The organism is Streptomyces prunicolor (assembly GCF_045162825.1).
GTDB lineage: Bacteria > Actinomycetota > Actinomycetes > Streptomycetales > Streptomycetaceae > Streptomyces > Streptomyces prunicolor.
In genome coordinates, this window is record NZ_CP108676.1 from 3,759,759 (window position 1) to 3,875,101 (window position 115,343).

Sequence of the window (115,343 nt, forward strand, 5' to 3'; positions counted from 1 at the left end):
GCGAGGTCGGCGGTGCGGATCTCGGCGCCGCAGATGTGGCAGGGGCGGTTCGCCCTGCGGTAGACGTACACCTCGCCGCCGTGGTCGTCGACGCGTGGCGGGCGGCCCATCGCCTCGGGGGTGTGTTCGGGGCGGACGGTGTCGATGCGGTTGTTGCGGACGCCCTCGCGCATCAGGTCGACGAGGTCGGTCCAGATCGCGTCCCACTCGGCGGGGGTGAGGTCCTTGCCCGCACGGTACGGGTCGATGCCGTGCCGGAAGAGGACCTCGGCGCGGTAGACGTTGCCGACGCCCGCGATGACCTTCTGGTCCATGAGCAGGGCCGCGATCGTCGTACGGCTGCGGGAGATGCGCTTGTACGCCGCGCTCGGGTCGGTGTCCTCGACCGGGCGCAGGGGGTCGGGGCCGAGGCGGTCGTGTATCGCCTGCTTCTCGGTGTCCGTGATCAGGGCGCAGGTGGTGGGGCCGCGGAGATCGACGTACGACGTGTCGTTGGCGAGGCGTAGGCGGACGGTGTCCGTGGGCGGGGGTGCGGGGGTTCCGCCGAAGTTCACCTTGCCGAACAGCCCGAGGTGGATGTGGATCCACTCCTCGTCACGGAAACCGAGGAAGAGATGCTTGCCGTGGGCTTCGGTGCGGGTGAGTTCCGTGCCGTTCAGCAGCGCGGCGGCGTCGCTGAACTTGCCCTGGGGACTCGTGACTTGAGTGGCTCGGCCTTTGAAGTGACCGCCGTAGTCCAGTGCGAGTCGGTGAATCGTGTGCCCCTCTGGCACCTGGCGAACTCCCTTTCCCACCCGCCCACCCGTCTCGGTCAGTTGACAGGTGGGCGCTCGAAAGACCTCGGGGCTCCGCCCCGGACCCCGCTACTGCTGCGGATGGTGCGCCGGGATCTCCGGCAGCTCCCCCGTCGTCTCGTACTCCGTCAGCATGTCGATCCGACGAATGTGCCGCGGGTCCTCGGAGAACGGCGTACCCACGAAGGTCTCGGCGAACTTCGTCGCCTCCTCCTGCGTGTGCATCCGCGCGCCGACAGCCATCACGTTCGCGTTGTTGTGCTGCCGCCCGAGCGACGCGGTCTCCTCGCTCCAGGCGAGGGCCGCCCGCACGCCCTTGACCTTGTTCGCCGCGATCTGCTCGCCGTTGCCCGAGCCGCCGATGACGATGCCGAGGGCCTCGGGGTCGGCGGCCGCGCGCTCGGCGGCGCGGAGGCAGAAGGGCGGGTAGTCGTCCTGGGCGTCGTAGATGTGCGGCCCGCAGTCGACGGGCTCGTGGCCCGCCTCCTTGAGCCACTCGACGAGGTGGTTCTTGAGTTCGAAGCCCGCATGGTCGGAGCCGAGATACACGCGCATGCGTCGAGTGTGACACGGCTGTTTCCGGGAAGCAGCTCCGGGGCCCGACCACGTTAAATACAGGCAACACCTCGCAACCTCAAGGAAACCTCAAGTAACGATCTGGATTCAAAGGTTCAGGAATTCCTTTACCTCCGATTCACTGGACCGACCCGTACGCCGCTCGTACGGGCACCCCCCACCGGCATCCCAACCGGCGTAAAGGAACTCCCCCCATGACTGCCCCCACGACTGATGGCTCCGGCCTCCAGGCAGGACTCAAGAACCGACATCTCTCGATGATCGCGATCGGCGGTGTCATCGGCGCCGGCCTGTTCGTCGGCTCCAGCTCGGGCATCGCGACCGCGGGCCCCGGCATCCTGCTCTCCTACGCGCTCGTCGGCACGCTCGTGGTGCTGGTGATGCGGATGCTCGGCGAGATGTCGGCCGCGAACCCCACCTCCGGCTCGTTCTCGGCGCACGCCGACCGCGCGCTCGGCCGCTGGGCCGGTTTCTCGATCGGCTGGCTGTACTGGTTCTTCTGGGTCGTCGTGCTCGCCGTCGAGGCGACCGCCGGCGCGAAGATCCTCGAAGGGTGGATACCGGCCGTACCGCAGTGGGGCTGGGCGCTCCTCGTGATGGTGGTGCTGACCGCCACGAACCTCGTATCGGTCGGTTCCTACGGCGAGTTCGAGTTCTGGTTCGCCGGGATCAAGGTCGTGGCGATCGGCGCGTTCATCGTCGTCGGCGCGCTGGCGATCTTCGGTGTGCTGCCCGGCGCCCACACCGACAAGGCGGGCTTCGGCAATCTCACCGACCACGGCGGCTTCCTGCCGAACGGTCCCGGCGCGATCCTGACCGGTGTCCTGCTGGTCGTCTTCTCCTTCATGGGCAGCGAGATCGCGACGCTGGCCGCCGGTGAGTCCGAGGACCCGCAGCGCGCGGTCACCAAGTCGACCAACAGCATCATCTGGCGCATCGGCGTCTTCTACCTCGGCTCGATCTTCATCGTCGTCTGCCTGCTCCCGTGGAACGACCCGTCGATCAAGGCGCAGGGCTCCTACGTCGCCGCCCTCGACTCCCTCGGCATCGCGCACGCCGGCGAGATCATGAACTTCATCGTGCTGACCTCGGTGCTGTCCTGCCTCAACTCCGGTCTCTACACGGCCTCCCGCATGGCCTTCTCGCTCGGCGGCCGCGGTGACGCGCCGAAGGCGTTCGCCAAGACCACGTCCCGTGGCGTACCGATGGCGGCGATCCTCGCCTCCGTCGTCTTCGGCTTCGTCGCCGTCTTCTTCAACTACGCCTTCCCGGACACGGTCTTCCTCTTCCTCGTCAACTCCTCTGGTGCCGTTGCCCTGTTCGTGTGGCTGGTCATCTGCGCGTCCCAGCTGCGCCTGCGCCGGATCATCGAGCGCGAGTCGCCCGAGAAGCTCGTCGTGCGGATGTGGCTGTACCCGTATCTGACCTGGGCGACGATCGCCCTGATCGTCTTCGTCCTCGGCTACATGCTCACCGACACCGAGGGCGAGAGCAGCGGCCGTACGACCGTTCTGCTGTCGCTGCTGGTCGCGTTGGCCGTGGTCGCGGTCTCGGTGATCAAGGAGCGGGTGCGGGACGGAAAGGCGGCCACGACCGCGGTCTCCGACACGGATACGGACACCGACAAGGTGTCTGTGGGCTGAGGGAGTTCGCTGAAGGCGTTCACAGCACGACCGTTCACAGCACGACGAAGCTGTTCTTGACCTTGTCGTAGGTCTTCAGGGCCTGGGTCTCCACGTCCGGCTGGTACCAGGTGTTGATCTGGTACGACTTCCCGTCCTCGTCGAAACCGAGCAGCCGGGCGTGCCAGGAGACGCCCTTGAGCGTGAACGTGTACTCCCAACTCACCGCCGGATAACCGCGGAACGTCGTCCTGTCGAGGCGGATCTTCCGGTAGTCCCGCCCCTTGCGCGCGCTCACCTCCGAGGCCTCCCACGTCTCCATCAGGTCGCCTCGGGCGAGCGCCGACTTGCCGACCAGTTCCTGACTCCCGTCCGGGGACGTGTAGTGGACCTCGGCCCCCGTCTTCAGATCCCGCCGCCACCCGGCGGGCGTCGCCCACGCGAAGCCGCCCGCCTCTCGGTGCGTGCCCGGGGGCAGGGTCGGGGGACGCGAGGTGCCCTCGACCGTGGGGGACGGGGAGTTGGACGGGGACGTGGCTGTGGGGGACGGGGAGGCGGACGGTTCGGTCGACGTCGCTGAAGGAGACGAAGTACTGGACGAGCCGCCGGAGTTCGCGAGGATCGTCCCGACGACCGCACCCGCGACCACCACAGCCGCAATGGCGACCAGTCCGATACGGCGACGGGTGCGGTGCGCCCCGTCAGGGGTGAACGGCTGGGCGGGGCCCGGGAGTTCACCGCCGGTCGACGGGCCGACGGCGGGGCGAGGCACGCGGGCCGGGTGCGGGCCGAGGGCGAGGCGCGGTGGTACCGGCCGGGGCGAGCGGGAGCCGGCAACGGGTCCGGGACCCAGGCCGGGGTGCGGTGGTGCCGGGCGCGGGGCCGGCGGGTGGGCCGGGAGAGGCACGGGCTTTCGCGCGGTCAATGCCTCGGACCCTTCGGCGAGTTGAGCCTCTTCGCCGCGCTCGGCTTGTGCGGCGAGCTCACCCTGATCGGCGCGGACAAGGGAGACGCCCGTCCTGCGTGGCACAGGGCTTCGGGAGTTGTCGGCCGAAGCCTCGGAACTCAACTCGGAGGCCGCTTCGGACGCGCCATCGGCCGCGGAAACCAGTTCTTCTACGGCGGGACGCTGCGTCGGTATCGCGTCCTCGACGGGGTGAGGGGCGCGGTCGCGGTCGGGGTCGGGGTCGCGGTCCGGGTCGGGGTCGTAGACCCGGGGATCGCGGGCCGCGCGGACCAGCGGCGGTGCCAGGAAGGCGGGGGTCGGTGACTCCCGGTAGACCTCGGGCGGCTGCTCCTCCCCCAACTCCGTTTCCGGCACGGCGATTTCCTCAGCCTCCGGCCTCTCCTGTTCCTCCGGCCCTTCCGGCTCCTCCCGCTCCTCCCGCTCCTCCCGCGGAAACGCCACCGGCGCCAACGCCCGCTCCAACTCGTCCAACCCCGGCCGCGCCACAGGGGCCTTCTCCAGCAGCGCGGCGAGGATTGCGCGCAACGGACCGGCCGCCGACGGGAGTTCGGGCTCCTCGTACAGAACCGCGTGCAGAGTCGCCAGCGTTGTGTCGCGGGCGAAGGGTGAGCGGCCGCCGAGGGCCGCGCAGAGGGTCGCGCCGAGGGACCAGATGTCCGAGGGCGGGCCCTGGGGGCGGCCGGAGATCCGCTCGGGGGCCATGTAGTCGGGTGAGCCGACGAGCATGCCGACCATGGTGAGCGCCGTGGCGTCCTGGATCGCGGCGATGCCGAAGTCGGTGAGCACGACCCGTCGGCCGCCGCCCTCGACGAGGACGTTGCCGGGTTTGATGTCGCGGTGCAGGACGCCTCCCGCGTGCACCTGGCGCAGGGCGGCCACCAGGCCGAGTCCGATGCGGGCCACCTCGCGCGGGCCGAGCGCGCCGTCGTCGGCCAGCATGCGTTCCAAGGAGCGCCCGGCGACCAACTCCATGACGATCCACAGGCGTTCGCCCTCGTCCACGACGTCGTAGACCCGTACGACGTTGGGGTGGTCGATGCGGGCCGTCGCCCTGGCCTCGCGCAGGGTGCGCTCACGGCGGGTGCTGGTGTCCTCCGCGTCGAGGCCGTCTATGCGCATTTCCTTGACCGCGATCTGCCGGTCGAGCATTTCGTCGGCGGCTCGCCACACCCGCCCCATTCCCCCCTGGCCGATACTTTCGACCAGCCGATAGCGTCCGGTCACCAAGAGTCCCGGAGCACCGCCGCCCCTCATGTTCCCCGAATTTCCCGCATTCCCCGGCAATCCGCTGCACCCCCACAATGGTCACACTTCATGCCGTACCAGCATAGTGCGGAGAAATCTTGTGGTACCTCTTCAAGTACTGCGAATTCAGGCACAGTCGCAGGGGGACACAGGGGAACGCAAGGGGGACGAACATGAGTTCTCGTCGCGCGACGACCATCTCGACGGTCATCGCCACGACCATCACAGGATCGCTGCTCACGGCATCTTTCTCGGCGGTGATGATTCTTTCCTTCACCGCCTCGGCGGATGACCAGGGACCGGGGAGCAACAAAGGGGGAAAGGCGATGGACGCCGCTCCGGCCGGGGTGAAACTGACCACGCTCCTGCCGGAGAAGATCTCGGTCGACAACAGCTCGAAAAAGACGGCGATCACCGCCACGGTGAAGAACGAGGGGACCAAGGCGAGCGGCGAAATCGATCTCCTGGTCGTCGGTTTCGACGGCCTCAAGGTCAATGGCGTGCAGGGGTGTTCGGCGATCGGCGAAAAGGATCTTCCGCCCGGTTCGAACAGCGGATTCAAGTGCTCCGTCGGCGCTCTCGCCGCGGGCAAGTCGAAGTCGTACGCCGTCGACGCGACGTACGACCTGAGCAAGGCCGGGAAGATCTGTCTGCCGGTGATGTCCGCCGACGGCAAGGAGACGTTCTGGCAGCAGGGGCCGGTCCCGTTCGGTACGACGAACCCGTCGCCGAACGCCCCGGCCACCCCGTTGCTGCTCGGCACCGACAACAAGCCGGTGGCACCGAGCGGTGACACGCTGCCCAGGACGGGGGTCGGCGATGACGTACTGCCGCTGGGCGCGGCCGGTGCGGCGCTGATCGCGGCGGGGGCGGCGGGCCTGTACTGGTCGCAGCGACGGCCGCGGCAGCCGCTGCGAGGCTGAGGCCCGTACGAGAAGAGGGCCGGGGTGCGGGAGCACCCGGCCCTCTTCCCCTCAACTACGGCCCTACCGCTGCTTGTTGACGAACTTCCAGGCGGTCGGCGTCGCGCCCATCGCCAGCGCCGCCTTGAGGGCGTCGCCGATGAGGAACGGGGTGAGACCGGCGGCGAGCGCGGCGCTCGTCGAGAGGTCGAGGGACAGCGCGAGGTACGGGACACCGATCGCGTAGATGATCGCCTCGCCGAGCAGCATCGTGCCGGCCATGCGCAGGACCGAGCGGTCGGCGCCGCGGCGGGCCAGGGCGCCGACGGCGGCGGAGGCGAGCAGCATGCCGACGATGTAGCCGAAGGAGGCGCCGCCCCCGGAGGTGCCCTCGGCGAACCACGGCACACCGGCGAGGCCGAGCAGCGCGTACAGCGCGAGCGCGAGGAAGCCGCGGCCGGCGCCGAGGGACGTGCCGACGAGCAGCGCGGCGAAGGTCTGGCCGGTGACCGGGACCGGGGAGCCCGGCACGGGCACGGCGAGCTGGGCGGCGAGGCCGGTGAGCGCGGCGCCGCCGAGCACGAGGGCGATGTCCCGGACGCGGGAGGCGGGCAGCAGGTCGGCGAGGACCTGGCCCGGGCGGGCGGTGGCGACGGCGGTACTCAAGGGGGACTCCGCAGGTTGACGGGGGCACAGGGGGACTTTGTGACGCTATCCCGGGGCCCTTGCTCCGATCACCGTCAGCGTTCGACAAAGGGTTCGGCGGGGACTTGGTGGGCTCCGGACAAAGGATGCCCGCTACACGCGCTCCGGCGTGATGCCGGTCACCCGGACCTCGTGCGGTCTGGCACACCGGCACCGTCGCCGTCTCGCACACCGACATCCGTGCCGTCTCGCACACCGACATCCGTGCCGTCTCGCACACCGGTCACCGTCTGGGCAGCCGTGGGCCGCTTTGCTAGCTTCGACCGCATGGTTGCCCAGGCCCGGAACTTCGCGTCGCGTCGCTATGTCGACCTGCGACGCCAGGCCGCGGCGACCTGTTACCGCCCCTGAGGCGGGCGGAGCGGATCCGGTGCGCCTCCTATCCGAAACGGCGCACTGTCGGACCCGTTCCCGAGGAAGATCCCCATGCCCCGTACCGCGGCACCCCTTCTCGCCTCCCACTCCCCCAGTTCCCCCAACTCCCCCGTGCCCCGCGCCGCCGACAGCGACCGGCGGCGCACCAACGCGAGCGTCATCCTGCGCTCGGTGCTGGAGCACGGCCCGGTGGCCCGTTCCACCATCGCCCGGCTGACCGGGCTGTCCCCGGCGTCGGTCACCGACTACTGCGCCCGCTTCACCGAACTCGGGCTCATACGGGAGTCCGCCACACCCCAACGCTCGAAGGGTGTGGGCCGGCCCCATGTGCCCGTCGACCTGGACGCATCACAGTTCCTTGTGGGCGGGGTCCATGTGGCCGTGCCCTATACGACGGTCGCGCTGCTCGATCTGCGCGGGCGGGTGGTGGCCGAGCGGCGGCTGCGGCACGACACCGCGGGTGACCGTACCGAGCCCGCCCGGGTACTGGCCCGGGCCGCCGACGGTCTGGGCGCGCTGTTCGCCGAGGCCGCCGGAAGCACCCCGCTCGGGGTCGGCGTGGCCGCCGGCGGCTGGGTGGACCGGGATTCCGGGAGCATCGTCGACCATCCGCTGCTCGGCTGGCGGGAGGTGCCGGTGCGCGAGATCCTCGGCTCCCGCACCGGGCTCCCGGTCCATGTCGACGGCCACGCACGGGCGTTGGTGAACGCGGAGCGCCTCTTCGGGCGGGCGGCGCGCGGCAGCCGTAGCGTGCTGCATCTCTTCGTCGGCAATGTGGTCGACGCGGCGTTCGCCACCAACGACGAGGTGCACCACGGGCCGCGCTCACAGGCCGGGGCGATCGCCCATCTGCCGCTGCGCGGCGGCACGGAACCGTGCGGCTGCGGACGCGTCGGCTGCCTCCAAGTCGAGCTGAGCGAACGGACGTTGTGCCGACGGGCGCGGGAGGCGGGGATCGTCGAGGGGGTGAACCCGACCCATGTCGTGACGGCGGCCGAGCGCGGAGACCCGGTCGCCGTACGGCTGTTGACGCAGCGGGCGCGGATGGTGGGGCGGGCGGCCGGGCTGCTGCTCGACATCCTGAACCCGGAGACGGTGGTCGTCACCGAGCTGGGTGTCATGCGGCGGGAGGACTGCCTGCGCGCACTGCGCGAGGAGGTCGGTGACGCGCGGGCGTCGGCCGTCGTGCCGACGAGTTTCCCGGATTCCGTGTTGGCGGTGGCGGGCGGTTCAGTGATGCTCGACGTGCTGTACCGGGATCCGTTGAGCGCTCCACCCGGGCTGTCACCGGGGACTATTTAATTCAGAAACTCGGAATGTTGACAGGGGGCACTCATGGCCGGGAACATCCTGGTCATGAGCCTGCCGATGAGTTGTCGCACTTCTTGTTGCTGACCCGCTGAAGCGCCCCGAGCGCCGGCCTCATCCTGCCTGAATTTCTTTTTCCGGACTGTTCCAGATTGCTCCGGCTTTCTCCGTCCGTGAATTTCATGTGCCTTCCCGCGTTCCCGCGACTTTTGATCAGGGAGTCCTCCCATGCCTCATTCCCGTGCGCCCGGCCTCGACCGGCGGCTCTTCCTCAACTCCGTGCTCGGTGCCGCAGCGGGCATCGCCGGTCTCAGCGGCTGTGCCACGAGCAGCGCCGCGGCCGCCAAGTCGGGGGCCGGTCTGTCCGCCCCGCTCGCCGAGAAGGTTCCGTCCGGTACGAGCCTGAAGATCTCCTCGTACCTGAACACCCAGCAGCTCCAGTTCAAGCTGGCGAAACTGCCCAAGTTGCCGTTCACCGTGTCGAGTTGGGTGAACATCGGCGCCGGTCCCGATGTGATCAACGCGTTCCGCGCCAAGTCCCTGGACCTAGCCAACAACGCGGGCATCCCACCCATCCAGGCGCACTACCAGGGCTACGACGCCAAGATCGTCGCGATCGACGTCACCCGCAAGCCGAACTATCTCTTCGCCACCAAGCCCGGCAGCGACATCCACACGGTCGCCGACTTCAAGGGCAAGAAGCTGGCGTTCTCCCAGGGCCAGGCCCAAGGCGTCGTCCTGCTGCGGGCGTTGAAGGAAGCCGGGCTGAAGTACGACGAGGTGAAACTGGTCCCGCTGACCAGCAACCAGTTCTTCACCGCCCTGCAGTCGGGCCAGGTGGACATAGCCCCGCTCGCCAACAGCCAGGCACCGGCGTACCTCAAGCAGTACGAGGCGAAGGGCGCCCGCGCGATCACGACCGATGTCGTAGACCTGCTCAATCTGTTGTGGGCGCCGGCCGCCGTGCTGGCCGACTCCGCGAAGGCCGCCGCGATCGCCGCGTACATCCCGCAGTGGGCGCAGGGGCAGGTCTGGCAGTACGAGCACCCGGACGCCTGGAACGAGGAGTTCTACGTCAAGACGCAGAACCTGACGCTCGCGCAGGCCGAGTCGGTGACCGCGCTCGCCAACAAGCCGTTGTTCCCGCCGAGTTGGGACGAGGCCGTGAAGTGGGAGCAGGAGACCGCCGATCTGCTCGCGGAGGGCGGCTTCGTGAAGGAGTTCACGGTGGACTCGCTCTTCGACCGGCGTTTCGAGGGGATCGCGGCGAGGGCCGTGGCGGCGGAGTACCGGAAGTGACGGCCATGACGACTTCCACGTCGCAGACGACCGGGGCTACCACTACAACCTCCTTGCCGGTGACCGCCGTTGAGACCCCACCCCGCGTGCCGCGTCGGCGGCGGCGCGGGCTCGCCCCCGGCAAGCGGCTGCCCGCCTCCCGGGTCGTCGGGCCCGCGCTCTTCCTCGCCCTGTGGGCCGTCGCCTCCGCCGCCGGGCAGTTGGACCCGGCCGCGATCCCGGCGCCCTGGACGGTGTTGCGGACCGCCGGGCGACTGTGGACGTCCGGCACGCTCCCCACGGACATGCTGACCTCGCTGGAACGCGCCGCCTACGGCTTCGCGCTCGGCCTCACCGCCGGTGTCGTCCTCGCGCTGGCCGCCGGGCTGAGCCGGATCGGCGAGGCGCTGATCGACGGGACGGTGCAGCTCAACCGGGCGATCCCCACCCTCGGCCTCATCCCGCTGTTCATCCTCTGGCTGGGCATCGGCGAGACCTTCAAGATCGCCATCATCGCGATCGTCGTCTACATCCCGATCTACCTCAACCTGCACGCCGCGCTGTCCGGCATCGACCACCGCTATGTCGAACTGGCCGAGGTCCAGGGCCTGTCGAGGCTCCAGTTCGTCCGCCAGATCGTCATGCCCGGCGCGCTGCCCGGCTTCTTCGTGGGCCTGCGGCTCGGGGTGACCGGTTCCTGGGTGAGCCTGGTGGTCCTGGAGCAGATCAACGCCACCAGCGGCCTCGGTTACATGATGTTCCAGGCCCAGAACTACGGCCAGTCGGACGTCATCCTCGTCGGCCTGCTGATCTACGGCATGTTCGGCCTGGTCTCCGACAGCGCGGTCCGTCTCGTCGAACGGAGGGTGCTGTCATGGCGCCGCACACTCAGCAGCTGACCACCGCGCCCGCCGCCCCTGCGGTCCCTGCGGTTCCCGCGGTCCAACTCCGGGGGCTTACCCGGTCGTTCGACGGGCGCACGGTCCTCGATCACGTCGATCTGGATCTGCCTGCGGGGCAGTTCACCGCCCTGCTGGGGCACAGCGGGTCCGGCAAGAGCACGTTGCTGCGGGCCATCGCCGGGCTCGATCACGAGGTCGCCGGGAGTGGTCAACTCACCGCGCCTGAGCGGGTGTCGGTGGTGTTCCAGGACTCCCGGTTGCTGCCGTGGCGGCGGGTTCTCGACAACGTACTGCTCGGGACGGAGGGCAAGGAAGCCGCCGTGAAGGGCCGCGAGGCCCTTGCCGAAGTGGGGCTCGCCGGGCGTGAGCGGGCCTGGCCCAACGAGTTGTCCGGGGGTGAGGCGCAGCGGGCTGCTCTTGCCCGGTCGCTCGTCCGTGAGCCTGAACTCCTGCTGGCGGATGAGCCGTTCGGGGCGCTGGACGCGCTGACCCGGATCCGGATGCACGTGTTGCTCCGCGAGTTGTGGGAGCGGCATCGGCCCTCGGTGTTGCTGGTCACGCATGACGTGGATGAGGCGATCGTGCTTGCGGATCGGGTGCTTGTGCTGGAGGAGGGGCGGATCGGGCTGGACCTGGTGATCGACCCCGAGGTGCCGCGGGCGGAGTACCGGGAGCGGTTGTTGGCGGCGCTCGGTGTGACGTCGGATTCCCGGTGAGCGTCCGCTGGTCGGTGAACGTCGGCTGCTCGTGCCGTCTTCCGGGGGCTGCGCCCCCAGACCCCCATCAGCCCTGAAGGGGCCGCGTCCTCAAACTCCCCCCAGAGGGGGGACCCCCAACGGGCTGAGTAATGCGGGCCTGCGCCGAGAAGTCCCCCGGCGAGCCGACTAATGCAGCCCGCGTTGAAAGGTCGCCCAACGGGCAGATGTGCGGCCCGCGTCGAGAGTCGCCCGACGAGCTGATTCACGCACCCGGAACTCCCACTCAAAGGACCTCCCATGCCCCGCCAACTCCACCTCAACGCCTTCCTCATGAACACCGGTCACCACGAGGCCTCTTGGCGTCTCCCGGAGAGCAACCCCTACGCCCACGTCGAACTGGACCACTACATACGGCTCGCCCGCACAGCCGAACGCGGCACCTTCGACTCCCTCTTCCTGGCCGACGGACCGCAGTTGTGGAGCAACCTCGCCCAACGCCCCGCCGGCGCCCTGGAACCGCTCACTCTCCTCACCGCACTGGCGACGGCCACCGAACACATAGGCCTCATCGCCACGGCGTCCACGTCCTACAACTCCCCCTACAACCTGGCCCGTAAGTTCGCCTCGCTCGACATCATCAGCGGCGGCAGGGCGGGTTGGAACATCGTCACCACCGCCGGTGCCGAGGCCGCCCGGAACTTCGGGCTGGAGCACGAGCCCGCGCACGCCGAACGGTACGCGCGGGCCGCCGAGTTCCTCGATGTGGCGCTGAAGCTCTGGGACAGCTGGGAGGACGACGCGATCGTCGCCGACAAGGCGGCCGGAGTGTGGGGCGACGACGCGAAGATCCACCCGCCGCATCACCAGGGGACGTACTTCAGTGTCGCGGGTGCTCTCAACGTCCCCCGCTCGCCCCAGGGTTACCCCCTGCTCGTGCAGGCGGGTTCGAGCGAGGACGGCAAGGCGTTCGCGGCGCGGTACGCGGAGGCGGTGTTCACCGCGCAGCAGACCCTCGCCGACGCCCAGGCCTTCTACGCGGACCTCAAGTCCCGTACGGCAGCGGCCGGTCGGGACCCGGAGCACATCAAGGTGCTGCCCGGCATCGTCCCGGTACTCGGCTCGACGGAGACCGAGGCGCGGGCCAACGAACGGCTCCTGGAGAACCACATCGTGTACACGCACGGTGTGGACCACCTGGAGCGACTGCTCCAACTACCCTCCGGATCGCTGGAGTTGGATGCTCCGCTCCCCGCCGATCTGCCTCCCGAGGACGCCATCGAGGGCGCGAAGAGCCGCTACACCCTCGTCGTCGAACTCGCCCGCCGAGACCGGCTGACCGTACGGCAGTTGATCGGCCGGCTCGGTGGCGGGCGCGGGCATCTCACCTTCGCCGGTACGCCGGAGCAGGTCGCCGACGCGATCGAGTCGTGGTTCACGCAGGGCGCCGCCGACGGCTTCAACATCATGCCCGCGGTCCTGCCGTCCGGCCTCGACGCCTTCGTGGACCACGTCGTCCCGATCCTCCGCACCCGCGGCCTGCTCCGCACGGAGTACGGCCCGCGCACCACCCTCCGGGAGCGCTACGGCCTCCCCCGCCCCGCCAACCAGTACGCCCGACCCACCACCCAGTCCACCCAACCCGCCCTCGTCTGAAAGGACTTCACCATGTCCATCGAGATCCAGAAAGTCACCGCGAACATCGGCGCCCGCGTGTCGGGCGTGGACATCAACAAGCCACTGGACGAAGACCGGACAACGGCTCTCCGTGAAGCCCTCAACGTCCACAAGGCGCTGGTCTTCGACGACGTCCACCTCGACGACGAGGGCCAGGAGGCCTTCGCCCGCCACTTCGGCGACCTCACCACCGCCCACCCCACCGTGTCCGCCGTCGACGGCGCCCCGAACGTGCTGCCCGTCGACAGCGAGCGCGGCCGGGCCAACCACTGGCACACCGACGTCACCTTCGTCCTCAACCCGCCCCAGGCCAGCACCCTGCGCAGCATCACGATCCCGCCGTACGGCGGCGAGACCCTGATCGCCAGTTCGGCGGCGGCCTACCGCGACCTCCCCGAACCGCTGCGCGCCCTCGCCGACACCCTGTGGGCGGAGCACACCAACGACTACGACTACGCCGTACCGGAGGAGGAGATCGACGACGAAAGGGCGGCCCAGCGCGCCCAGTTCACGTCGATCAAGTTCCGTACGGTCCACCCGGTCGTCCGCGTCCACCCGCTGACCGGTGAACGCGGCCTGTTCATCGGGGGGTTCGCGCAGCGGATCGTCGGCCTGTCGACCGGCGAGTCCCGCAAGATCCTGGACATCCTCCAGGCGTACGTCACCCGCCCCGAGAACGTCCTGCGCTGGCGCTGGTCCCCGAACCAGCTCGTGCTCTTCGACAACCGCATCACCCAGCACTACGCCATCGACAACTACGACGACCAGCCCCGCCGCCTCAACCGCGTCACCGTCGCCGGTGACATCCCGGTCGGCATCGAGGGCAAGGAGAGCTACTCGATCGAGGGCGACGCGTCGCACTACACCTCGGTGGCGGAGTAGCCACGCCGAGCCCCTTCGTAGCCACACCGAGCCTTTTCGCTGCTAGGTTGTAGTTGCAAGTTATGTGCAATAAGAGGTTCGAAGGGGATCGATCCGCCATGCCCGTCTACACGCTGCCCGACCTGCCCTACGACTACTCCGCGCTCGCCCCCGTGATCAGCCCCGAGATCATCGAGCTGCACCACGACAAGCACCACGCGGCCTACGTCAAGGGAGCCAACGACTCACTGGAGCAGTTGGCCGAGGCGCGGGACAAGGAGCAGTGGGGGTCGGTCAACGGCCTGGAGAAGAACCTGGCGTTCCACCTCTCCGGCCACATCCTGCACAGCATCTACTGGCACAACATGACGGGCGACGGCGGCGGCGAACCCCTCGCGGCCGATGGCGTCGGCGGCCTCGCCGACGCCATCACCGAGTCCTTCGGCTCCTTCGCCGGTTTCAAGGCCCAGCTCACCAAGGCCGCCGCGACGACACAGGGTTCGGGCTGGGGCGTCCTCGCCTACGAACCGTTGAGCGACCACCTGATCGTCGAGCAGATCTACGACCACCAGGGCAACGTCGGCCAGGGCTCGACCCCGCTCCTCGTCTTCGACGCCTGGGAGCACGCCTTCTATCTCCAGTACAGGAACCAGAAGGTCGACTTCATCGACGCCATGTGGGCCGTCGTCAACTGGCAGGACGTGGCCCGCCGTTACGAGGCGGCGAGGTCCCGCCAGACGATCATCCCCGCATAAGAAGCGTCCTGCCTCGTGATCGTCTTCTCACCTTTCACGCAGGCAGGCGGTTGAAGAGGAGGGCCCCCGCAAGGACGTGACGCGCGGGGGCCCTCCTCTTCAACTCTCCTCCCCACACGGCACGTTGAGCGACATCAGGGCAGCAACCGCCCCTTCCTGCAACCGGAGTTCACTCACCGCCGCGTTCCGCAGTCGCGGAAACACCCGCCGGTACTCGCCGAGCGGAATCGACAGCAACCGGCACAGCACCAGCCGCAGCAGGGAGTTGTGGGCGACGACCAGAACGCGTTGGTCGGGGTGCGCGGCGGCGATGCGGTGCAGGGCGGCCGTGCCACGCGTCGCGGCTGCCGTCGGGTCCTCGGCGCCGGGGAAGGCATGGGCCACCGGGTCGGCGCGGAAGGCCTCCGCCGCACCGGGGTTCTCGGCCGCGAACTCCGCGAGCGTACGGCCCTCCGCCACCCCGAAGTCGCATTCGCGCAGGGCGGGTTCGGGGTGGGGGGTGAGGTTCAGGGCGTGGGCGGCGGGGGCTGCCGTGCGGACGGCCCGGGACAGGGGTGAGGTCCAGATCGCGTCGACCGGGTGCTCGGCGGCCCAGCGGCCCAGGGCTTCCGCCTGCGCGACCCCCGTGTCCGTCAGGGCGACGTCGCTGATGCCGGCGTAGCGGTTCTCGGCGTGCCAGACGGTCTGGCCGTGGCGGGCGAGGAGGAGTGTGGTGCTCATGAGTCGATCGTGTCCTGGTTCAGGCGGTTGCGGGTGTGCGTCGCGAGCGGGGTGGGCAGCCAGCCCCGGGTCTCCAGTTCGTCCACCAGGCGAGCGTACGGCTCGGTGAAGCGGGCCGTGTGGGACGCGCGGGGTTCGAGGACCGTGCGGATGCGGACCATACGGTCGGCCACCTCCGACAGCGCCCTGCCGCCCGTCCCCGTTCCGTACGCCGCCAACACCGCCATTCCCAGGGCCGGTTCGATCTGTTCCGGTACCCGGGCCGGGCGGCCGAGGATGTCGGCGCGGAGCTGGTTCCAGTACGCGCTGCGGGCCGCGCCGCCCGTGAAGGTGAGCGGGCCGTCTATCGGGGCGCCCAGGTGGTGCAGGTAGTCGAGGCACAGGCGCTCGGTGAACGCCACGCCCTGGAGTACCGCCGCCCATCCGTCCGCCTCGGAGGCCGGAGTGCCGAGCGTGAACGCCGTGGCCTCCGGGGCGAAGAAGGGGAAGCGTTCGCCGCCGGACGAGGCGAGGGGGTAGGTGAGGACGCCGGACGGTTCGTACGCCGCCGCCTCCTTGTCCAGCTCCGCCGGGTCCGCCCCCGCCGGCAGTGCTCCCGCCCCCACGCTCGACGCCCCGCCCGGCAGCCAACTCCCGTCCGGCGCACGGTGGTTGTAGACCACCCCGGCGTCGTCCCGAACGGGCCTCGCGGACGCTCCCTTGAGGACGAGCGTGGTGCCGAGCACCGAGTTCCAGGCGCCGTGACGCAGGGCGCCGGACGCGATCTGCGCCGCGCAGCCGTCCGTCATCCCCGCGACGACCGGGGTACCGGCGGGGATACCGGTCGCTTCGGCGGCGGCCCGGCAGACCTCGCCCAGCCGGGTGCCGGGGCGGACCACCTCCGGCAACACCGCACCCAGGTGGGCCAGTTGGGGCGGCCAGGCCTCGTGCTCCGCGTCGTAGCCCGTCTTGAGGGCGTGACTGGAGTCGGTCGGGACCGTCCCGCCCGTCAACTTCGCGGTGATCACATCGGGTTGGTGAGTCACTCGTCCGGGGCCATGTGCGTCCAACAGCCACAACGCCTTCGGCAGTGCCCAGCTCGTCTGCATCCCGACCCGCGCCGCCTCCGCCATCGCGCGCCCGTCGTCGTACATCAACCCCCGTGTGAGCGGGCGCCCTTGGGCGTCCGTCAGCAGGACGGTCCCGGAGGTGCCGCACACCGCGAGGCCCGCGATCGACCCTCGCCCCCTCGGCAAGGACATCGCCGAGCGGGACGCCGTGCACACCGCCTCCCACCACTCCCCCGGGTCCTGTTCGTGCCGTACGCCGTCCCGGTGGTTGGTCAGCGGGGCGGTGCCCGCGCCGAGGACCGTGCCGTCGGCCGTGACCAGCAGCGCGCGGACGCTCTGCGTGCCCAGGTCGATCCCCAGCCACGCCTCGGGTTCACCCTCGAACATCATCCGGACCTCCCACGGGGTTACGCATTCGGCATTCCCCGTTCATCGTGGCGGAGAGGGAGGGAGCCCCACGATGACCGAGACCCTGCGTGTCGTCGCCGCCGGTGACCATTTCGTCCTGCCGTCGCTGATCACGTCCGCGATCGCCGAGGAACTGCGCGAACACCCCTTCAGCAGCACCGAGTTGAAGCTCGGCTGGCCATTGGAACCCTTCGGGTCCGTCGCCGAGGTGGAGGAGGCGAGTGATGCCGAGGACGAGTTGATCGAGGCCCTGCGGAGCAACGGTGGCGGTCAGGTGCTGGTCACCCAGATGGGCCCGGTGACGGAGCGCGTGCTGGATGCCTGCCCGGATCTCCGGCTGGTCGTCGTGTGCCGGGGCGGCCCCGTCAACGTCAACCTGGACGCGGCGAAGACCCACGACGTACGGGTGTGCTTCGCGCCCGGCCGCAACGCCGCCGCGACCGCCGAGTTCACCGTAGGGATGATGCTGGCCGCGCTCCGCCGTATCCCGCAGGCGCATGAACTCCTTGCCGGGCAGGGCAGTTGGGAGTCCGGTGCCGCCTACTACACGTACGAGCACAGCGGATTGGAACTGGAGGACTTGCCGGTCGGGCTGGTCGGGTACGGGGCGGTCGGCAGCCGGGTGGCGCGGGCGCTCTGCGCGTTCGGGGCGCGCGTGATGGTGTACGACCCGTATGTGCACGGTGAGATCCACGGGCTGCGGGTCGGGGCGCTGGACGAACTCCTCCGGCGTTCCCAAGTCATCACGCTGCACGCCCGGTTGACCCCCGAGACACGTGGGCTGATCGGCGCCCGCGAGCTGGCGCTGCTGCGGCCCGGTGCGGTGGTGGTGAATGTGGCGCGGGGTCCGTTGCTGGACGAGGAGGCGTTGTGCGACGCGTTGGAGAGCGGGCAGGTGTCCGCTGCCGCGCTGGATACCTACGCGCGCGAGCCGTTGCCCGCCGGGGCACGGCTGTTGGGCTTCGCCGACCGGGTCACCCTCACTCCCCATCTCGGGGGTGCATCCCGGGCCGTGGCCGAGAAGGCGGCACGGATAGCGGCGGCGGAGGTGGGCCGTTGGGCCCGAGGAGAGCGTCTGTCCCACCAACTCGGTTGAGAGCCCACCAAGTTGGACTGTCCCCACGTGGACGGCCGAGAGGGAGCCGTAGGGGCGCGCCGGTGTCGAGAGTGCGAGCGCGCGGAGGCGCGAAGCGTCGAGCACGGTCGTGCTCTCGACACCGGCTTCCAGCGCCCCGTAGGCGACCGAACCAAAAGATGGTGTGGCGCGTGGGCGCCTGATCAACACGGGCCCACCCACGCGGCACCGTCCCCACACCGGCCCACCTGCGCGGCACCATCTCCACACCGGCCCACCTCCACCCCGCATCACCCACCCCCACCCCGACCCCCAGGAGGCCCCCCATGTACGTCGGAATCGATGTCGGCACATCCACGGTGAAGGCCGCCGCCTTCGACGCCTCCGGGCATGAACTCGCCGTAGCCGCAAGGCCCGTGGAGCTGTCGATGCACGGCGGATTCGTCGAGCAGGACATGGACGAGGTCTACGCCGCGGTCGTCGCCGTGCTGGAGGAACTGACCGCGGAAGTGGACGGACCGTTCGAGCTCGCCGGGCTGACCGGGCAGGGTGACGGGGTGTGGCTGGTGGACGCGGAGGGGCGGCCGGTGCGGGCGGCGGCGTCCTGGATGGACGGGCGGGCGCATGAACTGCTCGACCGGTGGCTGGCGGACGGGACCTTCGAGACGGTGTTCCGGCGGACGGGGAGCGCGATGTTCCCGGGGTGTCCGGGGCCGTTGCTGGCCTGGCTCGCGGCGCACGAGCCCAAGTCACTGGACGCGGCGGCGACCGCCCTGTACTGCAAGGACATGGTGTTCCAGCGGCTGACGGGGGCGCGGGCGACCACCGATGTCTCGGACGCGTCGATGCCGTTCCTGGACCCCCGGACACGGTCGTACGACAACGGTGTCGTCGAGCTGCTCGGGCTGACCCGGCGGCGGGGGCTGCTGGCGCCGGTCGCCGACCCGGTCGCGACGGCCGAGACGCGCGGCGAGGGGCTGCCGGCGGGGACCCGGATCGCGAACGGGCCGTACGACCTGCCCGCCTGCGCGCTCGGCGCGGGGGTGACCGAACCGGGGGACGGGCTGCTGATCGTCGGGACCTGTCTCGCGAGTCTCGTCGCGACCACGGAGCTGGACCTGAGCGGTGAGCCGGCCGGGCTGTACATCTCTCTCGACCGGCCGGGGCACTGGTTGCGGGCCATGCCGGCGATGGTCGGTACGGCGGCGCTGGACTGGGTGCTGTCGACGACGGGCGTCCGGCACGAGGAGGTGGACGGGCTGCTCGCGGCGACCCCGCCGGGCGCGAACGGGGTGCGGGTGCTGCCGTACTTCGCGCCGTCCGGTGAGCGCGCGCCCTTCGTCGAGCCCCGGCTCCGCGCCGAGCTCACCGGTGTCTCCCTGGAGTCGACGCCGGCCGATCTGATCCGGGCGACCTGCGAGGGGATCGGTTACGCGGCCCGGCACTGTCTGGAGGCGGCGGGGCTGACGGGTTCGCTGGCCGTGTGCGGCGGGGGTACGCGCAGCCCGGCCTGGATGCGGTTGCTCGCGGATGTGCTGGGGCGGCCGTTGCGGGTGGTCGAGGGGGAGGTGGGTGCGCGGGGTGCGGTGCTCGCGGCGGCGGAGCGGTACGGGGTTGCGTTGGACGCGGGGGCCTGGACGCGGCCGACCCAGATCGTCGAGCCGGATGCGGGACGGGCCGCGTTCTACGCCAAGGGGTTCGAGGACCATCTGGCGCGGCTGGCGGCCGCGCGCCACCGGAGCCGGTGATTTCGGGGGCGGGCGCCCGCGATTCGCGGTGTACTACCGGCCTGGCCGTGCGTGGCGAGGAGGAGTTCATGACGGTGCTTCGACGGTGGTGCCCGAACTGTCTCGGGTGGCAGGACTTCCAGATGATGGCCGCCGCCGAGAAGGCCGCCGTCCGTGAGGAGAAGGGGCCCCGGCACTACGTGGGCGATCTGTGGCGCTGCGCCGTCAAGGGCTGTGTGCGGTACCAGCCGGCGTACAACGCGCGGGGCGGCGGCGATCTCCCCGAGAAGTTCCGTGAGGAGAAGGCCGCCGCCCCGGAGTGAGCGCCGCCGTGCTTACACCAGGTTGCTGAAGTCCGGGCCCTTCGTGCGCGAGCGCTTGATCTCGTAGAAACCGGGGACCGAGGCGACCGCGACCGTGCCGTCCCAGAGGCGGGCGGCCTCCTCGCCCTTGGGGGCGGGGGTGACGACCGGGCCGAAGAAGGCGATCTGCTCGCCGTCGGGGCCGGGGACCGCGATGACGGGGGTGCCGACGTCCTGGCCGACCTTGTCGATGCCCTCCTTGTGGGAGGCGCGCAGCTCGGCGTCGAACTCGAAGTCCTCCTGGTCGGCGTAGTCGATCAGGTCGGCGGGCAGGCCGACGTCGGCGAGCGCGCCGGCGACGGCCTCGATCGTCGGGCCCTCGCCGTTGTTGTGGATACGGGTGCCGAGCGCGGTGTAGAGCGGGCCCAGGATGTCCGAGCCGTGCTTCTGCCAGGCGGCGGTGACCACGCGGATCGGCTTCCACGCCTTGGTGGCGAGCAGCTCGCGGTACTCCTCGGGCAGCTCGTCCAGCCGGGGCTCGTTGAGCACCGCGAGGCTCATGATGTGCCAGCGGACCTCGATGTCCCGGACCTTCTCCACTTCCAGCACCCACCGGGAGGTCATCCAGGCCCAGGGGCACAGGGGGTCGAACCAGAAGTCCACGGGGGTCTTGGCGGTCTCAGACATGACGCTCCTCGGAATACGGCCGTTTCCCCACGGCAACACCGCCCCGCCTCACCTCATTCCCGGGTGCCCGGCGTCAGGGGCACATGGCAGGATCGGCCCTGACCGCATAGCGAACACCGCATAGCGAACACAGCTGATCAAACACAGTTGATCGAACACCATCCGACTTCATCCGAGGGAGCTGCTCCGTGCCCGGTGAGAATCTGACCCGCGACGAGGCCCGCGAGCGGGCCGCCCTGCTGTCCGTCGACGGGTACGACGTGTCCCTCGACCTGCGTTCGGCGGTCGGCGACGACGCCGGGGAGGGGCCGCGGACGTTCCGGTCGGTGACCACGATCCGGTTCCGGTGTGCGGAGCCGGGCGCGGCGAGCTTCGCGGACCTGATCGCACCGGCCGTGACCGCCCTGTCGCTCAACGGCAAGGACCTCGACCCGGGCGCGGTCTTCGACGGCACGCGCATCCAGCTGGAGGATCTGGCCGCCGAGAACGAGCTGATCGTCGACGCGCGGTGCGCGTACTCCCGTACCGGCGAGGGCATGCACCGCTTCGTCGACCCCGAGGACGGCGAGATCTACCTCTACACCCAGTACGAGCCGGCCGACGCGCGCCGGGTCTTCGCCAACTTCGAGCAGCCGGACCTCAAGGCGCCGTTCCGCGCCGAGGTGCGGGCGCCCGAGGGCTGGACAGTGTGGAGCAACGGCGCCGGTGAACTGACCGACGGCGTATGGAAGTTCGCGGAGACGAAGCCGATCTCGACGTACATCACGGCGTTCGCGGCGGGCCCGTACCACTACGTCACGGACTCCTACTCCCGCACCTTCGAGGACGGTACGACGCTGGAGATCCCGCTCGGCGCGATGTGCCGCAAGGGGCTGGCGCCGTACTTCGACTCCGACGACGTGTTCCTGGTGACGAAGCAGGGGCTGGACTTCTTCCACGACCACTTCGACTACCCGTACCCGTTCGGGAAGTACGACCAGGCGTTCGTGCCGGAGTACAACCTCGGCGCGATGGAGAACCCGGGGCTTGTCACCTTCCGCGAGGAGTACATCTTCCGGGGGAAGGTGACGCAGGCCTCGTACGCGGGGCGGGCGAACACGATCCTGCACGAGATGGCGCACATGTGGTTCGGCGACCTCGTCACCATGGAGTGGTGGGACGACCTGTGGCTGAAGGAGTCGTTCGCCGACTTCATGGGGGTGTTCGCGAGCGTCGGCGCGACCCGCTTCTCCGACGCCTGGATCAGCTTCGCCAACCGCCGCAAGGCGTGGGCGTACCGCGCGGACCAGCTCCCCTCCACGCACCCGATCACCGCCGACATCCGCGACCTCCAGGACGCGAAGCTCAACTTCGACGGCATCACGTACGCCAAGGGGGCTTCCGTACTGAAGCAGTTGGTGGCGTACGTCGGCCAGGACGCGTTCCTGGAGGGCGCGCGGCGCTACTTCAAGCGGAACGCGTACGGCAACACGCGCCTCGGTGACCTGCTCTCGGTGCTGGAGGAGACGAGCGGGCGGGACATGGCGTCCTGGTCGCGGTCGTGGCTGCAGACGGCCGGGGTCAACTCCCTCACCCCGCAAGTGGTGTTGGACGTGGAGGGCGGCCGTATCGCGGAGCTGACGGTGCTTCAGGAGGCGGCCGAGTCGCATCCCGAGCTGCGCCCGCACCGGGTGGTCGTCGGCCTCTACCGGACGGAGGGCGGCCGTCTCGTGCGGTACGAGCGGGCCGAGGTGGACGTCGACGGTCCGCGCACGGTCGTGATCGAACTGGCCGGTGCGGACGCGCCGGAGCTGGTGCTGGTCAACGACGAGGACCTCACGTACGCCAAGACCCGCTTCGACGCTGTGTCGTTGGCGACCCTGCGGGAGCGACTCGGCTCGCTCACCGACCCGATGGCGCGGGCCCTGTGCTGGTCGGCGCTGTGGAACATGACGCGGGACGCGTTGCTGCTCGCGCCCAACTTCATCGACCTGGTGGCGCAGTTCGGGCGCCGGGAGACCGACATCGGCGTCCTCCAGGTGCTGCACGCCTGGGCCAACTCCGCGCTGGTCAACTACTCGCCGCCGTGGTGGCGCGAGACCGGCGCGAAGATCCTGGCGCACATCGCGCTGCGGGATCTGCGGGACGCGGAGCCGGGCAGCGAGCAGCAGCTGGCGTGGGCGCGGTTCTTCGCGTCGGTGGCGTCGGCGCCGGAGGAACTGGCCCTGCTGCACGCCCTGTTGGACGGTACGGAGAAGATCGAGGGCCTTGCTGTCGACCAGGAGCTGCGCTGGGCGTTCCTGGAGCCGCTGACCGCGCACGGCGCCGCCGACGAGACCGTCGTAGCCGCGGAACTGGCCCGGGACGACACCGCGTCCGGCAAGCGTCACCAGGTGCGCTGTCTCGCCGCCCGGCCCTCGGCGGCCGTCAAGGCGCAGGCGTGGGCGCAGGTCGTGGAGTCGGACGCGCTGTCCAACGCGTTGGTCGAGGCGACGATCGCGGGCTTCGTGCAGCCGTCGCAGCGGGAGTTGCTCGCGCCGTACACGGAGAAGTACTTCGCGGCGATCGAGCGGGTGTGGTCGGAGCGGTCGATCCAGATCGGCGTGGATGTGGTGCGGGGGCTGTTCCCGGCCTTCCCGGCCGCCGAGGACGCGCAGGCGACGCTGGACGCGACGGACGCGTGGCTGTCGGCCCACGAGGGGGCGGCACCGGCGCTGCGGAGGCTGGTGCTGGAGTCGCGGGACGATCTGGCGCGGGCGCTGCGGGCGCAGGCGGCGGACAACGAGGGGCGGGGCGCTGAGAGCTGAAGACCGAGGGGCTGAGGGCTGAGGGGCTGAGGGCTGACCTTTGGCCTGCGATTGGCCTCTCCGTCACCGTTACTGAATACAGGTAATCCACCCCGTAACCCCTGGTCCACCCCATCCGGACCAGGGGTTTTCGGTGCCTACTCGGCATCCGAACGCCTGTCCTTTAGTACCGCGTTGTCCGGATTTGTCGACGGGCGTGTAACAGCGGTTAGGGACCGGATCCGGCGCGGGAAACCCCGTTGCATGAACCACAACACCCCGCTCTCCCCCCGCCCCCTCAGCCACCTCTCCGAGGTGCACCGCCGCGTGCTGACGACGGTTCAGCTCCGGGCGCACGGCGTCCCGGCCGCCGAGGTGAACGAGCAGTGCCGTCCCGACGGGCCGTGGCAGCAACTCCTCCCCGGCGTCGTCCTGTTGCACTCCGGCCCGCCCACCGGCGAGGAGCGGCTGCACGCGGTGCTGATGTACGCGGCTCGGGAGCGGACGGCGGGGGTCCCGGTCCAGCCCGGCGCGGAGGGCCCGCACCGTCCGACGTACACGGAGACGATGGTCACGGGCCTGGCGGCGCTGACCCTGCACGGCTTCACGTCGGCACCGGAGTTGGCCTCGCTCAAGCAGATCGACGTCCTGGTCCCCCGGATGCGCCGACTGCGCTCGACGGGCTGCGCCCACATCGTCCGCACGGCGGCGCTGCCCACCCCGCAGCAGGCGAAGGGCGTACCGGTCGCCCCGGTGCCGCGGGCCCTCGCGGACGCGGTGGCAGAGTTGTCGGACGCCAACGCGGTACGCGGGCTGCTGACCGAGGCGGTACGCGGCGGGCACTGCGAACCGGCCGCGGTGGTACGGGAGTTGAACAACGCCAAGCTGCTGAGCCGCCCGCATGTGGTGGACGCGGTGGACTCGCTGCTGGCCGAGGGCCGCGCGATCGCGGAGGACCGCCTCTACCGGATGGTGAGCGAGCACGGCCTCCCCGACCCGGTGTGGAATGTCGACCTGCGGCTGCCCGGCGGCCCGCACCTGGGCGGCCTGGACGCGTACTGGCCCGAGCAGGCGGTCGCCGTGGAACTGGACACCCGCGCCCCGCGTCAGGACGAGGACGCGCTGTGGTCGGAGTACGCCCGCAAGCGCGAGCACCTGGAGCGGCTGGGCATCACGGTCGTCCACATCACCCCGAAGAAGCTCCGGGACGCGATGGAGCAGCAGGCGGCGGTGGTCCGTACGGCACTGATGGCGTCGGCGGACCGCGATCCGGCCGCGTATGTCGTGGTGCTGCCCCGGTAGTGACGGACCGGGGCGGGATCAGGAGGGGAGAGGAGGGGCCACCGGGGGTCGGTGGCCCCTCCTCACATGTGCCGTCGTGTGTTTTACAGGGGTGTGTTCTACAGGGGCTCGGGCAACGGCGGCGGGGCGGTGCTCGTCGTCGTGTGTCCCGCGTGCAGGCCGTCGATGAGGGCGGCGTAGGAGGCGATCATGCGCGTACGGCTGAAGCGTTCGCGGCTGCGGGCGTGGGCCTTGGCGAACTCCGCGCGGCCGATGACCGCCTCGGTCCAGGCCGACGCGATGGCGTCCGGGTCGGGGGGTGTGACGATGCCGTGCCCGGCGACGATCGACGCGCTGTCGCCGATGTCGGTGGAGACGGGTACGGCCCCGCACATCATGCCCTCGATGAGGCACAGGGGCGCGGCTTCGCCGAAGGACGACGTCAGCGCGACGACGTCCGAACCGGCGTAGACGGTCTCCATGTCCCGCCGCACACCGAGCAGATGAAGCCGATCGGCGAGTTGCTCCCGGTCCTCCCCGAAGGCGTCGTCGATGTCGGCGGAGAGGGCGGGCTGATCGTCGGCGGTCATGCCCGTGCCGCACATGAGGACGTGGCCGGCGGGTTCGCGTCGTAGCCATTCGTGGGCGGCGCGGAGGAAGAGCGGGATGTTCTTCATGGTGGCGTAGCGGGCGGCGAAGACGACGACGGGGGCGGTGTCCGGGATGCCGAGGGAGGCACGGAGGGCGAGCCGCCGGGCGGGGTCGGGCCGGAAGCGGAACAGGTCGACGCCGTTGGGGATGACGTGGAGGACCTCGGGCGGGATGCCGGCGGCCCGGTAGGCGTCGCGGGTGGACTCCGCGCAGCAGACGGCGGCGACGACCTTGCCGTCGGCGATGGCGGTTTTCAGTTCGTCGAGGGCGGGGCCCTGGTGTTCGGGGTCCGAACGGTGCAGGCACACCACGACGGGGCGGCGGGGCAGGCCCGCCTGGTTGAGCAGGGAGAGCGGCTGTTCCTTGAGCGACAGGACGACGTCGGCGTCCGCGAGGGCGCGGGCCGCGTCGGCCAGCTCGGGTCCGGTGAATCCGCCGGTGACGGTCCCGTCCGGGTCCCGGTCGCCGCCGAAGGTGCGGCCGAGGGTGGAGACACCGACTCCGGCCGCGGTCAGTTGCTGGTAGCAGGCGTCGTTCTCCATGGCCTGCCGGGTTGCTTCTCGGTGTACTTCGCCGTGGATGCTGAGCACCGTATGGTGCTGACCGCCCTCCACCAGTCCCAGAACGACGTCGCTGTGGACGATTCGGGCTCCCCCGGAGAAGAAGCCTTCGTAGACCGACAGCACGTGCAGCTCGTGTCTAGCGCGCACACGACCACCCGCCTTGCGTATGAATCGAGCCATCCCCGTGAACAGCGGGTTAGCCGTTATGAGGCGGCACGGACATTTCGTGCGAATGAACTGGGCGTCTCGTGTCTGGGTCCGATTGGTTATCCGGGGGTCAATTGGTACGGGGGCCTACGGCGAGCTGGACGCGAACCGTCTTTCCGATGTCTCCGCGCAGAAACCAATCGAGGGATTCGGCGAGCGCGGCGACGACGAGGAGTCCGCGGCCGTTCTCCGCTCCGGGGGCTTGGGTGACCACGGGGAACGCCGGGGTCGGGTCCGACACGTCGATCGTCAGGCCGGCGTTCTCTTCGTCCACGGCGGCTCGTAGCCAGACCTCGCGTCCGGGGGCCTTGCCGTGCCGTACGGCGTTGGCGACGAGCTCGGAGGTGACGAGGACGGCGTCTTCGATGTCGCCGGGCCAGTTCCAGAGGGTGAGGCGGCGGCGGGTGTGGAGCCGGGCGAGGCGGACGCTGCGGGGGGTCATGGGGTAGCTCATCGACCAGTCGGGGGTGAGGAGGGTGGGGGGCATGGGGGGTTCCTTTCGGGTGGGGGGTGCCCGACCACCGTGGCGAGACTGCACATCGAGCTGCAATCGAAACTCCTCAGAAATTTCAGGGAAGTTGAAATTGGACTATGCCCGGATCTGCACAAGCACCTGCACGGCTTGCATACGTCGTGCCACACTCGGCACGCGAGAGCAGGTGACACGTACAGCGGCACGGGGATGGTGCACATGGCGGCAAAGCGCGGGCGGACCGGCCAGCGACTTGAACTTGGCCTTCAGCTACGTCAGTTACGTGAAAGCTGTGGTCTGGGCGACCGCGGGGGCGGCCTCACTCGGAAGCAAGCGGTGCAGGGACTGCGAGTCTCCGAGGCAACGCTGCTGAGGATCGAGACCGGTGCGCTGAACTTCCGGAACGTAGGCGATCTGAGGAAGTTGCTGGACCGGTACGGCGTCACCGACGAGGACATCATCGAGTCGCTGACCAACCTCAACCGGGAGTCGGGGCAACGGGATTGGCTGACCCAGTTCCCCATGCCGACCGGGATGCCGACGTTCGTGGGGCTTGAGCCGGAGGCGCGCAGCATGCGGGCGTACCACCCGACCCTGGTGTACGGCCTGTTGCAGACGGAGGCCTACGCACGCGCGCTGCTCGAAGCACACAAGCCGGTCGAGGAGAACACCTCCGAATTCGTGCGCAGTAGCGTGGAGTTGCGGATGAGACGCCAGGAAGTGCTCACCAGGGAAGACCCGGTCAAGCTTCGCGTCATCCTCGGCGAGGCCGCCCTGCGCTACCCGGTGGGAGGTGCCGAAGTGCAGCGCGACCAGTTCGAAAAGCTCGTGACGATGTCGTCCTGGGACCACATCGCCATCCAGATCCTGCCGTTCAGATCCGGGTACCGCTCGACGAACGACTTCGCGATCCTCGACCTCGGGGACGACCTCCCGCCGAGGGTCCAGATCGACAGTGCCTGGGGCGCGACCCACACCTCGGACAAGCGCCGTGAAGTCGACCGTTTCATCCGCCGGTTCGACGCCATGACAGCATCGGCACTGCCGCCCGAAGACACCCCCGACTTCCTGCATCGACTGGAAAGTGAGCTGTAGCACCATGAACCCCGAGATCGCACCCGAGCACGCCTGGTTCAAGTCGTCCTACAGCGACGGCACGGGCCAGAACTGCGTCGAAGCGGCCCACCTCATCCCCACCGGCATCGCCATCCGCGACTCCAAAATCCCCACCGGCCCGGCACTGCTCCTCCCCGCGACGGCATGGACCCCCTTCGTCACCCAGTTCCGTGAGACGGACTCACGCGACTGACGAACAGCCACCCCGTGCGATGAAGGCAAACGCCGACGTATCGCCATCCAGGTCAATGGCCACCGAGGCGTCCAGCGCCTTGGCCAGCCGGGCGAGCAGGGGCAGGGTCGGTACGGTGCCGCCGCCCTCGATGGTGGAGATCTGCGGCCGGGTCATCCCTGCCCTGCGCGCCAACTCGGTCTGCGACAAAGCGAGTTCGGTACGTCGGTCATGTACTCGTAGAGTAATCCCAGCCGCACTACACCACCCACCGACGACTCCGACGAGAGCTGCAGGCCTATGCCGACGCACCTCATCACCTCCGAACTCGCCCCCGACCAGGCCTGGTTCAAGTCCTCTTACAGTGACCCGGGCCAGAACTGCATAGAAGCCGCCCACCTCACCCCCACGGGCATAGCGGTCCGCGACTCCAAGAACCCCGCCGGCCCCGCACTGATCCTCCCCGCGACGGCATGGGCGCCTTTCCTCTCCCACCTCCGTGAACCGGGATCACGCGACTGGTGAGCAGGGGTGGGGCTTCGAAGTTGAGCGATGCCCCCCAGACACCACCCACCCCACAGAAGTGTGACACTTTTGCCAGAACTGTCACACTTCCACGCCTCACCCTCCCGGAGTGCCGACCGTCTCCGAACTCGCCCGCGAGACCGACTCACGCCACTGACGAAAGTCCGCCCTCCGCATGGTGTCCCTGTTCGCGTTCTTCGGCCCGCCCCTGATCACGATCTTCCTCTTCGCCGTCGGGACACTCCCGTACGCGCTCTGGGCGACCAGGAAGAAACCCTCGCGGGCGGCCCGCTGGGCGGTGATCGGAGTCGCGGCCTCGATCGCCGCCTACGGGGCCGGAACCGTCTATGGGCTCGCCTTCACGAACCCGCTCGCCGTGTGTGCGGACAGGACCGGCGACGGTGGCGACAGCGTGTACATGGACACCGGGCAGGACTCCACACTGACATCGGTGAACGTGGACGGCTTCCCGATGTCCGTCAACTGCCACTGGACCAACGGGTACAGCACCGAAGCGGTGTGGTTCTGGGCCTCGCCCCTGCTGTACGCGGGGTTGGCCTGCGCCGTCGGCTGCTCCGGCCTGCTGCTCGTCAACCGCTACAAGGGCGGCAAGGCTTCTCGCGGTGACGAACTGGACGCGTAGACGGCTCTCGGCCTCGACACCGGCCCTGCGCCCTTCGTCGCGCACATCCGAGGGTCTCAACTGGTATGGACGCGCCCCTCTTTGGATACTTCGTAGTATTCGTGCTCGGCGAGATCGAGCTTGAACACCATGCCGTACCGCTTGCGAAGGGCGGCGACGGTCTGGGTCTCCGGTTCGTGTGTGCACCGGATCACGGGCGGCCTGCCGACGGGGCACGGGTCCGGTTCCCGGATCATCAGGTGGGGCTGATCACCGCGTACCGGGTCCCACGACAGGGTGTGCCACGGACTGGACAACTCGGTTTGCTCCAGAGCGCCGGCATGGTCGCGGTAACGGCCTACGACGCCCCCATCGGCATCATGCGTGAACGGGATGCCGGATCCGGTGCGGTCCCCTGCGGTGAGTACGCCGTCGAGGTCTTCTCCCGGGCCTGTAACGCCTGGGCGCTGCCCGCGAGTTGGCGGACTTCCTTCGGGCTCGTGGCGCGGCTCTGGGCCGAGTAGGCGGAGACGGCCACCACGACGACGGTGGCGACCGCACCCCACAGGGTCTTGCGCGCTCCGGTCATGCTCTCCCCCTTGCGAACCTCGCCTCACGTCCCGCAGAACTCCCCCACCACCACCGCCCCCGCATCCCCCGACCAGTCCCCGTTGAAGTTGAACGCCAGGGAATGGCGCCCGTCCGCCGTCGTCACCGCCACCGACGACGAACCGTGGATGCCGCCGTCGTGGCCCCAGACGTGGACACCGCAGGGCAGGGTGATGTCGGCGAGGCCCAGGCCGTAGCGCGTGGCGTCGCCGCCCTCACCCGTCGCCACCGTCGTCTTCATCTCCTTCAGCTGCTTCGGCGGCAGCAACTCGCCCCGCAGCAGCGCCCCGTAGAAGCGGTCCAGGTCGGAGGAGTCGGAGATCAGTGAGCCCGCCGAGGAGGCGATGGTCGGGTTCAGTCGCGTGACGTCGTACGTCGGGCCCGTCGGTGTTTGTGCCAGCTTGCTGTAGGCGTGGCTGCTCGGTCGCGGGACCGTGACCCTTGTGCCTGGGAGTGAAGTCGCCTTCAGGTGAAGGGGGTTGATGATGCGGTGGCGGATCTCCGTCTCGTACGAGTGGCCCGTGACCTTCTGGATCACCATGCCGGCGAGTACGTAGTTCGTGTTGGAGTAGTTCCACGACGTGCCGGGCGCGAAGTCCGGCTTGTGGGTCATCGCGATCGCCACCAGGTCGGCCGCGCTCTTCGTGTCGTAACGATGTTGGAAGAAGCCGTCCTTGGTGAAGTACGCGGTGCCGAAGTCGTCGTCCGCCGTGTAGTTGAAGATGCCGCTCGTGTGGTTCAGGAGCTCGCGCAGGGTGACTTTCGTGCCGTCGTGGCCGTTGCCCTCGACCACGCCCGGCAGCCATTTCGCCACCTTGTCGTCCAGCGACAGGCGTCCCTCCGCCTCCAGTTGGAGGATCACCGTCGACACGAACGTCTTGGTGATGCTGCCCACCCGGTAGCGGTCGTCGGCCGAACGCGGCTTGCCGGTGCGGAGGTTGCCCACACCGGCTGTCGTCGACCACGTACCGCCGCCGTCCTTCGCCGTCGCCGTGACGCCGGGTACGCCGTCCGCCACAGCCGCCTCGATCGCCTGCCGGGTCGCCGTGTGGTCCCCTCCGGCGGGCGCCGCCGTCGCGGGACCCGCCAGCGCCACTGACAGCGCCACCGCCGTCGCGCCCATCACTACCGCGTGAACTGCCATGTCTTCCCCCTCTGTTGAGCCCGGTTCAGCTCGGTCGAGGGGATGGACACAACCGTCCGGTGCGAGGGTTGCCCTGGTGTACGGCAGTTGAGTGAGTTTCGGCCGTTCTGAAAGACCTTTGTCAGAGTCAGCCCTTCTTGAGGAGCAGCTCCGTGTTGCGGTCCTTCGCGTCGCCGCCCAGCACCGTGCTGGAACCCGGTGCGTTGTACGACAGTTCGCGGTACAGGGCGCCGAGGCCGGTCTGGGTGAGGTCGGAGAAGTCGGTGCGGTGCGGGGCGGCGGACTCGATGAGCGTGGTGAAGAGGGAGAGCGTGCCGTCCTTGTTGTCCACCAGTTCGATGACGCGGGCGAGTTGGGGATAGTCGACGTGCGAGGCGGTGGAGATCTCCCAGAAGCTGCGGCCGTCGGGCGCCGCGTGCGGGGTGATGACGTTGCGGTGGATGTGGCCGTTGACCCAGGCCAGCACGTTCGGGTGGCTGCCGAGGAGGGCGACGACCGCGTTGCCTTCGTAGCGGCGCTCGGTGGGGTGCGCGGGGTCGGGGCGGGTGTTGTCCATCGTCTTGCTGGTGTGGTGGCTGAAGATCACCGCGTACGAGTCCTTGTTGTCGCGGAGTGTCTTGTCCAGCCACCTCAACTGCGTTGCCCCGATGGACCCTTCGTAGTGGCCGCCCGCGTCCGTGGTGTCCAGGCTGATGCCGATCACGTCGTCGGCGATACGGAACGCGTAGTACTGCGTGCCCGCGTCGACGTTCGCGGAGGAGTAGCCGTGGCCGACCGGGCCGAGGCCCTGGTAGGCCGGGTCGAGGTGGGCCTTGAGGTACTCGGCGGAGGTGTAGGGGGCGCGGTTCTCGTCCGGCGTGATCGAGCGCGCGGAGCGGGCGTGGGCCTTGAGGAAGTCGCGGTAGCCGGTGCCCTTGGGGTCCTTGGCGTCCCGGATCGAGTTCTGCAGCTTCTTCGCCTCGGCCGCGGTCGCGGTCATCAACTTCTTGCCGCCGATGGCGAGTTCGGTGAGGTACGGGTCCGCGTGCGAGCCGAAGCAGCCGAGCGGGAGCGCGTCGTGGTTGCCGACCGTCGAGTACCAGGGCAGGTTGAGGCCGGGGCTGCGGACCTCGCGGATCGCGGCGGCCAGGAAGCCCTTGAGGTGCGGGAAGCCGACCTGCTTGTCGCCGTCGCGCAGCGTGGAGTCGGGCTGCCAGTACAGCTTGAGGCCGCTGTTCATGACGCCCTCGTAGTGGCGCGGGTCACCGGTGTTGGGGGTGAAGCGTCCGCCGCTCATGATCTTCATGAACCATTCCAGCTCGGACTTGGCGTTGTTGTCCGTGTTGTCGCCGGTGGTCATCACGAAGTGCAGCGGGGAGCCGGTCACCGGGGCGCCACGCAGCGCGTTGACCCGCTCGACCAGCGAGATCCCGCCCTGCACGGTCAGCGCCTCGTGCGGGCGCCAGGCGTGCTTGTCGGTGGAGCGCAGGTACTCCAGGCGCAGCGGGTGCTGGGTGTCCATCAGGTGCAGGTCGGTGAACTGCACGAACGACGCGAGTGCCGTACGGCGGCCCGCGCGCCCGGACTTGGCGGCGGCGAGGTCGGCGCGCACGACGCGCTTCCAGCCGGCGCCGTCGCCGAGGCGGCGGTAGCCGGAGTGGGTGCGCGGGGCGGCGACCGTGGCGAGGGTGGTGCCCTTGGTGTACGGGGCCAGGGGTGCGGCCGGTGCCTTGCGGGACTCCGCCACGGGTGCCTGGGCGGCGGCGTTGGTGGCGTTGGTGGTCTCGCCCGTGGCGGCCTGGCTGTCGGTGGGCCGTAGGGCGTACCCGACGCCTGCGGAGACGGACACGGCCGCGGTGGCGGCGAGGACGGTACGGCGGTTGACCCCCAGCGCGGAGCTGGCGACAGAGCGTGTGCGCGACATGGCGCGATCTCCCCGAGTACGAACTGCGTCGGCAGTGGTCGCGGGGGTGCGCGGCGATCGGTTTTCGATCGCGGTCGCGAACTTCCCGCTCGTACTGGATGCTTGGCATCGGGGATGACCTGCGCGTAAACGAGACGGCAACGCGTAGCGCCGATCACCGTACGTGGATCTTGGCGCCCCCTGTGCGTTCGTGAACGCTCGTCGAGCCGCCTGGAAGCGGCTACTCCGTGTTCATCTGCCGGGGTACTGAAGCTATTCCGGAGCTATTTCGGGGAGTGCTCGACCCGTCCGACCGCCGGCCGCTCGCGCCACAGTCGCAGCGCCACGTCGATCAGCCCGACCCGGGTCAGGCCGGGTACGTCGTCCAGCGGATGCCAGGCCGCCATGTCGGTGGACCCGCCGATCTCGTCGCGCAGCTCGCCGCCGACGATCGTGGCCTCGTAGACGATCCGGAGGCCGTGCTGGTCCACCTTGCGGCGGTGGCGCCACGGAATGACGTGGTGGATCGAGTCCATGCCGAGGAAACCGGTGACCTCGACGTGGTAGCCGGTCTCCTCCTCCAGTTCCCGGACCACCGTGTCGTTCGGGTGCTCGCCGTGGTCCATGCCGCCGCCGGGGAGTACCCACTCGTGCCCTCCGCCCGCGGCCGGTGAACGGGCCAGGAGGAGTTGGCCGTCCTGGACGCAGACGGCGTAGGCGGCGACTCTCAGCTTTTTGCGCATCCGGCGACGCTAAGTGCTCCGGGGGAAGTGCCGCAATGTGTCGTTGTTTGGCTGCGGCGCCGTTGTGGCTGGTCGCGCAGTTCCCCGCGCCCCTTAGGGCATTAACGCGCCGGGGTTGGATTGGCAGGGGAGTATTCGGGGCTCGACCAACGGAGTGGGATCGCGGCTGGTGTCTCGACTACCTCGGTGACGGCGAAACGCACCCTGCGCTCCCCCTCCCCACCGAACTCCGGCCTTGCCTCGCCGGTCAGTTGGAGGGTGGTGCCTGTGGTCCAGTCGAGGAAGAGGAGTCCTGCGCGGGGGTCGGCGAGCAGGTTGCCGAGGCTCAGGAACATGGCGTTGCCCGTGTAGTCCGGCCAGGTCAGCTCGTGGGGTGAAGTCGCTTGTACGAAGCCCGGGTTGCCGCCCCGGTGGCTGGCGTCGGCGCCGTGTTCGTGGACGGTGGCGAGGAAGAAAGTGTCGGCCGCCGCGATGAACTCGGCCTGGGGGGACGTTAGTTCGGTGCTGCGCCGGGGCTGTGCGGGTTCGCGGTCGGCGAGCGTCTCGTAGGACTCTCTCCGCTGGATGTACTTGGGGCAGTTGGCGAACACCCGCTCCGCCTCGATCGCCAATCCCCTTTCCGTGCGCCGGAGTTGGCCGTCCACGCGCATACGGCGGCGGGTGCGGGGGTCGAGGGCGATCGTGCCGACCGGGAGGTCCTGCGCGTCGGCGAGGGCCGGGGTGAGGGGGTCGGTGGGGCGGGTGGTGCCGGTGATCGAGATCTGGTGCGGGCCCGTCGCGCGTACGAAGCCGGGGGTGCCGGTGAGCGGGGAGGCCCATACCCGGCCCGTTGCCGGGTCTGCCGCGCCCAGGATCAGGAGGGGCTGGAGTTCGAGGAAGGCGGCGGCCACGGGTTTGATGCCCTGTCCGATGATCTGGCCGACGTGGTCGGCCAGTTCGCGCACCCCCACCCGGTCCTGCACGGTGCGGGAGCCCGCGTGATAGGTCTCCATGGCCCCCATGACTAGAAGAAGCCGCAGGTCGGGGCGTCCGCGTTCGGGGTCGGGGCGTCCTCCGCGCCGGTCGGCACCGAGATCTCCAGGCGGGTGCCGTCCGGGTCGTGGAAGAAGATGCCGCCGGAGGCCGCGCCTTCCCGGTGGGCGACCACGCCCTCGTACGCGAACTCGGCGCCGTAGGCCTTGAGCGCCTCCTCGTACTGACGGACGCGCTCGATCGAGTCGGCCGCGAACGCGAGGTGGTGCAGGCCGGCGCTGTCGCGGTCGTACGGCCCCTGCGCCTGCTGCCAGAGGGTGAGGACGGGGTGGCTGTCGTCGCCGTCGCCCAGGAACGCGTACCGGCGGTCGTCCTCCTTGCCCTCGGTCAGGACCGCGAAGCCCAGGACGTCTCGGTAGAAGGCGAGGGAGCGGTCGAGGTCGGTGACGTTCAGGCCGACGTGGCCGGTGCGCAGGGTCATGAAGAGCCTTCCTCCGATGTAACCGTTGTCGATGACGTTAGTGGTTAGAATCGATCGGGTCAACCGTTCACGTACTCTTGACCGGTTAGATCAGAAGGGAGCTTCTCCATGACCACCAACCCGGACCCCCGGCCGCTCATCGGCGAGCCGCTCGCGCTCGACCTGCTCAACACGCGGTGGATGCGGGACGGGACGACGCAGGACCTGCTCTCCAGTCCCGGCGGGCTCGCCGTCTGGCTCGGCTCGGCCGGGCTCGACAAGCGGTTCGAGGCGAACCCGGTCACCCTGCTGCACACCACGATCGCGCGCGACGCGCTGCACGCGGCGGTGGACGGCTCCCGCACGAAGGACCTCGACCTCGTCCTCGACAAGGGCCGGATCCGGGCCACGCTCACCGCCGAAGGCCCCGGCGAGATCGCCGAGTTCGGCGACCCCCGGTGGGGCCCCGGCTGGCTCGCCGCCCGCAGTTATCTGGAGCTGCTCTCCACTGCCCCGGACCGCATCCGCCGCTGCGCCCACGAGGCGTGCGTCCTGCGGTTCTTCGACACCTCGCGGAACGGCACCCGCCGCTGGTGCTCGATGGCGGCCTGCGGCAACCGCGCGAAGGCGTCCCGCCACTACGCACGTTCGAACCAGCGGAACGAATAGGGGGTTTTCCCCATACGTTCATAGCGTTTCGGTCAACACTTCCCAAACAACCGTCCCTTGGGTAAAGCTGTGCCCTCGTCCGGCACTGGATTCTTCACCTACAAGGGATGCCGATGACCCTCTCCCACCAGAGACGCGTGGCCCGAATATCCGTGGCCGCCGGTCTCGTCGCCGCGCTCTCCGCGGCCGGGCCCATACCCATGGCCTTCTCCGCCGACGCACCGTCCGCGACCACACCCGCGGACGGCACGGTCAAGTCCGCCGCCGCCAAGCTCGGTTCGGACGACGCCGATCTGCTCGCCACGGCCAAGGCCGACGGCGACAAGAACATCACGATGATGATCGCCACCGCGCCGGGCGCGACCGAGCAGGTCGCCCAGCAGCTGGACGCGGTCAAGGGCGGCGCCGTGGGCCGCACCTACGACAAGCTCGGCTACGTCCGTGCCACCGTCCCGACCGGCAAGGCGGACTCGGCGATCGCCGCCGCCGCGAAGCTGTCCTCGGTGCAGGCCATCGACCTGCGGCAGGAGATCGCCCTCGACGATCCGACGCCGAGCGCGGACACCGCGACGGGCGCCAAGAGCGCCAACAAGGCCACGGCGACGACCACTTACCCCGCGCCGAGCAAGAGCACCCCCGCCGAGAACCCGTACAACCCGTCCTTCGAGACGGGCGCCGTCGACTTCGTGAAGAAGAACCCGAAGGCGGACGGCCGCGGCATCACCATCGGCATCCTCGACTCCGGCGTCGACCTCGGCCACCCGGCGCTGCAGAAGACCACCACCGGTGAGCGGAAGATCGTCGACTGGGTCACCTCGACCGACCCGGTCAACGACGGCGACGGCACCTGGCGGCAGATGACCAAGGCGGTCTCCGGCCCGTCCTTCTCCATCACCACGACCACCCAGGGCACCGAGGCGTTCAAGGCCCCCGCGGGCGACTACAAGTTCAGCTACATGTACGAGTCCGCGACCGCCGGCGGTGACGAGAAGGGCGACCTGAACCGGGACGGTGACACCACCGACGCCTGGGGCGTGCTGTACGACCCGGCCGCCGGCACCGTTCGCGTCGACCTGAACGACAACCTCGACTTCACCGACGACACTCCGATGAAGCCGTACAAGGACAGCTTCCAGATCGGCTACTTCGGGACGGACAACCCGGCGACCGACGTCGTCGAGCGCGTCCCGTTCGTCGTCGAGATCCGCAAGGACGTCGTCTACAACGCGTCCGGCGCGAAGGCGGACTACGTCAACATCGGTGTCATCGAGTCCGAGCACGGCACGCACGTCGCCGGTATCACCGCGGCCAACGGCCTGTTCGGCGGCAAGATGAACGGTGAGGCGCCGGGCGCGAAGCTCGTCTCCTCGCGCGCCTGCACCTGGACCGGTGGCTGCACCAACGTGGCGCTCACCGAGGGCATGATCGACCTCGTCGTCAACCGCGGTGTCGACATCGTCAACATGTCGATCGGCGGCCTGCCCGCGCTGAACGACGGCAACAACGCGCGCGCCGCGCTGTACACGCGCCTCATCGACACCTACGGCGTGCAGCTGGTGATCTCGGCCGGCAACTCCGGTCCGGGCGCCAACACGATCGGCGACCCCGGCCTGGCCGACAAGGTGATCTCCGTCGGCGCCTCGATCTCGAAGCAGACCTGGGCCGCCAACTACGGCTCCCAGGTGGCGACTTCGTACCAGCTGCTGCCGTTCTCCTCGCGCGGTCCGCGTGAGGACGGCGGCTTCACGCCGACGCTCGTCGCGCCCGGCGCCGCGATCAACACCACCCAGACCTGGCTGCCGGGTTCCCCGGTCCCCGAGGCGGGTTACACGCTGCCGGCCGGCTACTCGATGCTCCAGGGCACCTCGATGGCCTCCCCGCAGGCGGCGGGCGCCTCGGCGCTGCTGCTGAGCGCCGCGAAGCAGAAGAACATCGCCCTCACCCCGGCGACCCTGCGCACGGCGCTGACCTCAACCGCCGATCACATCAAGGGTGTTCAGGCGTACGAGGAGGGCGCGGGCCTCATCAACATCGTGGACGCGTGGAAGTCCATCAAGGACGGCGCGAGCGCCCACGAGTACACGGTGAAGGCTCCCGTCGACACCGCGATCGACTACGCGCTCAAGACGCCCGGCTTCGGCACCGGTCTCTACGACCGCGAGGGCGGCCTCAAGGCCGGCGCGAAGAAGACGTACGACATCACCATCACGCGAACCACCGGTGCGGACAAGGCCGTTCGGCACGAGCTGCACTTCGAGAACAACGCCGGTGACACCTTCAAGGTCGTCGGCTCGGACGAGGTCAAGCTCCCGCTGAACCAGCCGGTGACGGTCAAGGTGCGGGCGGCGCCCAGGAGTTCGGGCATCAAGAGCGCGATCCTTGAGGTCGACGACCCGAAGACCGAGGGCGTCGACAAGCAGGTCCTGACGACGGTCGTGGTCTCCTCGCCCGTCAACTACACCTACTCCACTGCGAGTTCGGTGCAGCGCAACAGCACGCAGTCGTACTTCGTGACCGTCCCCGAGGGCGCCAAGGCCTTCGAGGTCGCGATCAGCGGGCTGAAGGACAAGAGCCAGACGCGGTTCATCTCGATCCACCCGTACGGCGTTCCGGTCGAGGACACCGGCACCCCGTACTGCTACAACAACTACCTGAACGGCAACGGCTGCAAGCCCGACGTGCGGTCGTACGCCGACCCGCAGGCCGGCGTCTGGGAGATCGAGGTCGAGGCGCGCCGCACCTCGCCGCTGCTCGACAACCCGTACAAGCTGGACGCCACCGTCCTCGGCGCGGCCTTCGACCCGGAGACCGTGACCGTGCCCGAGGCGAAGGTCGGCGTCCCGGCCACCGCCTCCTGGAAGGTGACGAACAACTACGCGGCGCTGGACGGCACGTTGAAGGGCGGCCCGCTCGGCTCCTCGCTGACCACGCGGCCGACCATCACCGAGGGCGTCACCCAGACCACCACGGTCGAGGTGCCCGCGGGCGCCACCTCCCTGGACGTCGCCATCGGCAACGTCTCGGACACGGCGGCGGACCTGGACCTGACCGTGTACAACTCCGCCGGGACGGCCGTCGGCCAGTCGGCGGACGGCGACTCGGAGGAGGCGGTCTCGATCGCCAACCCGGCCGCCGGCACCTACACGGTCGAGGTCGCGGGCTACTCGGTGCCGTCCGGCTCGACCGCGTACGACTACCGGGACGTGTTCTTCTCCCCGGCGCTCGGCACGGTCACCGTCGGCGACTCGACGCCGGTGAAGCTCGCCACGGGCGCCTCGGCGACCGTCTCGGGCAGTGTCACCGCCCTGGCCCCGGCTCCTGAGGGACGCGAGTTCTTCGGCCAGGTCCAGCTGGTCAACGCGCGCGGCACGGTCGCGGGCCTGGGCAGCGTGAAGATCGAGAAGGTCACGTCGTAGCCATCCATACGACGTGAAGGGGCGGGCGTCCGTACGGGCGCCCGCCCTTCTCGCTGTCAGCCGGTCGGGCAGGTGGTGGTGCCGGGTCCGGCCAGCGCCTCGACGATCGCCGCACTGTCCGTGGCGACCGCGTCGTCGCCGACGGCCCAGAGGGTCGCCGTGTCCGAGCCCTTCGGGACCCCGACCAGCACGTGCTGCCCCTGGCGCGGCGCCGGCTGCGCCCCCGCGGCCAGCACGACCGTGACGTCGGCCGGGCCGTGGGCGGGCCGGTAGGAGCGGGTGACGGCGAGCGTGATGCGTTTGCGGGGGTCGGAACTCGGCTGCACCTCGGTCACCGTCCCCTCCACAAGGAGGCGGGAGCAGGCCACGTACAGCTCCGGGTCGGACAGCGCGCCCGGGGTCGCGGAGCCGTTCGCCGGCGCCGAACCGACGCTGGACTTCGCCTCCTGGTCCGCGCTGCTGCTGGAGTCGGCGGTCACACCCCCGTTGTGCGCGACCAGCCAGGCGAGCCCGGTGATCATCGCGGCGACGACCGCCGTCGCGAGCGTGCCGAAGGCGAGGGCGCGCAGGCCGCGGTGGCGCCGTGGGGCCGGGCGGAGCGAGCTCACCGGCTTCGGCGCGGGCTCGGGTTGCGATTCCGGCTCCGGTTCCGGTTCGGAGAGCGCGAGCCCGATGATCCCCAACTGCTCCCGCAACAGCGCCACATCGGCTGTGGCGGCCCGGTGCTCGGCCATGAAGGCGGCGTCCGCGAGCGCCGCTTCCGGCAGCGGCTCGTCCGTGATCGCGGCCAACAGCGCGTCCACGCCGTCGTATTGATTCCGCTCCGCGGTCACGTCACACCACCTCGTCCTCGTGCAGGCGGTCGCGCAGGGCGCGGACCGCGGAGTGCAGCCGGCTCTTGACCGTGCCTTCCGGGATGCCGAGTTCCTCGGCGATCCCGCGCACGGGCAGGTCGGCGAAGAACCGCAGGACGAGGACCTGGCGGTGCTGGTCCGGCAGTTCGTCCAGGCCCTGTGCCACCGCGAGGGACAGGACGCTCGTGTCCTCGCCGGAGGGATGCTCCAGCTGGCGCAGGGAGGCCAGCCGCTCCCCCACCCGCTCCTGACGGCGCTTGGCCCGGTGCCAGTCCATGGCGAGGTTCGAGGCGACGACCGCCGCCCACGCCGAGACGTCGCGCGGCGCCTCGTCGCCCTTCGCCGCCCGCTCCAGCAACCGCAGCCGTACCTGCTGGACGCCGTCCGGCAGATCCGCCTGCGGTACCCCGCCGAGCGCGAGCACCGCCCGCACCCGCCGTTCCTGGGCCGCGTCCAGAGGATCGTCGCCCTCCTGGACCCGGCGGGCCTTTCTGCGCAGCACAAGCCACCCCCTCACCGCGTTTCCTCTACGACGCCGGAGCGCCCGGAAACGTTCGGCGGGGCCCGGAAACGTTCGGAGGCGTACGTCACACCGGCCGGGCGGCGTCCCATTCCTCGGGCATGCGCGGCAAAGAATTGGACAGGCGCACCAGGATCGGCAGGATGATGGAAAAGCCGCAGACACGCACGGATGCGTACGGACACATGAGGGAGTCGTTGTGAGGGTCGGAATCGTCGGAGCCACCGGTCAGGTCGGCACGGTCGTGCGCAGGATCCTTGTCGAGCGGGACTTCCCGGTCGACGAGCTGCGCCTGTTCGCCTCGGCCCGTTCGGCGGGGACGGTCCTGGACGGCGTGACGGTGGAGGACGCGTCGAGTGCCGACTACTCCGGCCTCGACATCGTCATCTTCTCAGCGGGCGGCGCGACCTCGAAGGCGCTGGCCGAGAAGGTCGCCTCGCAGGGCGCTGTCGTCATCGACAACTCCTCCGCCTGGCGCAAGGACCCGCAGGTCCCGCTGGTCGTCTCGGAAGTGAACCCGCACGCGATCATCGACCGCCCCAAGGGCATCATCGCCAACCCGAACTGCACGACGATGGCCGCGATGCCGGTCCTGAAGCCGTTGCACGCGGAGGCGGGGCTTGAGGCGCTGATCGTCGCCACGTACCAGGCGGTGTCCGGTTCCGGGGTGGCCGGTGTGGCCGAGCTGCACGGGCAGGCGCTGAAGGTCGTCGCCGACGCGGACAAGCTCACGCACGACGGCGGCGCGGTCGACTTCCCCGAGCCGCAGGTCTACAAGCGCCCCATCGCCTTCAACGTGCTCCCCCTCGCGGGTTCGATCGTCGACGACGGCCTGAACGAGACCGACGAGGAGCAGAAGCTCCGCAACGAGTCCCGCAAGATCCTGGAGATCCCCGACCTGAAGGTCTCCGGCACCTGCGTCCGCGTCCCGGTCTTCTCCGGCCACTCCCTCCAGGTCAACGCCCGTTTCGCCCGCCCGATCCCGGTCGAGCGCGCGACGGAGCTGCTCGGCGGCGCCCCCGGTGTGGCCCTCTCCGACATCCCGACCCCCCTCCAGGCGGCCGGCCAGGACCCGTCCTACGTCGGCCGCATCCGCGCGGACGAGACGGTCGAGCACGGGCTGGCCCTGTTCATCTCCAACGACAACCTCCGCAAGGGCGCTGCGCTGAACGCGGTGCAGATCGCGGAGCTGGTGGCGGCGGAGCTCAAGGGCTGACGCCGGGAGTTCATTCGCCCCCGCCGCCCCTACCCGTCCCATCCTCAAGGGGCTCCACCCCTTCGACCCCGTTCCGGGGGCCAGCCCCCGGACCCCCGCTCCTCAAACTCCCCAAGGGGCTGAAGTCGACCCCGGCCGGGGTCTGATCTTTCAGCCCGTCCGGCGTTTGAGGACGAGGCCGTTCAGGCCGAAGCGGGGGTCTGGGGGCGGCAGCCCCCAAGGCGCTACGCCCTGCGCACCTCGAAGAAGAAGCACCCGTACTCCACCGCCCTGATGTGGACGAGGACCACCGACGGGTCGGAGAAGGCCCTGCGGATGGCCTCGTCGTCGAGGGGGTCGACCAGCTCGCCGCCGAGGATGTGCCCCTCGGCCGAGTAGCGGCGCAGCACCCGGTGGGCGTTCGCGAAGGGGTACCCGGAGCCGGCCGCAGGCCCCCCGCACTCCTCCGCGTGGATGAACACCGGCCCCTGCTCGTCGTACGCCCCGGGCTCGGCGCCCGTTTCCGCAGCCCAGCGCCGCAGCGGGGCGTAGGAGATCAGGGCGATCCGCTCACCCTGCTCGCTGCGGCGCAGGCAGCAACGGAGCGGAGCGCCGCCTTCCTCATCGAGTGCGGGAACCATTCGGCGTCCCGCATCGTCAGCAGAGCGCAGCTCCTTCAGGACCGTGGGGTCGATGGGTCGTGCCGTGTACGTCGTCATGACTCCAGGCTCGCGCTCGTCCGCCCCGCTGACCGGCGGGATACGGACATCGCGTTCGGGTCAGGTCCCGTGGAAGGATGGCGCAACCCACACATAACGAGGAGATGACCGCGTGCCTGGCACAAACCTGACTCGCGAAGAGGCGCGGCAGCGGGCAACGCTGCTCACCGTTGACTCGTACGAGATCGATCTCGACCTCTCCGGCGCGCAGGAGGGCGGGACCTACAGGTCCGCGACGACGGTGCGCTTCGACGTGACGGAGGGCGGCACCGAGTCCTTCATCGACCTGATCGCCCCGGCCGTCCACGAGGTGACGCTGAACGGCGACCCGCTCGACCCCGAGGAGGTCTTCAAGGACTCGCGGATCGCCCTGGCCGGGCTGCTGGAAGGGCCGAACGTCCTGCGGGTCGTCGCCGACTGCGCTTACACCAACACCGGTGAGGGGCTGCACCGGTTCATCGACCCCGTCGACCAACAGGCGTACCTCTACACCCAGTTCGAGGTGCCGGACGCGCGCCGCGTGTTCGCCAGCTTCGAGCAGCCCGACCTCAAGGCCACCTTCCAGTTCACCGTGAAGGCGCCCTCCGGCTGGACCGTCATCTCCAACTCCCCGACGCCCGAACCCCGGGACGACACCTGGGTGTTCGAGCCGACGCCGCGCATCTCGACGTACATCACCGCGCTCATCGTCGGGCCGTACCACTCCGTGCACAGCGTGTACGAGAAGGACGGGCAGAGCGTGCCGCTGGGCATCTACTGCCGGCCCTCGCTCGCCGAATTCCTCGACTCGGACGCCATCTTCGAGGTCACGCGGCAGGGATTCGACTGGTTCCAGGAGAAGTTCGCCTACCAGTACCCCTTCAAGAAGTACGACCAGTTGTTCGTCCCGGAGTTCAACGCGGGCGCGATGGAGAACGCCGGTGCCGTCACCATCCGCGACCAGTACGTGTTCCGGTCCAAGGTGACCGACGCCGCGTACGAGGTGCGGGCAGCCACGATCCTGCACGAGCTGGCCCACATGTGGTTCGGCGACCTGGTCACCATGGAGTGGTGGAACGACCTGTGGCTGAACGAGTCGTTCGCCACCTACGCGGAGGCCGCCTGCCAGGCGTACGCCCCCCAGTCGCGCTGGCCGCACTCCTGGACGACCTTCGCCAACTCCATGAAGACCTGGGCCTACCGGCAGGACCAACTGCCCTCCACCCACCCGATCATGGCCGAGATCAACGACCTCGACGACGTGCTGGTCAACTTCGACGGCATCACGTACGCCAAGGGCGCGAGCGTGCTCAAGCAGCTCGTCGCGTACGTCGGCATGGACGAGTTCTTCGCGGGCGTGCAGGCGTACTTCAAGCGGCACGCGTACGGCAACACCCGCCTGTCCGACCTGCTCGGCGCGCTGGAGGAGACCTCCGGGCGTGATCTGAAGACCTGGTCGAAGCTGTGGCTGGAGACGGCCGGCATCAACATCCTGCGTCCGGAGATCGAGACGGACGCGGACGGCGTCATCACCGCCTTCGCGATCCGGCAGGAGGCCCCGGCGCTCCCCGAGGGCGCCAAGGGCGAGCCCACGCTGCGCCCGCACCGCATCGCCGTCGGCCTGTACGAACTCGACGAGGACACCGGCAAGTTGGTGCGCGACGAGCGCGTGGAGCTGGACGTGGACGGCGAACTCACCGCCGTACCGCAGCTGGTGGGCAAGCGTCGTCCGGACGTGGTGCTGCTCAACGACGACGACCTGTCGTACGCGAAGGTCCGCCTCGACGAGCAGTCCCTCGCGTTCGTCACCGAGCACCTCGGCGACTTCGAGTCCTCGCTCCCCCGCGCCCTGTGCTGGGCCTCGGCCTGGGACATGACCCGCGACGCCGAACTCGCCACCCGCGACTACCTCTCCCTCGTCCTGTCGGGCATCGGCAAGGAGTCGGACATCGGTGTCGTGCAGTCGCTCCAGCGGCAGGTGAAGCTGGCGATCGAGCTGTACGCCGACCCGGCCACCCGCGACGCCCTGCTCACCCGCTGGACCGACGCCACGCTGGCGCACCTGCGTTCCGCCGAGGCGGGCAGCGACCACCAGCTGGCCTGGGCGCGGGCGTTCGCGGCGACCGCGCGCACCCCGGAGCAGGTGGACCTGCTGGACTCCCTGCTGGACGGCGGTACGACGATCGAGGGTCTGGCCGTCGACACCGAACTGCGCTGGGCGTTCGTCGAGCGGCTCGTGGCGGTCGGGCACTTCGACGAGGAGGACATCGCCTCCGAGCACGAGCGGGACAAGACGGCCGCCGGTGAGCGCCACGCGGCGACCGCCCGTGCCGCCCGCCCGACCGAGGAGGCGAAGGCGGAGGCCTGGGCGCAGGTCGTCGAATCCGACAAGCTCCCCAACGCCCTTCAGGAAGCGGTGATTTCGGGCTTCGTCCAGACCGACCAGCGCGAACTGCTGGCGCCGTACACGGAGAAGTACTTCGCCACCGTCAAGGAGGCCTGGGACACCCGTTCGCACGAGATCGCCCAGCAGATCGCGGTCGGCCTCTACCCGTCGATCCAGGTCTCCCAGGACACCCTGGACCGCACGGACACCTGGCTGACGACCGCCGAGCCCAACGCGGCCCTGCGCCGCCTGGTCTCGGAGTCCCGCTCGGGCGTGGAGCGCGCGCTGAAGGCCCAAGCGGCGGACGCGGCCGCTTCGTAGTCACTTCTTCTACGGCCATGAGGGCGCCCGGCGTGAAGCCGGGCGCCCTTCGTCGTCCCTCAGCCCGGGAACATCCCGCCCGTGACATTCACGAACGTGCCCGTGATGCTCGCCGCGTGGTCCGAGGCGAGGAACACGGCGGTCGCGGTGATCTCGGCGAGGGTGGGGTTGCGGCGGGTCATGCGCAGGCTGGAGAGGTGGTCCAAAATCCCCTGGATCGCGGCCTCGTTGAGGTCGGGGTTGACCTTGCCCAGCTTCTCGATCGTGAGCGTCTCGGGGATGCCGGCGGCCCACAGGCCGACCGCACGCACCCCGCGCGGGCCCAGCTCCATCGCCAGGTTGCGCACCAGGCTGTCGGTCGCCGCGTCGGCGGGACCGGTGCCGCCCATCATCGGACTGCCGTGCGCGGAACCGCTGTTGAGGGTGAGGACGACACCGGAGCCGCGCTCGGCCATGCGGCGGGCGGCGGCGCGTGCGGTGATGAAGTTGGCGCGGGTGCCGTTGAGAACGGGCCGCAGGAAGTCGTCGACGGGCATCTCGGTGATCGGCATGCCCTGCACATCACCGCGCGAGACGAGGTTGAAGGACACGTCCACGTCCCCGACACGGGCGAGGTGTTCCGTGACGGCGCTCTCGTCGAGGGCGTCGACGACAGCGACCTCGGCGTCTTTGATGTCACTGGCCACAGCCTCCAGCGTCTCCCGAGTGCGTCCCACGAGGTGCACGCGGGCCCCCTCGGCGGCGAAGGCACGGGCGACCGCACCGCCGATCGAGCCGCCGGCGCCGTAGATGACCGCGGTCTTGTCGGTGAGCAGCATGGTGAACTCCTTGTGGGTCGAGATGTACGTGTCGTTCGTGTCGGCAGTACAGACGCACAAGGAACCGACCACTCATCGCTCACCGCCTGTCGTTCACAACCGCAGGGGGAGTCCGAAGGCCGGGAACAGGTGCGGTTCGAAGGACGTGATCTCGGCGATCCGGTCGTCGGCGTCGAAGCGCAGCACGTCGAGAACCTGGGCGCGGTAGACGGTCGTACCGGGGCGGCGGACGTAACCCCCGGCCGCGAGCTGCCCGTTGGCGCGGGCGGGGAGGTGGCGCCAATGGCCCAGGAACATGGGCGAGTTGGCGTCGAGGCTCACACTAAGGAACTCCACGAGCGCGTCGCGGCCGGTGAACCAGAACGGGTTCGGCGGCATGGTGAGGGTGACGTCCTCGCTGAGCAGCGCGGCGACCTCGGACAGGTCGAGGCGTTCGGCGGCGGCCATGTACCGCTTGACCAGGGTGCGTTGGTGCTCGGTGGGCCCGTCGGCCGTCCAGTCCGCACGCCGGCCGGGCAGCCGGTCGCGCAGGGTGGGGCGGGCGCGTTGCAGCGCGCTGTTGACCGAGGCCACGGTCATGTCGAGGGCCTCGCCGGTCTCGACGGCGGTCAGCCCGAGCACGTCCCGCAGCACCAACACCGCGCGCTGGCGCGGCGGGAGATGCTGGACGGCGGCCAGGAAGACCAGTTCGAGGGTCTCGCGGGAGACCGCGGCGGCCTCCGGCTGCTCCTCGGCGGAGGGCAACTCGTCGTCGGGGTAGGGCTGTAGCCACGTGATGCGCGCGGGTACCTCCCCGCCGCCGTGGTTCATGCCGGGCAACGGTTCGTAGCGCTTGGGGCGGCGGGCCGTACGGCGCTGGAAGTCCAGGCAGGCGTTGGTGGCGATGCGGTACAGCCAGGTACGGGCACCGGCCCGCCCCTCGAAGGTGTCCCGGGCCCGCCAGGCCCGCAGGAAGGTCTCCTGGACCAGGTCCTCGGCATCGTCGTAGGACCCGGTCATGCGGTAGCAGTGGACCTGGATCTCCCGGCGGTGGGACTCGACGAGGGCGGCGAAGTCCCCTTCGTCGAGCGGGACTTCCGCACGGGCGGGGACTTCCGTAACGGGTACGTGAGTGACGGATTCCTGAGCGGTGTCCCGCGCCGTCCGCGCCACCCGCCGCAGCCGCGCGACGGACGACGACAGTTCCGTCACTCCGGAGTAGAAGACGGAGGGCGGCTGCGGCACCAACTCCTCGACCTGGCGCCCGATCTCCTTGATCAGCCCGTCGACTCCGACCCCGCCACCACCGCCCTGCCGCTCCCGGTAGGCCTTCTGTCGGCAGGCGGCGGAGCAGTACACGGAGCGCCGACCGGTACGGCCGGCCCGTGCGGTGAGCGGCTTGCCACAACTGGGGCAGGACTCTTCGGCCACGAGCGCCTCCGGCGTTGCGTCAAGAGGATTGCGTTACGGGTGCCGCGTCACGGCATTCCGTCACACCGTTCCCGCGTGACGCTACCCCCCGAACGAGAACACGAGGGGTACGCGTACCGATCTGCCCGAACACCGTCGCCCCGAACGCCAACGCCATCCCGGCCACCTGCACCGGCGTGAGCGCCTGCCCGAGCGCCGCCCACCCGACGACGGCCGCGGTCAGCGGGGAGAGCGGCCCGAGGAAGGTGACCTGGGTCGCGGTGAGCCGGCCGATGCCGCGGAACCAGAGCCAGTACGCGATCGCCGTGTTCGCCAGCGCGAGGTACAGGTAGCCGCCGATCGCCCGGCCGTCGAGCGCGGGCGGCGCCCCCTCGACCAGGAAGGCGACGGGGGCTATCAGCAGGCCGCCCGCGGTGAGCTGCCAGGCGGTGAGGGCGAGCGGGCCGACGCCGTCGGGGCGGCCCCACCGCTTGGTCAGTACGGTGCCGGTGGACATGGAGGCGGTGGACGCGAGGGCCGCGAGCACGCCGACCGGGTCGAGGGCTCCGGCCGCCTTCAGTACGACGAGACTGACGCCGAAGGCCGCGACGGCGCCGGTGAGCACGCTCCGGGCCGTCGGCCGCTGTCCCAGCAGGCCTGCCGAGAGGCCCACGACGATCAGCGGCCCGACCGAGCCGACGACCGCCGCCATGCCGCCGGGGAGCCGGTACGCGGACAGGAACAGCAGCGGGAAGAAGGCGCCGATGTTCAGCGCGCCGAGCACCGTCGCCTTCCACCACCAGGCACCGCGCGGCAGCACCCGGGCGAGCGCGAGGAGCACCAGACCGGCGGGGAGGGCGCGCATCAGCCCCGTGAAGAGCGGGCGGTCGGGCGGGAGGAACTGGGTGGTGACGGCGTAGGTGGTGCCCCAGGAGATGGGGGCGAGGGCGGTGAGGGCGGCCGTCAGGGCCGGGCGACTGGCCATGGGAGACGCGCCTTTCAGCAGGGGCCGGCGGAGGTCGAAGTAGGTCGACGGTGATTAGCTTACCGCTAAGCAACTTAGCGTCAAGCCACTGACTCGTGATCCACTTTCTTGCGACCGACCGGCTGACCGGCGGATACTCGACCCCATGAACGACAAGGACCCCGTCGACGCGATCGTCGAGCAGTGGGCGGCGGTGCGGCCCGACCTCGACACCGCCGCGATGGAGGTCTTCGGGCGGATCTTCCGGCTCTCCCGGGCCATGGGCGACCGCATGGAGAAGGCGTACGTGCCGTACGGCATCTCGCGCGGCGAGTTCGACGTCCTCGCGACCCTGCGCCGGGCCGGTGAGCCGTACACCCTCTCGCCGCGCGAGCTCTCGGCGACGCTGATGCTCACCACCGGCGGCATGACCGGCCGCCTCGACAAACTGGAACGGGCCGGCCTGCTCCGCCGCTCCCCCGACCCGCACGACCGCCGGGGCCTACAAGTCACCCTGACGGAGAAGGGGTTGGCGCTCATCGACGAGGCGGTCGGCTCCGGGCTCGCGACGCAGACGGCGGCCCTCTCCGGCCTCGACGCCGAACAGGCCGGCCAACTGGCCGACCTGCTCAGGAAGTTGCTGACCTCGACGGAGCGATAGCCGCTCCCGGCGGGTCCGTTCAGGCGACGAGCCGCTTCAGCGGCAGGCCCTTTCCGCCGACGTGCTCGGCGAGGGCCGCCTCGATCGCGGCCGGGTCGGCGGTGTCCGCGGCCCAGGCCACGTAACCGTCGGGGCGCACCAGCAGAGCCGTACGGCGGTCGCTCGCCCAGTGCTCCACGGCCAGCCGGTTGCGGCGGTCGCCCTTCACCTCGTGGGCCGTCGTGGCGTGGGTCTTCGGGGTGACGAGCACGAACCGGCCGCCGCGCAGCGCCTCGTAGAGGCGGCCGCCGTCGGCGAGGGTCACGTCCGGGACGCGGGTGCCGGTCTGCAGCGTTATCTGACGGCACCGAGCCCGTGAGAGGACATGCCGGCGGACAACATGCCGGAGGACATGGCAAGGGCGCCCGCCTCACCGCAGTGGGTGAAGCGGACGCCCTCCAAAAAACGTGAGGTCAGACCTTGGCGTCGACGGCCGTGCCGGACTTCGTCCCGGACTTGGCCTTCGGCGCGCGGTCCTTGGACTTGTCCAGCGCCATGACCAGGCCCGCGATGACCGCGAACAGGCCGAGCGGGATCAGGACATAGAGCCCCAGCGTGTCGGCGACGCTCAGGCCGTGGCCCGGGCTGTCACCGTCGTCGCGGGCGAGCGCGAGCGCGGGGGACGTCATGAGCAGCATCATCAGCGTCGTACCGGCAGCCAGGGCGCCGGCGCGCAGGGCGTTCTTCTTGTCCACACCGCAAAAGTAGCGAACGTCCGAACGAGCCGCGCGCCCGGGGTGCCGTATGGGGGCCGTAGGGGACGTAGAGACCTCACGGCCCCCCTTCTTCACGGCCCCCCTTCTTCACCGCCCCCGAAGCCGACCCCGCGTCTTGCGCGTCTTGCGCGCCCTCCCCCAACCCCACCCGCAACACATCCACCAGCGCGTGCAGCCGCGGCGAAGCGGCCAGTTCCTCCAGCGTCACCGGCCGTCCCTCCGCATCGGCAATGGGCAGGCGCCAGTTCGGGTACTGGTCCCACGTGCCGGGCAGGTTCTGCGGACGCCGGTCGCCGACGGTGTCCGGGAGCCAGACGCCGATCATCCGGGCCGGGGTGCGGAGCAGGAAACGGTGGACGGCGTGGATCTCGGCCTCCTCCTCGGACGCGGGCCGGCCGCCGCCCTCGGCGTGTTCGTAGAGGCCGAGCCGGGACAGCAGCGCCAGCCACTCCCCCACATCTGTGGCGGACTCGATCCGCTCCTCCTCCACCGGCCGCGTCAACAGGCCGAGCCGGTCGCGGAGTTCGACGTGTTCGCCGGTGAGCCGGGCCGCGGTGGGCGGCAGGTCGTGGGTGGTGGCGGTGGCGAGGCAGTCGGCCCGCCAGCTCTCCGGCGCGAGCGGCCGGCCGTCGCCCTCCCAGTCCCGCTCGAACCACAGCACCGACGTGCCGAGCACCCCGCGCTCCTGCAGCGTCTCGCGCACACCCGGTTCTACGGTCCCCAGGTCCTCGCCGATCACCACCGAACCGGCGCGGGATGCCTCCAGCGCGAGGATCGCGAGCATGGCCTCGGCGTCGTAGCGGACGTAGGTGCCCTCCGTGGGCGGGTGCCCCTGCGGGACCCACCAGAGGCGGAACAGGCCCATGACGTGGTCGATGCGCAGGGCGCCGGCATAACGGAAGAGCGCGCGGAGCAGGCGGCGGTACGGGGCGTAGCCCGACTCGGCCAGGCGGTCGGGGCGCCACGGGGGCAGACCCCAGTCCTGGCCGAGGGAGTTGAAGGCGTCCGGGGGTGCGCCGACCGACATGCCGGCCGCGAAGTACCGCTGTTGGGCCCAGGCGTCGGCACCGTCGGGATGCACCCCGACGGCGAGGTCGTGCACGACACCGATCGGCATGCCCGCGTCCCGTGCTGCCCTCTGGGCGGCGGTGAGTTGGTCGTCGGTGAGCCAGGCGAGGCGGCAGTGGAAGTCGACGCGGTCCATCAACTCGGCGCGGGCACGGGCGGTTTCGGGCGAGCGCGGGTCGCGCAGGGCGGCCGGCCACTCCCGCCAGTTCGAGCCGTGCACCTCGGCGAGGGCGTACCAGGTGGCGTGGTCCTCCAGCGCCTCGCCCTCGCGGGCGAGGAAGTCGACGTAGGCGGCCCGTCGTCCGGGGCCGAGGGGGACCTCGCGGACGATTTCCAGCGCCTCCCGCTTCAGCTCCCACACGGCGTCGCGGTCGATCAACGCGTCCTTCTCCAGGACGGATTCACGCAGCCGCACGGCCTGTGAGAGGAGTCCGCGCAGCTGCTCCCGCTCACTCTCCTCGACGTACCCGAACTCGGGGATGTCCTCGACCCGCAGATACACCGGGTCGGGGAAGCGGCGCGAGGAGGGCCGGTACGGCGACGGGTCGGTGGGCGCGCCCGGCACGGCCGCGTGCAGGGGGTTGACCTGGACGAACCCGGCGCCGAGCGATCGCCCGGCCCAGGCGGTGAGTTCACCCAGGTCACCGAGGTCGCCCATGCCCCAGGAGTGCTGGGAGAGGAGGGAGTAGACCTGCACCATCAGCCCGTACGACCGCCCGGTGGGCGTGGGCAACCGGTCCGGGGCGATGACGAGTTGGGCCTCGGCGCTGCGGCCGTCCGGCGCGGTGGCGGTCAAGTGGTGGACGCCGACCGGGAGTTGCCCGGCGCTCGCCCGCGACTCGCCCTGCTCGGTGTCGATGTGCAGCACGGTGCCTTCGGGCAGCGCGTCGAGTGCGGCGGGTGTACCGCCGTACCGGCCCACGACGGTGGGCGGCAACAGCCTTTCGGCCAGCTCCTGTTGGCGGGCGGCGAGCGCCGCGGCGGTGGCCCGCGGGGTGCTCGCGTCGACGCCGAGGGCGGCCAGCGCGGCGACGACCGCGACGGCCGAGGCGGGGACCGCGCGGTCCGGGGAGGGGCTGTAGGCGGTGGCGACGCCGTGCAGTTCGGCGAGCCGGGACAGGTCCTCGCCGAGGGTGTCCGCCGGCCGGGGTGCGGTCATCTAGGGCCTCGTCGGGTCCGGGTCGGCGAAGGGGGCGATCGCACCGCTCATCGGGTCGTCGAACGCGACGGTCTCGCTGGTGAGCGGCGCGTCCATGGTGGCGGACTCGCTGGTGAGCGGGGTGGCGTCGGCGAGCGGGGGCTCGCTGGTGAGGGGTTCGGCGTCGGACAGCGGCGGTTCGCTGGTCAGCGGGGTCTCGGCCCAGGCGCCTTCGGAGTCGACGAAGAACAGGTCGGGGGCGAGATCGGGGGCGAGGTCGGCGCGCGGCTCCGGGGTGCGTTTGGAGCGGGCCGGGCGCGGAAGCGATGCCGATGCTGCGGCCACGGGGGCCTCCTTCTTGTCCTGTCGGGCGTGCGGGCGGGTCACCGCAGCCCTACCCAGTGGGCGCGACGGCAGACCTCCAGGTTGGAGTACAGGTGGCACTGCGGCCACTCCCACCCCCCACTCCCCGCAATTCTCCTGCTGATCACTATTCACTCAGTACATGTACATGATGCATACTGAGCGCCATGAGCACCCGCCACATCCTGCTGGGCCTGCTCGCCGGAGGACCGAGCCACGGCTACGACCTCAAGCGACGCCACGACGAACGTTTTCCGCAGGCCCGCCCGCTGGCCTACGGGCAGGTCTACACAACCCTGCAACGCCTGGTCCGGGACGGCCTCGCGGAGGTCGACGGCACCGGCTCGGACGGCGGCCCGGAGCGCACGGCGTACCGCTCCACGGGGGACGGTTCGCGTGAACTCGCCCGCTGGGCGGGGGAGATCGCGCCGCCCGCGCCCTTCGTGACGAACGAGATCTTCGCCAAGGTCGTCGTCTCGATCCTGGCCGACGGCGACCCGGAGGCGTATCTGCGGGCCCAACGCGCCGCCCACATGGAGCGGATGCGGGAACTCACGGCGGTCAAGACCGCCAAGGGCAGCGACCTGGCGACCGTGCTCTCGGCGGACTACGCCCTCAACCACCTTGACGCGGACCTCCGTTGGATGGCGACGACGGCGGCCCGGCTGACCACTCTGACCGCGGAGGTCGACACAGCATGAGCAACCAGGGGGACACCTCGGTGCCGCTTCTCGCGGCCCGTGACCTCGTCAAGACGCACGGCAGGACCAGGGCGCTGAGCGGCGCCTCGGCCGAGCTGCGCGCCGGCGAGATCCTCGCCGTCACAGGGACCAGCGGCAGCGGGAAATCGACCCTTCTCCACTGCCTGGCCGGGATCGTCCGCCCCGACGAGGGGACGGTGACGTACGCGGGGGAACGGCTGGACGAGCTGCCCGAGAAGCGGCTCAGCAAGCTGCGGCGCACCGAGTTCGGGGTGGTCTTCCAGTTCGGCCAGCTGATACCGGAGTTGACGGCCGTCGACAATGTCGCGCTGCCGCTGCTGCTCGCGGGCGCCTCGCGTACGAACGCCCGGGCCACCGCAGGGGAGTGGCTGGAGCGGTTCGGGGTGCGCGGACAGGACGAGTCGCGGCCGGGCGAGTTGAGCGGCGGCCAGTCCCAACGGGTCGCGCTCGCCCGGGCGTTGGTCACCGCCCCGAGGATCGTCTTCGCGGACGAGCCGACGGGCGCGCTGGACTCCCTGGCGAGCGAGCAGGTGATGACGGCCCTGGTCGGCACGGCCCGCGAGTCCGGTACGGCGGTCCTGCTGATCACCCATGACGCGCAGGTCGCGGCGTACGCGGACCGCGAGATCCGGCTGACGGACGGGACCGTGGCGACGGCGGGGGTGGCCGCGTGAACACGTTCCTCGCCGATCTGCGGCTGGCCTGGCTGCTGACCCGGGGTTCCGACCGGCGGGAGTGGTGGCGGGTCGGGCTCACGGCGTTCGGGGCCGCGCTGGCGACGGGGATCGGACTGGCCGTCGTAGCGCTGCAGTCGTTGGACGGGTTCTACGCCGTGTCCTTCGGGTCCGGGCTGTTCGACTCCCCCAGTGACCGGCGGAACGTGAGTCTGGCGCTCGGGCTGCTGCTGATCCCGGTGCTCGGGTTTCTCGGGCAGTGTGCGCGGATCGGGGCGGTGCACCGGGACCGGCGGCTGGCCGCGCTGCGGCTGGCGGGGGCCGCGCCCGGGCAGGTGCGGCGGATCGCGGCGCTGGAGTCGGGGCTCGCGTGCCTGGCCGGTGCGGTGGTGGCGACGGCGGCCGTCGTACCGCTGCTGCCGTCGCCCGCCACGGACTGGGCCGGTGTCGTCCTGGTCGCCGTGGCCGTGCCGGTGCTGGGCGCGGGCGTGAGCGCGGTGGCGCTGCGCCGGGTGGTGGCGGATCCGCTGGGCCGGGTGCGGCGGGTGCGGCCGGTGCGGGGGCCGGGGCGGTTGTTCGGCACGACGACGCGACTGCTGGCGGTGACGGCGGCGGCGATCGCGCTGACCCCGGTCTTCGGCAGCCCCGTCTCCTTCGGCCTCGGCCCCGTGACGGTGCTCGTCCTGGCCGTACTGATCAGCCTGATCGCGATCTGGCTCTCCGGCGCCTCGTCCCGCCAACTGGGTGAGGGCTTCGCGGCCGGCACCTCCCGCCCCGCCCTGTTGATCGCGGCGGAACGGATGCGCGAGGACCCCTGGTCGACCGCCCGCACCCATGCGGCGCTGCTGCTGGTGACGGTCGTCGGCTCGGGCTTCGCGGGCGTACGGCAGGTCCTGCTCGCGGACCTGGAGGACATGCGCCGCAGAGGCCACCTCGGTACGCGCATGTCCTACTACACGACGGGCATCGACCTCACGGCCGCCGCGATCCTCGTCGCCTTCGCGCTCGTCCTGGCCGCCCTGGCCGTGGGCACCGCCGAGTCCCTCGCCACCCGGCGCCGGGGCCTGGCCGCGCAGGCGGCGGCCGGGGTGCCGCACGTCGTACTGGCCCGCGCGCTTCTCCTGGAGACCGCGCTGCCGCTGTTCCCGGCGATCGCGGTGGCGGGCCTCGGCGGCACGGCGATCAGCTTCTGGTACGGCGCCGCCGTCTCCAGGCACACGGACGTGCCGGTGCCGTACACCGCGCTGCTGGTACCGGTCGGCGTGTACGCGGCCTGCGTGCTGGCAGCCGCTACATCACTGCCGCTGCTACGGCGGTCGGTGCGGCCGGGCGAGCTGCGGTACGCATGACCGTCCGCCCCGGCAGCACGGGGGGCTGCCGGGGCGGACGACTCCGTACCGCCGTACATGGGCGTACACAAAAGCCCGGATCGTCAGGCGGAGATGCCGTCGATCCGGGCCATCGCGTCCTCCGCGCCGTACGGCTGCAAGTACGGCAGCCAGCGCGGGTCCCTATGACCTGTCCCGATGATGCGCCAGGCCAGGCCGGTGGGTGGGGCGGGTTTGTGGCGCAGCCGCCAGCCGATCTCGAAGAGATGTCGGTCGGCCTTCGTGTGGTTGCAGCGGCGGCAGGACGCCACCACGTTGTCCCAGACGTGCTTGCCCCCGCGGCTGCGCGGAATGACATGGTCGACGCTGGTTGCGACGCCACCGCAGTACATGCACCGGCCCCCGTCGCGCGCGAAGAGCGCCCGGCGGGTGAGAGGAACGGGCCCCCGATAGGGAACCCGTACGAATCGCTTGAGCCGGACCACGCTGGGTGCGGGGACTGTGACGGTCGCGCTGTGCATAAAGGCGCCGGATTCCTCAAGGGAGACTGCCTTGTTCTCCAGGACGAGGACGAGCGCGCGGCGGAGCGGTACGACGCCGAGTGGCTCGTACGACGCGTTGAGGACCAGGACATGCGGCACGGATGCCTCCTTGTGCGTCGGCGGCGCGTGGCTCGCGCCGGGACGATCTGTAGTCAGTCTCCCCTCATGCCTGGTGGAAGCGCCACCATGTCCCGGTAACGGGCTGGGAGTGTTTTCGACCACATGTGATGCGGGGCTGGGACGGGTGTGGGTTCGTCCCACCTGTTCTTTCCCAGCCCGGCGCGGCCTCTCCCCCGAACACGGCAACGATCCACACACAATGCCCCGATAGTGTGGTGGGCCTGCCCTCTTGGTGACCTATTCGTGACCTTGCCCCTGTCGGACCATGCCGGAGGGCGGACGCAGCACCTGGAGGTACCTGCCGTGTCCTTGTCCGCCGTCCTACTGGCCGCCGCTTCGCCGTCGCCGTCTCCGAGCCCTTCGGGGACGGCGGTGACCGTGCCCTCGCTCCAGGACGCCCAGGAGAGCGCGACCAACGCCGCCAGCTGGGTGGAGCAGAACTGGTCCACATGGCTGGCGATAGGTCTCCGGGTACTGCTGATCGTGGTGATCGCGGCGGTGCTGAGAATGACGGTGCGGCGGGCGATCACCAAGCTGATAGACCGGATGAACCGCACGGTCGAGTCGGTGGACGGCACGGCGCTGGGCGGCCTGCTGGTCAACGCGGAACGCCGCCGCCAGCGCTCACAGGCGATCGGCTCGGTCCTCCGCTCGGTGGCATCGTTCGTGATCCTCGGCACAGCCGCGCTGATGGTGCTGGCGACCTTCGAGATCAACCTCGCCCCGCTGCTCGCCTCCGCCGGTGTCGCGGGCGTGGCGATCGGTTTCGGCGCCCGCAACCTCGTCACGGACTTCCTCTCCGGCGTCTTCATGATCCTTGAGGACCAGTACGGCGTCGGCGACCAGATCGACGCGGGGGTCGCCTCCGGCGAGGTCATCGAGGTCGGCCTCCGCGTGACCAAGCTCCGCGGCGCCAACGGCGAGATCTGGTACGTCCGCAACGGCGAGGTCAAGCGCATCGGCAACCTGTCGCAGGGCTGGGCCACGGCGGGCGTGGACGTGACGGTGAAGGCGTCCGAGAACCTGGACCGGGTGAAGGTCACGCTCGACTCCGTCACGGAGAAGATGAGCAAGGAAGAACCCTGGAACGAGCTGCTCTGGGGCCCGATCGAAGTCCTCGGCCTGGACAGTGTGTTGATCGACTCGATGGTCGTCCGGCTCTCCGCCAAGACCATGCCGGGCAAGTCGGTGACCGTGGAGCGCGAGCTGCGATGGCGGGTGAAGCGGGCCTTCGACGAGGCGAACATCCGGATCGTCGGGGGTGCGACCGCGGATCCGGTGGACGACGTGGCGGATCCGACGGAGGCGGTCGCGGCGCCTTCGGTGTACTCGAACTCGGATTCGCCTCAGGTGGCCAATACCTCGCCGCTTTCTTCGCAGCGGGGGTCGGGGACGCGGTAGGCGTACGGGGAGTTGAGCCCGAGGCCACGCCTCAACTCCCCGCCCGCTCCGCCCGCTCCGCCCCCGTAGCGAAGAACCGCCCCACATACTCACCGGCCGGCAACCCGCTCTCCCGCATGAGCGAGAAGACCTCGGCGCCCTCCCCCGGCTCGTCGAACATCCGGTACGCCTCGGCGAAGTCGGCGTACTCGACGGTGCCGAGGTCGGCGCAGTACTCGTGCGCCTCCAACTCCCCACGGCTGATCGCCTCGCCGAGCGAGCGGGCCCGCCACAGGGTCAACCGCTCTTCGTAGACGCCGAGTTCGCGGTGCCGGAAGACGCACCGGACGCCGTACCAGGACAGTTCACTCGTACTCATCGGGATCGCGTCGGCCCAGGTGATCTCGAAGTATCTGACGCGTTCGTCCTGTCCGGCCGGCAGCATGCCCGCCGCCAGCATGACGTGCTGGGACGCGATGTTGTCGTGGTCGGCGTCGCCCTTCACGCATGCGGCTCCGTGTGCCCGCGCGAGCTGCAGCAGTTCGCGGAGGGCTTCGGAGGCGTAGCCCTGGCCCTGGGCCGACGGGATGACGCCGTAGCCGATCGTGACGCTGCCGTTCGTGTCCGGGGGTCCGCGGAAGCCCAGGCCGCCGATCGCCCGACCGTCCTCTCGGCGCCGGATCTCGTAGTTGCCGAACGGCTGGGGATCACCGGTGCTCGCACAAGTGCCCAGGAAGCGCCGGGCGGCGAACACGTCCCCGCCGGTGGGGTATCCGGGCGCCCACCGGTCACCGCTGTCCGGCTCGCCCGCGACCACTCGCTCGGCTTCGCCGACGGTCATCGGGTGCAGCACGAGCCGCTCTGTCACAAGATCAGTCATGGGAGGGAGGAGTATCACGCGGGGCGACCGGACCGCACGGGGATTGTCGGTGACGCCGCACCGATCAAGGCGCACGGCGTTCTCCAAGTACGGTGTCAGGTCGCGGGGTTGGGCCAGGGGGTCGCGGTCTCGGCGGGCGGGTCGTAGTCGACGCCGGTCGTAGTCGACGCCGGTCATGGCGAAGCCGGTCATGGCGAAGCCGTAGAGACGCCGGACTTCGCCGGTGAACCGGTCGAGGTCCGCGAGGTCGGAGGTGGTGTCAGTGGTGGTCTCGGTGGTGGTCCCCCTGGTGCCCTGTCGCCAGCGTTCGGCGGTCTGGGTCTGGGTCTGGGTCTGGGTCTGGGTCTGGGTCTGGGTCTGGGACGTCGTCGGACAGCTCCCAGGTGTCCAGGCGGACCCGGCCCTCGTCGTCCAGGACCAGGTCGGTGGTGCCGGTCAACTGGTCCCGCAGTTCGGCGCGTTGGCCGGCCGGGGAGATGAGCCGCTCGCCGGGCACAGCGCGCAGCAGACTGACGTACAGGGCGATGCGCGGCACACGGTCCGAGGCGGCGAACTCCCTCGGGGGTGTCCCGGGGGAGTTCGCCGCAGCCTGTCCAGCGCCCGGTTGCCGGCGGGCGAGACTACGACGACAGGCTCTAGCCCTGGCGCCAGAGCTGGTTGTTCACGGCACCCAGGCAGTCGTAGATCTGGACCACGGTTCCGTTCGCCGCCGAACCGTCCCGGAGGTCGAGGCAGAAGGTGTGCCCGCCGGAGTGGTTCGCGCTGACCACCGTGAGGTAGCCCGGGACGTTCGGTGAGACCACCAGCTGCCACCGCTCGGAGAGATCGCTGCCGCAGGTGTGGTGCTTGACGTTCTGCGTAATCACCGGCCTTGCGAAGTCCAGGCACAGGTTGCTCTGGACATTCCGCAGGTTGAAGAAGCCGCCGCCGACCGACACCGGCAGCCAGTTCTGGTTGGGATCGGTGTTGTTGGCGAGGCAGTCATTCTCCACCACCGGGGCGTTGTCCAGCAGCGAGCCACCGGCGACCTCGGCGCACTTGTTGGTCCCCCTGTTGATGAGTGTGAAGGCGGCCCCGATATTGAGCGGCCGTACGACATCTGTCGCTCCGCCGGCCGCGTGGGCGCTGCCGCCCATGGCCAGGCCGGCCGCGAGCACCATCAGCGCGGCCAGCATGGCGCTGACCATTCCGCGTCTCTTCATGTACTTCCCCCAGGTGATCGGAAGCGTGGCAACAAGTGCTGCCTGCGCTATGACCGGGGCTGGTGGAACTCCCGCACAACACCGGTCCAGGAGTTCCCAACCCTCGGCAGCCAGCGTGGGGCGCGATGAACCGGTTGTCGTGTCATGTTCCGCTCATCGGAACGGGGTCGGAGCGGGGTCGGCGGGACTCAGTCGTCGGTGGAGGCTCCTGGTCCCGTCACGGCGTACCGGGCGGCGATGGTGCGGACGGCCTCGTCGACCACCTGAGCGACGCGTTCGGCGCTCACCTCCCAGCCCGGCACCAGGAGTGTCGGCCAGAAGACGTAGTTGGAGATCATGCCCAGGAACTGGGTGGCTGCGAGGTCCACGTCCTCGACCCGCACCGTTCCCGCCTCGTGCTCAGCCAGGAGGTAGCCGCGTACGGACTCGAAGTAGGGCATCTTCCCGTGCGAGAACTGCGCATGGGCCAGCTCGGGGAACCGCGGCAGCTCGGCGATGACGATCCTGAACAGGTCGGTCATCTGGGCGCGGCCCAGCAGCTCAGCGTACCGGCGGCCGATGATACCGAGCCCGTCGACGACGTTGCCCTCCGGCGGCGGATCCTCCTCGTCGGCGGTCGACCAGGACTCGGTCACGATGGCGTCGAACAGGGCGGCTTTGCTCGGAAACTGCTTGAACAAGGTGGCCCGTGAAACGCCCGAGCACTCCGCGACCCGCGCCAGCGACGTCCGGTCGTAGCCCAACTCCAGAAACAGTGCGGTCGCGGCCGCCACGATCAGCGCGCGCTTCTCCTGGGCGACGCGCTGGTGATACGTCGTCACGACCTTGTTCATGGGCCGAGCATACGAGGTGAGTGGCTTGACTCGCCACCGCCGCCCACCTAGCGTCAGGGCGATGGTGAGTCGCTCGGCTCACCACTGGCCGCCGTTCATCACTGGTGATCCCGGTCATTCACCCACGTACCGAAGGAACATCTGATGCCCCGCTTCGACAACCAGACCGTGCTCGTGACCGGTGGGGCCGGCGGCCAGGGCTCGAGCCACGTGCGCGCCTTTCACGCGGAGGGAGCGAACGTGGTGATCGGCGGCATCGACACGGAACGCGGCGCCGCTCTCGCCGACGAGCTCGGGACCCGCGCTCGCTTCGTCCGCCTCGACGTCACCGACGAGAGCTCGTGGTCCGCCGCTGTGCTGGCCGCCGAGAGCGCCTTCGGCGCCCTGAACGTGCTCGTCAACAACGCGGGCGTGCAGAATCCGCCCGCGACAATCGAGAACACGGAGCAGGCCACGTGGTCGCGCATCCTCGACATCAACCTCACAGGGACCTTCCTCGGCATCAAGGCCGCAGCCCCCGCTCTGCGCCGCGCGGCAGGGGGAGCCATCGTCAACATCGCCTCGGCCATGGGCCTGGGCGGCACGGCTCACTACGCGCCGTACGTCGCCAGCAAGTGGGCCGTGCGAGGCCTCACCCGGACGGCAGCGCTCGAGCTCGGCCGCGACCGCATCCGGGTGAACACCATCCACCCCGGCGTGATCTCGACCCCCTTCATCCACGAACCAGCAGCCGGCGCGGTCGCGGCGATCGCCGACTTCTACTCACCCGAGCCGTTCGCCGTCCCCCGGCTCGGGGAACCGACCGACGTCAGCCGTCTTCTCCTGTTCCTCACGTCATCGGACGCGTCGTTCATCACGGGGTCGGAGTACGTCATCGACGGTGGGCTCCTCCTCGGCCCCGCCCTTCAGGCCCAGGCCGCATGAGCACTCCGGACACGACCGGGTCGAACGACTCCGCCGACTCCGCACGGGACGCGTCTCTGTCCCACCTGCCCCACCACATCCGACGAGCCATCGAGATCACCCCCGCCGCGGGCACCGGAGAACGGATCATCGACATCACGACGCTGGGGCGCCGCACCGGCCGAGCACGCCGTATCGAGATCTTCTTCTACCGAGCCGCGGGCACCACTTACCTGTGCAGCGGCGCCGGCGGTGCCGCGACCGACTGGCATGCGAACCTTCTCGCCGATCCCCACTTCACCTTCCACCTCAAGAACGGGATCCGTGCGGATCTGCCCGCACGGGCCACGCCTGTCACCGACCCGGCTGAACGTCAGGCCGTGCTGGCGGAGATCGTGGCGGATCTCCATCAGCCCCACGATCCCGGCACCATCCGGCCGACTCGGCTCGAGGACTGGGCCGACAGTCGGCTGATGCGCGTCAGCTTCCGATCTGACGAACGGCCAGTGGGCCCGACTTGAGCCGCTGTTGCCGCGAGGCATCAAGTCGGGCCGCCGTCCGCCGGATCGGGCGCTTGCTTGAAGTGCACTCCACGGCCATAGCGTCGAGACAGCTGAACCGAACACTCGGCGCGTCGACGCGTCAGCCCGCACGACCAACGAAAAAGGCGGCAAGTGGTAGACAACCAATTCACAACGCATGCAGAACTTTTCGATCTGCGGGGAAAGCGCGCGCTCGTCACCGGTGGCACCAGAGGCATCGGGATGATGATCGCGCGTGGCCTTCTCCAGGCGGGCGTCCGCGTGGTCATCAGCTCACGCAACCCAGAAGCGTGCGCTCAGGCGCAGGAGCAGCTGTCCGCATTCGGTGAGGTGCGGGCCATCCCCGCCGACCTGTCCCGCCACGACGAGTGTCGGCGGCTGTCCGACCTCGTCACCGCCGACTCGGAGCGTCTCGACATCCTCGTCAACAACGCGGGCGCCCTGTGGGACGAGCCGCTGGAGACGTTCCCGGACGAGGCCTGGGACACGGTCGTCGACCTCAACCTGAAGTCGCCGTTCTGGCTGGTCCAGGCGCTGCTGCCCGCACTTCGCAAGGCGGGCACCGCCGACGATCCCGCGCGGATCATCAACATCGGCAGCATCGCCGCCATCCACATCCCCCAGCGGCCCAACTACTCGTACTCCAGCAGCAAGGCCGCACTGCACCAACTCACCAGAGTGCTCGCCAAGGAACTGGGACCGCAACACGTCACCGTGAACGCCGTGGCGCCGGGACCGTTTCCGTCGACGATGATGGCTGCGACCCTCGATGAGTTCGGCGAGGCGATCGCGGCGTCGGCCCCACTACGCCGGATCGGCCGCGCCGACGACATGGCGGGTGTCGCCGTGTTCCTCGCCAGCCGGGCAGGCGCATACCTGACGGGCACCGTGATCCCCGTCGACGGCGGCATCGCCACAACCGCGTAGGCCGCCCAAAGCCTGTTCCGGAAGTCCGTGGGCGGGCATTTCCCTTGTATGGGTGGGGTGTTGAGGGTCGAGCCGGTTTGGATCGAGGCGTTCACGGCAAGGGTGTCCCGGCCGCTCTTGTCGAGGTCGTCCCTCAACCGTGAAGAGCAACCGCGAAGAACCGGAAAACGCTCACTCGCTCGCACCTACGAGCGGGTTCGCCGCAGCCGGGTCGCCCCCGAGCACCCACTCCGCGTACACGGTCTTGCCGACGGAACGGGGCTCCCATCCCCAGCGGTGAGCCAGGGCTCCGACCAGGAGTAATCCCCGACCGAACTGATCCGTTTCCTCTACTGAGCACGGGCTCGGCAACCGTTCACCGCGCGGGTCGCTGACCTCGACGCGGAGGGTGACCCCGGTGACGGTGATCCGTACGCGGATCAGCCGGTCCCGCAGGCTGCCGTGCAGCAGGGCGTTGGTCATCAACTCGGATACGACGAGGGCGACATCACCGGCGAGGGAGGGGTGTCCCCACTCGGTGACGAGCCGTGCGGTTCGGCGGCGGGCGAGGGTGACGCTGCGGGCGAGGGGGGTGTAGTCGAGGCGGTCTTCGTGGGAGGCGGGTGGGGCTTCGGTCATGGGACAGCACCTCTCCGTGTAGCGGGTCGAGCACCGAAAGTAGCGACACCTGCGTCCTGAGCGCAATAAACTTGAGGAAGTTCTTCCTGAGAGGGTGAATCTCTTCGACTCGGTGACGCCGATGGGACACACTGTGACCGTGATGCGATCAACTCAGCCTCGACAGGGCCAGGTCTCAACTGTCTTGGCACGCAAGCTCGGTGGCGAACTACTGCGCCTGCGAGACGCTGCGGGCAAGACCCAGCAGCAGGCCGCGGAGTCCATCAACGCGACCGGCACCAAGATCGTGAAGATGGAGCGCGGCTGGGTACCGATGCGGGACCCCGACATCCGGGTGCTGTGCGAGTTCTACGGCACGAAGGACAGCCAAGTCGTAGGACGGCTGCTGGAGTTGGCGAAGCTGGACCGCGAGCGGCGCAAGGCCAAAGGCTGGTGGCGTGACTCGCTCGACACCGGAACGATGGCGGAGTACATCGCCATGGAGGACGTAGCGACCCACATCCGCAACTGGCAGTCGTCCCTGATTCCCGGCCTGTTCCACATCCCCGAGTACACACGCGCACTGGCGGTCGCCGAGGGCACCTGGGACGACCCGGACGACATCGAGCGCGCGGCCGAAATCAAGCAGAAGCGCCAAGGGCGACTGTTGGGCGAACGTCCGCTCCAGTCGTACGCGGTGATCTGGGAAGCCGCGCTGCGCCAGGAAATTGGTGGCCCCGCAGTCATGCGCGCCCAACTGGAGCGCCTGCTCGAACTGGCCGAACTGCCGAACGTACGCCTTCAGGTACTCCCGTTCCGGGCTGGCGCGCACCCGTGCATCGCGGGCCCGTTCAGCATCATCTCCTTCGCGGAGGACGAGGCCCTCGACGTGGTCCAGAGCGACACCATCACGGGCATGGTGTGGGTGGAGAACGAGGTGGAGAGCAACACTTACAGCGTGCTGTTCGATCGGACATCGCGGCTCAGCCTCGCCCCACGCGACTCCGTAACCCTCATCGACAGCCTGCGCAAGGAGATGTGATCCGTGCCCGAGTTCAACTTCACGAAGTCCAGCTACAGCACGCCGTCCAACGAGTGCCTCGAAGTCGCCCGCAACATCCCCGGCACCATAGCCATCCGCGACTCCAAGACCCCCGACGGCCCGATACTCCGCCTCACCCCCACCACCTGGACGAAGTTCACGGCAACGCTTCACTGACCAACACCCCGGCTGACCCCAGCGCGCCTACTGCCCGGTCTTCGAGCCTGCCCCCCCCCAGAGCAGACCCTCCCCGCAAAAGTGTGACACTTTCGCGCAGAGTGTCACACTTCTGCACCCCACCCCTTGGCGCCGAGCGTCCCCACTCGCCGCCCAACTTCGAAGACCCACCACCTGGACGAAGTTCACCGCACCACTCAACTCGCCCTGGCCCCAAGCGATCCCGCTACACTCCGCGCATATCGATCACGAACTTCCCCCGCACGCCGCCCATTTCGAGCCTCCGATGCGCCTCCGCAATGTCGGCAATCGGGAACACCGCATCGATAGCCAGACGGCAGTTGATTCCATGTACATCCCGAAGTGGCACTCGGTCACGATAAGATGACTTATGGTCACCGGTCTGGTTGTGGACGACAACGGGTTTGAGCTGGTCGTTGATGACCGGCAGGTCGGGCCCTGTCGGAAGTTGCAGACCTCTGACATCGACCTGCTCAATGCCGTCGCCGGCCAGTATGTGGATGCCGTGCGCAACGGCTCCAAGAACCTGGCGCTGCTCGCGGTGGGACGCGAGTTGTATCGGTGGCTCGACGGCGACCTCGGCCAGTTGACGCGCCTGCTCGATGAGGCGTGGGCGCCGCTGGTGTTCGAGGTCCGCGCGCCGGCGAACCCGTCCCCGGCGGCGTGGGCGCTGTTGCGGGCCCCGTTCGAGCTGCTGGCCGCCCCCGAGGGCGGGTTCCTCGCCGAGGCGCCGAAGCTGTTCGCCGTGGCGCGTCGGCTCGGTCGCCCGAGTACAGCGCAGCCCTTGGACGGGTACCGGCTCGGGGTGGCGTTCATGGCCTCGGCGCCCCGGGGCCAGCACGAACTGGACTTCGAGGCGGAGGAGATGGCCATCCTCAACGCCGTCGGGGAGACGAGCCTTGATCTCGTCGTCGAGGACTCCGGCAATCCCGAGCAACTTGGCCTGCGTCTTTCCCAGCTCGGCGGAATGCCGGTGGTTCATCTGTCGTGTCACGGCCTGCACAACTGGCGTCCGAAGCCCGACGCACCCGCCACCCCCGTCCTGCTGATGGAAGACGAGCTCGGGGACGGGCGTCCGACGAGCGCGGACGCACTGGTGGGCCTGTTGACTCCTCGGCCGCTGCTGGCGTTCGTGTCGGCCTGCCTGACCGCCACCGGTGCCGACGTGACCGGGCATGTTCCCGGCGGCGCCGGCCACCGCGGCGGTCCGGCAGCCGAGCCCGGCGTGTGGGTGGCGCACTCGATGGCCACCGGGCTGGTGACCGCCGGGATTCCCGCGGTCATCGGCTGGGAGGGTTCGGTCAGCGACGAGGCCGCCACTCGTTTCGCCGAGCATCTGTACCGGCAGCTCAGCCGCCGTGTCGAGGTGGCCGAGGCCGTCGCCGACGCCCGCCGCCACTTGCTGGCCTGTTCCGATGAGCGCCAGCGCGCCGAATGGCACCTGGCGCGGCTGTGGCTGGGGCCGACGGGTGGCGGCCCGCTGGTCGCGGGAAACCGCAAACGCCGGATGGTGCCACCGCACCATGTGACCAAGACGTTCCTGGACCGCAAGCACCAACTACCGGTCGCAGCCGCAGAGATGTTCGTCGGCCGCCGCCCGGAACTGCAGCACACGCTGCGGGCCCTGCGCGGCAGGCAGAAGGTCGGGGTCCTACTTCACGGGCAGGGCCGGTTGGGCAAGTCGAGCCTGGCCGCCCGGATCGCCGACCGTCACCCCAACCGGGCCGTCGCGGTCGTGTTCGGCGACTACAGCCCGCCGGCGATCCTCGACGCCATCGCCGACGCCACCGCCGCCAACCCCGCCGCCCGCGCCCTCATCGAAGCGAGGCGTGCCGAGGTCCGCCACCAGCCGGACCTCCTCAAACCACTACTGATCGATCTGCTGGCCGGACCGTGCGCCCAGGAACTCGACGACGTTCGCAAACCCCTCTTGCTGATCATCGACGATCTCGAACAGATCCTGACCGCCAACCCTCACGGCCCACACCGGGTCGACCCCGAGCACGCCACCGTGCTCGCCGACGTGCTCTCCGCGTTCGACCTGGCCCCCACGGACAGCCGACTCCTGGTCACCAGCCGCTACACATTCACCCTCGGCGGGCTGGAGGCCCGACTGGAACCGGTCCAGTTGCAACCACTGTCGCCGGCGGCCCAGCGCAAGCTCCAACGCCGTCAACAGGACCTCGCCCCCGCCGAGTACCGGACCGACCGCGCCGACCTGGCCCGGCGGGCCCTGGACGTCAGCTGCGGCAACCCCGGGCTGCAGGACCTCATCGGGCTGCGCCTGGTCTACGGCAGCCAGGTCGACGAGGCCCGCGCCGAGGCCGCCGTCGCCGGCATGGAGACCTACCTTCACCAGGGTGACCTCCCAGCCGACAACTCCGACATCGGCGAGTTCCTGGAGAACCTGGCTCTCGACACCCTCCTCGACCAGGCCGGCCCCGCCCACCGCGACCTGTTGCGAGCCTGCACCCTGTTCGACATCCCGGTCCCGCAACCCGTCATCGACGCCCTCGCCGCCGCTGTCGGCGGATCGTCGTCCCGCCTGTGCGGCCTCGGGCTCCTTGACACCTTTCCCGACCAACACCGCCCCGAATTCCCGGCCTTGGCCGCCAACGCCCTCGTGGCCGGACGCCTGACCCCCCTCACCCCCGCCGAGCGAACTGCCCTCGCCACCGTGGCCACCGAACCGCTGTACGCCCAGTGGGGCGGTGCCACGCCCCACCCCGCCCGCGACAGCGACCTGGACCTCCAGCTGACCCGCGTGGCCCTGACCGCCGACAACCCGACCATCACCGCCGACTGCGCCGCCGAGGCCGTCTCCGCCCTGCGGCAAGGCCTGGCCTCCACCGCCGCCGAACTCGGCCACCACGCGATCACCCTCCTCGACCGCCACAACCACGAGGTTCCTGTCACCCTGCTACGGGCCGTCGCCGACGCGGCCGTCACCAGCGGCGACGGCGACCACGCCGACACTCTGCTCCAACGTGCCGTCCAGCAGACCCGGACCAGCGACCAACAGACCAGCCCGACCAGCCACGCCGCAGTCCTCTACGACCACGCCAGCCGTCTGATCACCCGCGGCGAGGTCGACCAAGCCGAGGACCTGCTCCACCAGGCCCGCCAACTGTTCACCGATGCCAGTGACACCCGCTCGGTCGCGGTCACCTGGGGAAAGATCGCCGACATCCTCCAGCAGCAGGGCGAGACCGACGAAGCGCTACGGATCCGCCGCGAGGTCACCCTGCCTGCGCTCGAGCGGATCGGTGACACCCGCTCGGTCGCAGTCACCTGGGGAAAGATCGCCGACATCCTCCAGCAGCAGGGCGAGACCGACGAAGCGCTACGGATCCGCCGCGAGGTCGAACTGCCGGTGTACGAGCGGATCGGTGACACCCGCTCGGTCGCGGTCACCTGGGGACAGATCGCCGACATCCTCCAGCAGCAGGGCGAGACCGACGAAGCACTGCGGATCCGCCGCGAGGTCACCCTGCCGGTGTACGAGCGGATCGGTGACACCCGCTCGGCTGCAATCACCTGGGGAAAGATCGCCGACATCCTCCAGCAGCAGGGCGAGACCGACGAAGCACTGCGGATCCGCCGCGAGGTCGAACTGCCGGTATACGAGCGGATCGGTGACACCCGCGAGGCTGCAATCACCTGGGGACAGATCGCCAACATCCTCCAGCAGCAGGGCGAGACCGACGAAGCACTGCGGATCCACCGCGAGGTCACCCTGCCGGCGATCGAGCGGATCGGTGACACCCGCGAGGCTGCAATCACCTGGGGACAGATCGCCGACATCCTCCAGCAGCAGGGCGAGATCGACGAAGCCCTCGAACTGCAACTCAAGCGCTTGGAAGTCAATAAGCAGCTCGGCGACATGGACGGCATCGCGGCAGCCAACTGGGACCTTGCGCGAATCGATCTGAGTCGCCAGGATCACGACGCGGCGGTGCCGAGGCTGATCACCTCGTTTCAGCTCTTTCTGAAGCTTCAACGGGCGGATGGCATCGCGGTCGTCGGGACTACCTTGGGGCGACTTCTGCTGGCCGCAGGTGAACGCGAGCAGGCCCGACAGGTGTTTCAGACGAGCCGAGCCTCTGCCGCCAAGATCGGTTCCGCGGACGTTGTTGACCAGCTCGATGAGCTACTGAATGCCACCGACGACGAAAACGAGGAATCATGATCATCGAGTTTGTCGGAGCGGACGTCGAAGCCGCCGAGAAGAGCGTCGCCACGTTGACCGCGAACTGGGGCTACCCACCCGAACCAGCTCCGACAGCGGAACCGGCGAACGCTCAGGACACCAAGGGCGTCGATCCCCTCGCGCTGACGTCCCTGATCGTGTCCATTCCATCGGCCATGCTCGCCGTCGCGGACATCGCCGACCGTATCCACAAACGGCGCCGCGCCGGCGAGCTCATCGAACGCGCCCAACAGCTCAGGGCACAGCAGGCGACGGCACGGCTCGTGCGCGAAGACCGCTCAGTCGACCTTGCCACTCTCACCCCCGACCAGCTTCTGGACCTCATCGCCGACGAGCCCTCAGAAACCTGAACCCAGGGAGCGCCGCCCGACGACCCGAACCCGGTCCGCCCCGCCCCGCCTGACGAACCCGGGACCGCGACTGCCTGATCTGGTCGGCTACGTCTGCGTCACAGCCAACCCAGGTGCCCGAGCCTCAGCCCCGACCAGAGCCGCAATCGACCGAACGACCGCTCCCGCACAACAACCCCAGCAACCGTCAGCGTCGACGTCGGCGCCGGACAGCCGAGTCCCCCGGTCTACTCGGCGTCGAGTTGGTCGAGTTGATGGTCAGCCCAGACATAGCTTTCGGGCAGCAAGTCGGTGACCGGGACAGCTCGCACGCGCTCGCCTTCGCCGACGATGACCTTAAGTTCGGGAAAGTACTCGAGAAGAACCTGCCGGCACCGGCCGCACGGAGGAACCACCCCCCGGTCGCGGTCGCCCACGGCGACCATCGTGTCCAGCTCGTAGATGCCCTGGGCAGCCGCCGTGCCGATGACGACCAGCTCGGCGCAGGGGCCTCCCGTGAAGTGGTAGGCGTTCACCGCCGTCACGATCCGGCCGTCCCGGGCGCGGGCCGCGGCCGCCATGGTGTGGTTCTCGCCCCGGCAGCGAGTGCGCGCGATGTGCGCCGCGGCCTGGATGAGTTCGTGGTCGACGGGGTGGGTCTGCGTGGTCATCTTCTCTGCCTTCGTCGGGGTGTCAGGCGACGTTGACCCGAGCGGCGACGGGGTCGCAAACGAATATCGGCGGTGTGCTCGTTCCGCCAGACGATGTGGCACCGGATCATGCTGCCCTGTTCCTCGTGATTGCTGCGGGGTCAGTGCCGTCGCAAGGTGGGTGTCGCCCGCCAACGCGCGCGCCCCTCGACACCGCACTCACCGCACAGCCAACTGAAGCCACACCACAGCCCAACTGCCGCCCCACCCGACCGAGTTGAGACCTACGACACCCAAGCCGCCCCCTCGCCCTCCCCCAGCCCCAACCCCCCAGCCACCTGACACAACGCCACGAAAGACGCCCCCCGCCCCAACCCCGAAGACCCCGTATGGGCCGCCCCCGCCCGCAGGTCGAGCACAACCGTCCCCGACCTCTCGTCGAAGGCGATCGAACCCCAGACCGTGCGCTTACGACGCCCCGGCCGCCAGTGGAACCAGATCTCCTCGCGCCCCTTCTCCGCCGTGACGGACGCGCGGTCCGACGCCTTCAGCTCCGTGCGCATCCGGTCCGACCAGCCCACCGAGGGCCGTAGCACACGGAGTTGGCGGGTCTGGCGGGCGGCGAGGGCATCCGGGGTGAGGGTGATGCCCGACCTGCGCGCCCGGTGTCGTAGCAACAGCCATGCCACGGCGCCCAATACGACGCTGGCGGCGGCCCATGTCGCCGCCAGTTCGCCCGCCGTACTCCAGGCGAGGCCGCCCCGGTCCCAGAGTTCGAAGCCGACCCGGATCACCACGGGTACGGCGACCGCGCACGCCGCGTCCCGCCAGCACCCCGCCCACACCTTCACGCTCCGCACCCCGCCCACACCTTCACGCCCGCACCCCGTTCCCTGGATCCCCCTGCCCCGCAAACGCCGCTGATCAAAAGTCAAAATCCTGTGAGGTGGCTGGCAGGCCAGGTCCGCCCACATCACGAATCAGCCTCGGACGCGGAACCGTAGCGGCCGAAAACCGCCCAACAGGCCTCACAATTCCGGCACATCACCAAATTCCCCGCCACCCGCCCTCACCTGCGACTTTACCCATCGTGACGAAGCCGTGATGCGATCACCTTCACAGGCTCAACTCATTTTCATCGCAGGCTCGCCATGCCTAAGGTCGCCCTACGACGGGCCCTTGTTCTGGAGCGCAACGCCCAGGGGTCCGTTTCGAATGTGGGGACACGAATGAGAAAACTCGCCATCGGCGCCGCGATGACCGGTGCCCTGGCCCTGACCGGGCTGGCCGCGCCGCTCGCGCAGGCCGCTACTCCGGCCCTGGTCTTCAGCGGGGTGACGGTCAACAAGGGGAAGGCGATCGTCGTAGGGACGACCGCGACGGTGAAGGTGCCCGTCACGTACACGCTGACGCGGCCGTCCGACGTGACGATCGACTACAAGACGACGTTCGCCGGGATCATGCTCTACCGTGGCGCGCTCGCGGCCTTCGACAACGAGATCGACGCCGACACGACCCCGACCTGCACGACCACCGCGACGACGGACACAACCGTCACCGCGTCCTGCTCCGACACGATCACGATCGAGCCCGGGGACAGCCTGTTCGAGACGGCCGACGCGACCACCTGGAACGTCGCCGGCGTCTACGCCCACATCGACGCCGACATGGACGACTCGGACGACCAGATCAGCTACTCCACCGACTTCGCGGCCTGGGGCAACAAGGGCAAGGTCAAGATCCAGCGCGCCGCCAAGCTCACCGCGAACGCCTCCCCGGAGCCGGTGAAGAAGGGCAGGACCATCACGGTCACCGGCGCGCTGACCCGGGCCGACTGGGAGAGCGGCAAGTACACCGGCTATGTGTCCCAGCCCGCCAAGTTGCAGTTCCGGGCGAAGAGTTCGAGCACCTACACCACCGTCAAGACGGTCACCACCGGCAAGAGCGGCGCCCTGAAGACGACCGTCAAGGCGTCCAAGGACGGTTACTTCCGCTACGTCTTCGCCGGCACCGCCACCACCGGCGCGGCCACCGCCGCCGGTGACTTCATCGACGTCAAGTAGGACGCCGGGCAACACCCGGCCCTCCCTCGCCGCCCCCACCGCCCCCCAGGTAACGAGTCTGTTGCCTCGGGGGCGGTGTCTATTGACGCCCCCTTCGTCCCGGGCTTACGTTCCTCCCACCCAATTGGAAACTTTCCTAACAGTGATCACGTGACACGCTGTGTGGTTCGGGAGTTCGAAAGGCAGGTGGCGTAAGACATGGCTGGAACCTCCGGTACCCCGGGCACCGGCACCCCGGGCACCCCCCGCGTCCTGCGCGCCATGAACGACCGCGCCGCCCTCGACCTCCTCCTGGAGCACGGCCCGCTCTCCCGCACCCGGATCGGCAAGCTCACCGGCCTCTCCAAGCCGACCGCCTCCCAGCTGCTGGCCCGGCTGGAGGCGGCGGGGCTCGTGCTCGCCACCGGGACGAGTGAGGGGCGGCCGGGTCCCAACGCCCAGCTGTACGTGGTCAATCCGAGTGCCGCGTACGCCGCCGGGCTCGACGTCACGCCGGAGCGCATCCGCGCCGCCGTCGCCGACGTCACCGGTCGGACGGTGGGGGAATTCGAGCTCGCCACCCCGGGTCGGCGGCCCGCCCAGCCCGTCGTACGGCAGGTCACCGACGCCCTCGACGGGGCCGTGAAGGCCGCCGGGCTCGCGCGGGACGACGTCCACCGGCTCGTCATCGGCACACCCGGCGCCTTCGACCCCAACACCGGCCGGCTGCGCTACGCCTCCCACCTGCCGGGCTGGCACTCCCCCGCCCTGCTCGACGAACTCGCCGCCGCGCTGCCGATGCCGGTGGAGTACGAGAACGACGTCAACCTCGTCGCCATCGCCGAGCAGCGGCTCGGTGCGGCGCGCGGGCACGGCGACTTCGTGCTGCTGTGGAACGAGGGCGGTCTCGGCGCCGCCCTGGTCCTCGGCGGCCGACTGCACCGCGGCTGGACCGGCGGTGCGGGCGAGGTCGGTTTCCTGCCGGTGCCGGGCGCACCCCTGGTCCGCCAGGTGACCAAGGCCAACAGCGGTGGTTACCAGGCCCTGGCCGGTTCACAGGCCCTGCCCGGGCTCGCCCGCGAACTCGGCATCACCGAGATCCCGACGGGTTCCTACGCCGAGGTCGCCGCCGCCCTCGTCGCGTCCGCCGCCGACCACACCACCGGCCCCCAGCGGCGGCTCCTGGAGATCTACGCGACCCACCTCGCGACCGGTCTCGCCTCGCTCGTCTCCGTCCTCGACCCCGAACTCGTCGTCCTCAGCGGTGGCTCACTGGCCGCGGGCGGCGAACCTCTCCGCGCCCTCGTCCAGGCCGAGTTGGAGGAGCTGGCGGCATCACGGCCCCGGCTCGTCGTCGGCGACGTCCATGAACACCCCGTGCTGCGCGGCGCGTTGGAGAGCGCACTGGCAACCACCCGCGACGAGGTCTTCGACACCTCCCGCTGATCCCACTTCCCGCACGGCCGACTCCGGTTCCCCCAGACCGACTTCGGCCCACCTCGAACCACCCGGCTTCCCCAACCACCACACCCCGCCCCGCCCTTGGGAGACCTCGCCATGCCCGGAACTTCCCGGAAAACGACCAAAACGTCCCGGAAAGCGGCTGTCGTCCTCGCCGCCTCCGCCTCCTTCGCCCTGCTCACCACCGCCTGTACCGGCCAGGCCTCGTCCGGTGCCTCCGACGACGCCTCGAAGGACGTCACCATCAACTTCTGGCACGCCTGGAGTGCTGCCTCCGAGCTGAGCGCCGTGAAGTCGCTGGTCGCCGGGTTCGAGAAGGCGCATCCCAACATCCACGTGAACGTCGTCGGCAACATGACCGACGACAAGATCAACCAGGCGCTGCGCACGGGTGGTGGTAAATCGCCCGACGTGATCTCGTCGTTCACCACGAACAACGTCGGCAAGTTCTGTTCGTCAGGGGCCCTCGTCGATCTCAACCCCTTCTTCAAGAAGGCGAACATCGACCCGGAGACGACGTTCCCGAAGGCGATGAACGAGTACACCCAGTTCGACGGAAACCGTTGCACCGCCCCCCTGTTGGGCGACGCGTACGGGCTCTACTACAACAAGACGGAGTTCGCGAAGGCCGGCATCACCAGCCCGCCCAAGACCTGGTCCGAATTCGAGGCCGACGCCAAGAAGTTGACGATCAGCAAGGGTGACTCGTACTCGCAGCTCGGGTTCATGCCGAACTACCACGGCTGGGAGAGCACCACCGAGCACCTCTTCGCGCAGTTCTCGCCGACGTACTTCGACAAGAGCGGGAAGTCGGCGCTCGCGACCGACCCCGCGTTCAAGGCCGGTTTCACCCTCCAGAAGAAGCTCGTCGACGAACTCGGCGGTTTCAAGAAGCTGGAGAGCTACCGCTCCACGCTCGGCGACGAGTGGGGCGACAAGCATCCCTTCCACACCGGCCAGGTCGCGATGCAGCTCGACGGTGAGTGGCGGCTGGGAATGGCCACGGCCGCAAACCCCAAGCTGGACATCGGAGTTGCCCCGCTGCCCGTGCCGGACGACCAGGTCGCCCAGTACGGCAAGGGCTACATCACCGGCACGATCACCGGCATCGCCGCCAACAGCAAGAAGCAGAACGCCGCTTGGGAGTTCGTCAAGTACATCACCACGGACACGGACGCGGTGGTGAACTTCTCCAACGGCATCCACAACGTGCCCTCCACCCTCGCGGCCCTCAAGTCCCCGAAGCTGAAGTACGACCCGCGCTTCAAGACGTTCCTGGACATCGCGTCGAACCAGTACTCGACGACAAGTCCCGCCTCCATCAACGGCGGTGTGTATCTGACGACGATCCAGAACCTCGGCTACGACTACGAGAGCGGCAAGGTGAAGGACCTGGACTCCGCCTTGAAGAGCACGGCCCAGCAGATCGACACCGACATCGCGCAGGCGAAGTAGCCCCGGAATGAGCACAGTTACTCTGGCGAAGAAGCACCGCCCGCCCGGCCTCGCCGCGAAACAGCGGAAACAGGCGCTTCGCACCCTCGCCTTCATGTCGCCCTGGCTGATCGGCTTCGCGGTCTTCTTCGCGTATCCGCTGATCTCGACGGTCTATTTCTCGTTCATGCACTACGACGGCTTCAAGCCGCCGACGTGGGTGGGGACGAAGAACTGGACGTACGTCTTCAAGAACTATCCGTACTTCTGGCCCGCGATGCGCAACACCCTGTGGCTGGTCGTGGTGATGGTCAGTCTCCGGGTTGTATTCGGCCTGGGCGTCGGGCTGTTGATCACCAAGATCAAGACGGCGACCGGCGTCTTCCGGACGCTGTTCTATCTGCCGTATCTCGCGCCGCCGGTCGCCGCGACGATGGCCTTCGCGTTCCTCCTCAACCCCGGTACCGGGCCCGTCAATTCGCTCCTGGAGAAGGTCGGCATCCCGGCCCCGGGCTGGTTCAACGACCCCACCTGGTCCAAGCCGGCGCTCACCCTGCTCGCCCTCTGGGGCATCGGCGACCTCATGGTCATCTTCATGGCCGCGCTGCTCGACGTACCCCAGGAGCAGTACGAGGCAGCCGAGTTGGACGGCGCCTCGGCCTGGCAGCGGTTCCGGTACGTCACGCTGCCCAACATCTCGCCGATCGTGATGTTCGCCGTCGTCACCGGCGTGATCCAGACCATGCAGTACTACACACAGCCCCTCATCGCCGGGAAGGTCGCGTCCGGCGTGATCCAGGGCGCCGGTACACAGTTCGAGCCCGGCTACCCGGAGAAGTCCACGCTCACCCTCCCCCAGCTCGTCTACAACCTCGGCTTCCAGCGCTTCGACTACGGCTCGGCCTGCGTGGTGGCACTCGTCCTGTTCGCCCTGTCGATGGTGTTCACCGCGTTCCTGATGCGGCGCCGGGGCGGCCTCAACCTGGCAGGTGACTGACCATGGCCCAAGTACTCGACAAACCAGTGGAGTTGAGGGCGCCGGTGACCCCCGCCGAGCGCACCGCCCGCCGCAAGGCACTCATGGAGTGGATCGCGGTCCACTCGCTCGGCGTCGCCGCCGCGCTCTTCTTCACGCTCCCCTTCGTGTTCGTGTTCCTGACCTCGCTGATGAGCGACAGCCAGGCCCTGAGCCGTGACCTGATCCCGCACACCTGGGAGTGGGGCAACTACAGGAAGGTCTTCGACACCCCGGGCTTCCTCACCTGGTGGAAGAACACGCTGATCTACGCCGGTCTCGGCACCGTCCTGACCGTCGTGTCGTCGATCCCGGTGGCGTACGCGCTCGCCAAGTTCCGCTTCCGGGGCCGGAATCTGTCGCTGATGCTGGTCATCTCGATGATGATGCTGCCGCCGCAGGTCGTGATCATCCCCATGTACCTGTTCTGGGCCAAGCAGTTGGACCTCTCGGGCACGCTGTGGCCGCTGATCATCCCGATGGCGTTCGGGGACGCGTTCTCGATCTTCCTGCTGCGGCAGTTCCTGATGACCATCCCGAACGAGTACCTGGACGCGGCGAAGGTCGACGGCTGCGGCGAGTTCAAGACGCTCGTGCGGGTCGTGCTGCCGATGGCCAAGCCCGGTATCGCGGCCGTGGCGCTCTTCCAGTTCTTCTACGCCTGGAACGACTACTTCGGGCCGCAGATCTACGCGTCCGAGAACCCCGGTGCCTGGACGCTGAGTTACGGCCTGGAGTCGTTCAAGGGCGCGCACCACACCGACTGGAATCTCACCATGGCCGCGACCGTGCTGGTCATGGCCCCCGTGATCCTCGTGTTCTTCTTCGCCCAGAAGGCGTTCGTCGAGGGCGTCACGCTCACCGGAGTGAAGGGTTAACCAGGTATGCAGTGCCTTCCCGGGGGACGCTGCCCCCAATTGCCGCTCCGCGGCGGGCCGGACCCCCGGCAGATAAAGAGCGTCCCCGGCGCCCGGAAGCGAGGAAACCTCCAGTGAAACTCACCGTGGTCGGCGGAGGCTCGACCTACACACCCGAACTCATCGACGGCTTCGCCCGGTTGCGGGACACCCTGCCCGTCGAGGAACTCGTCCTCGTCGACCCGGCACCCGAACGCCTGGAGCTGGTGGGCGGGTTGGCCCGCCGGATCTTCGCCAAGCAGGGGCACCCCGGCAAGATCGTCACGACGTTCGACCTGGACGCCGGTGTCGAGGGCGCCGACGCGGTGCTGCTCCAGCTCCGGGTCGGCGGGCAGGCGGCCCGCGAGCAGGACGAGACCTGGCCGCTGGAGTGCGGCTGCGTCGGCCAGGAGACGACCGGCGCGGGCGGCCTCGCCAAGGCGCTGCGGACCGTACCGGTCGTTCTCGACATCGCCGAGCGGGTCCGGCGTACGAACCCGGACGCGTGGATCATCGACTTCACCAACCCGGTGGGGATCGTGACCCGTGCGCTGCTCCAGGCCGGACACAAGGCAGTCGGCCTGTGCAACGTGGCGATCGGCTTCCAGCGGAAGTTCGCCGGACTCCTCGGGGTCACCCCGGCCGATGTGCACCTCGACCATGTGGGCCTCAACCACCTCACCTGGGAAACCGGTGTGCGGCTCGGCGGTCCCGAGGGCGAGAACGTACTGCCCAAGCTGCTCGGCGAACACGGCGACGACATCGCCGCCGACCTGAGCCTGCCCCGCGTCCTGCTCGACCGGCTCGGCGTCGTCCCGTCGTACTACCTGCGCTACTTCTACGCGCACGACGAGGTCGTACGGGAACTGCGCACCAAGCCGTCCCGGGCCTCCCAAGTGGCCGAGATGGAACGTGAGTTGCTGAAGATGTACGCCGACCCGGCCCTCGACGAGAAGCCCGCGCTGCTCGCCAAGCGCGGCGGGGCCTATTACTCCGAGGCCGCCGTGGACCTGGCCGCCTCGCTGCTCGGCGGGGGTGGCAGTCCCTACCAGGTGGTGAACACGTACAACAAGGGGACGCTGCCGTTCCTGCCGGACGACGCGGTGATCGAGGTGCAGGCCGCCGTCGGCGCCAAGGGTGCGACTCCCCTTGCCGTGGCGGAAGTTGATCCGCTGTATGCGGGGTTGATGGCCAACGTGACGGCCTACGAGGACCTCGCCCTGGAAGCCGCGCTGCGCGGGGGCCGGGACCGGGTGTTCCGGGCGCTGCTCTCGCATCCCCTGATCGGCCAGTACGAGTACGCCGAAGCCCTGACCGACCAGCTGATCGCGCACAACCGGGAGCACCTCGCGTGGGCCTGACCGCAAGTGTCCTCGCCATCGACGCGGGCAACAGCAAGACCGACGTCGCGGTCGTGGCGGCCGACGGGGAGATCCTCGCCACCGCGCGCGGCGGCGGGTTCCGGCCTCCGGTCGTGGGCATCGGGACGGCCGTGGACAAGGTCGCCGAAGCCGTCGCCCGCGCCTTCGCGGAGGCGGGAGTGAGCGCGGTCGACCATGTGTCGGCCTGTCTCGCCAACGCCGACTTCCCCGTGGAGGAGGAGCAGTTGGCCGCCGCGCTGCACGCACGCGCGTGGGGCACGAGTGTGGAGGTCCGCAACGACACCTTCGCGATCCTGCGGGCCGGCATCACCGAACCGCGCGGAGTCGCCGTGGTCTGCGGGGCCGGCATCAACTGCGTCGGCATGCGGCCCGACGGCCGCACCGCCCGCTTCCCGGCGATCGGCCGTATCTCCGGTGACTGGGGCGGCGGTTGGGGCCTGGCGGAGGAGGCCCTGTGGCACGCGGCCCGCGCGGAGGACGGCCGCGGCGGTCCTACGGCCCTGGCGCGCACGCTGCCCGCGTACTTCGGCCTGGACTCGATGTACGACCTGATCGAGGCCCTGCATCTCGAACACGTCGAGCACCACCGTCGGCACGAGTTGACACCTGTGCTGTTCGCGACGGCGGTGGACGGCGACCCGGTGGCCCGGTCGATCGTGGACCGGATGGCGGAGGAGGTCGTGGCGATGGCGACGGTCGCGCTGAGCCGCCTGGAGTTGCTCGACGAGGAGGCGCCGGTGCTGCTCGGCGGCAGCGTGCTCGCCGCCCGGCATCCCCAACTGGACGACCGTATAAGGGAGTTGCTGGCCGCCAAGGCGCCCAAGGCGGTGGCCACGGTCGTCACCGCGCGGCCGGTCCTCGGGTCCGTGCTGCTGGGCCTGGACCACGTGGGCGCCCCGGCCGAGGCACATGCGCGGGCCAGGGCGTATTACGAGCACTGACGCCCGGGAACCGAACAGATTCCCACGGCGTATTCATGGACAGGGGGGCGGTGCGGGGCGTTGTGTGGTGCCGGAAATCCGGTCACCGCGCTGCGATCCGATCAAGATCCAGTGAAGACCGGTGCGGAATGTCAGTCCTGGCGGCGATACTTGCGCCGACGGGATGACCCTGGGGGAGGTCAGCAGTGACAGAACCGCCGAAGACAAGTACGGCGCCACCGGGCACCGCCGTGCCCACGATGCCGGTGCTGCCGCCGCAGTCGGGCCGGTCGGGGGCGCCCACGCCCCGGCGTACGCCGGACGCGGCGCCCGCGCGCCGTACGGCGTTCGCCGAGGGCGTCGACCGGCTGCGCGCGGCGGCCACCACCGAGCCGGGCCGGCTGCGGGCCCTCGGCGCGCTGCTGGCCGTGCTGGTGATCGCGTTCGGCGTGGTCACCGCCTGGCAGACCGACAGCCGGGCCACGGCGGCCGACGACGTGCTCCACCGCAGCCAGCCGCTCAGCTCCGACGCGGCGGACATCTACCGCTCGCTCGCGGATGCCAACACGATGGCGGCCACCGGTTATCTGGCGGGTCTGCAGGAGACGCAGGCGACCCGCCAGACGTACGAGGCCGACATCAAGAGGGCCGCCTCGAAGCTGGTCACGGCGGCCGCCAACACCGACCCGGGCTCGTCGTCCGCGACCTACATCACGCAGCTCAACGAACTGCTGCCGCAGTACAAGGGCCTGGTCGAGTCCGCCCGCGCCAACAACCGGCAGGGCTTCCCGGTGGGCGGCGCCTATCTGCGTGCCGCGAACGACATGATGCAGAACAAGATGCTCCCGAAGGCCCAGGACCTCTACAAGAACGAGAACGCGCGGCTGAACACCGACTACGGGAACGCGACGCCGTACCCCTGGTTCGCGATCGCCCTCGGACTCGTCGCGCTCGGCGGCCTGGCCTACGCCCAGCGGCGCAACTACCAGCGCACGAACCGGGTCCTGAACCACGGCCTGGTCGCCGCCTCGGCCGCCACCGCGGTCGTCCTGCTGTGGGTGGTCGTCGGCCACACCGTCGCCCGCGCGGGCCTCAACGACTCCTACGACCACGGGGTCAAGTCGCTCACCGTGCTGCACGACGCCCGCATCGCCTCCCTCAAGGCACGCAGCGACGAGAACCTCATCCTGGTCAGCCGCGGCTCGGAGACGACGACCCTCCCGGACAAGCGGGTCGTGGACACCTACGACTGGGAGTACAACCGGCAGCTCACGGCGCTGGCCAAGGGCCTGAAAGTGGCCGACTCGCTCGCCGACGACTCCGCGGGCCGCGAGCCGGTCGCGGTCGCCAACAAGTCCATGCTGGTGTGGAAGTCCCGCCACGGCCAGGTCAGCAAAGACAACAACGACGGCGACTACCAGGCCGCGCGCCAAGGTGTCATCGGCGACGGCAAGTCGACGGCCGAGTGCTTCACGTCGGTGGACGACTCGCTGAACCTCGCTCTGACGCACGAGACGGAAGAGTTCAAGCAGTCCGCCGGTGACGGCCTGGACGCGATGACCGGCCTCACCGTGGGCGCCGCGGTGCTCGCGGCGCTCGGTGCGGCCGGTGCCGTACTGGGCATCGGGCGCCGGCTGTCGGAGTACCGGTGAAAGGGGGCGTGACGATGCGGGCACGGAGTGACTTTTTTCGCCGCCTGAGCGCTGTACGACGTGTGCGGGCCGGTCTGCGGGGCTGGGGCGGGGTGGGTGCGATGGCGGTCGTCTGCGTCCTCGCGCTCGCCTTCGTCCTGCTGCTGCCGCTCACCCAGTCACGCGGGGAGGCCGGCGCGGACCTCGGCGGACAGGGCACGGCCCAGGGCATCCAGGCCAAGGCCGCCAAGTGCCAGGAGAGCACGGTCCAGGACCAGAGCCCGCCCCCGTCGGACGCCGACGGCACCACGATCAACGCCATCAAGGAGCGCGGCTACCTGAAAGTGGGCGTCGACCAGAACAGCTACCGGTGGGGCTACCTCAACCCGAACAGCTCCGGCGAGCTGGAGGGCTTCGACATCGACCTCGTGCACGCCATCGCCAAGAACATCTTCGGCAGCTCCTACAGCGCGAGCAAGGTGCATCTCCTGGCCATCCCGACCGACCAGCGCATCCCGGCGGTCCAGCAGAAGCGCGTCGACATGGTGGTCCGCACCATGACGATCACCTGCCTCCGGACCGATGACGTCGCCTTCTCCGCGCCGTACTTCGTCACCGGCCAGCAGGTCCTCGCCCCGAAGGTGTCGACGATCAAGGGCTACGACAACACCCTCGCCCACAAGAGGGTCTGCTCGGCGGCGACCTCCATAGCGAACACGCGTCTGCGCGCGGACAAGGGCCACAAGATCCCCGCCACGGTCGACATCCTGGAGCCCGTCCCGAACCAGCTCGACTGCTTGGTGGAGCTCCAACTCGGCCAGGCGGACGCGGTGGTGACCGACGGCGCGCTCGCCGCGAGCCAGGCCGCGCAGGACCCGACGGTGGAGCTGAAGGGCGCCCCCTTCACCACCGAGTACTACGGCGTGGCGATGAACAAGAGCGCCACCGACCTGGTCCAGCGGGTCAACCGAATACTGGAGACCTACCGCACCAGCACCGGCCCCGACGGCTGGCACGCGTCCTACACGAAATGGCTGCTGCCCACCCTGGGCAAGGACTCGCCGTCCGCCGACCCGCCCATCCCGCACTACAAGTGACGGACCGTCAACAACCGAACGACACAACGGACTTCCGACAGAACACAACGCAGCGAGAGGTGATCGATGGGCGGCGTCACGGGACCCCCCGGGCCGGTAATGGACCGGGACGAGGTGGACCGTGCGCTGGCGCGGCTCGGCGCGGAGCACGAGGCCATCGAGACCTCGCTCCTCGCCCTCCAGGACCACGCGGGCCGCAGACTCCTCGAAGGCGCCGAGCTGACCGGCACGACCAAGGAGCGCTGGGCGTCCACGGACGCGTCGATCACGCTGCTGTGGGCGTACTTCGACGCCTACACGGACGCGTTCCACGCCGCCCAGAGCATCCGCTCCCGGCGCCGCTGGTCCAGCCGTGAGGACCTGGTCGAGCTGACCGAGCTGCTGCGCGGCGAGTCCGTCACGGTCGCCGGATCCACCGCGGCGACGGCCAACATGCCGACGCTGACCGGCGGTTCGAGCAAGCTGAGCCACCAGTTCTCGCTGAACTCGCTCGTCGACGAGATGAACGACCTGTACGCGAACTCGCTGGACATGGTCGTCACCTCCGACGCGGTGTGGTCGGCGCTGCCCGCCCGGATCGATTTACTGGCCGCGGAGTTGCAGCGCACCCGCCAGCTCGCCCACTCCGTCGGCGTCCGCCCGGGCGAACACCCGGCGGGCGACGACCTGGAGCGCATCACCAGCACCCTGACCGAGCTGCGCGAGCGGGTCATCTCCGACCCGCTGGCCTACTGGGTGCGGGCGCAGGGCAGTTCGGCCCCCGGCGGCGGCCGCCCGGACACCACGGTCTACGACCGGGAGGCGCGCGCCCTGGAGGACGTGCGCCGCGAGATCGACGCCGTACTGACCGTCCGGCAGGACGCGGAGGCGCGGCTGGTGAAGCTGCGGGACGTGCTCTCCCGCGCGGACCGCACGCTCGCCGAGGCGCGCACCGCGCGCGGTGAGGTCCTCGCGAAGATCGCCGCCACGGAGGTGCCGGCCGTCAGCGGACCGCCGACCGTACTGCAGGAGCAGTTGTCGACGGCCGCCGAGTACCGCAGACACGCCCAGTGGCACCGTCTGTCCCCGCTCCTGGAGTCCCTGGAGCAGAAGGCGGAGGACGAACTGCTGCGCGCCCGCGAGTCGTTGACCGCGGTCACCCAGCCGCTAGCGGTCCGCGCGGAGCTGCGCGGCCGCCTCGACGCGTACAAGGCGAAGGTCGCCCGGCACGGCCTCGCGGAGGACCCGCTGCTGATCGAGCGGTACGACGCGGCCCGCCGCATGCTGTGGAGCGCGCCCTGCGACCTGCGCGTCGCCGAACAGGCGGTGCTGCGCTACCAGCACGCGGCGGCCGAGCAGTTCAACGCTCCGCGGACACAGCCGCAGGGCGGTCCCGAGGACCAGAGGGGGCCGGGCGCGTGAGTGACGAGGGAGAAGCGGGGTCGGTCATGAGTGAGACACAGCGGAAGTGTCAACGGCCGGGCTGCGAGGGCTCGTACGAGGACGTCGGCGGCGGCGAGCTGTACTGCGACACGTGCGGTCTGGCGCCGGCGGTGTCGGCGTCCGGGGCGATCGGCTCACCGCCCACCGGGATGACCAGCGGTAAGGGCTCGCGGGGTGCGGGCAGCGCCAGTTCCCGTACCAGCAGCCGCAGTTCGCGTACGTCGTCGCAGTCGGCGAAGTCGCGGCGCTCGGTGTCGGGGCGGCTCTCGCGCTCGGAGTCGGGCCGCTCCACGGGCCGTTCGGTGTCGGTGCGCAGTTCGGGTTCGTCGTCGGGGACCTCCAGCCGGGGCCGGCTCGGGGTCGGTCTGGTGCAGGTGCCGGGGGTGCCGCGGCCCGACCCGCGCGAGATGGTCCTGGAGAACCCGGAGGTGCCCGAGCGCAAGCGGTTCTGCTCGCGCTCGGACTGCGGCGCGCCGGTGGGGCGTTCCCGCGGCGACAGCCCTGGGCGCACGGAGGGCTTCTGCACCAAGTGCGGCAACCCGTACTCGTTCACGCCCAAGCTCGAAGCCGGCGACATCGTGCACGGCCAGTACGAGACCGTGGGCTGTCTCGCGCACGGCGGTCTCGGCTGGGTCTATCTCGCCGTGGACCGCGCGGTCTCCGATCGCTGGGTGGTCCTCAAGGGCCTCCTCGACACCGGCGACCAGGACGCGATGGAGGCCGCGATCTCCGAGCGGCGCTTCCTCGCCGAGATCGAGCACGCCAACATCGTGCGGATCTACAACTTCGTGGAGCACCTCGACCAGCGGACGGGTTCGCTGGACGGGTACATCGTCATGGAGTACGTCGGCGGCAAGTCCCTCAAGGAGATCGCCAACGACCGCCGTACGGAAAGCGGGAAGCGCGATCCGCTGCCGGTGGAGCAGGCCTGCGCGTACGGCATCGAGGCCCTGGAGGCGCTCGGCCACCTGCACAGCCGCAACCTGCTGTACTGCGACTTCAAGGTCGACAACGCGATCCAGACCGAGGACCAGCTCAAGCTGATCGACATGGGCGCGGTGCGCAGGATGGACGACGACGAGTCGGCCATCTACGGCACGGTGGGCTATCAGGCGCCGGAGGTCGCGGAGGTCGGCCCGTCGGTGGCGAGCGACCTGTACACGGTCGCCCGCACCCTCGCGGTGATGACCTTCGACTTCCAGGGCTACACGAACATCTTCGTGGACTCCCTGCCCGACCCGGACAACATCGAGGTCTTCCGCCGCTACGAGTCGTTCTACCGGCTCCTGGTCCGCGCCACCGACCCCGACCCGGCCCGCCGGTTCGCCTCCGCGCAGGAGATGGCCGAGCAGCTGACGGGCGTCCTGCGCGAGGTCGTCTCGCTGCAGACCGGCCGGGCCCGCCCGGCGCTGTCCACCCTGTTCGGCCCCGAACTCAAGGTCACGGACACGGAGTTGTTCCCCAAGCTGGACGGGGACGTGTCCCTGCTGGGGGCGAGAGCGGCCCAGCCGCCGAAGCGGACCTCAAGTGCCCGCACCGGCACGGCACTTGCTGAACGGCCCACCGGCGGCCCGGTGTTGACCGCGCTCAACGGCAGCGCGCCGAGCACCGTCAAGCAGGTCGACTCCCCCGCCGTGGCCCTCGCGCTGCCCGTTCCGCACGTCGACCCGACCGACCCCAACGCGGGCTTCCTGGCGGGCCTGATGGCGACCGCGGCGACCGAACTGCTCGGTGCGCTCGCATCGGCGCCGTCGCCGTCCGTGGAGACCCGGCTGCGGCAGATCCGCGCGTGGCTGGAGAACGGCGACTCGTACACCGCGCTGGACGCCCTGGCGAAGCTGGAGGACGAGCGGCCCGACGACTGGCGGGTGGTCTGGTACACGGGCGTGGCCGCGCTGTCGACCCGTGACTACGAGGCCGCCGCGCTGTCCTTCGACGCGATCTACGACGCCTTCCCGGGCGAGCCCGCGCCGAAGCTGGCGCTGGGCCTGTGCGCCGAGGTGCTGGGGCAGTTGGACAACGCGGCCGAGTACTACCGGCTGGTGTGGTCGACCGACCCGAGCTATGTGAGCGCGGCCTTCGGCCTGGCCCGCGTCCAGTTCGCGACCGGCGACCGGCCGGGCGCCGTACGGACGCTGGAATCGGTGCCCGAGGCGTCCATCCACTACACGGCCGCGCGCGTGGCCGCCGTACGGGCGCGGCTTCGGGAGCGGGCCGCGACGGCCGACGACACGCCGTTCCTGGACGATCTGACCGCGGCCGCCGGACAGGTGGAAGCGCTGGAGGGATACGGTCTGGACGCCGTCCGGCGCGAGCGGTTGTCGGCCGAGGTCCTCGGCCGCGCCCTCGACTGGATACTCTCCGGAGGCCAGGGTTCCGTGCCGCTCACGCGGCGGGAGCTGCTCGGCAGCGAGCTGGACGAGCGGGGACTCCGCTTCGGCCTGGAGCGTTCGTACCGCACGCTGGCCCGGCTGGCACGGGACGGCGAGGAGAGGATCGACCTGGTGGAACGAGCCAACCGTTACCGCCCCCGGACGTGGGTGTAGTTGATGTCGCAGATGCCCCAGCTCGCCGCCTGCCCGAGCTGCGAAGAGCCGCTCGAATCGGGTGACCGCTTCTGCGGTGCGTGCGGATACGACCTGTCCGCCGTGCCCGCGCCGCCGGACGACCACCCGACGCTCACCATGAACGGCGCGGTGCCGCTCCCACCCGAGGAGGCAGCGGACGTGAACTGGCCCGTGGTACCCCAGCCGGAGGGCGCCGAGACCTCGCCGACGGTCCATCTGCCCACCGACCTGGCCGGCACCGACTCGGGCGGCACCCCCCTGCCGTCCAACGCCCCGCTGCCGCCCACCGGTTCACCGGTCTCCCCGGCCACGGGCGTACGGTTCGACCGGCCGCCGGAGCCCGACGAGTACCCGCTGCAGGCGCCGGACCCGCGGGTCGCCGCCGATCCGCCGACCGCGGGCGAGGGCGTCAAGGTGTGCGTGGCCTGCCGCTCGGGCCGGGTGGACCCGGACGGCTACTGCGAGAACTGCGGGCACGCCCAGCCCCGCGAACGCGACCACATGGAAGAGGAGTTGGGCCCGCTCGCGGCGGTCAGCGACCGCGGGCTGCGGCACCACCGCAACGAGGACGCCTTCGCCGTAGGACAGTGCCTGCTGCCCGACGGGGCGCCCGCGCTGGTCGCGGTCGTGTGTGACGGGGTGTCCTCGGCGACGCGGCCCGACGCGGCCTCGCTGGCCGCCTCGCGGCAGGCCGGTGAGGCGTTGCTGGCCGCGCTGCCGCAGGGCACGCATCCGCAGGCGGCGATGCACGAGGCGATCATCGCGGCCTCGCACGCGGTCAACTCCCTTGCCCAGGAGCCCGCGACGGCCCGCGAGCACGCCCCGCACCAGAACGCGCCGGCCTGCACCCTGGTCGCCTCCATCGTCACCCCGACCCTCCTGGTCGTCGGCTGGGTCGGCGACAGCCGCGCCTACTGGATCCCGGTGGACCGCAGTTCACCGCCGGCCCGGCTCACCGAGGACGACTCGTGGGCGGCGCAGATGGTCGCCGCGGGCCTGATGAACGAGGCGGAGGCCTACGCCGACGAGCGCGCCCACGCGATCACCGGCTGGCTCGGCGCGGACGCGTACGAACTGGAGCCGCACACGGCTTCCTTCAAGCCGGACCGGCCGGGTGTAGTGGTGGTGTGCACGGACGGACTGTGGAACTACGCGGAGTCCGCCGAGGAGATGGCCGAGGTCGTCCCCCCCGACGCCATGGTCCGCCCGCTGCACAGTGCCCAGGTCCTGGTCGGCCACGCGCTGGACGGCGGGGGCCACGACAACGTAACAGTGGCCGTCGTACCGTTCCCGGTACCGCCGCAAGGGGCAGTAATCGGCTGAGGCCACATAACTAACGGGGACGGCCTCGGACCGGTGGGGACCGGTCCGCACATAGTCATCGCCCCATTCAGGTGGGGTACTTGAGGGGGATCAGAGTAGGCATGGCCAATTTCTCGAAGTCGAACGTGCCACAGTTCTCGGTCGACGTGTACCAGAACGAGTACCTGCCGGAGGGCGGGCGTGAGGTCAACGCGATCGTCACGGTGACCTCGACCGGCGGCGGCACCATCGGGAGCCCGGTCGCGGCGCCCCATCTGTACTCGGCCGGGCAGGGCCCGGACGCGGCCGTGGCGATCATGGTCGACTGTTCGGGGTCGATGGACTACCCGCCGACCAAGATGCGCAACGCGCGGGACGCCACGGCCGCCGCGATCGACACCCTGCGTGACGGGGTGCACTTCGCGGTGATCGGCGGCACGCATGTCGCCAAGGAGGTCTATCCGGGCAGCGGGCGGCTCGCGGTCGCCGATGCCACCACCCGCGAGCAGGCCAAGCACGCGCTGCGCAAGCTGAGCGCGGGCGGCGGCACCGCCATCGGCACCTGGCTGCGGCTCGCCGACCGGCTGCTGTCCTCGGCGGACGTCTCCATACGCCACGGCATCCTGCTGACCGACGGCCGCAACGAGCACGAGGCGCCGGAGGACCTGAAGGCGGCCCTCGGCTCCTGCGCCGGACGTTTCACCTGTGACGCGCGGGGCGTCGGCACCGACTGGGAAGTGAAAGAAGTCACAGGGATCGCCTCCGCGCTGCTCGGCACCGCCGACATCGTCGCCGACCCGGCCGCTCTCTCCGCCGACTTCACCAAGATGATGGAGACGGCGATGGGCAAGGAGGTCGCGGACGTCGCGCTGCGACTGTGGACGCCGGTGGGCACGGCCATCAAATTCGTCAAGCAAGTCGCGCCCAGGGTCGAGGAGTTGACCGACCGCCGCACCGAAGCGGGGCCCCGCGCCGGGGACTACCCCACCGGGTCCTGGGGAGACGAGTCCCGTGACTACCACGTGTGCGTCGAGGTCCCCGAGGCCGGCATCGGCCAGGAGATGCTGGCCGCGCGGGTCTCACTCGTCGTCCCGCAGCCCGACGGAAGCACCCAAAACCTGGGCGCTCAGGGGCTGGTGAAGGCCGTGTGGACCGACGACATGGTGGCCTCCACGTCCATCAACCCGCAGGTCGCGCACTACACCGGCCAGGCCGAACTGGCACAAGCCATCCAACAAGGCCTCGATCTCCGCAAATCGGGTGATGTCGATGGAGCAACGGCCAAACTAGGACGGGCTGTTCAGCTCGCCAGCGTCTCCGGAAACGCGGATACTGCGAAACTGCTTTCGAAGGTGGTGGACGTGGTCGACGCCGCGGCGGGTACTGTGCGACTGAAGGCGAAGGTCGCGGAGGCCGACGAGATGACTCTCGAGACACGGTCCACAAAGACTGTTCGTGTAAAGAAGTGACCTAACCAGCACCACTCCGTGAGACCGAGAACGACCCTGTGCGAAAGGGGGACGCGCCGACATGCCGACCTGCCCGAACGGACACCAGTCGGGTTCCGACGACTGGTGCGAGGTCTGCGGTCACCGCATGGCCGGTGCCGTGCCCCCGCCCCCTCCCCCGCCCCCCGGCGGCGGCTACGGCTTTCCGCCGCCCGCGCCCGGCCGCGGCCCGTCCGCCGAGGCGGAGCTCTGCCCGCAGTGCCGCACGCCCCGCGAGGGCGGTGCGCCGTTCTGCGAGGAGTGCCGGTGGAACTTCCTCACGAACACGGCGACGTCGTACACCCCGGCCGCCCCGCGCCCCTCGACGCCCGGACCGGGCCCCGGCCCGAGCCCGGCGTCCCGCTTCCAGCAGCAGCCTCCGCCGCCCGGTCCGGGTCCCGGTCCGTCGTACGGCAGTGACCCCTACGAGTACCAGGGGTCGCGACCGTCGCAGATGAACCGGCCGGCTGAGCCCATACCCCCGTTCGGCAGTGACCCGGCGGGACGACCTGGAGCGCCTGGTGGGCCTGGAGGTCCCGGTGGACCTGGTGGGCCGAACGGTCCCGGTGCCTTCGGTGGCGAACGGCAGGGTGGGCCCGGTGCACCGGGTGGTCCGGGCTCGCAGGGCTTCGGTAACGAGCGGCAAGGTGGGCCCGGCGGACCTGGTGGTCAGGGTGGGCCTGGTGGCCCCGGCTCGCAGGGCTTCGGCAATGAGCGGCAAGGTGGGCCCGGCGGTCCTGGTGGACCCGGCGCACAAGGCTTCGGCAACGAGCGTCCGGGCGGTCCCGGTGGACCCGGTGGCCAAGGCTCGCAAGGTTTTGGTGGCGAACGCCAAGGCGGACCCGGTGGCCAGGGTGGTCCCGGCGGTCCGGGCGCGCAAGGTTTCGGCAACGAGCGGCAAGGTGGGCCTGGCGGCCCCGGCGGCTCGCAGGGCTTCGGTGGTGAGCGTCAGGGTGGCGGTCCCGCGCCCTTCGGCGGCAACGACCCGTCCGGCCCGCCGCGGACGTTCGGCAACGATGCCTCCGGTTCGCCCTCGCCCTTCGGCAACGAGCCGTCCGGCCGGCCCAATCCGTTCGGCAACGAGCAACCCCCGGGTCCCGGCGGCCAGTTCGGCAACGAGCGCCCCGGCCAGGGTGAGTTCGGCGGGGGCCGCCCCGGTGCCTTCGGCGGCGAGCGGCAGGGTCCCCCCGGACCGTTCGGCAACGAGCCCTCGAACCCGCAGGGTCCCTCGGGCTTCGGCCCCGACCCCTCGCGGCCGATCCCGCCGCCGCCCGGACCTACGCCCCCCGCGGGCCCCGGCGCGACCAGCGGCGCCCCGCAGGCCTTCCAGCAGTCCGCCCCGCCGGCCCCGCCCGGGTTCCCGCAGGAGACGAACCGTCCGCAGCAGGGCGGCCCGTCCTTCGGCGGCGGTGACGACGACTGGGTGATCTCCCCGCCGACCCCCGGCTCCCCGGGCGGTCCTGGCGGTCCCGGCGGTCCCGGTCAGGGTGGCGGCTACGGCTATCCGCAGCCCGGTTCCACCCAGGCCCCGCCCCCGCCTCGTCAGGCGTACCAGCAGCAGCCGACGACGTGGATGGCGACGATCGGGCCGGACCGCGAGTACTTCATGGCGATGATGCAGCGCTCGGGACCGGAGGCCGCGGGGCTCAACCTGCCCGCGTACTCGCCCGAGCAGCAGCGGCAGCTCACCGGCAACCAGATCACCATCGGTCGCCGTCGCCACTCCACCGGCGAGTCCCCCGACATCGATCTGTCGGTGCCGCCGGAGGATCCGGGTGTCTCGCATCAGCACGCGGTGCTGGTGCAGCAGCCGGACGGGAGTTGGGCGGTCGTCGACCAGAACTCGACGAACGGTACGACGGTGAATGGTGGCGAGGAGCCTATTCAGCCGTTTGTGCCGGTGCCGTTGCAGGATGGGGATCGGGTGCACGTGGGGGCTTGGACGACGATCACGGTTCGGCGGGGCTAAAGACGTGTCGTTTGTCGTCTGCGGCGCCGTTGTGGCTGGTCGCGCAGTTCCCCGCGCCCCTTTCGGGGCGCTGTAGTTAGCGGAGAGGCCAGGTGTGCGGGCTCTCCGGGGCGTCCAGCCATGCCCTCGCCCCCACACCGGTGACCGTGATGCCGTAGCGCTCTCGCCCAGGCCTCCCTTCCCGTTCCCACAGGTCGCGGGCCTCCCTCGGATCGAGCGTGCCGTGGGTGAGGGTCCGGAGGAAGCGGAGTAGTTCGTGGTCGCCGGAGCGGTGCGGGATCTCGCCCTGCACGGCGGGCTCCGTGCCGCGTAGGGGGACGAAGTACGCGGCCGTGTTCAGGAAGGTGCCCTCGGCGTACGTGGCGTCGTGGACGGTGAGGGCGATCAGGCCGGTGGCCAGGGGGGCCAGGATGCGGGCGCCGGGGGTGCACTGGGCCGGCCAGGCTCGCGGGATCGACGTCAGGGCGCAGGTCGCGATGATCCGGTCGTAGGGGGCGTGCTCGGGGACTCCTCGGGAGCCGTCGCCGGTGACCACGGTCGGGCGGTGTCGGGCGGCGGCTAGGTGAGTGCGCGCTGACTCGGTGATCTCCGGTTCCAGGTCGACGGTGGTGACCAGTCCGTCGCCGAGCCGGTGGGCGAGCAGCGCCGCGTTGTAACCCGTCCCCGCGCCGATCTCCAGGACCCGGGCGCCGTCCGTCACCCGCAGTTCGGCCAGCATCCGTGCCATCAGCGAGGGCTGGCTGCTGGACGACACCAGCTCCCCGTCCCGCAACCGCGTGGCGAGCGGTACGTCGGCGTACACCCCGCGCAGCCAGCGTTCCCGGGTGCACGGGTCGGGGCTCCCGCCCCACAGCCGCTCGTAGCCGCCCTCGACACCGACGTAGTAGTACGGCACGAAGAGATGCCGCGGCACCGACGCGAACGCCGCCCGCCACCCCGGGTCCGTGTCCCAGGCGCCGCTCAGCCCGATCGCCCGCACCAGTTCCGCCCGCGCGGAGACGGCGACGGCATCCAGGTCTTTGTCGAGAGCGTGCGCGCTCATACGTCCACTGTCCTGCCGTAGGGGCCGGGAGGCGAGCGGTCGTAGGTCCGAAGTCCTCCGTCGCCCGGTCTGAGACCATGGGAGCGTGACAGAGATTCGGCGCGGCACGCTTCAGGAGCAGACCTTCTACGAGCAGGTCGGCGGGGAGGAGACCTTCCGCCGCCTCGTCCACCGTTTCTACGAGGGCGTCGCCGGGGACCCGCTGCTGAGGCCCATGTATCCGGAGGAGGACCTGGGCCCGGCCGAGGAGCGCTTCGCCCTCTTCCTGATGCAGTACTGGGGCGGCCCGACGACGTACAGCGACAACCGCGGCCACCCGCGGCTGCGGATGCGCCACGCCCCGTTCCAGGTCGATCAGGCCGCGCACGACGCCTGGCTGAAGCACATGCGGGTCGCCGTCGACGAGCTCGGGCTGTCCGAGGAGCACGAGCACACGTTGTGGAACTACCTGACGTACGCCGCCGCCTCGATGGTGAACACGGCGGGCTGATCGCCTTACAGGGTCCGGGAGTTGGCGCGCTCAGCGCACGCTGACGCCGAGCGTCCCGACTCCCGCCCTGCGTACGGCGATCGAGCCGTACGGCGTGCGCAGCCGTAGCCATGCTCCCGATGAGAAGAGGCCCAACTCGCCGCCGGGGCGCAGGAATCCGAGCGACTGGGCCGCGTGGACCGCGCGTACCGGCAGTGAGGTGTCGCCGACCGTGCGGGACCAGATCTCCCGCCCGACGCGGTCGAGTTCGGTGCGCGTGCGGGTCTCGGGGGTCAACTCCTGGGTGCGGGAGCGGAATTCGGCGACTCCGGCCGCGATCATCCCGCGCAGTGCCTGCGGGCCGGGGAGGCCCAGCTCGGGGGTCCAGCCGCGGCGGGGCGGCAGCACGCCGGCCCACGGCGGGCCGGTCACCGCGGCCGGTACGCCGGCCGTGGCTGCCAACTCGTCGAGGGTTTCCAGGAGTTCACCGGCGGAGACGGTCACGTCGAGGGTGACGTCGAGACCGTTCTCGTACGGCTTGGCGAGGCGTACCGCGCGGATGGCGAGGACCTCGAAGGACGGCGGACGCCCGAAGACGGCGAGGGCCGTGCCGGCCGCCTGGAGGCGGACCGCGGCGCCGCGGTCGTAGTGGAGCAGCCGGGAGAGGAAGGCCGCGAAGTCCGCCGCCTCCCCTTCGTCGGCGAGGTGGAGGACCGTCATGCGGCGACGGCCTCGTCCTCGGCGTCGTCCCGGTATTCCTCCAGGAACTCGCGTTCCTCGGCGGTGATCCGGCGCGGGCGTTGGACTGCGAAGTCGAACGGGACGACGACCGTGGAGGCGCGGACGTAGATCTGGTCGCCGTCCTTCACCTCGTAGGTGATGGTGAAGGACGCCGCCCTGATCTCGGTGATCCACAGCTCGATGTCCACCGGTGTGTGCCGGTGGACGAGCTGGCGTTTGTAGTCGATCTCGTGGCGCGACACCACCGACCCCTGCTGGAAGTCCTTCTCCGGGCGGAACAGGAAGTCGATACGGGCTTCCTCCAGATAGCGGAGGAAGACCACGTTGTTGACGTGGCCGTACGCGTCCATGTCCGCCCAGCGCAGTGGGCAACGGTAGATGTGGCGCAAGAAGATCAGCCCCGGGTCAGCTTCTTGTAGGTGGCGCGGTGCGGACGCGCCGCGTCGGCACCGAGTCGCTCGACCTTGTTCTTCTCGTACGACTCGAAGTTGCCCTCGAACCAGTACCACTTCGACTCGCCCTCGTACGCGAGGATGTGCGTCGCGACCCGGTCCAGGAACCAGCGGTCGTGGGAGATGACCACGGCCGCACCGGGGAACTCGAGCAGCGCGTTCTCCAGCGACGACAGGGTCTCCACGTCGAGGTCGTTGGTGGGCTCGTCGAGGAGCAGCAGGTTGCCGCCCTCCTTGAGGGTCAGCGCCAGGTTCAGGCGGTTGCGCTCACCACCGGAGAGGACACCGGCCGGCTTCTGCTGGTCCGGGCCCTTGAAGCCGAAGGCGGACACATAGGCCCGCGACGGCATCTCGACCTGGCCGACGTTGATGTAGTCGAGCTCGTCGGAGACGACGGCCCACAGCGACTTCTTGGGGTCGATGTTGGCGCGGCTCTGGTCGACGTAACTGATCTTGACGGTGTCGCCGACCTTGATGGAGCCGGAGTCCGGGGTCTCAAGGCCCTGGATCATCTTGAACAGCGTGGTCTTGCCCGCGCCGTTGGGACCGATGACCCCGACGATGCCGTTACGCGGCAGCGTGAAGCTCAGGTCGTCGATGAGAACCTTGTCGCCGAACGCCTTGGAGAGGCTCTGGACCTCGACGACGATCGAGCCCAGACGCGGGCCCGGCGGGATCTGGATCTCCTCGAAGTCCAGCTTCCGCATCTTGTCGGCCTCGGCTGCCATCTCCTCGTAACGGGCGAGGCGCGCCTTGGACTTGGTCTGACGGCCCTTGGCGTTGGAGCGAACCCACTCCAACTCCTCCTTGAGCCGCTTCTGGCGCTTCTCGTCCTTGCGGCCCTCGACCTTGAGGCGCGTGGACTTCTTCTCGAGGTACGTGGAGTAGTTGCCCTCGTAGGGAATCGCACGGCCGCGGTCCAGTTCGAGGATCCACTCGGCGACGTTGTTCAGGAAGTACCGGTCGTGAGTCACGGCGACGACGGCGCCCGCGTACTTCTGGAGGTGCTGCTCCAGCCAGTTCACCGACTCGGCGTCGAGGTGGTTGGTGGGCTCGTCGAGGAGGAGCAGGTCCGGGGCCTCGATCAGCAGCTTGCAGAGCGCGACGCGGCGCTTCTCACCGCCGGAGAGGTTGACGACCGGCCAGTCGCCGGGCGGGCAGCCCAGCGCGTCCATGGCCTGCTCCAGCTGCCCGTCGAGGTCCCAGGCGTTGGCGTGGTCCAGGTCTTCCTGGAGCTTGCCCATCTCGTCCATCAGCGCGTCCGAGTAGTCGGTCGCCATCAGCTCGGCGACCTCGTTGAAGCGCTTGAGCTTGCCCATGATCTCGGCAGCGCCGTCCTGGACGTTCTCCAGGACGGTCTTGGTCTCGTCCAGCTCCGGCTCCTGCATGAGGATGCCGACGCTGAAACCGGGTGACAGGAACGCGTCACCGTTGGAGGGCTGCTCGATGCCCGCCATGATCTTGAGAACGGTGGACTTACCGGCACCGTTCGGCCCGACCACACCGATCTTCGCGCCGGGCAGGAAGCTCAGCGTCACGTCGTCAAGGATGACCTTGTCGCCGTGCGCCTTGCGCGTCTTGCGCATGGTGTAGATGTACTCAGCCAAGAGAAACCGTCCGGCAGCTTGAAATCTGGAGTGGGCAGATGTAGTCCATCTTGCCTGAGGTCCCGGCTTGGGTGGTAACTCGTTTGGCCGGGGGGCTGTGAGCTGGGGGTTCTGGGGACGGCTTGTGGGTGGGGTCGTGAGGCGGGTCGGTGGTGGGTGCACGGGGGTGAGCGGGGAGCATGAGCGGGGGCGAGGCCGAGGCCGAGCACCGGGAACTGTTGGTCCGGCTGCTGGCCGGCGACGACGAAGCCTCCGTGGCCGCCTCGGAGGCCCTCTTGGGCGGCGCCGCCCACGTCGTGTGGGACGGGACGTGGCCGGCCGAGCGGTACGCCCACACCTATGCGATCAGGCTCCGGCACACGCGCCGGACGGGCGTCGAGACCCTGGGCCTGGAACGGGCGGTGCGGCTCCTCGGCCTGCACGGCCGGCCGGTGCGGCTCGGGCAGATCACGGCAGCCGACGGGGCGTGGATCCACATGGTCTTCCTCACCGAGGACGGCGACGCGCTGGTGGCCTGCACCGGCGTACGGCGGGCGCCGGGCTCACTTCCGTGAGCCGGTGAGCGTGGCCGGCCTCACCACCCGCAGTCGATGTCGGTCATTGCTCCTCGGAGCACCGGATCGGTACTCGTACCGCTGATCACCAGCAGGCCGCCGTCCTGCTCCCAGTCCAACTCGTACGCGCCGTCGGCGATGGGCCGGTACCCGTCGTCGACCACCCAGGAGCCCGCCTCGCCCAGCGCCAGGCCGGTGCGCCCCACCGCGTACGCCTCGCCGTTGCCGATCATGAGGAACGACGTCTCCCGTACTACGGCTGTGCAGCCGCCGGGTCCCGTGGGGCGCAGCACGTAGTACCGCGCGTCCAGGTCGCCCACCGCTCCCCAGGCGATGCCGAGCGTCCCCACGCCGATCAGCAAGGCGCTCACCGGCGACACCCACCTCGCTCGTGTCCCCGCGAGCCGCAGGGCCTGCGCCCGTCCGGCCGCCCGGAGGAAGGTCCACCACAGGGCGAGGGCGAGCACGAAGAGAACACCGCTCACCTCCCAGTCGGGGACCACGTGCCCCCACACCAACAGCAGGAGGTTGCTCCAGCTCACCCAGGCGGCGAGAGCCAGGCTCGCGACGCCCGCCGCCGTGAAGGTGCCGGGCGACAAGCCCTCGCCGTGCCGTATGCGTGCTTCGGTCATGGCGGGTACGACTCCCCGAACGCGCCGACAGTTGCGCCGGGAAGCCGGAAAACTGCCGGGGGTCGGCGCTTCCTCAGCCCTGTCCGGGCTTGCGGTCCCGCAGCAGGACGAGGGTCGTGGCGCCGATGCCGACCAGGCCGAGGGCGAGGACCGTGATCATCGGGGTGATGCCGGAGCCGCCGGTCTCGGCGAGGTTCGTGTCGACGGTGGTGCCGCCGACCGTCGCGGGGCTCGGCTCGCTGAGCGTCTGCGTCACGGCACCGCCCGCGTCGCTCTGCGTGCGGCAGTCGAGGACTCCGGCGAACCGCTTCGCGTAGCCGTTCGGCGCCGTGATCGTGAAGTCGTAGGCCTGGTCCTCCTGGAGCGGGATCGTCACCGTTGCGGACTTCCCGGCGTCGATGCCGTGCTCGACGCCCATCAGCTCGAAGGTGAACGTCTCGTCGCCCTGGTTGGTCGCGGTGATGTCCAGGCCGCCGTCGGTGCAGTTCTTCTGAGCCGACAGTGCCGGTACGGCACCGCTCTCCGCCCAGTCGGCGCTCGCGGCGGCGGAGACCGTCGACTCGCTGGAACCGGCGAGGATCTGTGTCTGGCTTCTGCTCTCGGAGGTGAAGGCCCGGCCGACGGGCACGGTGGTGGAGGCCTGCACGGTCAGGTCGGCGGACCCGGCCGTCGCGTCCTCGGGAACGTCGAAGAACACCTGGCTGCCGTCCGCCGCGGACGTGACGACCTTGCCGTCCTTGTCGACGATCCGGACCTTGGTGGTGGCGGCGTCGGCAGGCGGTGTCACCGTCACCCCGCTGGCGTTGGTGTGCACGGTCACCGGGCCGAGCCGCTCACCGGGGTGCCCGGAGACCGCGGGCGGGTCCAGGGTCAGCGAGGCCTGCGGCTCCGCCACGTTCCGCGCGCTCTTCTCCAGGTAGTCCGCGAGCTTCTCGGCCTGCGGGTCGACCGCGTCGACGTCGGCGCCGTCCGAGTAACGCCAGATGGCCACCTGCGTACCGGCCGCCGCGTCCTGCTCGGTCAGGCCCTTGGTGCCGGCCTTCGCGGAGAGCGCGGCGAGGTCGTTCACCTGCGGGTAGGAGTGCTGCAGGATCCAACGGATCTTGCCCGCGCTCTTGTTGGCGCCCAGCGACGTGCCGCTCCACGCGGTCTCGTGGTACTTGGCGTCCCGCTGGGTGGGGTTCTGGAGATCGACGCAGTACGTCTGGAGGGTGCCGCCGCCGTCCACGGACATCTCGAACAGGCCCGCGGAGACCTGCTGGTCGCCCGTGTCCGCGTGGATCACGGCCTCGCCGTACGTCTTGAGCCCGCCTATCGTCGCCGTCGCCCCGCCCTGGGTCTGCGGTGTCTCGTCGGCGACGGCCGGGCCGGCGCCGGCCAGCACTCCGGCGGCGACGAGTCCGCACGTCCAGGTCGCGGCGACGAGGCGCACGGCACCCCGGCGACCGCGCAGGGACAGCGCGGGGAACGCAGACAACACGGACAACGCAGATGACACGGAATTCCCCTTCGAGCAGGACCCGTCGACGTGGGGGTGCGGTCCCACCAGCAGAATCAGAGCACCGGGAACTGTGCCCGAGCTATGCCCGGCATCCTAGGGACGCGGGCGCACCGCCTTCTCCAGTCGGGTCATCGGATAACCGATCCGACTCGGAATCGTTATCCCCAAGATCGCCTGCGAGCAGGGCTTATCGACAAATCCACCGGGTCTTTCGGAGCGCATTCATCGATAAGCCGCAGTTCGATCAGCTCGGGGCATTCACTGACATCACGTCACCACGAGCGGCTCTGCCCGGTGTTGGTCGGCGGAATCGGCACGGGTGGCGGAATCGGCGTCCGAATCACCGGCCGAATCCCCGCCCGGTGTCTCCCAGTTGGGCTCCGGCCGGGGCGGAGAGGCCGCCGTCTCCTGCTTGTTGGCCCGGCGGAAGGCCGAGGTGCCGCGCGCCAGGTCGTGGCCGATCGCCACGGCGTCGATGTCCGCCGAGGACCAGTTCGGCTGTCCTTCGCGTACTTCCGTCCGCACCTTCAGCCGGCCCTGGACTACGACGGGGTCGCCGACCGACAGCGACGCCGCCACGTTCGTGGCCAGTTGGCGGTTGGCCCACACCGTGAAGAAGTTGGTGTGGCCGTCCGTCCACACGTTCTTCTCGCGGTCGAAGTAACGCGCGGTCACCGCCAGCCGGAACCGCGCCGACGGTCCCGTCGCCAGATCCCGGTACATCGGCTGGGTCGCCACATTCCCGACCGCGCACACCATCGTCTCGTTCATCGCGTGTCCCTCCCTGACCCGGCCCCGCGAGGCCGGACGGAAACGCGTACGGGCCCGTCCCGTACGGCTGCAGTCAGACTGCCTCCGCCGAGCCGGGCCCGCTGAGCGCTGTGGACCACCGCCCACCTGTGGAAAACCTCATCACCCGGACGAGCGAACGACGTCCGGACCCCGGTTCACCCGGCCCCGATGCCCGCCCCCGTGACCCGCCCGTACTGCTCCCGCACCTCCCGGTACCGCAGCAACTCCGCGGCCAGCGGATCGAGCACCCGCGCCCGTCCACACCCCGCGGCCGCCTCCCGCAATCGCCGCTCGGCGTCGAGGCCGTAGCGCCGGGCGGGGCCGCGGGCCGCCAGCCGGCAGCTCCACTCGACGAGCGGGCCGCCGATGATGCCGGCCACCATCAGCAGCACCGGCACCCCGAGATTCGGTGCCATGAACCCGATGATCTGGCCCACCAGCCACAGCCCGCCGACGACTTGGAGGATCGTCATGGACGCCTGCGCCAGTACGGCCGCCGGCCACCACCCCGGCCGCGGCGGCCGCCCCACCGGCAGCCCGGCCCGCGTCGCCAGCTCGTCCAGCGCCTCGGGCAGCCCCTGCGCCCCGCGTACGGCCGCCTCCCGCACCGCCTGTGCCCACGGCGCCGGCAGCCCGCCGGAGGCCCGGTCGGCGACCGTACGGACCGCCTGTTCGACGCGCTGGCGTGCCGTGGCCTCCTCGTCCGCCTGAACGCGGACCTGCAGTCGGCCGGTCGCGGGTTCGCGCCGGTCGTTGTACCAGCGCCACAGCCGCAGCCAGGGCGTGCCGCAGGCGCGGTTGGCGTTGCGCAGCCAGGCGCGTTCGGCCGCCTCGCCCGCCGCGGTGGCGCCCACGGAGTCCGCGAGCCGAGCGGCGAACTCGTCCCGCGCCTCCTCGCTGAGCCCGGTGCGCCGCCCCGTGGCGTACACGGGCCGCAGTCGCCACGCCGCCGCGTCGACATCGGCCGAAATTCGCCGTGCCGCTGCTCCACGATCCGCCACGAACTGGCCCAGAACCTCGCGCAGTTCGGGGATGCCGTCCCCGGTGAGCGCGGACAGGGAGAGCACGGTCGCGCCGGGTTCGCCGTACTCCCCCAGGGCGATGCCGTCCTCGTCGAGCAGTCGCCGCAGATCGTCGAGGACCTGGTCGGCCGCTTCCCCGGGGAGCCGGTCGATCTGGTTGAGGACGACGAACATGACCTCCGCGTGGCCCGCCATCGGCCGCAAGTAGCGCTCATGGAGGATCGCGTCGGCGTACTTCTCCGGGTCGACGACCCAGATGACCGCGTCCACGAGGGCCAGCACCCGGTCCACCTGCTCGCGGTGCGCCACGGCCGCCGAGTCGTGGTCGGGCAGGTCCACCAGGACGAGCCCGCGCAACTGGGCCTCCATCTCGGCGCTCTGCAGGGGGCGTCGGCGCAGTCGTCCCGGGATGCCGAGCCGGTCGATGAGGGTGGCCGCGCCGTCGCTCCAGCTGCACGCGATGGGTGCGGCGGTGGTGGGTCGTCGTACGCCCGTCTCCGAAATGGCCACTCCGGCGAGCGAGTTGAACAGCTGCGACTTGCCGCTGCCGGTGGCGCCCGCGATGGCGACCACGGTGTGCTGCCCGGAGAGCCTGCGCCGCGCCGCCGCCTCGTCGAGCACCCGCCCCGCCTCCGCGAGGGTCCCGCTGTCGAGCCGGGTCCTGGAGAGCCCCACGAGTTCCCGGAGCGCGTCGAGACGGGACCGTAGCGGCCCGTCGTACGCCAACGGGGCCGGGACCGGCGCGGTGTGGTGCGCGGCGTGCACGGCCTGCGCACGGGAGGCCCTGATCTCCACGGCGGCGGCCTGCTGCGCGGCGGTGGTCTCGTTGACCCGCCGCGCGATCAGCCCGTCGTCCCAGGAGCCGGTCGCTTCCTCGGGGTCCGTGGGGTTCGACGGGTCCGTCGGGTTCACCGGGTCTGCGGACGCCTTGGATTCCGTACGACCGGAGGTGTCGGTCGGCACACGCGCGTGGTCGTCGACATCCTCCGGGTCACCCACTTCCTCCGCTGCCTTCGCGTCCTCTACGGGGAGGCGGTTACCGGAGGTTCCCTCTGAACCGCCCTCTACAGGGGAGGGATCGGCGTGATCCATCTCGTCCGTGTGTTCGTCCGTGTGGTCCTGGTCAGTGACGGCAGTCACCGGTCACCTCTCCTTCTGCAGTACGGACAGCGCGGCGATGAGTTCGGCCTGGGGTTCGGGGTGCACGTCGAGGGCGTCGAGCGGGGCGAGCCGGCGTTCGCGCTCGGTGTGCACGACCCGGTCCAGATGGTCGTTGAGGAGTCGCCCGGCGCGGTCGCGCAGCCGCAACGCGCCGTGGGCGCCGATCCGTTCGGCGAGCCCCTCGCCCGCGGACCGCGCCCTACGGCCGCCCAGCAGGGCGGTGGCGACCAGGGCGGCGACAACCTCGGGGTCGGGCGCGATGCTCCGGTCGAGGTCGGCCACCTCCTCCTCGGCGTACTCCTCCAACTCGCGCCGCCAGCGCCGTACCGCCATTCCGATGCGGTGCTCGGCGCTCTCCAGGGACGGATCGCGCTCGGTGAGTTCTGGGGCGCCCGCGGCCGGTTCGCGGCGCCAGGCGTCGTCCACGCGCTCGTCGGCGGCCGTGACAGCGCACAGCAGCAGTGCGGCGAGGCTCTCCGCGAGGGCGTCGAGGAGTTCACCGGCGGAGCAGTCGAGCGGGAAGGCACGCCAGCGCTTCAACGCGTCCCCGGCGAGCACGGCCCCTGCCTGCAACCGCCCCCGCACACGCGCGTGCTCGCTGTCGTACGCCCCCTCGACGGCGGCCGTGAGCCGTAGCGCGGCGGCGTACTGGGCGGCGGCGGCGCTGGCCAGTTCGGGCATGCGCGACTTGAGGGAGTCGAGGACGCCGTAGGCCGTGCGGGCCATCGACTCCTGCCGGGCGCCCGGGTCCTGGGTCTGCTGCACGAGCCAACTCCGCAGAGTGGCCACGGCACTGGCCGGAAGCAGCCCCCCACCCCAGGCGGATTCGGGCAGTTCGGGCACCGTGAAGCGGGGTACGTCGCCGAGGCCGGCCTTGGCGAGCAGGGCGCCGTACTGTCGCGAGACCTCGGACACCACCTGGTGGGGCACCCGGTCGAGGACGGTCACCAGGGTCGCGTTGTGCTCCTTGGCCGTGCGCAGCAGATGCCAGGGCACGGCGTCGGCGTAGCGGGCGGCCGTGGTGACCATGACCCAGATGTCGGCCGCGCAGATCAGTTCGGCGGCCAGCACCCGGTTGTCGGCGACCAGGGAGTCGATGTCGGGCGCGTCCAGGAGGGCGATTCCGCGCGGGAGGGTGTCGGCGGTCTCGATCCGCAGCACACGCATACCGTCCTCACCGGGGAGGAGCAACTCGTCCCCTGGGTCCTGATGAGGCACCCACACGCGCGTGAGGTCGGGCAGCACCCGCATGCCGCTGAACCAGTGATGGTCCTCCGGGTGGCAGACCAGCACCGGTGTGCGGGTCGTCGGCCGCAGCACGCCTGCCTCGCTGACCCGGCGCCCGACAAGGGAGTTGACGAGGGTCGACTTGCCCGCGCCGGTGGAGCCGCCCACCACGGCGAGCAGGGGTGCTTCGGGTTCTTTCAGGCGGGGCACCAGATAGTCGTCGAGCTGGGCGAGCAGTTCGTCGCGGTTGGCACGCGCGCGTGGAGCCCCCGCCAGGGGCAGCGGGAAGCGTGCGGCGGCGACACGGTCGCGCAGGGCGGAGAGTGCGTCGAGCAGCTGAGGCCGTACGTCCAAGGTCACCACATGTGAAGAATGCCCAATTTTGGGGGAATTCTGAAGCATATGCGCATGCCTGCGCGCCGACAGAACACAACGGACGGAAGGGATGACTGGGGCATGGGCACAGTCCAGGCATAACGAGTGCACAACACCCGTGGCGCGGGGCACCAAAAGCGATGCACGATTCGTACCTGCCTGCGATTATCAGGACCGCTTCACTGAACCTCCACATCGAGCCACGGAGGTGAAGCAACAGGGACAAGGACCCGGGAGCCCTATCCTTGTCCCCGGCAACGTCACGGACCGGCCCACACCCGGGCACACCACGACCGAGGCCACACACCCGGCCCCCGTAGCTCAGTGGATAGAGCAGGCGCCTTCTAAGCGCTTGGCCGCAGGTTCGAGTCCTGCCGGGGGCGCCCAGCTGTACTCCACATTTCTGCAGGTCAGACACCTTTCCCCGCCTACCGGCGGTCCCGCCGGCCGGTCGCGCATTGCCCTCTTCCCCGCAGAAGGCTTCCGATGCTCTGCATGGGTATCGCCCAGACAGACGCACCCTTCAGCATCAAGCGGGGGTTGCACGTCCGCCCCACCGCTCCCCCAAGGTCGCCGCGGCCCGCCAGACGCCCGCCCCCGCTTCCCCTGGGCCTGGCCGCCTGGGACGCCCTGTATGTGTCCCTACGGCTCTGGCTCCGGCGGACCCGCTCCGCCTCCTGCTCCGCACCGGTAGCCGGTCTGACGGGCCGCTGACCCGGCTCGGTACAGATCGGCGCGGCCCGCAGATGGCCGGGGCGCAGAGGCTGGATCGTTCCGGTCCAACGCGCCTGCGGGCAGCGCTGATCCGCAGTGAGGCGCCGCCCGTGAGCACCGGCTGCCGACCCGGGCCACTCGTCCCGGAGGAGCCGGCGGGTGTCTCCGGTGGGAGCCGTCACCCTGGCCGCCCTGCCGCCTTAGGTGGCACCGAACTCAATGTCCGCGGAGCAACCGCTCCTGGCCGCGCCCGCGTCGGCCGGCAGCCGGACAGATCCGCACGAGGAGAGGAACACAAAGCGCACGAGGGGAAGTTGTCTTTGCGCCCACTCATGAACTAGATCACGCCACTTCAGTCCCTTTTACGTTGCGCCTGCAACGCGTGATGCGAGAAGCTGTTCGAAACGCTGTGAGCCATGGGCGGCGCACGAGGACACCGTGGCAGACGAACAGCCGTCACGCACAACACACTTACGGGGGTGGGTGAATGAAGTTCGACATGGGGTCGACGACCCTGTCGGATCTCGGCAAGAGCACCGTCGGTTCGAGCGACGACCTGGGCACGCTGATCAAACTCCTGATCCAGGCGGCACAGCCGCTGGAGGGGAAGTTCAACGGGGCCGGCAAGGCCGCCTTCGACACGTTCAAGGCCCATGCGGACGAGATCACGAACGAGCTGAACGGCTCGCTCGGCGCGATCCTGGGCGGCCAGTCGGGTATGGACACCGCGTTCGGCACCGGCGATGTGGAGCTGGGCGACAACGCGCACCAGAACATGGGCGCCGCCAACTTCGACGCGGCCCGCTTCGGCGCGCGCTGACCGCCGCGGTCGGCCGCCAAATCCTCAAGTCGCCTTCACCATCGCTGTTTCCAAGGGGGAACCCGCTCATGGGTCAGAACCAGGACCGCCGTTCGTACGACATCGGCGCCTCCACCGAGGTCCAGGGCAGCCTCGCCGGCGTCATCGGCCAGTTGGAGCGCGTGCTGACCGACCGCGACCGCGCGGTCAAGGCCGCGATGGCCGACTTCACCGCGGACGGCGTCGCCGACGAGTACCACGGCAAGGAGCTCCGCTGGCACAAGGCCGCCGGTGAGGTCCGCGAGATCATCCGGCTGGTCCGCTCGACGCTGGAGCAGAACGACGGGACCGCGCAGTCGACGCTGGCCAAGGCGAAGTCGGCCGTCGACAACATCGGCTGAAGCGGCGGCAGGCATACGCCGGTCAGCTGCCCGGCAGCACGGGGACGAGGGGGAACGTTGTGACGAGGTGGGACATCCATCCGGCCGGGGTGTACGGCGTGCTGTCCAGGACGGGGACCGCGGCGAAGGACATGTCCGACGCGGGTTCGGCGATGCAGGGCAACCTTGAGGAAGCGGCCTCCGCGGCCGGGACGCTGACCAGCCAGTACGGGCCGTACACGAGCACGGTCGGGTTGGTCGGTTCGGCACTGGGCCAGTTCGCGGAGCACTGGGGCCGGGACCTCCTGTACATCGCCGAGCGGACCTCGAAGTCCCTGAATGGAGCGGACGAGGCCACCCGCTTCTACCTGGCCGGCTCCCTGGAACAGGCGGAGAACGCTCAGCGGGAGGCGGCCAGGGAACCGAAGGTGGACATGCCCGGCGCGGGTGAGACGGACCATCACGCGGGGGGCGAGTAACGATGGGCGGCGAGGCGAAGCTCATCGATCCGTCCGGGATCCCGCACTTCATCGGCGACCTGGCCACGCTGGACACCGATGTGATGCTGCTGACCGCGGACGCGGGCCAGTTCCGGGCGTCCGGCTCGGATGTGCACACCGAGTTCCAGGGTCTGTCGGCGTTCTACGAGGCGCCGGAGGCGGAGCAGCTGTTCGCCACCACGCTTCCGGTGAAGGAGAAGTCGGACGCGTTCGCCGACGACCTGGAGAAGGTCGCCACGGCCCTGTCGGACTACGGCTTCGAAGTCCAGCCACTGGTCGACAAGTTGGGCGCGCTCAAGACCGACGCCACCGCGTTCGTGAACTCGGTCACCGGAGACGACGACTGGCGCAAGGACCAGGACAAGGTCGACCACAACAACGACCTGTGGCACGACGTCAACCACACGGTCGCCGCCTTCCAGGCCGCCGAACGCACCGCCTACAACAAGATCATGACGCTGATCGGCGGAACCGGACTGACCGCCGACGACGGCTCCCACGGCAAGAACATGTACGGCTACGACGCCGACGACCTCGACCACGCCGAGGCAACCCCCTGGGGCACGGCGGTCGAGCGGGAGTACGAGGGCTGGGCCTGGCTGGCCCATCAGTCCAAGCAGGTGTGGGACGGCATCTGGCACGACGGCGTCATCGCCACGATCCACGGCCTGGGCACCATGTTCGGCTCCGACGGCTGGGACGCGGCCGGCGAGGCCTGGAAGAACCTCGCCAAACTGGGCACCGCCTCCTGGCTCACCACCGCCACGCTGGGCGCCTGGTGGCTGACCCCGGACGACCAACTGCCCTCCTGGCTGCGCGATTCACGCACGGTCTACAAGCAGACGGTGAAAGGCTTCGTCGCCTACGACCAGTGGAAGACCAACCCCGCCCGCGCGGCCGGCGCGTTCGGCTTCAACGTACTGACGGTGGTCGGCACCGAGGGCGTCGGCGGCGCGGCAAGCGGCGCGGGCAAGGCGGGGGCCGCCGCTCGCACCCTGTCGGTGGTCGGCAAGGTCGGCCGGGCCATCGACCCGATGACCTATATCGGCAAGGTGGGCAAGTTCGCCTTCGTCAAGGTCGGCGACACCTTCGCCACGCTCAAGAATCTCCACACCGGCACGTACCTGGACATGGCGAACGTCGGCGACAGGTACACCCCCGCCGAACACCCGGTGCCCGTCGCGGAACGTCCGGTCGCCGTGCCCGACAACGCCATCGAGTACGTCGACGCCAAGGGCAACCCGGTCTATCTCACCCGGGACGGCCATGTCCTCAATGCGGATGGCAGCGTGCGTCAGCACGCGGACGAAGCGGCTCACGAACTCTCCTCGAACGACCGTAACGAGTTGGGTGCTCCAGCCCGCGAGAATCACTCGCGTGAGCTGGTCGACGCTGACGCACGGGCTGAACACTCCACTGGCACCACTCGATCTGGTGGGCAGGATTCGGGTCGGACAGGCACCAACGACGGCAGCCACGCGGCTTCGGGCGAAGACCGTTCCGGCAGGTCCGCCGAGACAGGTTCTACCGAGCGCCCCAGGACAGACGGCGGAGCACGAGGGCACGGTCCCACCGGAGCGGGACACCGTGACGGCGTTCAAAGCTCCGGAACCGATCACAGCTCGGGTGGTCACGACAGCGCGAACCGGCACGAAGCACCAGTTCCCCATACCGAACCGCCCTCGGGCTCGTCTCCTCACGGGGCATCCGACGGGCATCAGCCGGACCCGGCGCATGGTCATACGCCAGAACACGACGGTCCGGGTACCCCTAGCGACGGGCACACGCACGGTGGAGCCTCGGACGGGCCTCCCGACATCGACCCGGCCAAGTACACCAAGAACGTCGACGACCTCTCACAGGCCCACACAGGCCGTATGGAGCCGGGACAGGAAGCCGGAGTCCTTGATGAGCTGTCCCGCGCCAAGATGCCCGAGCCGGACCAACAGAAGGTGCTTCGTGCTCTGCGTAAGGACCCGTACGGGGCCGGCGTCGCCGAGATGATCTCGCGGGGGCATCTGCGCGACGTCGAGGGGTACAAGAAACTGTTGGAGATGTGCAAGCAGGGACCGACCAAGGCCGATCCGAAGGGCATGGTTCCGGCCTCGTACATGGCCATGCGGCTCGCCACCGATTTGCAGGAGCACGGCGTCGGACGCGTCGGGGTCGAACTCGACACGCAGACGTTCGATCTCGACGTCTACACCCGGCACACCGACGGCTCCGTCGACTACGGCTACCAGCTCAAGGACGTCACCAACATCCAGGGCATCAAGAGCGCTGCGGTGAAGGCTGCGAAGCAACTGAACCATGAGGGGATGAGCCACCGCGTCGCAATCCTGGACGTTCACCAGTCGATGGGGGACCTGACACCCAGGATGTTCAATGAGGCAGAATTTCGAGCGCGGAGCGCTGGCGCGACATTCCTCCTTCGCTTCACCGATGGCTCCATTACCGTGCCTCCGAACGGCCCCACGTTCCCGTAAGGAAATACCTTGTCGACTTTGATGCGTGCACCGCGGGAGCGCGGTTCGTGGTTCTGGGATCTCTACGACTTCGACGCACCGGGCCTGAAGCCGGCCCTTTCGCTCGCGGCACGCATGAGTGACGTGCTGACCCGATATCAGCTTCTCACCCCGGTTCGGCTGGAGTATGTCTGGAGCGTCATGGGCGCTGGGACTACCGGCGTCACAACCACCCTTGAGCTCACCAAACCGCTGCTGACGGATCCGGACCTTGCTGATCGGGTCCGCGGTAGCCGCCCGGCCGCACACCCTGCCGCCGACATCTCCGACTTCAACGTCCTTGGTGCGGGAACATGGATGGATGAGGAAGGACAACCCCGAACCGAGTACCGATTGGTCGACCTGTCCATCTCCACGGCTCCCACCGGCCTCTGGGCCGATCTGTCCGTACATCACGACATTTGGGGCCGGTACGACTTCGCAGGGCGACCGCACCCCGAGATCTACCGGAACAATGCTCCACGGCTGACTGCTGCGTTGAAAGATCTCACCGCACTGCTGGGCACGGCCCCCGAGCCTGGAGAACCGACGTATTTCGGAACGGCCACCGTTGACGGGCTCGCTGAGCCGGACGCGGATGACAACGGCCTGGGCCCTGACCTGACGGACTGGCTTCGATGACTGGGGACGCGCCGAACCGGCTTGCCATGACAGCCGGAAAGCGAAGGACGGATAGCAGGTAACTGTGGCAGCGCAGGACTACGACAGTCAGCTACTCGAGTCGATCTCGGTCCGGCGCAGGCGGCTTCGGGATGCCGTGCTGTTCGGTGGGCAGCGGCAGCGGCGTACCGTGGACGAGCGGCTGGGCAAGGTGTTTGCGGGTGTGGTGATCGCCGCGGTGTTGTGTGCCGGTTGTGTGGGGTGGTCGTTCGTCTCGCATCGGGTTCTCGGCCAGAGTTCGAGTCCTTACGGGACCTCGACCACCGTGCCGTCCTCACCACCCGCCGAAACACCGGCCGGTACGTCTACTACCCGATGATAGGTTCGAACGCGTGATATCTACGGGGGTATCGAGCCGTGCGGGGCTCGCGTTGAGCCGGGTCACTCTGGTTGGTGAGCGCCGACGAGTCGATCTTGTGCTGCCGTCGCAGGAGCCGATCGGGCAGCTGCTTCCCGAGGTGATGCGGCTGCTGGGCGACCGGGTGGGTGTGCGGCCGCAAACACGTCATCTGGTGGCGGGCGACGGCAGTGTCCTGGACCTGGACGCCACCTTGGAGTCGGCGGACGTGGCAGACGGTGCGGTGCTGCGGCTCGTCCGGGTGGAGGACGCGCCGTCCGCTCCCGTCGTCCACGATGTGACCGATGAGGCCGCCGCCGATCTCGACGTACGGGCCTGGCGGTGGCGGCCCGCCGCGCGCCGCGTCGTCGCCGGAGGGGCGACGGTCGGGTGGGCGCTGGTCGCCTCTGTCCTGGCGCGGCAGGAGTTCGCCGCGCAGAGCGTGGGCGTTGTGCTGGTCGTCGTCGCCGTGCTCGCCGCGGTCGCGGGTGCCGTGCTCGGCCGGGCCGGATTGCGCGGGCTCGCCGGCACGCTCATGGTGACCGGTGGCGTGTTGGGTGTGTTCGGAGTGTGGAGTCTGGCCGATGCCCAGGGCTGGTCGGGCGCGGTGCGGCTGGCCGGTGTCGCGGGGGTGGCGGCCGTCGCGTTGCTGTTGCTCGGATGGTGCTCGCCGCTGGGCCGCGGCGGGGTGTTCGGGGCTGCCGCGCTCGTCGTGGGCGGGGTGTGCTGGGAGGGTGCGCTCGTCCTCCAGTCGGCGGGGCGGGCCGGCGCACTGCTCGCCGTCGTGTCGGTGGTCGTGCTGGGGTTGCTGCCTCGGTTCGCGTTGATGACGTCGGGGCTTTCGGGGCTCGACGACCGGCGCTCGGGCGGCGTGTCGGTGAGCCGGTATCAGGTGTCGACGGCGCTCGCGGCCACGCACCGCGGGCTGGCGCTCGCGACGGTGGTGACAGCCGTGTCCGCCGCGGTCGCCGGGGTGCTCGTGCTGCGTACGACCACGGTGTGGACGGTGCTGCTCGCGGTGGCCGTGGCGCTGGTGCTCGCGTTGCGGGCGCGGGCGTATCCGCTGGTCCCCGAGGTCGTCGCGCTGCTCGTGGCGGCCGCGGTGGTGGCGGTTCGGCTGGCCTGGGTGTGGCAGGAGCGGTCCGGTGCGGCCGGGCCGCTCGCGGTGTTGGTGGTGCTGGCGACCGTTCCGCTGGCCGTGCTCGCGGTACAGCCGCCCGAGCATGTGCGGGTGCGGCTGCGCCGGTTCGGCGACGTGCTCGAGTCGGTCGGGGTGATCGCGCTCTTCCCGCTGGTGATCGGCGTCTTCGGGGTGTACGGGCGGCTGCTCGGCACCTTCGCGTGAGCGGGAGAGCGTGAGGCGGCAGGGATGAACGGGGCTCAGGGCGGTTGGCAGGACGAGGTGTTGCGCGAACTGCGGGGCGGCGCACCGACGCCGACAGATCCGGACACCGCACCGACGCCGACAGATCCGGACACCGCACCGACGCCGACCGGTCCGAACGCCGCGCCGAACGCGAACGGCGCGGCCGAGCCCGGTACTACGGCGGACCAGACCGAGACCCGTACTACGGCGGAACAGCAGCACGAAGTGGAAGGCGCCGGGGCCCCACTCACGGTCCGGCACCCCGACGATCAGCGCTCCGACCCGGGGCAGCCGTCTCCCCCGCGCACCGCACCGGCGGCAACCCCGGGCGAGACACCGCCGCATCGGCCGGAGACCCTGGCGCCGTTGCCCGGGCAGCTCCCGCAGCCGGTGCCTCGTCCCGTCTCTCCCCACACCCTGCCGTACTCCGACGCGACCGCCTCGCCCCTGCCCGCGCAGCCGCGCCCCTCTGCCGGCGAGCCTCGGCCCCAGCTCCCGCAGCCGGTGCCTGAGCCTCGTCCCCTGCCGTACTCCGACGCCACCGCCTCGCCCGTACCCGCGCAGCCGCGCCCCACCCCCACCGAGCCTCACCCCCAACTCCCCTCCACCGCCCCGGGAATGCACGCGCCACTGCCCAACCCCCGCCCGAACCCCCAGGGGCAAGGCGCACCGGCGGTCCGCCCCATAGGGCCTCCGGCGGCCGGGCCCGAGGCCAGCAGCACGCCGGCGGTCCGCCACCGTCCCGGCAGCCCCAGCCTCCCCTTCCCCACCCCCGAGTCCGTGCCCACCGTCGACCCACGGCTCGCCCTCGCGCTGGGGAAGCCTTCGCACGGGGACTCCGTGGCGCGGCGGACCGGTGAATCGATCCGGCGCCTGACCTCATCGGCCTCTCAGGAGGTCACCGAGGAGACACGGATCGGGCGGGAGTTGCAGCAGCCGGTCACCACGGGCCGGGTGATCGCCGTGACGTCGATCCGGGGCGGTGTCGGCAAGACGACGACCGCCGCGCTGCTCGCCCGTACGTTCAACCACTACCGGCACGATCCGGTGCTCGCGCTGGAGGCGGACGCCGCGCTCGGCACCCTGCCGGTGCGGATGGGCGCGGAGTCGGTGCGCTGGTCGTGCGCCGAGCTGGCCCGGATCCTCACTCCGTCGATGCGACTCACCGACATCACAGGGTATTTGGTGCCGGTCTCGGACGGCGGCTGGCTGCTGCCCGCGAGTCAGGGACGCCTCGGCGCCCCGCTGGACATCCCCACCTACCGCACGGTGACGCTCGCCCTGCGCCGCTACTTCGCCGTCACGGTCGTGGACTGCGAGACCCTGCCCGGCGAGGTCGCCCGTACGGCGATGGACACCGCGCACGCCCGGGTGGTCGTCGCTCCGCTCACCGCCGAGGGCGTGGGCGGTACGCGCGTGGTCCTGGACTGGCTGGCCCAACTGCCGCACGAGGCCCTCGCGTTCACCGTCGTCGCCCTCACCTCGGGCACACCGGATCTGAATCTCGACCTGAAGACGGCCACAGCGCATCTGCGCGAGACAGGGGTCACCATCGTGCACCTGCCCTACGACCGGCATCTCGCGGCCGGCGGACCCATCCGTACGGAGCTGCTCGGCTCCGCCACGCGCCGCGCGGCCACGCGGCTCGCGGCGGAGGCGCTGCAGCGGGCGGTGCGGGTCCGTTGACGCAGCACCTGGTCCACCGCCCCGCCCGGGCCACCCGCCCGCTGCCCGCGGCCGAGGCGCGCACCATCGAGCCGCCGCCGAACCTGCCGGAGGGCAAGATGGGCAGCGCGGCCACCGCCCTGCTGCCGATCGCCGGTGTCATGTCGTCCGTGGTGATGATGACCGTCATCCGCTCCAGCCAGTTCGCGGGCCTCGGCGCGGTCGTGCTTGTCGTCGCGCTGCTGGGGGCCGTGGCGCTGTTCCTGTCGCAGCGCGGCAAGGCGCAGCGGCAGCGGCGCGTGCAGCGCGAACGGTATCTGGAGTATCTGGAGGAGCTGCGCGAGGAGTTGGGTGCGGCCGAGCAGGAACGACGGCGCGCCGCACGGGAGTTGAACCCTCCGCCGTCGGCTCTGTACGACCTGGTGCGCGATCCGGCCCGGTTGTGGGAACGGCGGCGTACGGACGCCGACTTCCTGCGGGTGCGGGTCGGCGTCGGTGACGTGCCGGTGCAGGACGTGGTGGTCGGGCAGAACTCGGCGAGCGGGGTGCTCACGCCGCCGGACCCGTTCATGCTGAACGAGGCACGGGCACTGCAGGCCCGGTTCCGGGCCACCGCCGACCATCCGCTTACGGTGCCGCTGGACCGGGTGGGCAACGTCAGCATCCTCGGCGACCGCGAAGGCGTACTGCGCGTCGCCCGGGCACTGCTCGCGCAGGCCGCCGTCACGCACGCGCCCGACGACCTGGCGCTCGCCCTCGGCGTACCCGGGGAGCGCATGGCGGAGTGGGAGTGGGCGAAGTGGCTGCCGCACGTCCTGGACCCCGAGGAGCTGGACGGGCCGGTGCCGGCACGTCGTATCGCACCCGATCTCGCTCAACTCGCGCGCCTGATCGGCGTGGACCTGAAGAAGCGCTCGTCGTACGCCGCCGAGGTGCGGCGCGGTCTCTCCGACCGCAACGCGCTGAGCCTCGGCGGCCGACTGCTCGTGGTGAGTGACGAGTACGGGGACAACGCGGCCGAACTGCCCCGTCCCGACACGGCTGTCGCCCTGGGCGAGATGGGCGTGACCGTGCTGCATCTGCTCGCCGAGCAGGTGCACGAACCCGATCAGGTGTCCGTGCGGATCACCGTCGACGGGGACCGGGTCATGGTCGAGGACCTGCGGGGCGAGCACGTCGTACGGGTCGCGGGAGTCCTTGATCCGGTGAGTGCGGCCGGAGTCGAGGGGCTCGCGCGGACGTTGGCACCCCTGCGCCTGTCCCCCGAGTCGGCCGCCGACGGTACGCCGGTGTCCGGCCCGGTGCACTTCCCCCAGCTGCTCGGCGTCGACGATCCGGCCGCCCTGGACCTCGGCCGGCAATGGGCGCCGCGCGGCGACCGCGACTTCCTGCGGGTGCCGATCGGGCTGGACGACCGGCACGAGCCGGTGCTGCTCGACCTGAAGGAGTCGTCCGAACTGGGCATGGGGCCGCACGGGTTGTGCGTCGGCGCGACCGGTTCCGGCAAGAGCGAACTGCTGCGCACCCTCGTGCTCGCGCTGGTGACGACCCATCCGCCCGAGGATCTGGCGATGGTCCTCATCGACTACAAGGGCGGCGCCACCTTCGCCCCCTTCACGACGCTGCCGCACGTGGCGGGAGTCATCACCAACCTGGAGAACCAGGCGGGCCTCGTCGAACGCGTGCACACCTCGCTGGCCGGTGAGATCAAACACCGTCAGCAGGTCCTCAAGGACGCGGGGAACATCGCCGACATCGGGCACTACCGGGCGCTGCGCGCCACCGGACGCCCCGATCTCGAACCGCTCCCGCATCTGTTCGTCGTGATCGACGAGTTCGGTGAACTCCTCACCGCCAAGCCGGACTTCATCGACCTCTTCCTCTCCATCGGGCGGATCGGCCGCTCCATCGGCGTGCATCTCCTGCTGTCCAGCCAGCGCATCGAGGGCGGCAAGCTGAAGGGCCTGGACACGTACCTGTCGTACCGGCTCGGGCTGCGCACCTTCTCGGCGGACGAGTCGCGTACGGTCCTGGAGACCCCGGACGCCTTCAGCCTGCCGCCGTTGCCCGGTTTCGGCTATCTGAAGGTCGACACGTCCACGTACACGAGGTTCAAGGCGGGCTTCGTCTCCGGCGCGTACCGCGGGCTGGCGCTCAGCGACGCGGTCGCCTCCGACGAGCCGTCGGCCTGGGTGTATCCGTCGTACAACACGTCGGCGGCACCGACCGGGGAGTCGGGTGACGACGCCGTGGCGGCGCCGCGCGAGCGGGAGGGCGGGCCCACCGTACTGTCCGCCGTGGTGGGCCGGCTCGCGGGCGCCGGCGAGCCGGTGCGGCGGATCTGGCTGCCGCCGCTGCCCGACGCGGTGACACTGACCGGCGCGGCCGGCCCGGTCCGGGCATCGGCGGACGGGCTGCAACTCGCCCACGGGGAGGGCCCGTTGCGGATCCCGCTGGGTGTCCTCGACGACCCGGCGCGGCAGCGGCAGGGCCGGTGGGTGCACGACCTGAACACGGCGGGCGGCCACACCGCCGTCATCGGCGGCCCGCAGTCCGGCAAAACCACGCTGCTGCGCACCCTTGCCCTGTCCCTCGCCGTGACCCACACACCGCACGACGTCGCGATCTACGGCCTCGACCTCGTCGGCGGCGGCCTGAGCGCCCTGTCCGATCTCCCGCACGTCGGCGGGATCGCCGGACGCGCCGACCACGAACGCGCCGCCCGCACCGTCGCCGAGGTGCGCACCATGCTCGCCGAGCGCGAGGCGGTCTTCCGCGAGCACGGCATCGACTCCGTCGACCAGCTGCGCACCCTGCGTACCCAAGGCCGGCTGCCGCAGCTCGGCTCCACGGACGTCGTCCTGCTCATCGACGGATTCGGCGCGCTGCGCGACGAGTTCGCCGACCTCGACGACGCGGTGGCCGAGCTCCTCAAACGCGGCAGCGGCTACGGCATCCACGTCGTGGCGGGCATGCTCCGCTGGAACGACGTACGCATCGCCACCCAGTCGATGTTCGGCAGCCGGATCGAACTCCGGCTCAACGATCCCTCCGACTCATCCGTTGACCGCAAGCTCTCCGAGACCCTGTCGGCCGACACCCCGGGCCGCGCTCTCACCGACGGCAAGCTGTTCGCACATGTCGCCCTGCCACGCCTCGACGCGCTCGCTCGGGCCACGGACCTGGGACCGGCCCTCGCCGAGGCCGCACGCTCCGTGCGCGCCACCTGGCACGGCGAACTGGCCGCTCCCGTACGGGTGTTGCCCACAAGACTGCCCGTGCAGCGTCTGCCCTCGACGGTCGCGGTGCCGCACGCGGTACCGATCGGCGTCGACCAGGAGTCCCTGTCCCCGGCCGTCCTCGACCTGTTCGGCACCGACCAGCATTTGCTCGTCCTGGGCGACAACGAATGCGGCAAGACGAACCTCCTCCAGCTGATCTCCCGCGCGCTCGTGGACCGCTACAGCGCGGACGAGCTGGTCTTCGGCGTCTTCGACCCACGGCGCGGTCTGCGCGGCACGATTCCGGAGCCCTACCGCGGCGGCTACGCGCACAACGCGAAACTCGCCTCAGCGCTCGCCACCGGCATCGCGACCGAACTGGAAAAACGCCTGCCGGAAACCGCCGACCCCGACACCATGACCGACGAACCGGCCTTCACCGGACCGCGGATCGTCATCCTCGTCGACGACTACGACATCCTCACCACCGCCGGCCAGCAGCCCCTCGCCCCCTTCCTGCCCTATATCTCCTCGGCCCAGGACATCGGCCTGCACTTCGTCGTCGCCCGCCGCGTCGCGGGCGCCTCGCGCGCCCTGTACGAGCCGTTCCTGACGACGCTGCGCGAGACCGGCGCGACGGCGCTCGTGATGGCAGGAGACCGCACCGAGGGCCAGCTCTTCCCGGGCCTGTACGCATCCCCACAGCCACCGGGCCGGGGCACCCTGGTCCGCCGAGGCCGCCGCCACCAGCTGATCCAGACGGCCCTCGCGGCAGAGACCAACCCCATGGAAAACACGGAGAGCGCGGAGAGCCCGGCGTGACCAAGGACGTCATCGCGCTCACCCCGAAGATGCCCGACACCCGCTCGCTCCTGGCAGGTCTGCACGCCGGCGGCCCCGAGCTGAGCCTGACCGCCACCGACGACGGCGCGGTCATCCAGCTGTGCACGGCGGCCGGCCGCCCGCTGGTCTCGGTCGAGGCCCCGCTGCTCGTCCACGTACCCGGCGAGGCCGAACGCCTCCTCGGCCCCCAAGTGACCGCGCCCGAGCCGCCGTTCTGGTGGACCGAGACCCGCGCCTCCACCGCCGCCCCCGAGGCGGAATCCCTCGCAGGGTCCGTGTGCGGACGCCTGACGATGCTGCTCGGCGGCACCACCTGGCCACCCGGCGCCGCCCACACCGCCCGCGTCGCGGTCCCGGACGACGCGACGCACGACGAGCGGACACCCACGCCCCCCAGCACGCCGGACGACGACCGCACCGAGACGGCAGCCCCGGCCCTGCCCGCCGTCGACGTCCTGACCGACTCGACCGCGGTCCTCCTCGCCGACCGCCCGCTCGTCCCCCTCACCGCCTGGCTCTCGGACATCCTGCGCACCACCGCACGGACGAACCGCGCACTCCACCTCGTCACACCACCCCACGTCCGCCTCACCCTGCCGCTGCGCACCGCACTGAGCGGCGCCCCCAACCGCTGGGTGATCCAGAACCCCGCAGGCGGCTACTACGACGGCCTGTCCGGCGCCCAACTCACCTGGCAGGACGGCACGTTCACCCCGACCGGCAGCGCCGCGGCCGACGCTTTCACCGCAGCGGCCACGCCCGCCGAGCAACGACAACTCACCGTGTCGTTCCGCACGGTGCACGCCGCCGACAGCGAGCTCGTCCTCGGTCGCGCCCTAGAAGCGGCCTGGCAGCACCTCACCGGCGCACCCCCCGCCGGCTGGGGTACCGCCGAACCCGTCAACCTCCCCTGGTCCCCACGCCAGTTGACCGACCTCGCCCGCGACCGGGCCCCCGCCCCCACCCACCTCATCGCCGTCGGCGCACCGGGCCGCCCCGCCGTCGCCACCCACCGCATCACCCGC

100 protein-coding genes, 1 tRNA gene and 3 pseudogenes (2 of these 104 cut by a window edge) are annotated in these 115,343 nt (G+C 70.1%); 61 read left to right on the forward strand and 43 right to left on the reverse strand.

What is annotated here, in order from left to right:
* Nucleotides 1–773, reverse strand: partial view of an Fpg/Nei family DNA glycosylase gene (locus tag OG588_RS16870; protein WP_405948010.1) — the 5' portion only. Its footprint begins 43 nt before the window's first position; only the first 773 of its 816 coding nucleotides appear in the window; the start codon lies at nt 771–773; its stop codon lies beyond the left edge, outside the window.
* Nucleotides 774–863: 90 nt separating this feature from the next.
* Nucleotides 864–1,349, reverse strand: coding sequence for a ribose-5-phosphate isomerase (locus OG588_RS16875; RefSeq protein WP_405948011.1), 486 nt, complete (start codon nt 1,347–1,349; stop codon nt 864–866).
* 215 nt (nt 1,350–1,564) lie between these two features.
* Here OG588_RS16875 and OG588_RS16880 point away from each other — a divergent pair, with 215 nt between their 5' ends.
* Entirely contained in the window at nt 1,565–3,013 is a 1,449-nt protein-coding gene (locus OG588_RS16880) for an amino acid permease (RefSeq protein ID WP_405948012.1), read from the forward strand.
* A gap of 34 nt (nt 3,014–3,047) precedes the next feature.
* Here the strand turns inward: OG588_RS16880 and OG588_RS16885 are convergent, their stop codons facing one another.
* On the reverse strand, nt 3,048–5,183 hold the full coding sequence (locus tag OG588_RS16885) for a protein kinase domain-containing protein (protein ID WP_405948013.1): 2,136 nt from the start codon (nt 5,181–5,183) through the stop codon (nt 3,048–3,050).
* 194 nt (nt 5,184–5,377) lie between these two features.
* Here OG588_RS16885 and OG588_RS16890 point away from each other — a divergent pair, with 194 nt between their 5' ends.
* Nucleotides 5,378–6,127: an LPXTG cell wall anchor domain-containing protein gene (locus OG588_RS16890; protein ID WP_405948014.1), complete on the forward strand. Its 750-nt coding sequence runs from the start codon at nt 5,378–5,380 to the stop codon at nt 6,125–6,127.
* A 63-nt stretch (nt 6,128–6,190) separates the two neighbouring features.
* Here the strand turns inward: OG588_RS16890 and OG588_RS16895 are convergent, their stop codons facing one another.
* Nucleotides 6,191–6,772 (reverse strand): biotin transporter BioY, encoded by a 582-nt coding sequence (locus OG588_RS16895; protein ID WP_405948015.1) that lies wholly within the window; start codon nt 6,770–6,772, stop codon nt 6,191–6,193.
* Between the two features lie 465 nt (nt 6,773–7,237).
* Here OG588_RS16895 and OG588_RS16900 point away from each other — a divergent pair, with 465 nt between their 5' ends.
* From OG588_RS16900 to OG588_RS16930, 7 genes are all read left to right on the forward strand, one after another.
* On the forward strand, nt 7,238–8,488 hold the full coding sequence (locus OG588_RS16900) for an ROK family protein (protein WP_405948016.1): 1,251 nt from the start codon (nt 7,238–7,240) through the stop codon (nt 8,486–8,488).
* A gap of 234 nt (nt 8,489–8,722) precedes the next feature.
* Nucleotides 8,723–9,793, forward strand: coding sequence for an ABC transporter substrate-binding protein (locus OG588_RS16905; RefSeq protein WP_405948017.1), 1,071 nt, complete (start codon nt 8,723–8,725; stop codon nt 9,791–9,793).
* Nucleotides 9,794–9,798: 5 nt separating this feature from the next.
* Nucleotides 9,799–10,671, forward strand: a complete 873-nt coding sequence (locus OG588_RS16910; protein WP_405948018.1) for an ABC transporter permease — start codon at nt 9,799–9,801, stop codon at nt 10,669–10,671.
* The gene (locus OG588_RS16915; RefSeq protein ID WP_405948019.1) at nt 10,647–11,390 is read left to right on the forward strand and encodes an ABC transporter ATP-binding protein; all 744 of its coding nucleotides are present in this window, start codon (nt 10,647–10,649) and stop codon (nt 11,388–11,390) included. Before OG588_RS16910 ends, OG588_RS16915 begins: the two co-directional genes overlap by 25 nt.
* Nucleotides 11,391–11,669: 279 nt before the next feature.
* Entirely contained in the window at nt 11,670–13,025 is a 1,356-nt protein-coding gene (locus tag OG588_RS16920) for an LLM class flavin-dependent oxidoreductase (protein WP_405948020.1), read from the forward strand.
* 12 nt (nt 13,026–13,037) lie between these two features.
* Nucleotides 13,038–13,928, forward strand: a complete 891-nt coding sequence (locus OG588_RS16925) for a TauD/TfdA dioxygenase family protein (protein WP_393041879.1) — start codon at nt 13,038–13,040, stop codon at nt 13,926–13,928.
* Between the two features lie 98 nt (nt 13,929–14,026).
* Nucleotides 14,027–14,662, forward strand: a complete 636-nt coding sequence (locus OG588_RS16930; protein WP_405948021.1) for a superoxide dismutase — start codon at nt 14,027–14,029, stop codon at nt 14,660–14,662.
* A 99-nt stretch (nt 14,663–14,761) separates the two neighbouring features.
* Here the strand turns inward: OG588_RS16930 and OG588_RS16935 are convergent, their stop codons facing one another.
* Together OG588_RS16935 and OG588_RS16940 are read right to left on the reverse strand one after the other, a co-directional pair.
* Nucleotides 14,762–15,382 carry a histidine phosphatase family protein gene (locus tag OG588_RS16935; RefSeq protein WP_405948022.1) on the reverse strand — a complete coding sequence of 207 codons (621 nt, stop codon included), beginning with the start codon at nt 15,380–15,382 and terminating at the stop codon, nt 14,762–14,764.
* Nucleotides 15,379–16,821, reverse strand: coding sequence for an FGGY-family carbohydrate kinase (locus OG588_RS16940; RefSeq protein WP_405948023.1), 1,443 nt, complete (start codon nt 16,819–16,821; stop codon nt 15,379–15,381). Before OG588_RS16940 ends, OG588_RS16935 begins: the two co-directional genes overlap by 4 nt.
* Before the next feature lie 70 nt (nt 16,822–16,891).
* On the opposite strand from OG588_RS16940, the gene OG588_RS16945 reads away from it, so the two are divergent.
* The 3 genes from OG588_RS16945 (at nt 16,892) to OG588_RS16955 (ending at nt 19,964) form a co-directional block, all read left to right on the forward strand.
* Nucleotides 16,892–17,935, forward strand: coding sequence for a 2-hydroxyacid dehydrogenase (locus OG588_RS16945; protein ID WP_405948024.1), 1,044 nt, complete (start codon nt 16,892–16,894; stop codon nt 17,933–17,935).
* 305 nt (nt 17,936–18,240) lie between these two features.
* Nucleotides 18,241–19,662: an FGGY family carbohydrate kinase gene (locus tag OG588_RS16950; protein WP_405948025.1), complete on the forward strand. Its 1,422-nt coding sequence runs from the start codon at nt 18,241–18,243 to the stop codon at nt 19,660–19,662.
* A 68-nt stretch (nt 19,663–19,730) separates the two neighbouring features.
* Nucleotides 19,731–19,964, forward strand: a complete 234-nt coding sequence (locus OG588_RS16955) for a hypothetical protein (protein ID WP_398846569.1) — start codon at nt 19,731–19,733, stop codon at nt 19,962–19,964.
* A 12-nt stretch (nt 19,965–19,976) separates the two neighbouring features.
* Here the strand turns inward: OG588_RS16955 and OG588_RS16960 are convergent, their stop codons facing one another.
* Nucleotides 19,977–20,630: a disulfide bond formation protein DsbA gene (locus OG588_RS16960; protein ID WP_366091526.1), complete on the reverse strand. Its 654-nt coding sequence runs from the start codon at nt 20,628–20,630 to the stop codon at nt 19,977–19,979.
* 188 nt (nt 20,631–20,818) lie between these two features.
* On the opposite strand from OG588_RS16960, the gene pepN (OG588_RS16965) reads away from it, so the two are divergent.
* Entirely contained in the window at nt 20,819–23,416 is a 2,598-nt protein-coding gene (gene pepN, locus OG588_RS16965) for an aminopeptidase N (RefSeq protein ID WP_405948026.1), read from the forward strand.
* Between the two features lie 243 nt (nt 23,417–23,659).
* A complete protein-coding gene (locus OG588_RS16970) occupies nt 23,660–24,697 on the forward strand; it encodes a hypothetical protein (RefSeq protein WP_405948027.1) in 1,038 nt (345 codons plus the stop codon).
* A 98-nt stretch (nt 24,698–24,795) separates the two neighbouring features.
* On the opposite strand, the gene OG588_RS16975 is transcribed toward OG588_RS16970, so the two are convergent.
* Both OG588_RS16975 and OG588_RS16980 read right to left on the reverse strand, forming a co-directional pair.
* Nucleotides 24,796–26,013, reverse strand: a complete 1,218-nt coding sequence (locus OG588_RS16975) for a glycosyltransferase (RefSeq protein ID WP_405953142.1) — start codon at nt 26,011–26,013, stop codon at nt 24,796–24,798.
* Nucleotides 26,014–26,167: 154 nt separating this feature from the next.
* Nucleotides 26,168–26,584 carry an ATP-binding protein gene (locus tag OG588_RS16980; protein WP_405948028.1) on the reverse strand — a complete coding sequence of 139 codons (417 nt, stop codon included), beginning with the start codon at nt 26,582–26,584 and terminating at the stop codon, nt 26,168–26,170.
* A 204-nt stretch (nt 26,585–26,788) separates the two neighbouring features.
* On the opposite strand from OG588_RS16980, the gene OG588_RS16985 reads away from it, so the two are divergent.
* Both OG588_RS16985 and OG588_RS16990 read left to right on the forward strand, forming a co-directional pair.
* On the forward strand, nt 26,789–27,664 hold the full coding sequence (locus tag OG588_RS16985; RefSeq protein WP_405953143.1) for a helix-turn-helix domain-containing protein: 876 nt from the start codon (nt 26,789–26,791) through the stop codon (nt 27,662–27,664).
* A 4-nt stretch (nt 27,665–27,668) separates the two neighbouring features.
* Nucleotides 27,669–27,878, forward strand: coding sequence for a DUF397 domain-containing protein (locus OG588_RS16990; RefSeq protein ID WP_405948029.1), 210 nt, complete (start codon nt 27,669–27,671; stop codon nt 27,876–27,878).
* On the opposite strand, the pseudogene OG588_RS16995 reads toward OG588_RS16990, so the two are convergent.
* Nucleotides 27,867–28,094, reverse strand: a pseudogene (locus OG588_RS16995) (helix-turn-helix transcriptional regulator); the annotation flags it as partial. The gene OG588_RS16990 and the pseudogene OG588_RS16995 overlap by 12 nt on opposite strands.
* A gap of 63 nt (nt 28,095–28,157) precedes the next feature.
* On the opposite strand from OG588_RS16995, the gene OG588_RS17000 reads away from it, so the two are divergent.
* Nucleotides 28,158–28,382 (forward strand): DUF397 domain-containing protein, encoded by a 225-nt coding sequence (locus tag OG588_RS17000; protein ID WP_405948030.1) that lies wholly within the window; start codon nt 28,158–28,160, stop codon nt 28,380–28,382.
* 175 nt (nt 28,383–28,557) lie between these two features.
* The gene (locus OG588_RS17005; protein WP_405948031.1) at nt 28,558–29,025 is read left to right on the forward strand and encodes a hypothetical protein; all 468 of its coding nucleotides are present in this window, start codon (nt 28,558–28,560) and stop codon (nt 29,023–29,025) included.
* Nucleotides 29,026–29,362: 337 nt separating this feature from the next.
* On the opposite strand, the gene OG588_RS17010 is transcribed toward OG588_RS17005, so the two are convergent.
* The 6 genes from OG588_RS17010 to OG588_RS17035 form a co-directional block, all read right to left on the reverse strand.
* A complete protein-coding gene (locus OG588_RS17010) occupies nt 29,363–29,593 on the reverse strand; it encodes a hypothetical protein (protein ID WP_405948032.1) in 231 nt (76 codons plus the stop codon).
* 24 nt (nt 29,594–29,617) lie between these two features.
* Nucleotides 29,618–30,736, reverse strand: a complete 1,119-nt coding sequence (locus OG588_RS17015; RefSeq protein WP_405953144.1) for a serine hydrolase domain-containing protein — start codon at nt 30,734–30,736, stop codon at nt 29,618–29,620.
* A 148-nt stretch (nt 30,737–30,884) separates the two neighbouring features.
* Nucleotides 30,885–32,660 (reverse strand): TIGR03767 family metallophosphoesterase, encoded by a 1,776-nt coding sequence (locus tag OG588_RS17020; RefSeq protein ID WP_405948033.1) that lies wholly within the window; start codon nt 32,658–32,660, stop codon nt 30,885–30,887.
* A gap of 263 nt (nt 32,661–32,923) precedes the next feature.
* Nucleotides 32,924–33,382, reverse strand: a complete 459-nt coding sequence (locus tag OG588_RS17025; RefSeq protein ID WP_405948034.1) for an NUDIX hydrolase — start codon at nt 33,380–33,382, stop codon at nt 32,924–32,926.
* Nucleotides 33,383–33,483: 101 nt separating this feature from the next.
* Nucleotides 33,484–34,374 carry a pyridoxamine 5'-phosphate oxidase family protein gene (locus OG588_RS17030; protein WP_405948035.1) on the reverse strand — a complete coding sequence of 297 codons (891 nt, stop codon included), beginning with the start codon at nt 34,372–34,374 and terminating at the stop codon, nt 33,484–33,486.
* Nucleotides 34,375–34,385: 11 nt separating this feature from the next.
* Nucleotides 34,386–34,835 carry a VOC family protein gene (locus OG588_RS17035; protein WP_405948036.1) on the reverse strand — a complete coding sequence of 150 codons (450 nt, stop codon included), beginning with the start codon at nt 34,833–34,835 and terminating at the stop codon, nt 34,386–34,388.
* Between the two features lie 108 nt (nt 34,836–34,943).
* Between OG588_RS17035 and OG588_RS17040 the strand changes: the two genes are divergently transcribed.
* Together OG588_RS17040 and OG588_RS17045 are read left to right on the forward strand one after the other, a co-directional pair.
* Complete coding sequence (locus OG588_RS17040; RefSeq protein ID WP_405948037.1) at nt 34,944–35,483, forward strand: CGNR zinc finger domain-containing protein; 540 nt, start codon at nt 34,944–34,946, stop codon at nt 35,481–35,483.
* Between the two features lie 113 nt (nt 35,484–35,596).
* Entirely contained in the window at nt 35,597–38,899 is a 3,303-nt protein-coding gene (locus tag OG588_RS17045) for a S8 family serine peptidase (protein ID WP_405948038.1), read from the forward strand.
* A gap of 56 nt (nt 38,900–38,955) precedes the next feature.
* Here OG588_RS17045 and OG588_RS17050 read toward each other — a convergent pair whose 3' ends face one another.
* A complete protein-coding gene (locus tag OG588_RS17050) occupies nt 38,956–39,732 on the reverse strand; it encodes a hypothetical protein (protein ID WP_405948039.1) in 777 nt (258 codons plus the stop codon).
* A 1-nt stretch (nt 39,733) separates the two neighbouring features.
* Complete coding sequence (locus OG588_RS17055; protein WP_405948040.1) at nt 39,734–40,255, reverse strand: sigma-70 family RNA polymerase sigma factor; 522 nt, start codon at nt 40,253–40,255, stop codon at nt 39,734–39,736.
* A gap of 217 nt (nt 40,256–40,472) precedes the next feature.
* Between OG588_RS17055 and OG588_RS17060 the strand changes: the two genes are divergently transcribed.
* Entirely contained in the window at nt 40,473–41,489 is a 1,017-nt protein-coding gene (locus OG588_RS17060) for an aspartate-semialdehyde dehydrogenase (protein WP_405948041.1), read from the forward strand.
* Nucleotides 41,490–41,713: 224 nt separating this feature from the next.
* Here the strand turns inward: OG588_RS17060 and OG588_RS17065 are convergent, their stop codons facing one another.
* Nucleotides 41,714–42,187 carry a DUF1203 domain-containing protein gene (locus OG588_RS17065; protein WP_405948042.1) on the reverse strand — a complete coding sequence of 158 codons (474 nt, stop codon included), beginning with the start codon at nt 42,185–42,187 and terminating at the stop codon, nt 41,714–41,716.
* Nucleotides 42,188–42,299: 112 nt separating this feature from the next.
* On the opposite strand from OG588_RS17065, the gene pepN (OG588_RS17070) reads away from it, so the two are divergent.
* Nucleotides 42,300–44,873: an aminopeptidase N gene (gene pepN / locus OG588_RS17070; protein WP_405948043.1), complete on the forward strand. Its 2,574-nt coding sequence runs from the start codon at nt 42,300–42,302 to the stop codon at nt 44,871–44,873.
* A gap of 59 nt (nt 44,874–44,932) precedes the next feature.
* Here the strand turns inward: pepN (OG588_RS17070) and OG588_RS17075 are convergent, their stop codons facing one another.
* The 3 genes from OG588_RS17075 to OG588_RS17085 form a co-directional block, all read right to left on the reverse strand.
* On the reverse strand, nt 44,933–45,691 hold the full coding sequence (locus OG588_RS17075; RefSeq protein WP_405948044.1) for an SDR family NAD(P)-dependent oxidoreductase: 759 nt from the start codon (nt 45,689–45,691) through the stop codon (nt 44,933–44,935).
* A gap of 93 nt (nt 45,692–45,784) precedes the next feature.
* Complete coding sequence (locus OG588_RS17080; protein WP_405948045.1) at nt 45,785–47,101, reverse strand: sigma-70 family RNA polymerase sigma factor; 1,317 nt, start codon at nt 47,099–47,101, stop codon at nt 45,785–45,787.
* 19 nt (nt 47,102–47,120) lie between these two features.
* A complete protein-coding gene (locus OG588_RS17085; RefSeq protein WP_405948046.1) occupies nt 47,121–48,065 on the reverse strand; it encodes an EamA family transporter in 945 nt (314 codons plus the stop codon).
* A gap of 145 nt (nt 48,066–48,210) precedes the next feature.
* On the opposite strand from OG588_RS17085, the gene OG588_RS17090 reads away from it, so the two are divergent.
* Nucleotides 48,211–48,705: a MarR family winged helix-turn-helix transcriptional regulator gene (locus OG588_RS17090; protein ID WP_019063165.1), complete on the forward strand. Its 495-nt coding sequence runs from the start codon at nt 48,211–48,213 to the stop codon at nt 48,703–48,705.
* Between the two features lie 19 nt (nt 48,706–48,724).
* On the opposite strand, the pseudogene OG588_RS17095 reads toward OG588_RS17090, so the two are convergent.
* The 4 genes and pseudogenes from OG588_RS17095 to OG588_RS17110 all read right to left on the reverse strand — a co-directional run.
* A pseudogene (locus OG588_RS17095) lies at nt 48,725–49,030 on the reverse strand (FAD-dependent oxidoreductase); the annotation flags it as partial.
* A gap of 127 nt (nt 49,031–49,157) precedes the next feature.
* Entirely contained in the window at nt 49,158–49,439 is a 282-nt protein-coding gene (locus tag OG588_RS17100) for a hypothetical protein (RefSeq protein WP_019063162.1), read from the reverse strand.
* A 76-nt stretch (nt 49,440–49,515) separates the two neighbouring features.
* The gene (malQ, locus tag OG588_RS17105; protein WP_405948047.1) at nt 49,516–51,687 is read right to left on the reverse strand and encodes a 4-alpha-glucanotransferase; all 2,172 of its coding nucleotides are present in this window, start codon (nt 51,685–51,687) and stop codon (nt 49,516–49,518) included.
* Nucleotides 51,688–52,011, reverse strand: a complete 324-nt coding sequence (locus tag OG588_RS17110; RefSeq protein WP_405948048.1) for a hypothetical protein — start codon at nt 52,009–52,011, stop codon at nt 51,688–51,690.
* A gap of 185 nt (nt 52,012–52,196) precedes the next feature.
* Here OG588_RS17110 and OG588_RS17115 point away from each other — a divergent pair, with 185 nt between their 5' ends.
* Genes OG588_RS17115 through OG588_RS17125 form a run of 3 tightly spaced genes read left to right on the forward strand, consistent with a single transcriptional unit; the run spans nt 52,197 to nt 54,774 of the window.
* Nucleotides 52,197–52,730 carry a PadR family transcriptional regulator gene (locus OG588_RS17115; protein WP_405948049.1) on the forward strand — a complete coding sequence of 178 codons (534 nt, stop codon included), beginning with the start codon at nt 52,197–52,199 and terminating at the stop codon, nt 52,728–52,730.
* Nucleotides 52,727–53,425 (forward strand): ABC transporter ATP-binding protein, encoded by a 699-nt coding sequence (locus OG588_RS17120; RefSeq protein WP_405948050.1) that lies wholly within the window; start codon nt 52,727–52,729, stop codon nt 53,423–53,425. The genes OG588_RS17115 and OG588_RS17120 overlap by 4 nt, the downstream gene beginning before the upstream one ends.
* Complete coding sequence (locus tag OG588_RS17125) at nt 53,422–54,774, forward strand: ABC transporter permease (protein WP_405948051.1); 1,353 nt, start codon at nt 53,422–53,424, stop codon at nt 54,772–54,774. The genes OG588_RS17120 and OG588_RS17125 overlap by 4 nt, the downstream gene beginning before the upstream one ends.
* An 83-nt stretch (nt 54,775–54,857) precedes the next feature.
* On the opposite strand, the gene OG588_RS17130 is transcribed toward OG588_RS17125, so the two are convergent.
* Complete coding sequence (locus OG588_RS17130; protein WP_019063156.1) at nt 54,858–55,394, reverse strand: HNH endonuclease; 537 nt, start codon at nt 55,392–55,394, stop codon at nt 54,858–54,860.
* 324 nt (nt 55,395–55,718) lie between these two features.
* Here OG588_RS17130 and OG588_RS17135 point away from each other — a divergent pair, with 324 nt between their 5' ends.
* Nucleotides 55,719–56,816: a mechanosensitive ion channel family protein gene (locus OG588_RS17135; RefSeq protein ID WP_405948052.1), complete on the forward strand. Its 1,098-nt coding sequence runs from the start codon at nt 55,719–55,721 to the stop codon at nt 56,814–56,816.
* A 370-nt stretch (nt 56,817–57,186) separates the two neighbouring features.
* On the opposite strand, the pseudogene OG588_RS17140 reads toward OG588_RS17135, so the two are convergent.
* The 4 genes and pseudogenes from OG588_RS17140 to OG588_RS17155 form a co-directional block, all read right to left on the reverse strand.
* A pseudogene (locus OG588_RS17140) lies at nt 57,187–57,675 on the reverse strand (GNAT family N-acetyltransferase); the annotation flags it as partial.
* Nucleotides 57,676–57,934: 259 nt separating this feature from the next.
* Nucleotides 57,935–58,210, reverse strand: a complete 276-nt coding sequence (locus tag OG588_RS17145) for a hypothetical protein (protein WP_405948053.1) — start codon at nt 58,208–58,210, stop codon at nt 57,935–57,937.
* 100 nt (nt 58,211–58,310) lie between these two features.
* Nucleotides 58,311–58,877 (reverse strand): RICIN domain-containing protein, encoded by a 567-nt coding sequence (locus tag OG588_RS17150; RefSeq protein WP_405948054.1) that lies wholly within the window; start codon nt 58,875–58,877, stop codon nt 58,311–58,313.
* Nucleotides 58,878–59,065: 188 nt separating this feature from the next.
* Nucleotides 59,066–59,710, reverse strand: a complete 645-nt coding sequence (locus OG588_RS17155; RefSeq protein ID WP_405948055.1) for a TetR/AcrR family transcriptional regulator — start codon at nt 59,708–59,710, stop codon at nt 59,066–59,068.
* A 144-nt stretch (nt 59,711–59,854) separates the two neighbouring features.
* Here OG588_RS17155 and OG588_RS17160 point away from each other — a divergent pair, with 144 nt between their 5' ends.
* From OG588_RS17160 to OG588_RS17170, 3 genes are all read left to right on the forward strand, one after another.
* Complete coding sequence (locus OG588_RS17160; RefSeq protein WP_405948056.1) at nt 59,855–60,634, forward strand: glucose 1-dehydrogenase; 780 nt, start codon at nt 59,855–59,857, stop codon at nt 60,632–60,634.
* Complete coding sequence (locus tag OG588_RS17165) at nt 60,631–61,134, forward strand: nitroreductase/quinone reductase family protein (protein ID WP_405948057.1); 504 nt, start codon at nt 60,631–60,633, stop codon at nt 61,132–61,134. Before OG588_RS17160 ends, OG588_RS17165 begins: the two co-directional genes overlap by 4 nt.
* A gap of 153 nt (nt 61,135–61,287) precedes the next feature.
* A complete protein-coding gene (locus OG588_RS17170; RefSeq protein WP_405948058.1) occupies nt 61,288–62,082 on the forward strand; it encodes an SDR family oxidoreductase in 795 nt (264 codons plus the stop codon).
* Nucleotides 62,083–62,253: 171 nt separating this feature from the next.
* Here the strand turns inward: OG588_RS17170 and OG588_RS17175 are convergent, their stop codons facing one another.
* On the reverse strand, nt 62,254–62,700 hold the full coding sequence (locus tag OG588_RS17175) for an ATP-binding protein (protein WP_405948059.1): 447 nt from the start codon (nt 62,698–62,700) through the stop codon (nt 62,254–62,256).
* 184 nt (nt 62,701–62,884) lie between these two features.
* On the opposite strand from OG588_RS17175, the gene OG588_RS17180 reads away from it, so the two are divergent.
* The 4 genes from OG588_RS17180 to OG588_RS17195 all read left to right on the forward strand — a co-directional run bounded on the left by OG588_RS17180 (nt 62,885) and on the right by OG588_RS17195 (nt 68,479).
* The gene (locus tag OG588_RS17180) at nt 62,885–63,721 is read left to right on the forward strand and encodes a helix-turn-helix domain-containing protein (protein WP_405948060.1); all 837 of its coding nucleotides are present in this window, start codon (nt 62,885–62,887) and stop codon (nt 63,719–63,721) included.
* A gap of 3 nt (nt 63,722–63,724) precedes the next feature.
* A complete protein-coding gene (locus OG588_RS17185) occupies nt 63,725–63,898 on the forward strand; it encodes a DUF397 domain-containing protein (RefSeq protein WP_405948061.1) in 174 nt (57 codons plus the stop codon).
* A 469-nt stretch (nt 63,899–64,367) separates the two neighbouring features.
* Complete coding sequence (locus OG588_RS17190; protein WP_405948062.1) at nt 64,368–68,108, forward strand: tetratricopeptide repeat protein; 3,741 nt, start codon at nt 64,368–64,370, stop codon at nt 68,106–68,108.
* Nucleotides 68,105–68,479, forward strand: coding sequence for a hypothetical protein (locus tag OG588_RS17195; RefSeq protein WP_405948063.1), 375 nt, complete (start codon nt 68,105–68,107; stop codon nt 68,477–68,479). Before OG588_RS17190 ends, OG588_RS17195 begins: the two co-directional genes overlap by 4 nt.
* 227 nt (nt 68,480–68,706) lie before the next feature.
* Here the strand turns inward: OG588_RS17195 and OG588_RS17200 are convergent, their stop codons facing one another.
* Both OG588_RS17200 and OG588_RS17205 read right to left on the reverse strand, forming a co-directional pair.
* Nucleotides 68,707–69,129 (reverse strand): cytidine deaminase family protein, encoded by a 423-nt coding sequence (locus OG588_RS17200; protein WP_405948064.1) that lies wholly within the window; start codon nt 69,127–69,129, stop codon nt 68,707–68,709.
* 263 nt (nt 69,130–69,392) lie between these two features.
* Nucleotides 69,393–69,968: a hypothetical protein gene (locus OG588_RS17205; RefSeq protein ID WP_405948065.1), complete on the reverse strand. Its 576-nt coding sequence runs from the start codon at nt 69,966–69,968 to the stop codon at nt 69,393–69,395.
* Nucleotides 69,969–70,337: 369 nt separating this feature from the next.
* Between OG588_RS17205 and OG588_RS17210 the strand changes: the two genes are divergently transcribed.
* The 14 genes from OG588_RS17210 to OG588_RS17275 all read left to right on the forward strand — a co-directional run bounded on the left by OG588_RS17210 (nt 70,338) and on the right by OG588_RS17275 (nt 89,733).
* Entirely contained in the window at nt 70,338–71,171 is an 834-nt protein-coding gene (locus tag OG588_RS17210) for a hypothetical protein (RefSeq protein WP_405948066.1), read from the forward strand.
* 198 nt (nt 71,172–71,369) lie between these two features.
* Nucleotides 71,370–72,596 carry an ROK family protein gene (locus OG588_RS17215; protein WP_405948067.1) on the forward strand — a complete coding sequence of 409 codons (1,227 nt, stop codon included), beginning with the start codon at nt 71,370–71,372 and terminating at the stop codon, nt 72,594–72,596.
* Nucleotides 72,597–72,707: 111 nt separating this feature from the next.
* On the forward strand, nt 72,708–74,066 hold the full coding sequence (locus OG588_RS17220; RefSeq protein ID WP_405948068.1) for an ABC transporter substrate-binding protein: 1,359 nt from the start codon (nt 72,708–72,710) through the stop codon (nt 74,064–74,066).
* A gap of 7 nt (nt 74,067–74,073) precedes the next feature.
* Nucleotides 74,074–75,042, forward strand: a complete 969-nt coding sequence (locus OG588_RS17225; protein WP_266768747.1) for a carbohydrate ABC transporter permease — start codon at nt 74,074–74,076, stop codon at nt 75,040–75,042.
* A 2-nt stretch (nt 75,043–75,044) separates the two neighbouring features.
* Nucleotides 75,045–75,938, forward strand: a complete 894-nt coding sequence (locus OG588_RS17230; RefSeq protein WP_019065642.1) for a carbohydrate ABC transporter permease — start codon at nt 75,045–75,047, stop codon at nt 75,936–75,938.
* 113 nt (nt 75,939–76,051) lie between these two features.
* Nucleotides 76,052–77,317, forward strand: coding sequence for a 6-phospho-beta-glucosidase (locus OG588_RS17235; RefSeq protein ID WP_405948069.1), 1,266 nt, complete (start codon nt 76,052–76,054; stop codon nt 77,315–77,317).
* A complete protein-coding gene (locus tag OG588_RS17240) occupies nt 77,308–78,279 on the forward strand; it encodes an N-acetylglucosamine kinase (protein WP_405948070.1) in 972 nt (323 codons plus the stop codon). The genes OG588_RS17235 and OG588_RS17240 overlap by 10 nt, the downstream gene beginning before the upstream one ends.
* Before the next feature lie 185 nt (nt 78,280–78,464).
* On the forward strand, nt 78,465–79,910 hold the full coding sequence (locus OG588_RS17245; RefSeq protein WP_405948071.1) for a hypothetical protein: 1,446 nt from the start codon (nt 78,465–78,467) through the stop codon (nt 79,908–79,910).
* A 14-nt stretch (nt 79,911–79,924) separates the two neighbouring features.
* Entirely contained in the window at nt 79,925–80,986 is a 1,062-nt protein-coding gene (locus OG588_RS17250; RefSeq protein WP_405948072.1) for a glutamate ABC transporter substrate-binding protein, read from the forward strand.
* A gap of 99 nt (nt 80,987–81,085) precedes the next feature.
* Nucleotides 81,086–82,387 carry a hypothetical protein gene (locus tag OG588_RS17255; protein WP_405948073.1) on the forward strand — a complete coding sequence of 434 codons (1,302 nt, stop codon included), beginning with the start codon at nt 81,086–81,088 and terminating at the stop codon, nt 82,385–82,387.
* Nucleotides 82,388–82,413: 26 nt separating this feature from the next.
* Nucleotides 82,414–84,954, forward strand: a complete 2,541-nt coding sequence (locus tag OG588_RS17260; RefSeq protein ID WP_405948074.1) for a tetratricopeptide repeat protein — start codon at nt 82,414–82,416, stop codon at nt 84,952–84,954.
* On the forward strand, nt 84,955–86,298 hold the full coding sequence (locus tag OG588_RS17265; protein ID WP_019065206.1) for a PP2C family serine/threonine-protein phosphatase: 1,344 nt from the start codon (nt 84,955–84,957) through the stop codon (nt 86,296–86,298). It abuts the gene before it with no gap.
* Nucleotides 86,299–86,399: 101 nt separating this feature from the next.
* Nucleotides 86,400–87,746, forward strand: a complete 1,347-nt coding sequence (locus tag OG588_RS17270) for a vWA domain-containing protein (protein WP_405948075.1) — start codon at nt 86,400–86,402, stop codon at nt 87,744–87,746.
* A gap of 61 nt (nt 87,747–87,807) precedes the next feature.
* Nucleotides 87,808–89,733 (forward strand): FHA domain-containing protein, encoded by a 1,926-nt coding sequence (locus OG588_RS17275; RefSeq protein ID WP_405948076.1) that lies wholly within the window; start codon nt 87,808–87,810, stop codon nt 89,731–89,733.
* A 76-nt stretch (nt 89,734–89,809) separates the two neighbouring features.
* On the opposite strand, the gene OG588_RS17280 is transcribed toward OG588_RS17275, so the two are convergent.
* A complete protein-coding gene (locus tag OG588_RS17280) occupies nt 89,810–90,775 on the reverse strand; it encodes a methyltransferase domain-containing protein (protein ID WP_405948077.1) in 966 nt (321 codons plus the stop codon).
* 85 nt (nt 90,776–90,860) lie between these two features.
* Here OG588_RS17280 and OG588_RS17285 point away from each other — a divergent pair, with 85 nt between their 5' ends.
* Nucleotides 90,861–91,265 (forward strand): globin, encoded by a 405-nt coding sequence (locus OG588_RS17285; protein WP_019065202.1) that lies wholly within the window; start codon nt 90,861–90,863, stop codon nt 91,263–91,265.
* A 30-nt stretch (nt 91,266–91,295) separates the two neighbouring features.
* Here the strand turns inward: OG588_RS17285 and OG588_RS17290 are convergent, their stop codons facing one another.
* Genes OG588_RS17290 through ettA form a run of 3 tightly spaced genes read right to left on the reverse strand, consistent with a single transcriptional unit; the run spans nt 91,296 to nt 94,044 of the window.
* Complete coding sequence (locus OG588_RS17290) at nt 91,296–91,964, reverse strand: hypothetical protein (RefSeq protein WP_405948078.1); 669 nt, start codon at nt 91,962–91,964, stop codon at nt 91,296–91,298.
* Nucleotides 91,961–92,374: an acyl-CoA thioesterase gene (locus OG588_RS17295; protein WP_405948079.1), complete on the reverse strand. Its 414-nt coding sequence runs from the start codon at nt 92,372–92,374 to the stop codon at nt 91,961–91,963. Before OG588_RS17295 ends, OG588_RS17290 begins: the two co-directional genes overlap by 4 nt.
* A gap of 5 nt (nt 92,375–92,379) precedes the next feature.
* Nucleotides 92,380–94,044 carry an energy-dependent translational throttle protein EttA gene (gene ettA / locus OG588_RS17300; RefSeq protein WP_405948080.1) on the reverse strand — a complete coding sequence of 555 codons (1,665 nt, stop codon included), beginning with the start codon at nt 94,042–94,044 and terminating at the stop codon, nt 92,380–92,382.
* A 179-nt stretch (nt 94,045–94,223) separates the two neighbouring features.
* Between ettA and OG588_RS17305 the strand changes: the two genes are divergently transcribed.
* Entirely contained in the window at nt 94,224–94,598 is a 375-nt protein-coding gene (locus tag OG588_RS17305) for a hypothetical protein (RefSeq protein WP_405948081.1), read from the forward strand.
* A 20-nt stretch (nt 94,599–94,618) separates the two neighbouring features.
* On the opposite strand, the gene OG588_RS17310 is transcribed toward OG588_RS17305, so the two are convergent.
* The 5 genes from OG588_RS17310 to OG588_RS17330 all read right to left on the reverse strand — a co-directional run bounded on the left by OG588_RS17310 (nt 94,619) and on the right by OG588_RS17330 (nt 101,296).
* Nucleotides 94,619–95,230, reverse strand: coding sequence for a hypothetical protein (locus OG588_RS17310; protein WP_405948082.1), 612 nt, complete (start codon nt 95,228–95,230; stop codon nt 94,619–94,621).
* Between the two features lie 73 nt (nt 95,231–95,303).
* The gene (locus OG588_RS17315; protein WP_405953145.1) at nt 95,304–96,710 is read right to left on the reverse strand and encodes a Cys-Gln thioester bond-forming surface protein; all 1,407 of its coding nucleotides are present in this window, start codon (nt 96,708–96,710) and stop codon (nt 95,304–95,306) included.
* Nucleotides 96,711–96,998: 288 nt separating this feature from the next.
* Nucleotides 96,999–97,502, reverse strand: a complete 504-nt coding sequence (locus OG588_RS17320) for a single-stranded DNA-binding protein (protein WP_405948083.1) — start codon at nt 97,500–97,502, stop codon at nt 96,999–97,001.
* Nucleotides 97,503–97,678: 176 nt separating this feature from the next.
* Entirely contained in the window at nt 97,679–99,685 is a 2,007-nt protein-coding gene (locus tag OG588_RS17325) for a GTPase (protein ID WP_405948084.1), read from the reverse strand.
* A 3-nt stretch (nt 99,686–99,688) separates the two neighbouring features.
* Nucleotides 99,689–101,296 (reverse strand): dynamin family protein, encoded by a 1,608-nt coding sequence (locus OG588_RS17330; RefSeq protein WP_366091456.1) that lies wholly within the window; start codon nt 101,294–101,296, stop codon nt 99,689–99,691.
* A 322-nt stretch (nt 101,297–101,618) separates the two neighbouring features.
* Here OG588_RS17330 and OG588_RS17335 point away from each other — a divergent pair.
* The 11 genes from OG588_RS17335 to OG588_RS17385 all read left to right on the forward strand — a co-directional run.
* Nucleotides 101,619–101,691, forward strand: a tRNA-Arg gene (locus OG588_RS17335).
* 818 nt (nt 101,692–102,509) lie between these two features.
* The gene (locus OG588_RS17340) at nt 102,510–102,842 is read left to right on the forward strand and encodes a hypothetical protein (protein WP_365987010.1); all 333 of its coding nucleotides are present in this window, start codon (nt 102,510–102,512) and stop codon (nt 102,840–102,842) included.
* A gap of 68 nt (nt 102,843–102,910) precedes the next feature.
* A complete protein-coding gene (locus tag OG588_RS17345; protein WP_019056448.1) occupies nt 102,911–103,222 on the forward strand; it encodes a pore-forming ESAT-6 family protein in 312 nt (103 codons plus the stop codon).
* A gap of 59 nt (nt 103,223–103,281) precedes the next feature.
* Nucleotides 103,282–103,680: a DUF6507 family protein gene (locus OG588_RS17350; protein WP_405948085.1), complete on the forward strand. Its 399-nt coding sequence runs from the start codon at nt 103,282–103,284 to the stop codon at nt 103,678–103,680.
* 2 nt (nt 103,681–103,682) lie between these two features.
* On the forward strand, nt 103,683–106,187 hold the full coding sequence (locus tag OG588_RS17355) for a hypothetical protein (RefSeq protein WP_405948086.1): 2,505 nt from the start codon (nt 103,683–103,685) through the stop codon (nt 106,185–106,187).
* Nucleotides 106,188–106,196: 9 nt separating this feature from the next.
* The gene (locus tag OG588_RS17360; RefSeq protein ID WP_405948087.1) at nt 106,197–106,847 is read left to right on the forward strand and encodes a hypothetical protein; all 651 of its coding nucleotides are present in this window, start codon (nt 106,197–106,199) and stop codon (nt 106,845–106,847) included.
* A gap of 64 nt (nt 106,848–106,911) precedes the next feature.
* Nucleotides 106,912–107,205, forward strand: a complete 294-nt coding sequence (locus tag OG588_RS17365; RefSeq protein WP_405948088.1) for a hypothetical protein — start codon at nt 106,912–106,914, stop codon at nt 107,203–107,205.
* 13 nt (nt 107,206–107,218) lie between these two features.
* Nucleotides 107,219–108,568: a type VII secretion integral membrane protein EccD gene (gene eccD / locus OG588_RS17370; protein ID WP_405948089.1), complete on the forward strand. Its 1,350-nt coding sequence runs from the start codon at nt 107,219–107,221 to the stop codon at nt 108,566–108,568.
* Between the two features lie 24 nt (nt 108,569–108,592).
* Nucleotides 108,593–110,275 (forward strand): hypothetical protein, encoded by a 1,683-nt coding sequence (locus tag OG588_RS17375; protein WP_405948090.1) that lies wholly within the window; start codon nt 108,593–108,595, stop codon nt 110,273–110,275.
* A complete protein-coding gene (gene eccCa, locus OG588_RS17380; protein WP_405948091.1) occupies nt 110,272–114,297 on the forward strand; it encodes a type VII secretion protein EccCa in 4,026 nt (1,341 codons plus the stop codon). The genes OG588_RS17375 and eccCa overlap by 4 nt, the downstream gene beginning before the upstream one ends.
* Nucleotides 114,294–115,343: the 5' portion of a DUF6177 family protein gene (locus OG588_RS17385; protein ID WP_405948092.1), read on the forward strand. 423 nt of this gene lie beyond the right edge of the window; the window shows 1,050 of its 1,473 coding nt (coding positions 1–1,050); it begins with the start codon at nt 114,294–114,296; the stop codon falls past the right edge of the window. Before eccCa ends, OG588_RS17385 begins: the two co-directional genes overlap by 4 nt.

Excerpts from the sequence above, each read along its gene's own strand:
- OG588_RS16875 (WP_405948011.1), bottom strand. The coding sequence starts at position 1,349 with ATGCGCGTGTATCTCGGCTCCGACCATGCGGGCTTCGAACTCAAGAAC.
- OG588_RS16880 (WP_405948012.1), top strand. The coding sequence starts at position 1,565 with ATGACTGCCCCCACGACTGATGGCTCCGGCCTCCAGGCAGGACTCAAG.
- OG588_RS16890 (WP_405948014.1), top strand. The coding sequence starts at position 5,378 with ATGAGTTCTCGTCGCGCGACGACCATCTCGACGGTCATCGCCACGACC.
- OG588_RS16900 (WP_405948016.1), top strand. The coding sequence starts at position 7,238 with ATGCCCCGTACCGCGGCACCCCTTCTCGCCTCCCACTCCCCCAGTTCC.
- OG588_RS16905 (WP_405948017.1), top strand. The coding sequence starts at position 8,723 with ATGCCTCATTCCCGTGCGCCCGGCCTCGACCGGCGGCTCTTCCTCAAC.
- OG588_RS16910 (WP_405948018.1), top strand. The coding sequence starts at position 9,799 with ATGACGACTTCCACGTCGCAGACGACCGGGGCTACCACTACAACCTCC.
- OG588_RS16915 (WP_405948019.1), top strand. The coding sequence starts at position 10,647 with ATGGCGCCGCACACTCAGCAGCTGACCACCGCGCCCGCCGCCCCTGCG.
- OG588_RS16920 (WP_405948020.1), top strand. The coding sequence starts at position 11,670 with ATGCCCCGCCAACTCCACCTCAACGCCTTCCTCATGAACACCGGTCAC.
- OG588_RS16925 (WP_393041879.1), top strand. The coding sequence starts at position 13,038 with ATGTCCATCGAGATCCAGAAAGTCACCGCGAACATCGGCGCCCGCGTG.
- OG588_RS16930 (WP_405948021.1), top strand. The coding sequence starts at position 14,027 with ATGCCCGTCTACACGCTGCCCGACCTGCCCTACGACTACTCCGCGCTC.
- OG588_RS16935 (WP_405948022.1), bottom strand. The coding sequence starts at position 15,382 with ATGAGCACCACACTCCTCCTCGCCCGCCACGGCCAGACCGTCTGGCAC.
- OG588_RS16940 (WP_405948023.1), bottom strand. The coding sequence starts at position 16,821 with ATGATGTTCGAGGGTGAACCCGAGGCGTGGCTGGGGATCGACCTGGGC.
- OG588_RS16945 (WP_405948024.1), top strand. The coding sequence starts at position 16,892 with ATGACCGAGACCCTGCGTGTCGTCGCCGCCGGTGACCATTTCGTCCTG.
- OG588_RS16950 (WP_405948025.1), top strand. The coding sequence starts at position 18,241 with ATGTACGTCGGAATCGATGTCGGCACATCCACGGTGAAGGCCGCCGCC.
- OG588_RS16955 (WP_398846569.1), top strand. The coding sequence starts at position 19,731 with ATGACGGTGCTTCGACGGTGGTGCCCGAACTGTCTCGGGTGGCAGGAC.
- OG588_RS16960 (WP_366091526.1), bottom strand. The coding sequence starts at position 20,630 with ATGTCTGAGACCGCCAAGACCCCCGTGGACTTCTGGTTCGACCCCCTG.
- OG588_RS16970 (WP_405948027.1), top strand. The coding sequence starts at position 23,660 with ATGAACCACAACACCCCGCTCTCCCCCCGCCCCCTCAGCCACCTCTCC.
- OG588_RS16980 (WP_405948028.1), bottom strand. The coding sequence starts at position 26,584 with ATGCCCCCCACCCTCCTCACCCCCGACTGGTCGATGAGCTACCCCATG.
- OG588_RS16985 (WP_405953143.1), top strand. The coding sequence starts at position 26,789 with ATGGCGGCAAAGCGCGGGCGGACCGGCCAGCGACTTGAACTTGGCCTT.
- OG588_RS16990 (WP_405948029.1), top strand. The coding sequence starts at position 27,669 with ATGAACCCCGAGATCGCACCCGAGCACGCCTGGTTCAAGTCGTCCTAC.
- OG588_RS17000 (WP_405948030.1), top strand. The coding sequence starts at position 28,158 with ATGCCGACGCACCTCATCACCTCCGAACTCGCCCCCGACCAGGCCTGG.
- OG588_RS17005 (WP_405948031.1), top strand. The coding sequence starts at position 28,558 with ATGGTGTCCCTGTTCGCGTTCTTCGGCCCGCCCCTGATCACGATCTTC.
- OG588_RS17010 (WP_405948032.1), bottom strand. The coding sequence starts at position 29,593 with ATGACCGGAGCGCGCAAGACCCTGTGGGGTGCGGTCGCCACCGTCGTC.
- OG588_RS17015 (WP_405953144.1), bottom strand. The coding sequence starts at position 30,736 with ATGGGCGCGACGGCGGTGGCGCTGTCAGTGGCGCTGGCGGGTCCCGCG.
- OG588_RS17020 (WP_405948033.1), bottom strand. The coding sequence starts at position 32,660 with ATGTCGCGCACACGCTCTGTCGCCAGCTCCGCGCTGGGGGTCAACCGC.
- OG588_RS17025 (WP_405948034.1), bottom strand. The coding sequence starts at position 33,382 with ATGCGCAAAAAGCTGAGAGTCGCCGCCTACGCCGTCTGCGTCCAGGAC.
- OG588_RS17030 (WP_405948035.1), bottom strand. The coding sequence starts at position 34,374 with ATGGAGACCTATCACGCGGGCTCCCGCACCGTGCAGGACCGGGTGGGG.
- OG588_RS17035 (WP_405948036.1), bottom strand. The coding sequence starts at position 34,835 with ATGACCCTGCGCACCGGCCACGTCGGCCTGAACGTCACCGACCTCGAC.
- OG588_RS17040 (WP_405948037.1), top strand. The coding sequence starts at position 34,944 with ATGACCACCAACCCGGACCCCCGGCCGCTCATCGGCGAGCCGCTCGCG.
- OG588_RS17045 (WP_405948038.1), top strand. The coding sequence starts at position 35,597 with ATGACCCTCTCCCACCAGAGACGCGTGGCCCGAATATCCGTGGCCGCC.
- OG588_RS17065 (WP_405948042.1), bottom strand. The coding sequence starts at position 42,187 with ATGACGACGTACACGGCACGACCCATCGACCCCACGGTCCTGAAGGAG.
- OG588_RS17075 (WP_405948044.1), bottom strand. The coding sequence starts at position 45,691 with ATGCTGCTCACCGACAAGACCGCGGTCATCTACGGCGCCGGCGGCTCG.
- OG588_RS17085 (WP_405948046.1), bottom strand. The coding sequence starts at position 48,065 with ATGGCCAGTCGCCCGGCCCTGACGGCCGCCCTCACCGCCCTCGCCCCC.
- OG588_RS17090 (WP_019063165.1), top strand. The coding sequence starts at position 48,211 with ATGAACGACAAGGACCCCGTCGACGCGATCGTCGAGCAGTGGGCGGCG.
- malQ (WP_405948047.1), bottom strand. The coding sequence starts at position 51,687 with ATGACCGCACCCCGGCCGGCGGACACCCTCGGCGAGGACCTGTCCCGG.
- OG588_RS17115 (WP_405948049.1), top strand. The coding sequence starts at position 52,197 with ATGAGCACCCGCCACATCCTGCTGGGCCTGCTCGCCGGAGGACCGAGC.
- OG588_RS17120 (WP_405948050.1), top strand. The coding sequence starts at position 52,727 with ATGAGCAACCAGGGGGACACCTCGGTGCCGCTTCTCGCGGCCCGTGAC.
- OG588_RS17150 (WP_405948054.1), bottom strand. The coding sequence starts at position 58,877 with ATGAAGAGACGCGGAATGGTCAGCGCCATGCTGGCCGCGCTGATGGTG.
- OG588_RS17155 (WP_405948055.1), bottom strand. The coding sequence starts at position 59,710 with ATGAACAAGGTCGTGACGACGTATCACCAGCGCGTCGCCCAGGAGAAG.
- OG588_RS17160 (WP_405948056.1), top strand. The coding sequence starts at position 59,855 with ATGCCCCGCTTCGACAACCAGACCGTGCTCGTGACCGGTGGGGCCGGC.
- OG588_RS17165 (WP_405948057.1), top strand. The coding sequence starts at position 60,631 with ATGAGCACTCCGGACACGACCGGGTCGAACGACTCCGCCGACTCCGCA.
- OG588_RS17175 (WP_405948059.1), bottom strand. The coding sequence starts at position 62,700 with ATGACCGAAGCCCCACCCGCCTCCCACGAAGACCGCCTCGACTACACC.
- OG588_RS17195 (WP_405948063.1), top strand. The coding sequence starts at position 68,105 with ATGATCATCGAGTTTGTCGGAGCGGACGTCGAAGCCGCCGAGAAGAGC.
- OG588_RS17200 (WP_405948064.1), bottom strand. The coding sequence starts at position 69,129 with ATGACCACGCAGACCCACCCCGTCGACCACGAACTCATCCAGGCCGCG.
- OG588_RS17210 (WP_405948066.1), top strand. The coding sequence starts at position 70,338 with ATGAGAAAACTCGCCATCGGCGCCGCGATGACCGGTGCCCTGGCCCTG.
- OG588_RS17215 (WP_405948067.1), top strand. The coding sequence starts at position 71,370 with ATGGCTGGAACCTCCGGTACCCCGGGCACCGGCACCCCGGGCACCCCC.
- OG588_RS17220 (WP_405948068.1), top strand. The coding sequence starts at position 72,708 with ATGCCCGGAACTTCCCGGAAAACGACCAAAACGTCCCGGAAAGCGGCT.
- OG588_RS17225 (WP_266768747.1), top strand. The coding sequence starts at position 74,074 with ATGAGCACAGTTACTCTGGCGAAGAAGCACCGCCCGCCCGGCCTCGCC.
- OG588_RS17230 (WP_019065642.1), top strand. The coding sequence starts at position 75,045 with ATGGCCCAAGTACTCGACAAACCAGTGGAGTTGAGGGCGCCGGTGACC.
- OG588_RS17250 (WP_405948072.1), top strand. The coding sequence starts at position 79,925 with ATGCGGGCACGGAGTGACTTTTTTCGCCGCCTGAGCGCTGTACGACGT.
- OG588_RS17255 (WP_405948073.1), top strand. The coding sequence starts at position 81,086 with ATGGACCGGGACGAGGTGGACCGTGCGCTGGCGCGGCTCGGCGCGGAG.
- OG588_RS17260 (WP_405948074.1), top strand. The coding sequence starts at position 82,414 with ATGAGTGAGACACAGCGGAAGTGTCAACGGCCGGGCTGCGAGGGCTCG.
- OG588_RS17270 (WP_405948075.1), top strand. The coding sequence starts at position 86,400 with ATGGCCAATTTCTCGAAGTCGAACGTGCCACAGTTCTCGGTCGACGTG.
- OG588_RS17275 (WP_405948076.1), top strand. The coding sequence starts at position 87,808 with ATGCCGACCTGCCCGAACGGACACCAGTCGGGTTCCGACGACTGGTGC.
- OG588_RS17280 (WP_405948077.1), bottom strand. The coding sequence starts at position 90,775 with ATGAGCGCGCACGCTCTCGACAAAGACCTGGATGCCGTCGCCGTCTCC.
- OG588_RS17290 (WP_405948078.1), bottom strand. The coding sequence starts at position 91,964 with ATGACGGTCCTCCACCTCGCCGACGAAGGGGAGGCGGCGGACTTCGCG.
- OG588_RS17305 (WP_405948081.1), top strand. The coding sequence starts at position 94,224 with ATGAGCGGGGGCGAGGCCGAGGCCGAGCACCGGGAACTGTTGGTCCGG.
- OG588_RS17310 (WP_405948082.1), bottom strand. The coding sequence starts at position 95,230 with ATGACCGAAGCACGCATACGGCACGGCGAGGGCTTGTCGCCCGGCACC.
- OG588_RS17320 (WP_405948083.1), bottom strand. The coding sequence starts at position 97,502 with ATGAACGAGACGATGGTGTGCGCGGTCGGGAATGTGGCGACCCAGCCG.
- OG588_RS17340 (WP_365987010.1), top strand. The coding sequence starts at position 102,510 with ATGAAGTTCGACATGGGGTCGACGACCCTGTCGGATCTCGGCAAGAGC.
- OG588_RS17345 (WP_019056448.1), top strand. The coding sequence starts at position 102,911 with ATGGGTCAGAACCAGGACCGCCGTTCGTACGACATCGGCGCCTCCACC.
- OG588_RS17355 (WP_405948086.1), top strand. The coding sequence starts at position 103,683 with ATGGGCGGCGAGGCGAAGCTCATCGATCCGTCCGGGATCCCGCACTTC.
- OG588_RS17375 (WP_405948090.1), top strand. The coding sequence starts at position 108,593 with ATGAACGGGGCTCAGGGCGGTTGGCAGGACGAGGTGTTGCGCGAACTG.